This is a genomic window from Allobosea sp. 10L422 (assembly GCF_056395345.1).
In genome coordinates, this window is sequence record NZ_JBFTJI010000005.1 from 1 (window position 1) to 113266 (window position 113266).

A 113266-nucleotide genomic window follows, 5' to 3' on the forward strand; every position below is an offset into this window, starting at 1 on the left:
ACGCGCGAGCCGSTCGGCATCATCGGCATGATCACGCCSTGGAACTTCCCGATCGCRATCCCSGSCTGGAAGRTCGCSCCKGCGCTCGCCTRSGGMAATTGCGTSGTCCTGAAGCCGGCCGATCTYGTGCCSGGCTCGGCCTGGGCGCTGGTCGACATCMTCCAGCGCGCCGGCCTGCCCAAGGGCGCGCTCAACCTCGTCATGGGCCGCGGTTCGGTCGTCGGCCAGGCGCTGCTGGAGCACAAGGACGTCTCCGCGATCTCCTTCACCGGCTCGGTCGGCACCGGCCGCAAGGTCGCGGCTGCCTGCATTGCCGGTAGCGCGATGAAGAAGGTCCAGCTTGAGATGGGCGGCAAGAACCCGCTCGTCGTGCTCGACGATGCCGATCTCAAGATGGCGGTGGAAGTCGCCGTCAACGGCGCCTTCTTCTCCACCGGCCAGCGCTGCACGGCCTCCTCTCGCCTGATCGTCCAGGCGGGTATCCACGACAAGTTTGTCGAGGCCTGCATCGAGCGCCTCAAGACCGTCGTCGTCGACGACGCGCTGAAGGCCGGCACCCATATCGGCCCGGTCGTCGACCAGAGCCAGCTCGACCAGGACCTGAAATACATCCAGATCGCCAAGGACGAGGGCGGCAAGCTGGTCTTTGGCGGCGAGCTTCTGAAGCCCGACACCCCCGGCTTCTATCTCGCCCCGGCGCTGTTCACCGAGACCACCAACGCCATGCGCATTTCGCGCGAGGAGGTCTTCGGTCCGGTCGCCAACATCGTCCGCGTCAAGGACTATGACGAGGCGCTCGCCGTCGCCAACGACACCGAGTTCGGCCTCTCCTCGGGCATCTGCACGACCTCGCTGAAGCATGCGACGCATTTCAAGCGCAACAGCGAGGCCGGCATGGTGATGGTCAATCTGCCGACGGCGGGTGTCGACTATCACGTGCCTTTCGGCGGCCGGAAGGGCTCCAGCTACGGCCCGCGTGAGCAGGGCGCCTATGCCAAGGAGTTCTATACCACCGTCAAGACGGCCTACACGCTGGCTTAAAGAGCAGGCGCCATTGAAGGGAGGCGCGTCACAACCGGCGCGCCTTTTCAACTCCTTGGATGCGAAGCGCTCTCTGATCGCGGCGAGCTGCGGGAAACGCACAAGAAGCCCTGGCTCCAAGGTGCCCCTCGTCGTGCAAGCGGCGGCAATGCGGTCACCAACCTCGGCTTTCTGCATCGAGAACCAAGACCTGGCCGCGATCAAGCTCGCTGAGAGCGACCATGCGGCCGGAACTGGCGGTCGGGACATTTGGCAGGACATTGAGAAGGAAGGCTTCAGCACCCGCATTCAGGCGGCCCTAGCGCCGACGTGGCGTGCCCTTGACGGCAACGGTCGGCGACTGTTGGCGGCGTTCAACTCCAGCGTGGCGAAGTACGGCGGCAAGCTGGTCGACTGGGGCTATGCAGTGCGCGATGCAGCGCTTCGTTCACACATCGAAAACGCGCGGCAATCCAAACTGAGCGTCGAGATCGGCCATCCGACAAGCTTCCCATTTCCGATCGCATACTGAGACAGGGCGCACCCTGAAGCTTGAAATTCGCGGCGATTCCCAGCCTCGAAGGATCGTCGTTTCAGTCCTTGAGACCGCATAACAATGCGCATAACCTGTTGCAGTCAGCGAAGGTTTTTTCGTCGGATTTCCAGCCTGATGGGCGAGTCCCTTAGGAAGGGCCATTCGCCGCCTAAGCCCTCGAAGGGCTTAGATTCTCGAAAATCGAACGGTTTACTTAGCTCGAGCTGCCATCCATTTCGGCATACATGAGCAGCGAAGCCGTGCCCAAGACACCGTACCTGATCGTCCGCAACGGTCGGTTCTATTTCGATATGCGCGTGCCGGAGGACGTGGTCGGAGCCTTCAAGCACAGGTTTCAGCGAAAGACCGGGATCATCCGGGAAAGCCTCAAGGCGAAGGACCGGAAGCGGGCGCTTCGCGAGATGGGCAAGAAGCTGACCTTCTAGTCAGCTCAGTTTGACGAGCTGCGCCGAACCGATGACGCCGAACTGGCCTTCGCGGACAAGGTGGGCCGTCACGATCTTTCCAAGTCGAGCCGAACCGAACTCGAGCGGCTTGTGACGGGCTATTATCGCGACGTGCTGCACCCCGCCGCTCTCAGCCCGCCGACCGACATCGAAGACCGTGCCGAATTTTTCGACTACTGGTCCGAAATTCGTGCTCGGTCGAACAACCCGAAGGACAAACTGGGCTACGAGCGCATTCAGAACACCGCCGATTCGTAGGCGAACACTTCCACCGCGGTAACGCTGTCTCCGAACGGGCTCGCCGCCAAGCCGATCACCTACAATGACGGCTCGCCGCCTCAGCCGGGCGATATCATCGGCGTGTGGAGGTGGCCTATAACCCAACGAGCGACAAGCTCCATATCATGTCGCTGTCGCGGCCCGCAGCCCTTAACGTCAAGCGGTCCCAGGTCACCGCAGAGCCAGGCGGGTCGAGCTCCGTTAGTTTATCTGAGTGATCTTGCCATCGGTCGGGTGCTCTTTATGGTTGAGCCTCCAATCAGGCGAGGTCGACAAGATGGCGTTTGATACCGGGCGGATTTTTAGAGAGCCGCTTCTAGACTTAGGTCAGCATGAGAATGCGGCTTTCGCTGGGGTGCTTTCACCAAGGAGTGAAGTTGGGGCGGCTCGAGAAGGCGTAAATGCGGTGTTCCTGGAGAACGCTGAGGATTACTACCAGCGCTATCAGGGCTTCAATTATTGGCACGGGCTCTGTCGTGAGGCTGGCGAACGGATCGGGTTGAAGGATCCAAATCTCATCGTTGAAGTGGGATGCGGGTTTGGCAACGCGACGTTGCCAATGCTTGACCTGCACCAGAGCACGCGGCTGGTCGCGACGGACATCAGCCCCAACCTCCTGGCGATATTGAAGCGCTTGCTGGATGCACGCGGGCTAAATGACCGGTGCGTGCCGGTAGCGATGGACGCGCAGAAGCCCTACCTGACGGAAGGTATCGCTGACTGTGTATTCGGGGCGGCCATCTTGCACCACCTCGCGGAGCCGGGGCCATTTATCGATATGGCGATGCGGATGCTAAAGCCCGGCGCCTCTGCATTCTTTTTCGAGCCGTTCGAGGCGGGCAACGCTGTCCTGCGCTTGATCTGCCAGGAAATCGCCCGCGAGGCGATGTACCGCGGCGAAAACGGGCGCGCTCTTGAATTCGCTGAATTGCAGATCAGCGAGCTCGAGCCCCAAATCTTTCGGCAGAGGACCGAGGGATGGCGTGACCGAGACGACAAATGGGCCTTCCCGCGTTCTGTCTTGCAGGATCTGGCCGATGCCGCTGACGCCGATCTGCGCGTGTATCCAATTCACGACAATGTCGGCCAGTTTCGCCGCCACTTCGCTTATCAAATGAAGGTTTACAGGGACATGGAGCAGGCCGAGCTGCCCAATTGGGCATGGGCCATCTTCGATCGTTACGACCGCGACACTTTTTCGGCCGACCAACTCCGCGACCTGCCCATGGCCGGTTGCGTAATTTTCACGAAGCGAGAGCCCTGAAGGTGGTTGGCATCGCGCTCAAATAACCCGCCGCCTCCAGGTGGCTTCATACCCGCGGCAGCGCACCGCGATGGCTCAATCGCTCGTGGGTGCTCGCGGCGGGCAGTCCAGCAGCAGGACAACGAACCCCTTCGGCGTTTTGGCGCGACTCTCCTGCTCGTCGGTAGGCCTTTGCAGGTCACAAGCAGAAGACTGATCGTCGCGCCGACAACCGCGTAGGTGTAGCTCATGCGCTTTCTCCGATCCTTCGATCGGTCGATGACAGGCGCCTGCAATGGCCATTCGGAGATCTCAAGGCAGCGCTGCGGCGGTCATTCTGTGACCGGCGCTGCCCGTTCCCCGTCCGCCTGATCGCCGATGGCTTCCGAACATGACCTTCTAGGCCACATACCCATAATCGGGATTCCCAGCGGAGTTGTGTTCTGATTCATCGATCTCAGCCTTCGAGGTTGAGATGGCGCGGTTTGACCTGACGGATTTCGAGCAGTCGGTGATCGAACCGCTTTTGCCGACGAAGGTGCGCGGGGGCGCGCGCGTGGAGGACCGTCGCGTTCTGAACGGCATCTTCTGGCGGGTGCGCACCGGGGCGCCATGGCCGATATCCCTTCGCACCGGTTGAAGCGGTTGACGCAGGGCGCGCATTCTGCAAGCTGCATCAGCCGCTTACGATGGTGATATCCAAATGATCTACGCCTCGTCGATCCGCGTGCATCAGCATGCCGCCAACGGCCAAAACAGGACGAGCGATCCAGTTGCATGGGTCGCTCGCGCGGCGGCCTGACCACCAAGATCCACACCCTTGTCGATGCCGAAGGCCGCCCGATCCGCCTGAAGCTGACCGAAGGCCAGGCTCATGACGGTCGATCGGCCGCCGACATGCTGGACACGATCGAACCGGGCAACACCCTTCTCGCCGACAGGGCTCACGATAGCGACGCCTTGCGAGAAGAAATCGGGCGCGGCGCATGGGCCAATGTCCGCGCCATGCCCAACAGGGTCAAAACCTTCGCCTTCAGCGCCTGGGTCTACCGTCAACGCAACGCCGTCGAGCGTTTCTTCAACAAACTCAAACACTTCGGAGCCGTCGCAGCCCGATACGACAAAAGAGACGACAATTTCCTCGCCTCAGTCCAACTCGCTTCAATCCGCATCTGGTTGCGAAGTTATGAGTCGGTCACCTAGGCTAGGGAATGTACCACAGTTTAAAACGAGAGGTGACGCCCATGGCGATGACACCCTCGGCGTTGTCCGGTACGAGGGCTTGATCCGCCATGACGAAGACGTCGGTCGCAGGATCCAGCGTCCGACGCAGCGCGAGGATATCCGCCACGGAGAGCACGCCTCGGGCCGATAGTCCCATGGCTGCGGCCATATGGCTGGCCCTCGCATTCAGCACGCCAGAGAGCCCATCACTGGCCCGCCCCGGGACGAAGGTCAGCGCATAATTGCTTACCGTTTGGATGGGACGTCCGACCACCAACCACATGGTCTCGCAATAAAAGCTGCCGGTCGGGACTGCAGGCAGAAAGATGACGATCGGTTTGCCATGCTCGCCACTGGCATCGGCGAAGAGGGCCGCATCTTCGGTATGCCGGCACGCCGCCGCAGGGGATGCTTCCCGAGCGGCGTCAGGCCAAATCAAACCCGCGGCGATCCGAGGTGCAGTGACGGTCAACCAGTTCAGGGCGGGTCCGCGCAACTGGGCTAGGTGCACGACCATCAGGATGGCGATGCCGCATAGCACTGGTATCCTCGCCGGCGTGCGCGTCATGCCGTGGCCCGCGAGCAGGCTCACGAGCCCGCGGGAGGCCAGCAGAGACAAGCAAGCATTAGCGAAGTAGAGGAACGAGAAATGGCTGTAGCCGGGCGCCGTGGTCAGGAAGACCGCGCAAATGCCGGCGAGACCGCACCCCGCCATGAGCCGAATGGCCTTACCGTCCCGATGAGTAGCACCGCGCAGCCCCCAAGGCAGCGCGGGTGTCAGGAAGCCAGCCTGAAACACCGCGATGACGGCGAAGCCCAGAAGCCCCGCCAAGAGCGGAGAAAACCCGGCACCCATCAACAGATGGGGCAACGTCAACAGATATTGGTCCGGCGAGGTCAGGAAGGTGACCGGCTGACCGGTCACGGTCAGGAAGCCTGTGCCGCTGAAGCCTGAACCAAGCGTAAAGAACACAACCAGCCCTCCGACGAAGCCGGCCGTCATAGCGGTCAGATGAAGCGCCTCGTTTCGGGGGAATGCGCCCCGGATGCGCCACATCCACAGCAGATCGAAGCATACGGCGCAGATCAGCAGGGGGGGGACGACACCGCGCGCGCCCGTTGCCAGGAACACCAGAACGAAGAGCGCCAGCAGACGCGCTGGTAGACCCCGCCTCGACTCGGCAACCAGGACGTGCAGGGTCACGAAGAAGACCGTGAAAGCCAGGAAGGGAGAGAGCAGCAACGTCGCCCCGAAAGGCATGAAGGTGCCAAAGATCGCTCCTGCAACGGGTGGAATCCCTACGATCCAAAAGGCGCACATCACGGCCAGGCCGGCAGCCCACCCGGGCAGACCAAGCAACTGCCGCCCCGTGACGAACATGGCGGCAGCTGCGGCCATCCCGAGGAAAACGGGCGCGTATCGTGCGACCAGGGCATCGATCGGTAGGCCGGTAATTTCCGCCACGCCCAACACCCAGAGATGGGCGCCATAATTGTATGACAAATGCATATTCGGCAGCAGCAGGTTCGGGGGTGGCCAGCCCTGCTCCAGTCCTCGGACCAGAATGCCTTGAAAGGCAGAATGAAAGGAAAATCCATCACCCGGGTCACCGGCTAGGACATTCGCCGTGCCCAGGAGTCCGGTGAGGCAGAGGAAAAATGCGATGGCTACCCAAGAGCCCGCGGTCCGCGAGCCGCGCCATCTCACCAGAGGGATGCCCCAGCCGGGCCTTCGGCGGTCGAGCAACAGCGCGGCCCCAGCAATGATGGGGAGCGCCGGGAGTAGCCACAATAAATCCAATGCCCAGAGCACGGTTACGAAGAATAAATTCGCGATGATCCCGAGATTCAGCGCCAGCAGCAACAGCAGGCTCGTATCGCGCGAAACGACGTTAGCCCGACGCATCACGGAAAGGCCTGGCAGCAGGTTGAAGGCTAGCACATAAGCCATGAAACGCAGTGACGAACCGACGTCAGGATGGGCAACATAGAGTGACAGCCACAACGGCAGGAGCGAGCACACTGCCGCCACCAACGCCATAGGCGACCAGCCATGGCGCTCTGATTCCGAATCTCCGATCATTCCGCCAGCCCGACGGGAAACCGCCCGAGCCCTTTGCGGAGCCGTAGCGCCTGCCAATCGAGCGGAAGCACCGCAGTAAGCACCATGGGAAGATCGTAGGTGATAGGAACGGTCCAGACGCGCAGGTCGCATTGCTCGTGGGACGCGGGCAACCTGATCCCCGCGAAAGCTTGCGTCGCCCGATAGAAGGCCGGGAAGACGGCGATCGATCCCGGGGCCACATTGAGAGTGGAGTCCAGGCTCTGCCAACGGCCCGGGCGAGCATCGTAGATCAATTCGATCCGCGCCGGTGTGAGCGGACAGGTCGGCCCGTCGATCTGCAGCAGCATGCGCGCACCGAAGGCGCGGACCGCATGCTCGATGCCCACCTCAGCAATTCGGTCTGTCATGGAATCAGGCATGGCGGTCATTACGGACTGAGCGCCAGCCGGCACGGGCACACGCCAGAATGTTTGTCCCTCCTTGGTACCCTCATGAACTGGAAGGACTTCCTCCCGGGGTAAGGAAAGCAGATTAGCGAAGGCCTCGGTCAGGCGCCGTTGTTGCCACGCGGCAGCGGCTGAATAGCTTCCGGCCAACGCCAGGACAACGGCCGCACTAGCCAGCAGGAAGCGCGGCATGACCGCGAGATTTCGTCGCCACTGCCAAATAGCACAGGGAATTGAAAGCACGCTGATCACCCAGATGAACTCCAGGTGAAAGACGTGGCGGCCGGCGAATTGCAGGGCTGGATAAGTCATGAGCGCCAACAATAGGCCGGCCAGACCCCAGGCCTCCTGTGGTCGGTCGGCTGCGGTCCGCAGCAGCCAGCACATCATACCGACAACGCCGAGGATCGGCATCCACGGCTTGCCCAATGCCTCGTAAAGCATCGCGACCCATACGGTCAGCGGCGGCTCCAAGCGCGGCGGCGCGCCGGGCCCGAATTCCCCATGCGATGGACGCGCGAGCGTCGGGTAGGCAAGAATCCAGGCAGCGCCTTTCAATCCCTGCGCCATAAAATCCGCCGCGAAGTTTGGCCCCCATTCCAGGAGGTTTTGTGTGGAAAGGGTAATCGCCTGGCTCACTCCATGGATCGGTGCGCCCTCTGCAGCATCCCATCCGGGGCTACGAGGCATTTCCGCCGCGGCGACACCGCTCAAGGTGAGTTCGTCAAGATAAGCATGCCCCAGCGCATAGGGCGCCGGCCGGAGCGCCAGGAAGGCGCGGAAGGGCTCGGTGGCGCCCTGCATGGCGAGCATCCCGGCATTCCCGCCGTTTCCCAATGCGAGGATTGGCGCGGCAGCCAGCAGAAACATTGCGGCGAAGGAGCCAGCCGCGCCCATTCGTGCAAAGGATTGCGGGCGGGAGCCGATCGCGAGGAACACAACACCGAGCGGCAGCATGATGGCGAGGTCCGAACGAAACCCGTAGCCGACCCCCGCGACGAACCCTGCCACGCCCGCAACGCAGCCCGCCCGCCATGCGCGTCCCTTGGTTTCATCGGCGCGCACAGCCATCACGAGCAATGCAATGACCCAGAGAAAGAAAGGAGCCTTGGCGTAGTCGCGCAGCTGAAAGATCATGCTGGTCGCCACCGGGGACAACGTGATCACCGCGGCCGCGAGAATTGCCAGCCCGACCGGCAGGAACAGCCGCGCCAGGCAAAACGCCGCCGCCGCGTAGCCGGCCGTCAACGTCATCACGAGCGGAGCAAGGCTCATCTGGCTCGGCCCCAGCCAACGCCAAAGGCCGGCCGCCGCCCATGTAAGGTAGATCTGCATCCGGGAGAAAAAGCCTGGCGGCCCCGTCAGCAGATCTGCCGGGATGCTCGTGCAGTCAAAATGCGCCGCGCGACGGTATAGCAGGAAATCCAACATTTCGGGTGAAAGCGTAAGCGGGTGCACGAAACCGCGCCCACATGCCCACATCAGGGCTTCGGGCGTGAACATTTGATAGAAGAAAACCGAACCTGCCCGCCCGATGAGATCCCAACCGAGATAGGCACCCAGTGCCGCGAAGCATGCCAGCAGCAGGGTATGGGCCCGAGTGAACCTACCGTTACACATCAATCCCGGGTCGCCACGCACAGGCAGCTTGTTCCCATCTGGATAGGTCGTCCTGAATCCAGGCGCCGGAACTCCGCATCCAACATCTGGTCTATCGCGCGTGAGGCAAAGCCTCCCGGCACATGCTCCGCTTCGTCGCGCTGCGCGTCGCGCCCTTTGCGCAGGCCGAGCTTGCCAGGCAGCACGCGGAACAGCAGCACCGGCAGAGGCAGCGGCGCGAAGAGGTAGGAGCAGAAACTGGTGCGAAAGCCGGCAGCGCTCAAGGCTTTGGTCAGGCTTTTTCGGCTATACCGCCGAAAGTGCCCGGCCTCGATATCCTCGCTCGAGAACAGCGCTTGGTGAGCCGGCACCGAGATATAGATCTTCCCGCCGGGTTCGAGCAGGTGATGCACCTGCCGCAGTGCCCCCACATCATCCTCGATATGCTCCAGGACGTCGAACATGCCGGCAGCGGCGAAACTTCCTTGTCGGAAAGCAACATCCTCCAGCCCGGCGCAGATGACGCGGACGATGCCGCGCTCATGAGCGGCGAGGGCACCTTCCAATCCTGGTTCCAGAAGTGTGCACGACACGCCGCTGTCGGCGAGCCCTTTGGCGACAAAGCCATTACCCCCGCCGATGTCGAGGAAATCCCCGCCGGTTGAGAAACGATGGACCAAGCTCACGATACAACGATTGCGATGCCTGAACCAGAAGGAGCGCTCCTCGATCTGGCGGCAAAGGGCGTTGCCGTCGTCAGGGTAGGAGACTGTCGCGCGACTGCGGGAGAACCAGATGCCGGGTGGCCGAAGGTCCAGTGCGAGGTCGGGCACGGCGGGATCGAAAGGCTTGGCGGCGTCAGGCATCGACCGCCTCTCGATCGCTGTAGAAGGCGTGCACCGCATCCGCGACCTCGGCCACTTCGTGGTCGGTGAGGGCGTAGTACATTGGCAATCGCAGCAGGCGGCTGCTGATATCATCCGTCACGAGAAGATTACTTGCGGGAAGGCCGATCTTCTGCGCGAAAGGCGAGGTGTGCAGCGGGACATAATGGAACACCGACAAGATGTTCTGCTGCCGCAGATGCGCTATAAGCGCCGTGCGTTCCTCGATATTCGCCGCGAGGATATGGAACATGTGATAGTTTGTGGAGCAGTCCTGCGGGATCTTGGGCAGTCGTATCAGCCCCGCCCTCTCCAACGGCGCCAGTCGGGCCATATACTGATCGTAGATCGCGCCGCGCCTCCGTGTGATCTTATCCATGTTTTCGAGCTGGCCCAGCAGGAAGGCCGCCAGCATGTCGGATGGCACATAGGAGGATCCGATGTCCGTCCAGGTATACTTGTCGGATTGGCCGCGCAGGAACTGGCTACGGTTGGTGCCCTTCTCGCGGATGATCTCGGCCCGCTTTTCGAACTCGGGCCGGTTCACGACCAGGGCGCCACCCTCGCCGCAGCTGAAGTTCTTTGTCTCGTGGAAGCTGTAGCATCCCATATGCCCGATGGTGCCGAGCCAACGCCCGCGATGCTGCGCGAATACGCCCTGGGCTGCATCTTCCACGACCAGGAGCCCATGGCGTTCGGCAATCTCCATGATCATATCCATGTCGCAGGCAACGCCCGCGTAGTGGACCGGAAATATGGCCTTGGTCCTTGGTGTGATCGCCGCTTCGATCAAGTTGGCATCGATGTTGTGCGTATCGGGGCGGACGTCCACGAAGACCGGCTTCGCACCGCGCAGGACCACGGCATTGGCCGTCGATACGAAGGTGAACGACGGCATGATAACCTCGTCGCCCGGCCCAAGGTCGCAGAGCATAGCGGCCATCTCTAGCGCGGCGGTGCATGATGTCGTCAGCAGGACGCGCCGCGCGTCGAAACGCTCTTGCAGCAGTTTCTCCGCCTTGCGCGTGAATGGGCCATCTCCGCTGGCATGCCCGTCAGCCACCGCCTGCCCGACATAGATCAGCTCGGAGCCGACAACGCTGGGCTTGTTGAATGGGATACGGAAAGCCAAGGCGCTACCCTTTCATCATTCGGTTGAGCCTCGTGGCATCAGAAAACACCCAGAAGCGCTGCATCAGGAAAAAGAGAATCGCCAGCACCACCACCAGGAAACCCTGAGCGACCGCGTGCGGTACTCCGAAATAGCCGACAAGGGCAGAAAGACCGCCAAGGTTTAGCACATAGCCGATCGCGTAGGTCGCGACATAGCGATGGAACGCCGAGGAAGTCCGGCCATCATGCCCGAATGTGAGGCGGCGGTTGAACGCGAAACCGAGAACCATCGCTCCGACATAGGTCAGCGTCATGGCGGTTGCAGGTGTGAACGATGCGTGCGTGAGCAGCAAATACAGCAAGAAGAACGCGCCGTTTACCCCCAGGCCGACAAGCACATAGCGCACGAATTGCCAATGAACGCTCATGCGGCTGCCCGCAATGGGCCGAGTGGACACCAGTGAAGCGTGATGGCTGGAACCGGGAAGCGGAAGCCGAGCGACACGTAGAGATTATGCGCTGCGGTATTGTGCGATGAGATGCTGGTCGACACTTCCGTCACCCCCTCGGCAGCAAGGCCTGCGAGGACCGTCCGCCAGATGCGGCGTCCCAGCCCCTGTCCTCTCAGCCCGGGCGCAAGGCCCACGAGGCTCCAGAAGCGAGCCGTGGGCGAGGGGGCTTCGGTCACCATGAATGCCGCGATGCGGTTGCCCTGCAGGCAGACCAGCACCTGTTGCTCCGAGTTTTGAAAGGCATTCGCCGCCCAGGCCGCATAGCGGCGATCGCCGATCTCCCTTCCGACCTCGGGATCTGCATGCAGGCGGCCCGCATCGAAGATTTGGGAGGCCATCGCCACGATCTCCGCTTCGTCGTCTGGCGTTGCATCTCGGATCGCCAAGCCCGGGTCGGGCGTAAAACCAGACAGGTCCCGGAGAACGGGGCGATAATTGAGCTCGACAAAGCGGAAGCCGCGAGCTTCGAGGAAGCCGCATTCCGCAATGCGCTCGTGGTCCAGGCGGCAATTCACCAACAGGACACGGTGCCTGGCGCACCATGCGCGAAACTCGGCGAAGGTTGGCTCGGCCGTGGTTGCATCGGTCAGTCGGACCCCCGAGATCACGGCGCTCTCTCCCTGCAGGATGGGCCGATCCCAGGGCGCAAGATGGTAGCTCAGATCAATCCCCGGACCAGTGCTGCGCTCCGTGGTATAGCTAAACACCGGCTAGATCCCCAACCTGCAGCGAAGCCCCCCGGGCAGGCGCTCCTCCCGCAGTTTCGGCGATCAGGTAGACCGGCCGATCCATGCTGCGGAAATGCATGCGCGCTAGGTATTCGCCGATCACGCCCAAGCTGAACAACTGCGCGCCGGAGAAAATGGCTATCATGGAGGCCAGCGAGGCGAAACCTGGCACAGCATCTCCGCGCAGCAGATAGTTGACAATCACAACCAGCAGGATGCCCACGCCCAAGAGGACAAACACGAACCCGATGAGACTGGCGATCTGCAAGGGAAGCGTGCTGAAGCCCGTCATGAGGTTTACGGCATGGTTTATCAGCTTGCGGAGCGAATAACCGGATTGGCCCAGCGTCCGCGGCTCATGCCTGACCTTGATGGCGGTAAACCGCGATGTCGTCCAGGTTAGCAGGACGTCGATGGAAACCGAGGGGCTGCGATAGGTCTGAAAGCCATCACGCAGCCGGGTGCGGAAGACGCGCAGCGCGCTGACACTGCGCGCCGTCTCCGCCCCCATCGCCTCGGACAGCGCCAGCTTGGTCATGCGGGACGCCAGATTACGCAGAAAGCCATGCTGCTCCTGCAGCGGCGCGCCGTACACCACATCCCAGGTCGTGCCGAGGGCGGCGAGGAGTGACCCGATCTCGCTCACTGGATGCTGCAGGTCGTCATCCATGGTGAGGATGAGCTCGAACCGAGCGGCCCTAATCCCGGCGAGCAGCGCGTTGTGTTGGCCGTAGTTGCGGCCCATGCGGATGCCCCGCACCGCCTCATCCGCTGCGGCTAACTCGCTGATGACATCCCAGGATCCATCCCCGCCGCAGTCCTCGACAAAAATGATCTCGAACGAATGGGCGTGAAGGGGCAATTCAGCCTTTAGCTGGCGGTGCAGTTCACGGAGAGACGCCTCACCACGGAAAACAGGGATAACAACCGAGAGACTTACCATGGTTTGGCAAGGCCCCTTTCCATGATCGCCTGGCATTGGCAGCAACTTGCCCCTCCTTGCTCAGGGAAATGGTATAACTGTTGCATCACGCTCCTCAAAAGTGCGGCGCTTCATCGCCGCCCAAGCCTTCATTCCGCCGCCCTGCGAAGCCCCAACTCCGTCAAGGCGTCACCGCTCAGCCCTTGCCTTCTTCCACCAGGCAAGAATGAAAGCTTCAATGCCTTGAAACGCGCGGAACCGCAATTGAGATTATGACCGCCCTGGAGTTGGAGTTGACCCGGTTTTGCGGACACCCTTGATGACATTTCTGGAGTGTCCGACGCCGCGTTTTCGAGCCGCGTATCCGCCGGAGTTCCGGCGACAGATGGTCGAGTTGGTCCGATCCGGGCGAATATCTGACGAGCTTTCACGAGAGTTCGAGCCGACCCCGCAATCCATCGCGAACTGGGTCCGCTAGGCTGATCGAGATGCCGGCAGGCGCAGTGTGACGGAGCGACGACGGCCGAGCGCGAAGAGTTGACCCGCCTTCGTCGCGAGAACCAGCGCCTGCGCCAGGAGCGCGATATCCTGTCAAAGGCGGCAGCCTGGTTCGCGCGAGAGCAAGGCGAACCCGAACGGGTTTTCCGGTTCATGAGCGCGCACCAGGCCGTCTTCCCGATCAAGACCATGTGCCGCGTCTTCAAAGTCTCCGCGTCAGGCTATTACGCTTGGCGCGGCAGACCCGCCTCGGCGCGGGCGACAGCCGACTTCGATCTCACCCGCAAGATCCGCACGATCCATGCGGCCTCGCGCAAAACCTATGGTGCGCCGCGCATCCATGCCGAGCTCAAGGCCGACGGGGTCGCCATCGGCAAGAAGCGTGTGGCCCGCCTGATGGGCGCGGCCGGGCTCGTCGTCGCCAGCCGGCGCAGGAGCGTCACGACGACACGGCGCGATCCCGACCATCGGCCGGCGAACGATCTGGTTCGAAGGAACTTTTCGTCCGGAAGCCGAAGGAGCTATGGGTCGCCGACATCACCTTCGTGCCCACGCTCGTCGGCTTCCCGTTCCTGGCCGCCGTCCTGGATACCTGGTCACGTCGGATCGTCGGACGGGCCTTCTCGGCCGATCGGAAGACGCGGGTCGTGCTCGACGCTCTCAACATGGCGCTTGCCGCCCGCAAGCCCGAGAACGTCATCCACCATAGCAATCAGGGCTCGCAAGACGAATTCAACTGGTCGTCGCAATGGGGCATTGGTTGGCCGATTGGAGCAACGCGTTAAGGGCCTCTGCTGGCGTCAGACCCTCGACTCGGCGAAGCCTTGATCGCTATGAGGAGCCGTTCATGGAAGCGCCGTTCGGGTGACGCTGCACTGATCCTCGCCAACAAAGTTGACGGCCGCGATCTGTCCAAGCTCAGCTGGCCCGAACGCGGGAAGCTTGTCGTCGACTTCTATCGCAACGTGCTGCGTCCCGCCGCCACCAGCCGCCTGGCGACATCGAGGCCCGTGCAGAGTTGTTCGACGAATGGTCGGAAACGCTGGCTCGCATGAACGACGACCTCGATGAGCAAGGTAGCGAGCGGGTGCAGCGGACAGTCGGCCACATCTTGCTTTCGGTCGACTGCGGCGCGCGGCCCGGTTCCGGGCGATCCTCGCTGTCCCCAAGACCATGCCTCGGGAGCCCGGCTCAATCCGGCAGGCGCGAGATCACGCCGACGATCGGGCGCAGATGCTGCTCCAGTATGGCGAGGGCCTTCTCCTCGTCCCATTCGGCGAGCGCCGCGAACAAGGCATGATGCTCCTTGCTGATGCGCGCGATGCGGCTGGGGTCGGTGTGGATCGCGGTCATCGCGACGCGTTGCTGGCGCGCGCCAAGCGACTGGTAGAGTTCTGAGAGTACGATATTGCCGACGGCTGCGACCATGACGAAATGGAATTGGCGGTTCAGCTCGACCCGGTTGAAATAGTCGTCCTGCGGCATGCGTTCGAGCTCGTCGAGAATGGCCTGCATATCGGCAGGCAATGGAATTTCTTCCCGGCAGATGCGGCTGATCGCATGCCCTTCGATCATGCGCCGGGCTTCGTAGAGATCGAGCAATTCCTGGGCTGTGACTTGCCGGACGAGCGCGCCGCGGCGCGGAAGCAGGTCGATGAACCTCTCAGCTTCGAGCCGATGGAAGGCTTCGCGGACCGGCGTGCGCGAAACGCCGAGCGCCGAGGAGATTTCCTCCTCCTCGACAAAGGAGCCGCCGGGGAAGCGCCCGCGCAGGATCTGCTCCCGCACATAGAGGTAGACCCGCTCGCGGGTCGGCTTGCTGCGCGCGGCAGCCGTTTCATCTTGCTCGATCATTGTCATCGTTGGTGCCCCCATTCTGCGCGGTATAGGGCAAGTCGGCAGTAGACAGCAAAAAATCCACCACGTATACATGGCGCATCAAGAGCATGGATCGAGCGACGAAGCGCGCCGAAGCCACGCCGGGGAACCTCATGACCGTGCTGCCTCTCATGATGCTGCGAAGCCGGCTTCCGGATCGAGATTTCGGATTCGTCCGGCATGTCGAGAACGCTGGCGCGGCAATTGCTCGTACCCGAACGGTTCCGCCACTCGTCTCCTTCCCAGGCCACGAGCCGGGATAGTCCGGCGGGCCATTGGACAAAGCAGCAGAGGATCAGCCGATGACCATCTCTCGCCGTTCCGTCCTTGGTGGTGGCCTTGCCGCTCCACTCCTGGCTTCGCCCTTCCTGAGCAGTCCGGCGCGCGCACAGCGCTCCTCCGGTATCATCCGCTACGGGCTCTCCGCCTTCCCGCCCAATCTGCAGCCATGGGTTTCGACCGGTGCATCGGCGGGCACTGTGAAGATGCTGACCCATCGCAGTCTCGTCTCTTATGATCCCAAGGGCGAATTGCGCGGTGAACTGGCTGAATCCTGGTCACGCGACGCGGATGGCGCCTGGGTCTTCAAGCTGCGCAAGGGCTGCGTCTTCCACAATGGCGAACCGGTGACCGCCGATGACGTGAAGTGGTCGATCGAGCAGATCGCCGGCGAGAAATCGACCGCCTATATGCGGTCGCAATTCCAGCTGGTCGAGCGGGTCGAGATTCCCGATCCGCAGACCGTTCGCCTTGTCACCAAGGGGCCGCAGGCGACGCTGCCGAGCTGGTTTGCCAACTACAACACGTTCGTCATCTGGCGAAAGTCGAGCCCGAACGAGCCGATCGGCGCTGGCCCCTATCGTCTCGTCGGGCAGGAGCGAGGCACTTCGCTTGAGCTCGCCGCCTTCGACAAGTTCTACAAGCCGGGCATTCCGAAGCTCAAAGGCATCAAGTTCGTCGTCTACGCCGATGAGAACCTGCGCAACGCGGCGCTGATCTCCGGCGATGTCGACATGATCGAGTATGTGCCCTGGCAGTCGATGGCGGCGGTCGAAGCCGATCCCCGGCTCAAGCTCGACAACCAGGAAGGGCCGTTCATGGACGTGCTGTTCAACGGCACGAAGCCGCCCTTCAACGACCCGCGCGTGCGCCGCGCCGTCGCCCATGCCGTGAAGCGCGATGACATCGTCAAGGTCGCCTTCTTCGGCCGCGGCAAGCCGCTCGAGGGCTTGCCGATCGTCGAGGGCACGCCCTGGTACGACAAGGAGCTGGCGCATGGCTGGAACTAYGATCCGGCSCGCGCCAAGGCSCTGCTSGCCGAGGCSGGSTTCGCCAAYGGCTTCCAGWCGACGCTGCTCGCSACSKCKCAGTTCGGCATGCACAAGGACACSGCCGAGATCGTCCAGCAGTACCTCGCGGCGATCGGGATTCAGGCGGAGCTGCAGCTGCCGGACTGGTCGACACGGGTGAGCCGCGGCTCGCGCGGGCAATACGACATGGCGATCCATGGCGTCTCCTCGGACAACAACGACCCCGATGGCCTGACCGTCGTGCTGGATACCTCGCTCTCGCCCTCGCATGGCCGCTCCTTCAAGGTGGACGCGCCGCGCACGATCGCTGCGCTCGCCGCGGGGCGCGCGGAATTCGATCAGGCCAAGCGCGTCGACATCTACAAGGAGATGCAGCGCGCCGCATTGGAGGAGGTGCCGCTGGTCGGCCTCGCCTGGCGGCAGCAGGGCTACGGGATGGACAAGAGCGTGCAGGGGTTCACCAACCTGCCCGGCGCGCTCTCCAACTCCTCAGGCAACATGCTCGAGGAGACCTATTTCGGATGAGCGCGGCCTGGCTCGGACGACGACTGATCCTGACCGTGCTGACGGCCTGGCTGGTGGCGACGATCGTCTTCCTGGCGCTCCATATGGTGCCGGGCGATCCGGCGGAGCTTCTGCTGTCGACCTCGGGCGCGATGCCCGATCCGGCTTCGGTAGCGGAACTGCGCGAGAAGCTCGGTCTCGATCGGCCACTGCTCGTGCAATACGGGAACTTCCTCGCGGGGCTGCTGCGCGGCGACCTCGGCAACTCCCTCGTCGACGACTATCCCGTCCTGCAGGAGATCGCGCTCAGGCTGCCGCGGACGTTGGAGCTGATCCTCGCCGGCACCGTCATCGCGATCACCTTCGGCGTGCCGGCGGGAATCTATGCGGCGGTCCATCGCGGCGGAACCTTCGACCGCGTCTCGTCCTGGATCACTGCGCTCCTTCTGGCCGTGCCCGTCTTCGTCGTCGGCACGCTGCTGGTGCTGGTGCTGGCGCAGATGCTGCGGCTGATGCCAGCGGGCGGCTACGTGCCCTTCGCACAGGACCCGGCGCAGCATCTCAAGCTCCTCGCCCTGCCGGCGATCGCCATCGCCAAGGGGCTTGCCGCCGTCCTGTTCCGGATGACGCGGGCGGCGACGCTCGATGCGCTCGCCCATGACTATGTCCGCACAGCCCGCGCCAAGGGCCTGTCGCCGCGGCGGGTCCTGGTCGTGCATGTGCTGCGCAACGCGCTGAACCCGGTCGTCACCGTGCTCGGCCTGCAGATGGGCACGCTGCTCGGGGGCACCGTGCTCGTCGAATACGTCTTCAACTGGCCGGGGCTGTCGACGCCGCTGCTGCGCGCGGTCGAGGGCCGCGACTACCCGATGGTCGTCGGCATCATCCTGACGATCTCGGTGCTCTTCCTGTTGATCAATCTCCTCGTCGAGCTGCTGCATGCGGCGATCGATCCGCGGGTCCAGGCGGCATGAGACGGCGTGGCCTGACCAAGCTGGCTCTGCCGGGGGGCTGCGTTGCCCTGATCCTCCTGATCGCGCTCGCCGCGCCGCTGCTGCCGCTGCCCGATCCGGTCCGTCAGGACGTCGCGAACCGGCTGGCCGGGCCCATGACCGGATCCTGGCTCGGCCGCGACGAGTTCGGCCGCGACGTGCTCTCGCGGCTGATCTGGGGCGCGCGCACCAGCCTTTCCGTCGCCTTCGCCTCGGCGCTGGCCGCCGGGCTCGTCGGCGTCACGCTGGGGCTGATCGGCGGGTGGGCAAGGAGCTGGGGAGCGTTCCTCACGGTCCGCAGCGTCGAGATCATCATGTGCTTYCCGCCGGTKCTGCTSGCSCTGCTGGTSGTSACGCTGCTCGGCCCGGGAGCCGCGACGCTGATCCTGGTCCTGTCTGTGCTCTATCTGCCCGGCTTTGCGCGCGTGACCTACGCCGAGGTGCTGGCGGTGAAGGGGCGCGACTATGTGGAGGCGACGCGGGCGCTCGGCGCCAGCTCCACGCATCTGCTGTTCAAGACGGTGCTGCCCAATATCGCGGGGCCGTTGCTCGTGCAGTTCTCGCTCGCCGTCGCGGCCGCGGTGGTGATCGAGAGCGGCCTATCGTTTCTCGGGCTCGGCGTCGTGCCGCCCGCGCCGTCCTGGGGGCTGATGATCCGTGGGGCGCGCTCGACGATGGAGCAGGCACCGCTGCTGCTGCTCTGGCCCTGCGCCGTGCTGACGCTGACCATCCTCGCGATGAACCTGCTCTGCGACGCGCTGCGCGACATCCTCGATCCGCGCACGGCGGAACGCTGAACACCAACCGAAATCAAGGGAAGGACCTCGCCATGGCCGCCAAGACCGAACCTCTCGTCCATATGGGCACCATCACCGGCGGGGAGGCGCGTGAGCTGCTCAAGTCCAACCCAGTGATCCTGCTGCCGATGGGCAGCCATGAGGACCAGGGGCCCCACGCCCCGATGGGCGACTATTTGCTCGCCGAGAAGATTGCGGAGCTCGCCGCGCTCCAGGCGAGCAAGGCCGGTGTCCGGACGCTTGTCGCGCCGGTGCTGCCCTATGGCGGCGCCGACTGGTTCGGGCCGATGATCGGCGGCATTGCGATCTCGCAGGCGACGCTGACGGCGGTGATCGCCGAGATGGTCGACTCGCTGCATCGCAACGGCCTGACCCGGATCATCGTCATCAACGGCCATGGCGGCAATGTCGGGCCGATCTCGGAGGTTGCGCGCGAACTCTACCAGCGCGAGCGCATCGTGCTGCCGAGCCTCTATCTCTGGCGGATCGCCTACGGCCTCCTGCCGGGCATCGTCGGCGCCGAGATGTCGGCCAAGGTCTCCGGCCACGGCGCAGATCCGCTGACCAGCCTCGGCCTGCATCTCTTCCCGGAACTGATGCGTCCTGACTTCGTGCCGGCCGGCAAGCCGCTGAAGCGCGATCCCGTGCTCGATCTGCCCTTCACCGGGCTCGGCACCGCCAGCTTTGAAGGGGCCGAGGTCGGCGTGCCGCACGAATACGACGAGGTCTATCATGACGGTGTCGGCAAGGGCGATCCGAAGCTGTGCTCGCCCGAGACCGGAGCCAAGCTGGCCGAAAAGCTGAGCGAGATCGTCTCCCGCTTCGTCGCTCATTTCGCCGCCAAGGTTCCGGCCTGAGCTGCGACACGCCCACCACCGCAGCACGCTGCTCCGGCGCCCGGCCGAAGCAGCGCTTCAGCAGGAGGTTTTGATGATCACCCGCCGTCTCGTCGTCCAGTCCGGTCTCGCCACCATCGCCGCGCCTGCCATCCTGAGGGCGCAGACGCTCTCGGGGCAGATCACGTTGATGTCCTATTCCGGCATCTTTCAGGACAATTACACAAAGGCGGTGATCGAGCCGTTCCTGCAGACGCATCCCGGCGTCAAGGTGAACTACGTGCCCGGCGGCACCTCGGCCCAGATGGTCGGCAGCGTGCGGGCGCAGAAGGCCGACCCGCAGACCGACGTCGCGATCATGGACGTCACCACCTCCAGCATCGGCAATATCGAAGGGCTGTTCGAGAAGCTGACGCCCGCCGAGTTCCCGGTGCTGAACGAGCTGTTGCCGGAGGCGCGCGCCGCTGGAGGCGAGTACGGTCCTGCCGTGACTTTCGACCATCTCGTGATCGTTCAGGATGCGGCGCTCAAGCCGCAGCTCGCCAAGCTCGCCGATCTCTGGCGGCCCGATCTCAAGGGGCAGATCGCGCTCGCCGCGCCGCCGAACATCCAGGGTCTCGCGCTGACGGCAATGGTCGAGAAGATGGAAGGCGGCGACTACCGCAAATCCATCGATGCCGCGATGAAGAAGCTCAAGGAACTCGCGCCCGGCGTGACCACCTTCGAGCCCAACCCCGACGGCTATTCGCTGATCCTCAACGGCGTGGCGAAGGTGGCGACAGGATGGAACGCCCGCGCTCAGCTCTATTCCGACCAGACCGGCGGCAAGATCAACGCCTTGCTCCCGCCGGAAGGCTCGGTCTTCCAGGTCAACACGATCAACCTGACTGCGGGCTCGAAGAACAGGGCGGCAGCCGCCGCCTTCGTGGCGCATGCATTGTCGCAAGCCGCGCAGAAGGCGTTCACCGAGCGGATGTTCTATGCGCCGGTCAACGGCAAGGCCGAGATCGATCCCAAGGCGTTGGCCCGCACGGCCGCCTCGCCGGAAAATCGCGCCCGGATGATCGGCGTCGACTGGAACGAGATCCTGAAGCTGCGCGACCAGTGGAACAATCGCTGGCGGCGCGAGGTCATCGCGGCGGCGCGCTGAACGGTTTGCGATGAGCTACCTCGAACTCTCCAGCCTGCAGAAGCGCTACGGCAACGCCGTGGCCGTGGACGATGTATCGCTGTCCATGGAGCGGGGTGAATCCGTCGCGCTGCTCGGCCCCTCCGGCTGCGGCAAGACGACGACGCTGCGCATGCTGGCCGGTCTCGTCGCGCCCGATCGGGGCGCGATCTCTCTCGATGGCACCGAGATCACGCGATTGCCGCCGCACCGGCGCAACATGGGTTACGTCTTCCAGTCCTATGCGCTGTTTCCGCATCTGTCGGTGGCCCGCAACATCGCCTTCGGGCTGGAGGAACGGGGCGTAGCCAAGCGGGAGATCACCAATCGCATCGAGGAGGCGCTGGCGCTCGTCAGACTGGCCGGGCTCGGCCTGCGCCGCCCCAAGGAGCTTTCGGGCGGCCAGCAGCAGCGTGTCGCGCTGGCGCGGGCGCTTGTGATCCAGCCTTCCCTCCTCTTGCTCGACGAATCCCTCTCCAATCTCGATGCCAAGCTGCGCGATGCGATGCGGCACGAGATCCGCTCGATCCAGCGCTCGCTCGGCATTACCACGCTGTTCGTCACGCATGATCAGGTCGAGGCGCTAACGATGTGCGACCGCATCGCCGTGATGCATCGCGGCCGGATCGCGCAGATCGGCAGCGCCGAGGACATCTACGAGCGACCTGCGACCCGCTTCGTCGCGGAATTCGTCGGGCGGGCGAACGTGCTGCCGCTGGCGCGCGATGGGCAGGGCCGGGCGACCGTGTGGGGGCAATCCCTGCCCGTGGACGCTGCCGCGGATTCCGATCTCTTCGTCAGGCCGCAGCGCATGCGGATCGTGCCGGTTTCCGAACCGGCCGGCGGCGATACGGCGCGCCTGACCGGCCGGGTGCTGCGCAGCGTCTATGTCGGCGACCATGTCGAGGTACTGGTCGAGGACGGCGGCCATGGACAGCTCACCGTCGAGATGCCGTCCGGAATTGCGGTTCCCGCAGAGGGCGCCGAGGTGGCGGTCGTCTGGCCGCGCAGCGAGAGCCGCATCTTCGCACGCGAGGCGTCATGACCGCCTCGCAACGCCTGCCGCTTCTCCTGATCCCGGCGGCGCTGTTCCTGCTCGTCATCTATGCCTGGCCATCGCTCGGGCTGTTCCGCAACGCCTTCAACGAGGTCGGGCCGACCGGCGCGATGGTGGAGGCCTGGTCGCTGGAGACCTGGCGCGCCACGCTGCATGACGGCTTCACCTTCGAACTGACGCTGAATTCGCTCTGGCTATCGACGCTTTCGACGCTGATCGCGTTGTGCCTCGCCTATCCCGTTTCGCTCTTCCTGTTCAGGACGGACACTCGCTTTCGCGGCCTGCTGGCGGTGGTCGCGATCATGCCGATGCTGGTTTCGGGCGTGGTGCGCGTCTTCGGCTGGCTCGCCATTCTCGGCGATCGCGGGCTCGTCAACACGACCCTGCAGTCTCTTGGCCTGATCTCAGCGCCGCTGAAGCTCGTCTTTAACTGGACCGGCGTCACCATCGGCCTCGCCGAAAGCATCATGCCCTATATGATTCTGGCGCTGCTTGCCGGCTTCGGCCGCCTCGACCGCACGCTTGAGGAAGCCGCGCGCTCGCTCGGCGCCTCGCCGTTCCGGACCTTCTGGCGCGTCACCTTGCCACTCAGCCTGCCGGCCATCGCGCTCGCGGCGGGCTTGGGCTTCGTGCTGTCGATGTCGGCCTATATCACGCCCAAGCTCCTCGGTGGCGGGCGCGTCTTCGTGCTGGCGACCGAGATCTTTGAGCAGGCGACGACCAACACCAACTGGCCGGTCGCGGCAGTGCTGGCGATATACACACTCGTGCTGCTGCTCGCCCTGCTCGTGGTCTCCAACCTGGTGGCGGGGAGGCTGCAGCGATGACCGGGGCAGGGCGCGTTCTCTCCGGCTTTGCGGCGCTGGTCTATGTGCTGATCCTGTCGCCGATCGTCGTGGTGGTAATGTTGTCCTTCTCGGCGGACAACTTCATCCTGTTCCCGCCCTCCGGCTATTCGCTGCGCTGGTTTCGGCAGCTCGCCGGCAACGGGCCGTTGCTTGCGGCGCTCTGGCTCAGCGTGCGGATCGCCGCGGTGGTGTCCTTGCTCTCGCTCGCGATCGGTGTGCCGGCGGCGCTCGCCCTCGCGAAAGGGCGCTTTGCCGGAAAGGATGCGCTGAACGGCTTTTTCCTGGCGCCGCTCTTGCTGCCGACGCTGATCACGGGTCTGGCACTCCTGCTGTTCTTCTCGCCTCTCAAACTGACGGCGACGCTGCCAGGCCTCGTGCTCGGTCACATGACGGTGACGGTGCCTTTCGTCATTCGGATGATGACGACGGCGCTCGCGAACCTGCCGGATGATATCGAGGCGGCTGCGGCGACGCTTGGAGCTTCGCCCTGGCGCGTCGTTCGCCGGGTGACGCTGCCGCTGGCAACGCCCGGCCTCATCGCCTGCGCTTGCCTGTCCTTCCTGCTGTCCTTCGACGAGACCGTGATCTCGCTTTTCATCGCCGGGCCGCGCGCCTCGACGCTACCGGTCGAGATGGTCCGCTATGTCGAAGGCCGCACAGATCCGCTCATCGCGGCGCTGTCCGTTGTTCTGATCGTTGCCACGCTCGCCGTCGTCCTCGTGGTCGAGCGCCTCGTCGGCGTCGCCCGTGCCGTAGGGAAATAGGAGACTCTCATGCCCGATTACCGCATCGAAGCCATGCCCGAGCAGTTGCCGGCCGCGCTGGTCGAGAAGCTGCAGAAGGTCGAGACCGCGACCATCGGCCATTCCCAGCACTGGGGCTTTATGGATCGTGGCATCCAGCCGCTGTTGCGCGGCAAGCGCATCGCCGCAGCGGCCGTGACGCTGGCGATCCCCGGGCAGGATTCGACCCTGCTGCATCACACGCTCGGTCTGCTTCGCCCTGGCGATATCCTGGTTGTCGATCGGCTCGGCGACGACAAGCATGCCTGCTGGGGCGGCGGCGTCACCGTCGCGGCCAAGGCTGCCGGCGCGGTCGGCGGCATCGTCGATGGTCCCTGCACCGATCTCGCCGAGATTGAGGATTCCGATTTCCCGATGTGGTGCCGCGGCATGTCGCCGATCACCACGCGGCTCTACAATCTCGGCGGCACGCTCAACCTGCCGATCTCCTGCGGCAATGTCTCGGTCAAGGCCGGCGACGTCATCCTTGCCGACGAATCCGGCGTGCTGGTGCTGCCGCGGGCCGAGGCGGAGGCGATTGCCGACGCCGCCATCGCCCGGCAGGAGCGCGGTGAACGCAACCAGGAGCGCGTGAAGGCCGGCGAGAAGCTCGGAGACATCTCCGGCGCGACCAAGATGGTCCTCGATGCGCTGGCACAGAAGGGCTGATGTCCGGCGCGGAAGCGCGCCGATATCTGCCTTCGTGCTCCACCTCCGCCGTTCCGGGGTAGGGCCAGCGATTGGGGCCCTGAACTCGCCGACCGCATCTCCGTGCATTCCTGACTTGAGTATTCGACTGGACCTTTCCATGCCCGAGACCATCGTCCTCCTCGACATGACCAGCCCCGAGCGGGCCGACCGGCTTCGCGCGCTGCTGCCTGATGGCTTCGTGCTGACGCATGGGACCGCGCGCGGCGAAGAGCACATGAAGGAAATCATCGCCGAGGCCGACTACGCGATCTCCGGGCAGGTCGGCGTCTCCGCCGATGTGCTGCGTGCGGCGAAGAAGCTGAAGCTGCTGCACAAATGGGGCGTCGGCTACGACAACATCGACATCGCCGCAGCCAAGGAGCTCGGCATCAGGGTCGCGCGTACGACCGGCTCCAACGCGGTGCCCGTCGCCGAATTCGCGCTCGGCCTCACGCTCTCGGCACTGCGCTTCATCGCCTATGGCAATGCCGAGCTGAAGCAGGGGCATTGGGCCACCGGCAAGCTGCCGGGCGACACCTTCATGCTGTCGGGCAAGACGGTCGGCATCATCGGCTTCGGCGCGATCGGCCAGAGCCTGGCGAAGCTGCTCAAGGGCTTTGGCTGCACCATCCTCTACAGCAAGCGCCAGCCGCTCGATGCCGCCGAAGAAGCAGCGCTGGGCGTAAAGCATGCGTCGCTGCCGGAGATACTGGCGCAGGCGGACGTCGTCTCGCTGCATTGCCCGCTGACGCCGGAGACGACCAATCTGATCGATGCGGCGGCGCTGCGGGCGATGAAGCGGACGGCGGTGCTGATCAATGTCGCGCGCGGCGGCGTCGTCAACGAGGCCGATCTGGTCGCGGCGCTGAAGGCGAAGGAGATCGCCGGCGCGGCCATGGATGTGTTCTCGGTCGAGCCGCTGCCGGCCGATAGCGAATTGCTGACGCTCGACAATCTCGTGGTGACGCCGCATCTCGCCGCGATGGCCGCCGATAATTTCGAGCCGACGGTCAAGCGCATGTTCGACAACATGGCACGCGTCTCCCGCGGCGAACCCGTGCCGGAGCGCGATCTGGTGGTGTGAAGCCGGCCGCTATCTGTTCGTCGAACGACCTGTCGTTCGTCCAGCAATGACGGCGGCAGGAAGGTTGCCGCCCCGGATTGGGGCGCACCTTGCCCCTGATGTGCGGGATGTGAACGCCCGCTTGCTGGCCGTGACCCAATGTCCAGTGATGGCGCGTGCTTCGCATCCTCGGGCCCGCTTCGTCATGCTCCTTGGCCACGCTAGCCAGCCGTTTGTGGCAGCGGAGCCTAGCGAAGCCCGAGGTCACGCTGCACCACGAGCAGACCTCGGCTTTTCGCCAGGAAGCGGAGGTTCCGGCGGTGAGGTTGTCCCCCGCACCGGCTCACCGTGGCTAGTCGTTGACGATCGCTCGCAGGAAGCGGCGGGTGCGTTCCTGGCTCGGATTGGCGAAGAAGCTGCGGGCCGGCGCCTCCTCGACGATCTCGCCGGCGTCGAGCAGCATGGCGCGGCTGGCGACGCTCTTGGCGAAGCCGATCTCGTGCGTGACCACGACCATGGTCATGCCGTGATCATGATGGACCTGGCGGATCACCTGCAGCACCTCCTCGCGCATCTCCGGGTCGAGCGCCGAGGTCGGTTCGTCGAACAGCATCAGCGTCGGCTTCATTGCCAGCGCACGAGCGATCGCGACGCGCTGGCGCTGGCCGCCGGAAAGCTGGAACGGGTAGGAGGCGGCCTTGTCGGCCATCCCCACGCGCTCGAGGAGCCGGCGGCCCTCGTCACTGGCGTCACGTGCCGATCGGCCCAGGATCTTCATCGGCGCGATCGTGATGTTCTGCAGCGCCGTCATATGCGGGAACAGGTTGAAATTCTGGAAGACGAAGCCGGTCGACAGCCGAATCTTCTGGAGCTCGTCGGACGATGCGGTCGCGACGTTGCGGCCGCTGACCGTGATGGTGCCGGCATTGATCGTCTCCAGCCCGTTGATGCAGCGCAGCAGCGTGCTCTTGCCACAACCGCTCGGCCCGCACAGAACCAGCACCTCGCCCTCGGCGACATCGAGCGAGATCCCGTTGAGGACCTTCACCTCGCCATAGGATTTATGGACGTCCTGGATGCGAATGAAGTCACGCGCGGCAGGCATGGCGGTGGCCGCCCTCAGATCGGTTGCCATTTCTGCAGCCTTTCGATCATGCGCATCAGGATGGTGTAGCCCCAGATCAGCGCGACATAGAGCAGCGCCGCGCCGGTGTAGAATTCGAGTGGGCGGAAGAATTGAACCGTCAGTTCCTGCGCGCGGAACATCACCTCGGGCACCGCGATCAGCACGGTCACGGTCACGTTCTTGATCACGGTGATGTGGACGTTGGTCAGCGATGGCAAGGTGGCGAAGAAGGCCTGCGGCAGGGTGATGTAGCGCATCACCTTCCAGCGGGAGAAGCCGAGCGACTGCGCCGCCTGCACCTGCGTCTGCGGGATCGCCTCGAGCCCGCCGCGGAAGGCCTCGCAGGCCAGGGCGGCTCCGTTCAGCGAGAGCGCGATGATCGAGCTCATCGTCGGCGAGAGCGAGGCGCCGGTCAGGATCGGCAGCACGTAGTGGATCCAGATCAGCAGCACCACCACGGGCAATGTGCGGAACAGGTCGACGAAGACGATCGAGACACCGCGCACCGCTCTGCTGCGCGACATGCTCATCGCAGCCAAGGCGATGCCGAGCACGGTCGAAAACAGGATGGCCGGAAAGCTCGTCCACCAGGCATGCCAGAGGCCCCAGGCGAGATACGGCCCATAGTCGGTGAGAACACCGAATTGGAAGGTATAGTTCATGTGCGGACCTGAACGCGCGATGCAGACGAAATGAGAGCGCGATGCGCGGCGGAGCGGCCGCGCATCGCCGGGCCGCCTTGGCTCAGCGCGGCCCGGTGGCAAGCTCGGGCGGCAGGTTCCACTTCTCGGCGAGGCTGCGGTACCAGCCGCGCAACTGCATCGCCCGGACATAGGTGTTGAGGAACACCACGAGGTCGAGGTCGGCGTAGCGAACCGCGTGGTTCATGCTCGTCCATTCGGTCTTGTCGGCCGCAAACCTGACGTTGCGCAGCTCGGTCGGGCGCTCCTCGGCCCGCAGCGCATTCGAGACGGAATCGCCGATATAGGCGGTCGAACGTCCCTGCATGACCTCGAGAACCGCGGCAGCCGTATCGGAGAGCGGGGTCACCTTGGCGTTCTTGAAGCTTCGCTGCGCGAATTGCTGTGCCGCGGTTCCGCTGACCACCGAGACGGTGTTGCCCGGCTTGTCGAGGTCCTCGAAGCGCTGAATGGGGCTGTCGGCGCGCACCATCGCGGTCGAGGACAGGTAGCCGATCGGGTCGGTGAAGGCGACGGCGGTGGCGCGCTCGGGAGTGGCGCCCAGCCCGCTCATCACTACGTCCCATTGCCCGGCCTGGAGCCCGGCGACCAGCCCGCTCCACGTGGTGTTGACGAGCTGGACCTTGATCCCGGTCATCTGCTCGAAGTTGCGAATATCGTCGGCGATGAAGCCCTCGTATTCGTTGGTTTTCGGATTGAGCAGGACGAAGCGGTTCCAGGGCGCGACGCCCACGACCATCTTCTTATCCTTCATGATCCGGTCGAGCGTCGGTCCCGCCTCGGCGGTGGAAGCCGCCAGGCTCGCGACCGCCGCAAGGGCGACTGCCATCGTCATGGCTGCGATGCGTTTCAACATGCTGTTCCCCTCCCTGATTGGGGCTGTCTCTCCGGCAGCCCCTTCGATCGTTGGTGAGCGCGGTGTCAGTGAACGGCGTCCTCGGCGAGGATGGTCTCGAAGCCGACGATCGGCGCGGTGGCGTCCGGGTCGATCACGACATCGAGGATGTAAGGACCCTTCGCCGCTTGCCCGCGCGCCAGCCCGGCGGAGATTCCGGCCGGATCGGTGATGCGCTCGCCCTGGCATTTCAGCGCGCGGCCGAGTTCGCCGAAATCGATGTCGAGAAAGTCGCATTCGAGATAGCGACCCATGACCTTCTGCTCCCAGTGCCGCTGGAAGCCGAGTGTGCCGTTGTTGAAGACGACGACTACGACCTCGACGCCGTAGCGCGCGGCAGTCTCAAGCTCGTTGAAGACGTAGCCGAAGGCGCCGTCGCCGGTGACGCAGACGACCTTGAGCGAGGGATCGCCCATCTTGGCGCCGATCGCCGCCGGCAGGCTCCAGCCGATGCCGCCGGTGCCGCGTGGCGACAGGATGAAGCGGCCGGCGCGGGGCACGTCGATATGGCTCATCGCCCAGCCGGTGACATAGCTCGCATCGGTGACGACCAGGGTCTTCTCATCCGCTCGGGTCGAGATTTCGGCCAGCAGCCTCTCGGGCCGGATCGGAATCTGGTCGGATACGGCGACGGGGCGGAACTCGTCGCGCCAGTCGCGCGTCAGGGCATGGAGACGCGCGCGGTTGGCCGCGTCGGTTCGTGCCAGGCCCTGCTCGGCACAATGGGCCAGGAGGTCACGGAGCGTGTCGCGCACGTCGCCGACCATGGCGACATCGGTGGCGAAGTTGCGGCCGATCTCGGCCGGGTCGATGTCGAGATGGATCAGCTTGGTGCCCGGCTTCGGCAGCGACCAGTCGCTGTAGCAGATCTGCCCGGTGCGCGAGCCCAGCACGAAGACGACATCCGCCTCGGCGAACAGCGTGTTCGAGATGCGGCCGCGGCCATAGCGCCCTCCGGTGGTCGAACCGAGCGGGCCTGCTGCCAGGGGGTGGGAATCCGGGATGGCGCCGCGACCGGTCATCGTGGTCGCGACGGGCATGTCGAACAGCTCCGCCAGGATGCGGATTTCCTCTTCGGCGCCGGAGATGATCGAGCCGCCGCCGGCGATCAGCAGCGGCCGGCGGGCTGCCGCCAGCAACCGGGCGGCGCCGGCGATCGACTCCCGGCTCGCCCGCACGCGATTGGCCGGGAAATGGGCATAGGTCGGATCCGCCCAGGTCTCGGCCTCGGCTTCGGCCGCCATCACATCGCCCGGGCAGAGAAGCACGACCGGGCCGGGCCGCCCCGTCGTCGCGATCCGGAAAGCCTTCCGCACTGCATCGCCGGCCTGCTCCGCCATGTCGATGCGGATGACCTCCTTGACGTAAGGATTGAGTGCCGTGGCGTGGTCGAGCGCGCTGCTGGCATGCTTGTTCTTCAGCCGCAGCGCGTGGTCCTGCACCAGCGCGATTACCGGCACGGAGGAACGCTGTGCCTCCAGCAGGCCAGTGATCAGATTGGTCGCGCCCGGCCCGAAGGTCGCCGCGCAGACGCCGGGTCGGCCGGTCACCTGAGCATAGCCATGAGCCATGATGGCAGCGTGCTTCTCGTCGCGCACCGTCACGATGCGGGTGAACGACCGATCGACCGCGTGGAAGACATGGATCGGGTCCTCCATCCCGAACAAGCACTTCACGCCGTGGCTCTTCAGGGTCGCGTAGAGCAGCGCGCCGCCGGTTCCTCGCATCGTCTTCTCCCGTTGACGTTTTCGTTGTGTTGCGTATTATGCAACGTGTTGTTTATTTATGGTGGCGGCGCTTTGCCGCCGCGTCAAGCCGCAATGTGAGGTCAGGTGAAATCGATCGAGAAGGCCGTCAGCGCGTTGCAGCTCATGGTTGAATCAGGTGGCGAGCTGCGGGTCGGCGACGTCAGTCGTCATCTCAAGGTCAACCGCAGCACGGCCTCGCGCCTGCTGGCTTCCCTGGCAGGCGGCGGCTTGATCGAGCAGGACGCTCTAACCCAGCGCTACGGCGCAGGAATTCTCGCTGTGCAGCTCGCTGCCGGCTTCCATCGCAAGTTCGACATCGTCGAGCAGGCGCAGAAGGAGATGGAGGCGCTCGCCCGCGAGACGCAGCACACGGTCTGGTTGGGGGTGCTCTCCGGAGCCGAGGTCGTCGTGCTCAAGACGGTGCGCGGTTCGCAGCCGATTCAGTTCGCCGTCGAGCCTGGACACCGGCTGCCGGCACATGCCGCGGCAATGGGTAAGGCGCTGCTCTCGCTCAAGCCCGATGCAGAGATTCGCGGCTTGTTCGAAGACTCCCTGGCTGCGACCACCAGGCAGACGCTCCACTCGGTCGACGAATTGCTCCGTGAGCTGGCCCTGACGCGGCTGCGTGGCTACGCCATCTCCGATCAGGAACTCTTCGACGGCGTCAAGGCGATCTCGATCGCTCTCACGGAGAAGCACAAGGGCACGTCGATCGCCGTCAGCGTCTCCTATCCGCTCTTCGCCCTGTCTGAGGGCAACGATCAGACGATCATCGATGCGCTGCTTGCGTTTGGCCGCCATTTCGGCGCCCGCATTGGTGATGCCCGGTGGACACGCTGAGTTACCGATCCGCGAGAAACCTCACAGTTTGAAACGCTGATATCGAGGCATTGGCTGGAGAAGGCCACGTGCGACGGTGGCCATCTGCTCGGCGCCTCGGGCTTCTGGCGCGCGACGGCCGGAAAGGCGCTATCGAGCCCGCAAGGCGTGACGAGCGCCATCATGTGTCCTTCCTCGCCGCCGGCATTCTGGAGCCGGGCGGATGTCGCGCCGGTAGCGGTCCAGCCCTCGGGCGCCCTCCAACCGAACGGCGACGATGCGACCGGCTCTCCGCCCGTGGGGCTGCCGAAGCCATGGTCGATTGCGGACGCGCGTCTGCGCCTAGCGTTGAAGCAGCTCGGCCAGCTTCCGGACTTGTTCGAATATCAGATCGAGTTCGGCGTCGCTCACGGTCATGGGCAAGGAAAACCCTATGCTGGAGTCGCCCTTGGAGGTGGTCGAGAGACCGGCTTCCATGCAGGCCCGCACGAGGTCGGCCGCAAAGCCGGGGCCCGGTCCCAGGCCGCACATCTCAGGGTCGAATTCGAGCGCAAGCAGCAGGCCGGCGCCCCGAACCCCGCGGATGGCCGGCCACGCGCGGGCGAGTTCGGCGACCCGCGATCTGATCCGCTGCTCCAGCAGAGCGGCCCGCTCGACCAGCTGATCGCGTTCGATGATCTCGATCGCCGTCAGGGCGGCGAGCGTCGTCAGCGGATTCTTCTCATGAGTGTAGTGGCCGAGGTCGAGCTCCGGAGCGATATCGAGCCTTGCATCCGCGATCACGGCGGCGATCGGCAGCACGCCGCCACCGAGCGCCTTGCCGAGCACGACCGCGTCGGGCACGGCGCCGACATGCTCGAAGGCGAAGAAGCGGCCGGTCTTGCCGAGCCCCGAGGGGATCTCGTCGAAGATCAGAAGGGTGCCGTGCCGGTCACAAAGATCGCGAACCTCGGCCCAGAGCCCATCCGGGGGCATGTGGCAGTTCGAGCGGATCGGCTCAGCCACGACCGCGGCGATGCCTGTCTCCGACTGCGCGAAGGCGGCGCGCATCTCCGCGAGCATGCGCTGGGCTCCGTCGGGCGCCCAGTAAGGCGTCACATGCCGGCGCCCCGGCAGAAATGGGCCGAGACGCGGATCGGGCGCGGCCTTGGACAGGCCGAAGCTGCCGAAGCCGTGGCCGTGATACGAGCCTTCGAGCGAGATCGTTTCATGGCGGGCGGTCGCGACGCGGGCCAATTTCAAGGCGATCTCGATCGCGTCCGAGCCGCCGGTGGCGAAGAGGACTTTGGCGGGCGCTCCGGGCCAGCGCGCGAGCAGCTTCTCGGCGAGCGCAACGGCAGGTTCATTGGTGTAGCGCCGCGGCGAGAAAGGCAGTGTGTCGAGCTGGCGCTTCAACGCAGCGATGATGTGCGGATGGCGATGCCCGAGATGATGGACGGTATTGCCATGCAGGTCGATGAAGCGCCGTCCGTCGACGTCCTCCAGCCAGATGCCCTGGGCGGCCCGCAGAGCCGAAAGACAAGAGCTCGATCCCTCCTGATGAAAGAAAGCGGCAGCATCGCGCGAGACGAGATCGGGGGGCATCGGCATCTACCGGGAGATCGCTGAAGGGAGGCCGGGCAGAGCCGAAGGCGGGCGGCGGTGCCTTGCGGTCTCCCGATGGCGCTCGATCAGCCGCGCCAGAGCGATGGCCGTGAGCGCGAAGGCGAGCAGGACGAGGCTCTTGGCGGCGGCATAGCCGTATTCGCCGGAATTGGCGTGGTTGAAGATCGCGACCGAGGCGAGCTTGTGGTTGCCCGAGACCAGGAAGATCACCGAGGAGAGGGTCGTCAGTGCGTCGATGAAGACATAGAGGGTCCCGAGCAGCAGGGCCGGCAGAAGGATCGGCAGGGTTACGCTCACGAAGCGCGAGATGAGCCCGGCGCCGAGGCTCTCGGCGGCCTCGTCGATCGAGCGGTCGACGCGCTGAAGCGCGGCGCGCGCGGCGAGCACGCCGACGAAGATGTTCGAAAACAGGATGTTGACGACCAGGATCGCCGAAGTGCCGGTCAACGACAGGGCGGGAATGCCGAAGGGGAGGTTGAAGGCGACGATGTAGCCGATGCCGAAGATGATGCCGGGCAGTATCGCCGGCACCAGCACCAGAAAGACGATGAGATTGGCGCCGGGCGGCCGCAGGCGCTCGACGACATAGGCAATCACCACGGCAAAAAGCCCGCCGATCGGGCCGGCGACGATGCCGATGCGCAGGCTCTCCCAGACGAGCCCGAGGCCGCGGTCCGAGCTGCCATAGCCGGCGCCGGCGAGGCCGATATTGACACCCTCGGCCGTGAAATAGCCGAGTGTCAGGCTCCAATCCGTGCCCCAGACTCGGGTCACCGCGCCGAGCGCCATGGTGCCGTAAACTGCGAAGATCAGGACCGCGACGGTTCCCGCAATGGCCGTCAGGCCGATACGCCAGGAGCGTGGCGCCGAGAGCTCCGAGCGCGCCGCGACGCTTGCGCTCGTGTAGCCCTTGCGCCGCCCCAGCAGTTCGAGGCCGAGATAGAGAACAAGCGAGGGAATGATGAGCCAGACGCAGAGCGCCGCCGCCAGCGGCGTGTTCCGATAGGCGGTGATCTCGTCGTAGATGATGCCGGCGAGCACGGGCGTATCGCGGCCGAGGATCAGCGGGTTGCCGAAATCGGTGAGGCTCATGATGAAGACCAGCACGATCGCGCGCTTGGTCGCGGGCCAGGCGAGCGGCAGCGTGACGTGCCGGAAGGTGGTGAAGTGGTCCGCGCCGAGACTGGCGGCGGCGTCGTCGACCCGGCCGTCCTGCCGCCGCAGGATGTTGTCGAAGATGATCAGCGTCGCCGGCATGAAGGGCAGCATCTGCGCCAGCACGACGCCGAGCAGGCCGTAGAGATTGGTCTCGTCGGCGTCGATCAGGCCCAGGCCTCGGTCGAACAGCGTATGCGTCACCAGCCCGCGCCGGCCGAAGAGCATCACCGTGGCGGTCGCGATCAGCACCGGCGGGGCGACCAGCGGCATCAGAAAGACGCCTCTCATCGTTGCCGGCCAAGGCACGCCGCCGCAATTGATGCCATAGGCGAGCGCGAAGGCGAGGGGCACCGTGAACATCACCGACAAGGCGGCGAGTGACAGGCTGTTGAGCGCGGCGTTGCGCAGATAGGAATCCTGGAAGAGCTTGAGATAGTGGTCGAAACCCCGGCGCGCCTCGCTCCCGTTGCGCAACGTGTCGAAGCCTTGCTGATCGATCAGGTCCCTGACCTTGAAGGCGAGCGCGGTCCGCTTGTGCAGCATCACATGAGCGAGCGTCACGATCTGCGTCACCTGCTCGCGGTCTTGCGGTGGCAGGGCTGAGAGTGCGGTCTCCATGGCCCGCGCCTGATCCGAATAGGGCGCCTTGCGGTCCCATGACGGCGGGGGCCCGACGAGCTGGAAAGCCGCGGCGGTCGCCTCGACACGCTCGGCCTCCGTCGCGGTCTCGCCCCAGCGCTGGATCAGGGCAGCGCTCTCCTGCTCCGGCAGCCGGCTCAGCGCGTCGACCGTGACGGCCTTGAGCCGCACAGGGGACATCGGGCCGGAGATCACGAAGCTCTCGACCAGGACGGCGCCGACCGGCACGCCGATGAAGACGATCAGCAGCAGCGCGACGACGCCGCTGATGAGCGCGCGCGGCATTTGGCGCAGCAGTCGCATCACGCGCAGGTCCGGGCAGGAATCAGCGCCGCGCGTTGCGGGTCCGGCAGGAGCGCGACGGGCGCGCCGCGCGGACCGAAAGACTCGGCCTGGTGCGATGGGCAATCCGCGATGACCGTGCGCCCGGATTCGAGCGTCACGGTGAGGCGGACGACCGCCCCGAGAAAGGCCGCGCCTACGACCCGCCCGGCAAGCCCCTCTCCCGCGCCGGAAACCACGATGTGCTCCGGCCGATAGACGGCCGTCACGCGCTCTCCCGGCCTTACATGCGCCGGGAGCGCGATCGGCCAGAACTCGCCATCGGCATCGATGCCGCCGCGCGCCGCATGGCCCTCGACCAGATTGGAGATGCCGACGAATTGCGCGACGAAGGCGGAGCAGGGCCGGTGGTAGATCTCGGTCGGCGCGCCGATCTGCGCGATGCGGCCGTTGCGCATGACGGCGACCCGGTCGGAGAGGGCGAGCGCCTCCTCCTGATCATGCGTCACATAGAGCGTGGTGATGCCGAGCCTGTCGATGATCATGCGCAGCTCGTTGCGCAGCTTCACGCGGATGCGCGCATCCAGCGCCGACATCGGCTCGTCGAGCAGCAGCACCTCGGGATCGGAGGCGAGAGCGCGCGCCAGAGCGACGCGCTGCTGCTGGCCGCCGGACAACTGGTGCGGATAATGTCCGAGCAGCCGCTCCAGCTCGACCAGGCGCGCGAGTTCGCAAACCCGATGCTCGCGCTCGGCCCGGCTGCGAGAAGCGATCGTGAGCGCGAAGCCGATATTCTCCGCGACCGTTTTCGTCGGAAACAATGCGTAGGACTGGAACACGAAGCCCATGCGTCGGCGCGCCGGCGCCAGCTCTGTTACATCCTGCCCGGAACGGGTGACCTGCCCGCCATCCGGTCGGACGAAGCCGGCGATGATCCTGAGCAGGGTCGTCTTGCCGCAGCCGGAATCGCCGAGCAGCGTGACGAACTCGCCCTTGGCCAGAGCAAGCGTGACGCCGTCGACGGCGAGCATCGGGCCGCCATAGGATTTGACGATGTCGCGGACGGCCAGATGCGGCCGCCCCGTCGTCAGGGTCGGCCGCTCGGTGGCAGCGGGCGGAGCCGTCAGTTCGATCACCGCTGCGGATCCGTCACTGCTTGAGGATGCGGCTGGCGAATTCGCGCCGGAAGGCTGTCATGTCGACGGGGCGGCGCATCTGCCAGAGCGCGATCTGCTTGAGGTCGATCAGGCCGTGCCCGGGCACCGCCGTGGCGCCGACCACCTTGCCGAGCACGGCGGCAGCCTCGTCGCCCGCCATGAAGTCGAGGAAGATCTTCGCCTCGGCCGGGTTCGGGCCGCCGGCGACGAGACCGCCGCCTTCGGTGACGTTGGGGGTGATCCGGCCGTAGACGATCTCGACCGGCTTGCCCGCGGCCTTGGTCTCGAAACAGGTGGTGTCGAAGGTCAGGCCGATCGCAACCTCGCCGGCGCCGGCGAGTTGCGCGCCGCCGGAGCCGCCGTCCGAATACTGATAGACGTTCTCGTTCAGGTTCTCGACGAAGGGCCAGCCGAAGGCGTCGACGAAGGTCGTCAGGATGGCGCCGCCGGTCCCGGATTTCAGCGGCGAGGGCAGCGAGATCTCCTTGCGGTAGACCGGCTTGATCAGGTCCTCCCAGGTCGCCGGCATGGGCAGCCCCTTCTGCGCCAGCCGCTCCTTGTTGACGACCATGCACATCGTGGTGGCGAAGTACTTGCTGTAGAAGCCGTCCTCGTCGCGGAAGGCGGGGAGGATCTTCGATCCCTTCGGCTCGTAGGGCTCGAACACGCCGGCCTGCTTGAGCTGCTCGAGGGCGACGTTGTTGACGAGATAGACGATATCCGCCTGCGGCTTGCCCTTCTCGGCGATGGCCCGCTCGGCGATCGGGCCAGTGGAGCCGGAGACGAATTTCACCTCGATATCCGGGTGCTTCTTCTTGAAGGCCCCGACGAGCGCGCTGTTGACGCTGTCGGAGGCGTTGTAGATCACGACTTCCTTGGCGAAGGCGGCGCCGCTCGCCAGCGCGAACGCCGCCGTGGCGGCGAGACGCGCGATCATCGTTGTGGAGAGGCTGAGCATGAAAGTCTCCGTACCGTCTGGCAATCCGTCGTGATATAAGTGTCGCTAAATCATGTGACATTGAAATGAAGTCGAACTTATTCCAGCGGCCCTATGAATCTCGCTCAGCTCCGCGCCTTCCACGCCGTCGCGAACCACGCGACCTTTTCGGCCGCTGCACAGGCGCTCGGCGTCAGCCAGTCAGCGATCACCCAGCATGTGAAATCTCTGGAAGACGCCGTCGGGACGCGCCTCTTCCTGCGCACGGCGAGCGGCGTCGAGCTGACGGCTGACGCGCTCGACCTGCTGCCGAAAGTGCGCCAGGCCATCCTGATGCTCGACGATATCTCGGCGCGAATGAGCGACGGCCGCAGTCTTGCCACCGGCCATCTCGCGATCGGCCTTTGCGCACCCTATGTGGCGATGCCGATCTTGGAGCGGTTCACCGCAGAGCATCCGGGCGTGCAACTCGAGGTGCGGCTGGCGAACTCGAAAAATCTGCTGGAGCTCGTCGCGCAGCACCGTATCGACATCGCCATCGCGACCCTGAGGGAGCCCCACCCCGATTTCGCCTGCGATTTCCTGGTCAAACAGCGCGTCGAGATTCTGGTTCACGCCGGCCACCCCTGGTGGGATCGCCTGCAGGTCGAGGCGCGGGACTTGCCTGGTCAGCGCCTGGTAACGCGCGAGCCCGGCTCAATGACGCGCCACCTCTTCGAGGCCGCTCTGGCAGAGCGCAAACTCGAACTTCCGCCCCATTTGGTCCTGGGCAGCCGTGAAGCGGTGAAGGAGGCGGTTGCGGCCGGGGTCGGCATTGGCATCGTGCTCGATCAGGAGCGAGGTTTCGACCCTCGGCTCAGGGCCATCGCGGTTTCCGATTTTGATGTCGTGGCCGGGGAGTATCTCGTGACGCGCAGGGAAACCCGTAGCCTGGGCAGCGTGGCTGCCTTTTCCGCCATAGCCTCTGTGGTCGGGAAGGAAAAAGCCCCGGATCGCCCCGCTTAAAGGCGATTGCGGAGCCGTCATCCGCATTGCAAATGCCTTGAGGCGCAAATGGCCGCATTCCAACCGGCAGACAGCCGAGCATCCGAGCCTTCCCTTATGCGGGGGGGGTCGTCGCCCTCCAGATCAGGTCCGGTTCGATCACGATGCCTTGCTGGGCGTTGCGGCCGGCGATCCGGTCGAGCAGCATCCGCATCGCCATCTCGCCGAGGTCCTGCTTGGCGATCCTCAGCGTGGTCAAAGCCGGCGACACCAGCGAGGCGGCGGGAATGTCGTCGCAGCCCACGATCGCGATATCGTCCGGCACCCTGATGCCGGCCTGCTCGAGCGGCTTCATCAAGCCGAGCGCGATCAGGTCGTTATAGCAGATCATGGCATCGATCCGTGCTGCGTCGGGCAGCAATCGGGCGGCGATGTCGGCTCCGCCCTGAAGGTCCGGCGAGCAGGGGAGATCGAGGGCGAGGGAAAGGCCGTGGCGCGCCAGCGCCGCCTCGATCCCTTCCCGCCGCTTGCGCCCGCCATGCGACGAAGCCAACCCGGCCGCGAAGCCGAATTGTCGTCGCCCTTGGGCGACGAGCTGCGTGACGGCGGCTTCCACGCCGGAGCGATAGTCGACTTCGATCGTGCCGGCATGGCGTTTCGCAACGGACCGATTGATCAGCACTGCAGCCCGGTGCTGCGCGACTGCGTGCAGAAGCCGTTCGTCGTCGAGGCGGGCGCTGCAGATGATGACGCCGTCGACACGTTTGTCGAGCAGCGTGCCCAGGACCTCCTCCTCGCGTTCGGGGTCCTCGATGACGTTGCAGGAGAGCAGTGTGTAGCCGGCCGGTCGCGCCACCAGCTCGGCGCCGCGAATGATCTCGGGGAAGAACGGATTGACGATGTCGGGCACGACGATGCCGACCGTGTACGAGCGGTCACTTTTCAGGCTCTGGGCGAAGGCGTTGGGCCGGTAGTTCAGTGCCTGGGCCGCCTGCAGCACGCGCTGGCGCGTGTCCTCGCCAGCGCCGCCGCGGCCGTTGAGGACGCGCGAAACCGTCATCGGCGAGACGCCGGCAGCGGTAGCGACATCGGTGATGGTTGGCGGCCGCAAGGCCGGCTTCATGTTCATGTCGCCTTATCTCACGATAACGATATCTCTTTCCAGTGCATTTCTCGGTGATCGCGAACGCCAGAAATGCGACTTTCGATTGCAGTTATTCTCCTTGGAGGGGTCTTGCACTGCCTTTCTAAAGAGGGTTGACGCTATAAGTGAGATAACGATAACGTAACTCCATAGCGCCCGCCATGAGCAGAAGGCGCAGCGGAGGAAACGATGGCAGCTTTTCCTGGGCGCGCCCTGCGTGGCGTCGCGCTGTCCCTGATCCTTGTCCTCTCCGGCGCGGCCGGGGCCGCGGACTACAAGGAGGCGCCGGGGCTTTCCGAATTGGTCAAGGGCGGCAAGCTGCCGCCGGTTGAGCAGCGCCTGCCCGAGCAGCCCTTGGTGCTGAAGCCGGTCGAGAAGGTCGGAAAATATGGCGGCACCTGGCGTCAGGCACTGATGGGCGGCAGCGACTCGCTGATCGAGCGCTCGGTCGGCTACACCCGCCTCGTCCGCTGGAACCGCGATTGGACTGCGGTCGAACCCGACGTCGCCGAGAAGGTCGACGTCAAGCCGGACGGCACCGAATACGTCTTCCATCTGCGCAAGGGCACGCGCTGGTCCGACGGCGCGCCGTTCACGGCCGACGATCTCGTGTTCTGGTATCAGGACGTGCTGATGAACAAGGAGCTGACGCCGTCGGTGCCGCGCTGGCTGCGCAGCGGCAACGACCCCGTTATCGTCGAGAAGATCGACGACGCCACCGTCCGCTTCCGCTTCACCGGGCCGAACGGCATGTTGCTGGAGAACATGGCGACGACCTTCGGGTCGGACATTCTCGCGGCGGCGCCGGCGCATTACCTCAAGCAGTTCCACAAGAAGTACAATCCCGATGGCATCGACAAGCTCGTCACCGAGGCCAAGGCGGCGAACTGGGCGGCGCTCTTCCTCAACAAGGTGAGCTTCCCCGGTCGCTGGCGCGATACTGGCCGGCCGGTGCTCGATCCGTGGCGGCTCACCGTGCCCTATGGCGGCACGACGCAGGTCGTGCTCGAGCGCAATCCCTATTACTTCAAGGTCGATCCGGAGGGGCGGCAACTGCCCTATATCGACCGCGTCACCTTCGACATCATGGGCGACCAGCAGGCGATCGTGCTCAAGGCGATCAATGGCGAGCTCGACATGCAGAACCAGCGCCTCAACGGGCTGGAGACGCGCATCGTGCTGGCGCAGAACCGCGAGCGCAGCGGCTACCGCCTGTTCAAGGCGCAGCCGGCCTGGTCGAACGCGATGTGCATCTCGCTCAACCTGACCAGCAAGAACCCGGTGCTGCGCGAGGTCTTCCGCAGCAAGGATGTCCGCGTCGCGCTCTCGCTCGCCATCAACCGCGACGAGATCAACGACCTGATCTATGCCGGCCAGTCGCAGCCCTATCAGGCGGCGCCGCGTCCGGGCACCGCGCTCTATGACAAGGAGATGGCGACCCAGTACACGAAGTACGATCCCAAAGCCGCCAACGAGTTGCTCGACAAGGCGGGATTTGCCAAGCGCGACGCGCAGAAATTCCGGCTCGGGCCGGACGGCAAGCGCATTTCCTTCGCCGTCGATGCCGCGACCTCGCGCCGCTACCAGATCGACGCGCTCGAGCTGATCAAGAAATACTGGGCCGCGGTCGGCATCGAGATGCAGGTCAAGACCATCGAGGAATCCTTCGCCTTCGCCCGCATGCTCGCCAACGAGCATGACGCCATGGTCTGGATCGGCGGCGGCGGCTACGACTTCCTCGGCATCCTCGATCCGAAATGGTATTTCCCCTACGAGAACCAGGCGGCCTTCGCCTCGGCCTGGGGGATCTATTTCCAGAACCCGAAAGACCCCAATGCCGAGGAGCCGCCGGAGGCGGCCAAGCAGCAGCAGGCGCTCTACGTCCAGATGCAGAAGACGCCCGGCACGGCGGGCCAGATCGAGGTGATGAAGAAGATCCTCGCGATCGCCCGCGACCAGTTCTACGTGATCGGCACGAACATGGACGCGGATAATTACGGCGTCGTGAAGAACAACATGCGCAACGTGCCCGATCTGATGCCGGACACCTTCTTCTACATGACGCCCGGCCCGACCAACCCCGAGCAGTATTTCTACGAATAGCCCGGTCATCGACATCGAGCCCGGAGCGGCGCTCCGGGCCCTTCGCCCCGCTCGCCCGCACCGGAGGTCCACGATGCTCCGCTACATGCTGAGACGGCTCGTCTATACGCTGGCCACGCTGGCCGCCGTGTCGGTCGTCGCCTTCCTGGTCATCCAGTTGCCGCCGGGCGACTTCCTGACCTCGTTCAGTGCCAAATTCGCCGAGCAGGGCGGCTCGCTCGACAATGACACACTGGCTGCGCTGAAGCTGCGCTATGGGCTCGATCAGCCCTGGTATGTGCAATACTGGCTCTGGATTTCCGGCATCCTGTTCCGCGGCGATTTCGGCGAGTCCTTCGAGTGGAACAAGCCGGTATCGGAATTGATGTGGGATCGGTTCGGGCTGACCGTCCTGCTCTCCGGCGTCACCCTGATCGTCACCTGGATCGTCGCCCTGCCGATCGGCATCTACAGCGCGGTCCGGCGCTATTCCTGGCTCGACTATGTCGTGACCTTTCTCGGCTTCCTCGGCCTCGCCATCCCGAGCTTCCTGCTGGCGCTGGCGCTGATGTACGTGTTCTCGCGCTATTTCGGCATGAGCGTCAGCGGGCTGTTCTCGCCTGAATACGTCAACGCGCCCTGGAGCCTCGCCAAGGTCGGCGACCTCGCCATGCATCTGTGGCTGCCGGTCTTCGTGCTGGCGACGCATGGTACGGCGGCACTGATCCGCGTGATGCGCGCCAACCTGATCGACGAGCTCTACAAGCCCTACGTCCAGACCGCCCGCGCCAACGGCCTCGGCGAGATGGAGCTTCTGTTCAAGTACCCGGTCCGCGTCGCGCTCAACCCCTTCGTCTCGACCATCGGCTGGGTGCTGCCGAACCTCGTCTCCGGCGCGATCGTGACCTCGGTGGTGATGAGCCTGCCGACCGCCGGCCCGCTGCTGCTCTCGGCCCTGCTGGCGCAGGACATGTACCTCGCCGGCAGCTTCATCCTGATGCTGAGCGCGCTCACCGTGATCGGCACGCTGATCTCCGACCTCCTGCTCGCGTGGCTCGATCCGCGCGTGCGCTACGCCTGAGCCGCGCGCATGACCGATATGGCCGCGCCCACCGTTCCTGAAACCGTCGCCCCGGCTGCCCGCCGTCTGGCCGAGGCCAGCCAATGGCGGCTGATCTTCCGCCGCTTCCGCCGGCACCGTCTGGCCTATGCCAGCCTGTTCGTCGTCATCGGCATCTATCTCGTCGCGCTGCTGGCCGAGTTCTTCGCGCCCTTCGCGCCCGACACCTACAATGCCCGCTTCACCTATGGCCCGCCGCAGACATTGCGCTTCTTCGGCACGGATGCGGCCGGCGAGACGCATTTTATGTACGTCAACGGCTACCGGATGAGCTTTGATCCCGTCGCCCTGAAGCGGAGCTTCGTGGTCGACGAGAAATCGGTCAACCCGGTCGTCTTCTTCGCCAAGGGCGAGCCCTACAAGCTTTTCGGGCTCATTCCCTGGGATCGGCACCTGATCGGCCCGGCCGACCCGTCCCAGCCGATGTATCTCTGGGGCGCCGACCGGCTCGGCCGGGACGTGCTGTCGCGCACCGTCCATGGCGCCCGCATCTCGATGTCGATCGGCCTCGTCGGCGTCGCCATCAGCCTCTTCCTCGGCCTGATGCTCGGCGGTATCTCCGGCTATTATGGCGGCTGGATCGACGAGGTCGTCCAGCGCAGCATCGATTTCCTGAAATCGATCCCGACCATCCCGCTCTGGATGGGGCTCGCCGCCGCGGTGCCGGCGAATATGGACCCGCTGCTGGTCTATCTCTGGATCACCATCATCCTCTCCCTGATCGGCTGGACCGATCTGGCGCGCGTGGTGCGCGGCCGCTTCCTCTCGCTCAGGACCGAGGATTTCGTGCTCGCAGCGCGGCTCGACGGCTGCTCGCGCCAGCGCGTGATCTGGCGGCACATGGTGCCCTCATTCACCAGCCACATCACCGCCTCGGTGACGCTGGCGATCCCCAGCATGATCCTGGCCGAAACGGCGTTGTCCTTCCTCGGCATCGGGCTGAAGGAGCCGGTGGTGAGCTGGGGCGTGCTGCTCAAGGACGCGCAGAGCATCCTGGCCCTGACCACGGCGCCCTGGCTGCTCGCTCCCGGTGTCGCGGTGGTGGTCGCGGTGCTCGCCCTCAACTTCCTCGGTGACGGAATTCGCGATGCGGCCGATCCCTATGCCTGAACCCGGCCCCTCCGGGAGCCCGGCGCCGGCAGATGGCGCCGCACCGCTCGTCGCCGTCCGGGACCTGAAGGTCCAGATCGGCACCGATGACGGGCTGGTGCGCGCCGTCGATGGCGTCACCTTCGACGTGCCGCGCGGGCGCACGCTCTGCATCGTCGGCGAGTCCGGCTCGGGCAAGAGCGTCACCGGCCGCGCCCTGATGAGCCTGCTGCCGCCGAGCGGGCGGATCGCCGCCGGCAGCATCGTCTATGCCGGTGGCGACGGCGAGGCGCTGGACGTCACCACGCTCGACCCGCGCGGCCGGCGCATCCGTGCCTTGCGCGGCAAGGAAATAGCGCTGATCTCGCAGGAGCCGATGGCGGCGCTCTCGCCTGTCCACACCATCGGCCAGCAGCTCGTTCCGGTGATCCGCCGCCATCTCGGTCTGTCGAAGAAGGCGGCGACAATGCGTGCCGTCGAGATGCTCGGCCGGGTCGGCATTCCCCGGCCGGCGGAGCGGCTGAACAATTATCCCTTCGAGTTCTCCGGCGGCATGCGCCAGCGCGTCTGCATCGCGCTCGCTTTGTCCTGCCGGCCGCGCCTGCTCATCGCCGACGAGCCGACGACGGCGCTCGACGTCACCACCCAGGCCAACATCATCGACCTGTTGCAGGAGCTGCAGCGCGAGGACGGCCTCTCGATCCTGTTCATCACCCATGACCTCGGGGTGGTCGCCGAAATCGCCGACGATGTCGCGGTGATGTATCTCGGCAAGATCGTCGAGCGCGGCACGGTCGAGCAAATTTTCGTCGATCCGCGCCATCCCTATACGCGGGCTCTGCTGAAATCGGTGCCGCGGCTCGGTGCCGGACGCGACACCCGGCTCGCCGCCATTCGCGGCATGGTGCCGTCGCCCTTCGACCGGCCGGCGGGCTGCGATTTCCACCCGCGCTGCGATGCGGCGCTCAAGGGCATCTGCGACGTCGCCGATCCCGGCACGGTCTCGATCGGTCCGCGGCGCGACGTGCGCTGCATCCTTGCCCGCGATCCATCCATTGGGGAGGGCGTCCGCCATGGCTGATTCCGCCACGCTTCCGCCGGACGTGCTGCTCGAAGTCAGCGGGCTGACAAAGCTGTTTCCGCCGCGCCGGACCTTGTTCCAGCGCAAGGCGGCCAATCCCGTGCGCGCCGTCGAGGATGTCTCCTTCCAGATCCGGCAAGGCGAGACGCTGGGGCTCGTCGGCGAATCCGGTTGCGGCAAGTCGACGGTGACGCGCCTCCTGCTCGGCATCCACCAGCCGAGCGCCGGCGCCATGCGCTATCGCCGCAAGGATGGTGGCAGCGTCGATCTCGCGATGCTCTCCGAAGACGAGCGGCTCGCCTATTGCACGGATCTGCGCCTCGTTTTCCAGGACCCGCAATCCTCGCTCAATCCGCGCCTGCAGGTCCGCGACATCGTCGGCGAGGTCTTGAAGGTGAACAAGCTGGTGCCGCCGAGCGAGATCGAGGGCAAGGTCCGCGAGCTCCTCGCCAAGGTCGGCCTGCGCCCGGAGTACGCCCGGCGCTACCCGCACGCCTTCTCCGGCGGCGAGCGCCAGCGGGTCGGCATCGCCCGAGCGCTCGCGACGCATCCTCGTCTCGTCGTGCTGGACGAGGCCGTCTCCGCGCTCGACGTCAGCGTCCGCGCGCAGACGCTCAACCTGCTGCGCGACCTGCAGGAGGAGTTCGGGCTGACCTATCTCTTCGTCAGTCACGATCTCAGCGTCATCGAGTATATCTGCGACCGCGTCGTGGTGATGTATGTCGGCCAGGTCGTCGAGATCGCGACATCCGACGCGCTCTTCGCCCGGCCCCTGCATCCCTATACCGAGGCGCTGCTCTCGGCCCTGCCGATCCCGGACCCGGCGCACCGCCGGCAGAGCCGCCGCATCCGCCTGCCGGGCGAGGTCGCCGATCCCGCGAACCGCCCGAGCGGCTGCGCCTTCCACCCACGCTGCCGCTTCGCCACCGACATCTGCCGCACGACCCAGCCGCCTTTGCGCGAGCTCGGCGGCCGCAATGTCGCCTGCCATCACGCCGAGACGCTCACGCTGCGCGGTGTCGACGCCATCCAGACTGGACAAGCCACCCATGCCTAAGCACATCCGCGCCCGCGATAACGACAACCGCGCGATCGTCGACGATGATCCGGCTCTGCCGCATGTCCATTTCAACCTGCTGAACCTGCAGCCCGGCGAGGCGGTCGAGCAGAGCTTGCCGCGGCACGAGAGCGTCTATGTCGTACTCTCCGGGACGGTGGACCTCATCGTCGATGGCGCGCGCTTCGCGGCGGTCGGCCAACGGCGCGACATCTGGTCAGGCGAGGCGGATTCGGTCTATGTCCCGCCGGGCAGCATCGTCCGGCTGGAAAACGCCACCGGCCCCGTCGAGATCGCCGTTGCCGGCGGCCTCTGCGACGACGAGGGGCTGAAACCGTTCCGCATCGCGCCGAACGAAGTCGCGATGGTCGAGGTCGGCTCGCCCGACACCCATAGCCGCCGCCGCATCTTCCACATCCTCGGCCAGAACGGACAGGGCCGCGCGGGCAATCTCCTAGTCAGCGAGCTCTATGCCGACCCCGGCTGCTGGTCCGGCTACCCGCCGCACAAGCACGACGCCGACCGCGACGGCGAGACGGCGCATGACGAGCTCTACCATTACCGCTACCAGCCCGGCACCGGCTTCGGTGCCCAGATCATCTATGCCGACGGTCAGTCCGAATGCTTCATGGTGCAGGATCGCGACACGATCCTGGTCGATCGCGGCTATCACCCGACCGTCACCTCGCCCGGCCATCGCTGCTACATCTTCACCATCCTGGTCGGGAAGACGCAGCGCGGGCTGGTCCAGCATTTCGACGACCGCCACGCCCATCTGATGGCCGCGATCCCCGGCATCCAGTCGATGCGCGACAAGTTCAAATGAGAGTGCATCTGTGACTCCCACAAGCCCTCATCCTGAGGAGCGAGCTTCAGCTCGCGTCTTGAAGGGTGCTCCAGAGCGCACTGGATCATCCTTCGAGACGCGCCTGTGGCGCTCCTCAGGATGAGGGCTGAAGTTTCGATCTCATTAAAATTAGCCGGCAACAAATTAACTCCGCTGTCAGCGAGCGAAGGACCTGTCATGCCTGACAAGACCCGCATTCATATCGACCTTACCGCCCCGACCACCCCGTTCCGGCGCTTCTGGCGCAGCACCGGGTTTTCCCCGGCGGAGCTGCTGCTGGAGCCGGAAATGCGGCAGACTCTCGCCTATGTCGGCGGCGTGCCCAATCGCGGCATCGAATACATGCGCGTGCACTACATGCTCGACCTCGTGACCGCGCCGGGCTTCGGGAAATACGACTGGTCGCGGCTCGATGCGGCCATCGACGTCATGCTCGAACACCGCATCCGGCCCTTCTTCGAGCTGATGGGCAACCCCTCCTACCTCTACACCGACTTCAACGACGTCGCGCAGGCGCATCACTGGCGCGACTTCATGGTCGAGATGATCGAGCGCTACCGCTCGCGCTACGGCGCCGGGGAGTTGCGCGAGTGGTATTTCGAGACCTGGAACGAGCCCGACATCTGGTGGAAGCTCGGCGGCGAGACCGGCTTCAACAACTATTACGACGCCTGTTCCGAGGCGCTGAAAGCGGTCGATCCCAAGCTCAGGCTCGGCGGCCCCGGCGTCGCCCGGCGCATCCCGCCAATCTTCAAGAGCTTCCTCGCCCATTGCGACACCGGCACCAACCTCTTCACCGGCGAGACCGGCGTGCGGCTCGACTTCATCTCCGTGCATGAGAAGGGGGTGAAGAAGCACGCCGAGGATCTGACGCCGAACAGTCTCGCCATCATCCGGCACGAGATGATGGCGGTCGACTATATCCGCGAGCACCATCCCCGCTTCGCCAACCTGCCCTTCGTCAACGACGAATGCGATCCGCAGATCGGCTGGCATCTCTACCATACCTGGCACGGCATGCCCTATTTCGCCGGGCTCGCGGCCAAGATCGTCGACCAGCACCAGCGCCTGATGATCGACGGGGAGGGCGTCGACTACGAGGTCCTCAGCAACGACAACGGCTTCGTCGGCCACTGGGGCCACCGCACGCATCTCACCTATTTCGGCAAGCGCCCGGTCCGTGCCGCCCAGGCCGAGCACAAGACCGACATCGCCGCCCTGGAAGCGCGCCAGGGGGAGCCCGAGCCTTTCGATCTCGTCAAGAAGCCGGCGCTCAGCGTCATGGAGCTGCTCGGCCTGCTGAGCGAGCGCCGTTTCACGCTCGACGGCCAGGGGCTCGATCCCGACCGGAATGGTCTCGGCGCGATCGCGACCGCGCTTGGAGGCGCGGCCTCGCCCTCCGGCGCGAGCGTGCTCCTCTACAACAGCGTCGACCGCATCTGGCAGTCTGGCGAGAGCGCGGTGGAACTCGCTTTTTCCGGGTTGCAGCCTGGCGCTTATGCGCTCGCCACCTTCCGCATCGCCCATGGCAAGGGCGATCCCTTCACGGTCTGGGAGGATCTCGGCGCGCCCGATCTGCCGAACGCCGCGGAGCTCGAAGCGATGCGCCTGGCGCAGGAGGCCGCCCTGACGGTCGAGCACCTCCAGATCGGTGGGACCGTTGCCCGGCACGAATTCAGGCTCGACATGCCGCTGCCGTCGGTCGCGCTGGCTGCGCTCGTTCGGCGCGAAGGCGCGGCACCTACCGCGCCTTCTGCCCTCCGGGTCCATCACTTCGGCGGCCTCAACGGCAGCAATCGTGTGTTGTTCTGGGAGCCGGCGCCGCATGAGAGCGTCCAGCTCTTCGACGTGCTCTGGAGTGCGCAGGAGAATGGCCCCTGGCAGGTGATCAATCCGGCCGGCCTGCTTTCGAGCGTCTATCTCGACGCACGCCTCGTGAACGGCTTCTATCGCGTGCGCGCCCGGGACCTGTTCGGCCGTGTCAGCGCCGACAGCAACTCCGTCGCGGCGACCTGAGATAGCGCGACATCGGCGAGTTCCGCAGACCGAGGGTCGACGCGGAGGAACGTGTCAGGCTGGCCCGGCTGGGATGTCGTGCCCGCCGGCGATGCCCGTCGAGACCAGCGTTTCGAAGTACTCGACCTTCAGGTCGAAGGATTTGAGGAGCTTCTGGGTACTCGGCTTCACGACTGCATCGTCGAAATCGCCCTTCCCGAAATGGCCTGCCGACGCAATGTCCTCCCAAAAGCTCATGACGACGAGTTCGTTCTCGGTTCCCTTCACCTTGCGGGCCAAGGTGGCGCCGAGATGGCCGGGCAATTCGGCCATCTCGACAAAGGTCGTTTTCCGGAGGTGATCGGCATAGGCGGCCAGTACCGCGTCCGAACCTGCGACGGCGCGCCAGGAACGAATGATCATCCGTCGTTTCCTCCTGCGTTTGGGCAAGGCCGTGCTCCGAGAAGAATGCGCCCGCTATGTGGTCGTCCGCCATCGCGGCCACGCGACGATATCTCGGCACTTTGCGTCTCGCGAGCAATTGCCCGGCTCGTGGCGCTTCAGCAAAAGTCGAAATCGCAGCCTTCATTCGCCTGCAGCACAGTGGTGAGGTAGAGGCGCCGATAGCCGCGCATGGGCGCTACGAGGTGCGCCGGCGGAAGCCATTCGCTTTTCCGCCGCCGCAGCTCGGCCTCATCAACCATCAGCGTGATCTCGCGGGCGGGGACGTCGAGGCGGATCATGTCGCCGTCACGCACAAGTCCGAGGGGGCCTCCCACCGCCGATTCCGGCGCGATATGCAGCACGATGGTGCCGAAAGCAGTGCCGCTCATGCGCGCATCCGAAATCCGGACCATGTCCTTGACCCCGGCCTGGGCGAGCTTCTTCGGAATTGGGATATAGCCCGCCTCGGGCATGCCGGGCGCTCCCTTGGGGCCTGCATTGGTCAGCACCAGCACATCGTCTGCGGTCACATCGAGATCGGGGTCGTCGATGCGGCGAACCATGTCCTCGACCGACGCGAAGACGACCGCCCGCCCGGTATGCGTCAGCAAGCCCGGCGAGGCGGCGGCATGCTTGATGATCGCGCCGTCGGGCGCAAGGTTGCCGTGCAGCACGGCCATGCCACCAGTCGACTTCACCGGGTGCGCGACACTGCGGATGATGCTCTGATCGGGGACCCGCTCGGCGGCATCGGCGATCTCGCCGATCGTTCGGCCGTCGATGGCCATTGCAGCGCGGTCGAGGTGGTCGCCGAGCTCCTGCATCAGCCGGGGAACGCCGCCGGCCCAATGGAAATGCTCCATGTAATGGTCGCCGGAGGGCTTGAGATCGACCAGAACCGGCACCTTGCGGCCGATGGCATCGAACGCGTCGAGATCGATCTTCAGGCCGGCGCGTCGCGCGATCGCGGCAAGATGGACGAGGCCGTTTGTCGATCCACCGATCGCCTGCAACACCGTCAGCGCGTTGCGGAAAGCCGTCTCCGTCAGCAGCTCGCTCGGCTTCGGACCGCCCTGGGCGAGCCCCACAGCCCTTCGACCGCTCGCCTCGGCGGCACGGATGCGGTCGGCATGGGTGGCTGGGATCGTGCCCGTTCCGGGCAGCGCGATGCCCAGCGCCTCGACGAGACAGCCCATCGTGCTCGCCGTGCCCATCACCATGCACGTGCCCTGCGTCGGCGCCAGCCGCCCGCTAAGCACCTCGATCTCGTCCGCATCGATCTTGCCGGCGCGATGCTGCCCCCATAAGCGGCGGCAATCGGTGCAGGCACCGAGAACCTCGCCCTTGTGATGGCCGACGAGCATGGGCCCGGTGATGAGTTGGATAGCCGGCACATCGGCGCTGACCGCGGCCATCAATTGCGCCGGAACGGTCTTGTCGCAGCCCCCGATCAGCACGACGGCGTCGATCGGTTGGGCCCGGATCATCTCCTCGGTGTCGATCGCCATGAGATTGCGCAGGTACATCGATGTCGGATTGGCGAAGGATTCGTGGATGGAGATCGTCGGGAACTCCATCGGCAGGCCGCCCGCCAGCATGACGCCGCGCTTCACCGCTTCGATCAGCCGGGGCACATTGCCGTGGCACGGGTTGAAATCGCTGAAGGTGTTGGTGATGCCGATGATCGGCCGATCCAGCGCGTCGTCTGAAAACCCGGCCGCCTTGATGAAGGCCTTGCGCAGGAAGAGCGAGAAGCCCGGGTCGCCATAGGTCGCGAGGTTACGGCGCATGCCGCGCGGCACTGGGCCGGTACTGGGCGCATCATCGTCATGCTCGTTCATGGCTGCGAAATCCGCTCGTCGTCGCTGCACGGAACTTGTATCGGCGAGCACAATGACCCAGCGGGAAGCGAAACGGCAAAGCCTGTTTCGCTCTGCGGCGAAAGCCCCGCGCGCAATCTCGCTCCATCACTGGCTTCCGCGCCCGAAATTCAGGGGCTCGTGAGATGTCGGAGATCCTTCATCAGGCTCTTGGAAAGCTGGGCCGCCGGAGGCGACAGCGAACGATGGGTCGCCGTGATGATGCCGATGCGCAGCATGTTCACCCCGGGGGAGGACAGCGGGCGCCAGGCGATCTTGCCCTGTTCGATTTCCTTCAGGAAGCCGAGGCGGGTGAAAAAGGCGATGCCGAGTCCGAGCTCGATGCAGATCCGGATCATCTGAATCGAGTTCGAGGTGATCTTCGGTTTGAGCATCGCCTTGAACTGGCTGAAATCGGCGTCAGTGTCGGCACCGCGCGGCAACGGTCCGGTCTGGTCGAGCACCGGATAGGACAGAGCTTCCTTGAAGCTGACGCTGAGGCGCGCGGTCAGCGGATGATCGACCGGCATGACCACCCCGATCGGCGCCGGCACTTCAGCGATGAAACTGACATTCGCGGCCGATAGCGGACTGACGAAGGTCAGACCGATATCGACGGCGCCGCTGCTGACCATGCCGGCGATCTCGGCCGGCGGCGCGGCGAGCACGGTGTGGTTGATCGCTGGGAAGTCGCGCCCGAACCGCGCCAATGCCCGCGGCAGGAAGTCGACCAGCAGCGAGTCGAGCGCAGCGATCGTGACGTGGCCCGAGCGGGCTTCGCGAAGATCGTCGATCGCCGCACGAACCTGCCCAAAGGCTTCGATCGTCGAGGTGACGTGCTGCAGAAGCAGCGTGCCCGCGACGGTCAGGCGCATTCCGGCCGGAAGCCGGTCGAAAAGGGGGCCGCCGAACTCGTCCTCGAGCTTCAGGATCTGTCGGTTGATGGCACTCGCCGCCACATTCAGCCGGGCTGCGGCCCGGCGGATCGAACCCAGCCGCGCGACCTCCCGGAAATAGAACAGGGCAGCGGCGTGCATGACCGGGCATCCTCAGCTTGCGGCCTTCCTCGGCCAAGCCGCCACCGTGGGATGATCCCGCATCGTCGTCAAAGACAAGTCGGCGCCGCCGGRCTTGCCCCAGCCCGTCACGGCCGGTCCGAAGAACTCGCGGTTGACCGCCGGCCATTCGGCAAGCTCGGGTGGCAGCCGGTCGTCGGCGTGGATGGCCGCGACCGGGCAGACCGTCTCGCACAGGCCGCAATCGATGCATTCGTCAGGCTGGATATAGAGGGTGCGTCCGCCCTCGTAGATGCAGTCGACCGGGCAGGCTGCCAGGCAGGCCTTGTCCTTGATGTCGATGCAGGCGTCGGTGATCACGAAGGGCATGGCGGGCCTCCCGGCCTGAGCATTTCCGCGTTTCCCCCGAACCGCAGAAATGCTCTATCTATTTGTTTTATCGCATTTTCTTCACGCGAACCGGTGGCCACTTCGCTCGAAAATGCTCTAGCGCCCCTGCCAGACGGGCTTTCGCTTCTCGCGGAAGGCGCGGACGCCTTCGTCCGAATCCGCCGATTCCAGAGCTGCGACCAGGGCCGGCAAGCGCAGCGCCTGTGCCTCAGTCGGCGAAAGATGGGCCGTTCGGCGCGCGACCTGCTTGATCGCGCGCAGCGAAAGCGGCGCACAGGCGAGGATATCCTGCACCCAGCGGTCGACCGCCGCGTCCAGCTCGTCCGCGGCTGCGACCTCGTTGACGAGGCCGAAGCCGAGCGCTTCCTGAGCCTTGATCCGGCGCCCGGTCAGCAACATGCCGAGCGCGTGGCGATGCGCGATCTGGCGTTGCAGCAGCACCATGCCGCCGTCGAGCGGCAGGCGGCCGACGCGCGGCTCGGTCAGCCCGAAGCTCGCGTGATCAGCGGCCACGACGAGATCGCAGCCCAGCACCATTTCGAAACCGCCGCCGACCGCGTGGCCGTTGACGCGGGCGATGACGGGGATGTCGAGCGTCTGGCGCAGGGCGATGCCGCCGAAGCCTGCCGGCCGGGCCGCCGCCCAATAGGCGAGGCCGGTCAGGTCCGGATCGACATTGCGCATGTCCGCGCCGGTGCAGAAGGCGCGGTCGCCCGCGCCGGTGAGCACGACCACACGCACCGAAGGGTCCGCCTCGATACGCTGCCAGATCGCCTCCATCTCCGCCTCGGCCGGCTGGTCGAGCGCGTTCATCACCTCCGGCCGGTCGATGGTGACGCGGGCGACGTGGTCCTCGACCGAGAGGCTGACAGGCATCAGGCCACCTTTTCGAAAGCGGGCAGCCCGAGCTCGCCCAGGATTTCGTCGGTATGTTGCCCGAGGCCGGCGGGAACGATGCGGATCGTCACCGGCGCGGCTTCCATATGGATCGGCGAGCCGACCACACGCACCCGCTCCGTCGGCCCGTCGGCCTCAAGGATCATCCCGTTGACGTGGGTCTGCTCGTCGTCGAGCGCCTCCGCGAGCTGGCGCACGGGCGCGCAGAGCAGATCCTGCCGCTCGAGCCGCTCCAGCCAATAGGCCGTGGTCTGCGTCGCGAAACGCTCGGCGAAGATCGCCTGCAAGGCCGGCTTGTTGGCGACCTGCAATTCATGGCCGGCGAAGCGCGGGTCGCTTTTCAGCGCCGGCAGATCGAGCGCAGCACCGATATCGCCGAGCGGATCGGCCTTGAAGGCGCCGACCAGGACGAGGGCGCCGTCCTGCGTCGCGAAGACGCCGGTGAGCGGCATCGCTCCCCAATTCACCTCGCGCCCGCGCATCATCTGCGCGGCGGCCTCCTGCGTCTGCGCCGCCAGCATCGAGTCGAACAGCGAAACGCTGATGCGCTGGCCCTTGCCGGTCTTGTGGCGTTGCAGCAGCGCCAGCAGGATGCCCTGGACCATGTGCATGCCGGCCGAATAATCGGCAAAGGTGGTCGAGAGCACGGCAAGCGGCTGATCGGCATTGGCGCGCCGGTGCATCACGCCCGAGAGCGCCTGGGCCAGCACGTCCTGGCCGCCCTTATGGGCATAGGGCCCGGTCAGCCCGAAGCCGGTGCCGACCGCATAGATCAGCCGCGGATTGCGAACGGACAGCGTCTCATAGGAGAAGCCCATCCGCTCCATCACGCCGGCGCGGAAATTGTTGACGACGACGTCGGCCTCGTCGATCAGCCGCAATACGGCGTCCTTCGCCTCCTGCTTGCGCAGGTCGAGCACGATCGAGCGCTTGTTGCGGTTGAGCGAGCAGAACACCGGCCCCTGCAGACCGGCAGGGTCGTTGGGGAAGGATGTGCGCGAGAGATCGCCAGTGGGCGGGCGCTCGATCTTGATGACGTCGGCGCCGTAGTCTCCGAGCACCTGCGTCGCGACGGGCCCCATCATCACCTGGGTGAAGTCGACGACCTTGATGCCGGCGAGCGGCAGTTCGGCGGGGTTGGTCACGCGGCATTCTCCAGGATGGTGGCGTTCGTTGAGGGAATGTCGCCGGGGTCGCCGCCCTGGGCGCGCACGCGCTTGCAGATCTCCTGCGGAGCGATGTCGCGCAGGCGCTGCCCGCCGGCGACGGCGAGCGCAGCCGCGATGCCGGCCGATTGGCCCATCGCCATGCAGGGTGGAATCTCGCGCGACATCTTCTGCGCCTGCTCGGTCGCGGAATAATGCCGCCCGGCGACGACGAGCCCTTCGAGGCCGCGCGGCAGCATGGACCGATAGGGCGTGTAGTAGTCGCGGCCGCGCGCCACCGTGTCGGCGAAATGCACGCGATCGAGCACGTCGCGCTTGCTGACGACATAGTCGCCCTGCAGCAGCCGGGTCTGGCGCACGCCGAGCTGCGGCGCGACATCGACGACGAAGCAGTTGCGGAAGCCAGGCATGTTCTCGCGGACATAGTCGACGAGGGCATAGAGCTTGTTGCGGCCCTCGAAATCGGCGCGGGTCAGGTCCTCGACCGCGAGCGCGTCGAACCCTGCCATATGCGGGCAGTTGCACCAGACGACGCCGGGCAGCGGCGTCTTCAGCCACCACATATCCCAGGAGCCGCCCATGATGCGCTTGGCCTGCCGGTCGACGACGGCGAAGGCGTCGGGCTCCTCGTGCTGGAAGCGCTCGGCCTCGTCGGTATCGACGCCGCCAAGGCGGAACACGGTGGTGACGATGAAGGAGCCCTTCTCATGGGCCGCGCCGGCCGAGGCGGCGACATCGAGATCGCCGGAGGCGTCGACGATCGCATCGGCGAGGATCGCCTGCCGTCCCGACTTGGTCTCGCAGACGATGCCGGTGACCTTGCCGTTCTCGACCAGGGTGCGCGAGAACCAGGAATGCAGGCGCACATCGAGTTTCGCCTCGGCGACCATCTCGTTGGCGGCGCGCTTCCAGCCATCGGGGTCGAAGGCGGCGGCCATCACGATTGGCTGCGGCTTGGTCTGGGCGCGGAAGTCATGCGCGCCCCAGCGCGCCCATTTGCGGTGCATCGCCCAATCCTGGCGGCGCTCCTCGGGCGGCGGATAGACGCAGGCGCCGCGCGCCGCCATGCGCTCGATCATCTCCATGCAGATGCCCTGCACGGTGACCTCGTCGCCATTGTGCATGTCGTCGAGCACCAGCACCATGCCGCCGGAGGCGAGGCCGCCGAGATAGGGATAGCGCTCGACCATGGTGACGGCGCAGCCCTCGCGGCGGGCGGCGATCGCGGCGGCCATGCCGGCCGGCCCGCCGCCGACGACGAGCACGTCGGTCTTGGCGACGACGGGAACGGACCCGCCCGGTTCTGCGATGGTGGTCGGTGTCATGGACCTCTCCATGTTTTGGCGGGGTGTCAGTGCGCGTTGACGGGCTGCCAGCGCACGATCAGGCGCTCCAGCATGGTCACGCTCAGGAAGAACAGCATCGAGAAGCAGGAGGCGACGATCACGGTCGCGTAGAGCAGCGCCGAGTCGAAGGAGTAGGTCGCCTGGATGATCAGCGCGCCGATGCCGACATTCGAGCCGATCCATTCGCCGACAATTGCGCCGACGACCGAGGTCGAGGCGGAGATCTTCAGCGCCGAGAAAAGATAGGGCAGCGAGTTGTAGAGCCGGAGCTTGAAGAAGACCTCGCGCTTTGAGGCCGACAGCACGCGCATCAGCTCCATCGCCTGCGGGTTCACCGCCTCCAGCCCGCGCACCATGTTGACCAGAGTCGGGAAGAAACAGATCAGCGCGGCGATCGCGATCTTGGGTTCCATGCCGTTGCCGAGCAGCAGCACGAGGATCGGCGCCTTGGCCACGACCGGGATCGTGTTGATCAACACCACCGTCGGGAAGAAGGTCTCTTCCAGCGTCTTCTTATGGACGAAGGCGGTCGCGATGATGATCGCGACGATATTGCCGAGCAGGAAGCCAGCGAGAGCCTCGATCGCGGTCGGGACGAGGTTCGACAAAAGGACGCCGCTCTTGCCGATCAGCGTCTGCGCCACGAGAAGCGGCGTCGGGGCGACGAAGGGCGGGACCTTGAACAGGTAGACCAGCGCGGCCCAGATTCCGAGGAAGATGGCGATGCCGACGAAGGGCAGGATGCGCCGGCGCAATTGCGCGCGGCGCCGGGCCCGGCGAAAGCCCTCTTCGGCGTCTGCAATGGTCTCGTTATGCGAGATCGCGGTGGCAAGCGTCATTCGGTGCCTCCCAGCGCTGCGCGCAGGACCGTGGCGGTGCGCATGAACTCGGGCGTCTCGCGGATGGCGAGCGTGCGGTCCCGCGGCAGGTCGATATCGACCAGGGAGGCGACGCGGCCGGGGTTGGCGGCGAGGACCAGGACCTGCTCGCCGAGGAAAAGCGCCTCGTAGACGGAATGGGTGACGAACAGGATGGTCGTGCCGGTTTCGCGCCAGATGCGGCGCAATTCCTCGTTCAGCCGGTCGCGGGTGATCTCGTCGAGCGCGCCGAAGGGCTCGTCCATCAGCAGGAGCCGCGGGCCGCCGAGCAGCGCGCGGGCGATCGAGACGCGCTGGCGCATGCCGCCGGAGAGTTCGTGCGGAAAACTGCCTTCCCAGCCTTCCAGCCCGACGAGCTTGAGCAGTTCGCGCGGCGTCGGCATGCCCGCGGGCAGGGGCGGGCGCCCGCCGACCTCGAGCGAAAGCTCGACATTCTGCAAGGCCGTTCGCCAAGGAAGCAGGGCGGCGTCCTGGAAGACGAAGCCGAGCGCGCGCTGGAGCCTGGCCTGCTGCGGGGTCTGGCCGAGAACCGTGACCTGGCCCGAGCTCGGCGGGATCAGATCAGCGACGACCCGCAGCAAGGTGGACTTGCCGCAACCGGAAGGGCCGAGCAGGCTGAGGAAGCCGCCGCTCTCGACGGAGAAGCTGACATTCTCCAGCGCGGTCACGGTGCGCCGCTCGGTGACGAAGCGGACCGAGAGGTTGTGACAGCCGACGGCGGTGCTGCCTGCCGGCCGCGCTGCATCGGCCTGGCGCGGTTCCATCATGGCGAGCGTGGCCATCGGATCAACCGATCCGTGGCCGGGCGTCGGCCGTCATCCTGAGCACGTCGAGCGTCATCACCTCGGAGAGCTTCGGCGTGCGCTTGGTGAACTGCCCGAGCGCCGCATAGAGGTCGATCTGCTGCTGCCAGACGGTCGAATCCATCGTGCCCCAGCCCTCGGCCTTGGTCTGCGGGCCGAAGGAGAAGGCGAGCATCACATCGAGCGCCTCGCGTTCGTCGGCGGCGATCAGGTTCGGATATTCCTTGATCAGCAGGGCGACCGCCTGGTCGCGATTGGCATGGGCATAGGCCCAGCCCTTTGCGGTCGCGCGCAGGTATTTCGCCAGCACGTCGCTCTTGGATTTCAGCGTGTCGACCGTCGCGTAATAGGGCAGGGCGTAGAGCTTCACGCCGGCATCCCAGAGCGACATCCCCACGCGGTCGGGGCCGAGCACCTTGAGCGCGGTGGTGTTGGTCTCCCAGCCGGTCACGACATCGACCTGGCCGGTGAGCAGCGGCGTCATCTCCGCGCCGATCGGGACGACGGTGACGTCCTTCTCGGGGATCTTGTTCTGGGCCAGCAGCGCGCGCAGCAGGATAACGCCGGTCGACTGGATGCCGACCTTCTTGCCGATGAAGTCCTTCGGCTCGCGCACAGGGTTCTTCTTCAGCGAATAGAAGGTGTAGGGGTGCTTCTGGCAGCCAGCGGCGAAGCAGACCACCGGCAGGTCCTGCGAGGCGGCCAGCATCAGCGAGGGGCTCGACGATACCTGCCCGACCTCGAACCGTCCGCTGGCAACGACGGCGACGCCGTCGACATTCGGGCCGCCGGGCTGGATGCGCATGTCGATGCCCTCGGCCTCGTAATAGCCGAGCGCCTTTGCGCAGACCTCGCCGATCTGGTTGCCGCCGGCGATCCAGCCCAGCTGCATGTTGACGGTGGCCTTGCCCTGGGCTTCGGCTTCTATCGAGAGCAGCGGACCGGAGAAGGCGGCGGCACCGGCGCAACGCAGGAAATCACGTCTGTCGAGCGGCATGATCATCGTCCCCTTTATGTGGCGGTAACCGCCTTATCGGGGGAGTAGATCATTAACCGGCGTACTCAGATATCACAAAATTTCGTTCGAAGCGTTGCCGCAATGAGAACATGCACAAGCCGCCGGCAATTGCCGCGGCGTTGCGCAGCGCGATGCCTCAGCTGGGGGTGACCGCCGCGACGTCGACATGCCTTACGGCGACACCGCCCTCCTCCAGGATGACGCTGGATCGAATGAAGGCCTGCCCCCAGACCGGGTCTTCGAAGGCCGGTGGCGGGGTCTCCACGCAGACGATCCCTGCATCGACGATAGCGCGCGCGCAGTCGATGCAGGGAAAGAACGTTGTCGTCAGCGTGGCGCCCGCCGTCGCGATGCCGCGCCGTGCGGCGGCGAAGATCGCATGGCGCTCGGCATGCTCCATCCAGACGAAGCGGCCGTCGCCCTCGTGGCGCTCGGGCAGGTCGCGCACGCCGGCGGGGAAGGTGTTGCACGCGGCGATCGCCGTGCCGTCGCTCGCCCGAAGGATGGCGCCGACCTGGCGCACGCGGTTGGGGCTTTCGCGGGCGGCTTCGAGCGCCGCATGCATGTTCGCGTCCGGGGTGCTGCACATGGTCAGCCCAGCCGCGGGCGCGAGTCTTGCGTCAGGGCGAGGATCTCCGGCGTATAAACCTCGTCTGCCGAAGGGACGCGCGCCGTGAACTCGCCGAGTTCGCGGAACAGGTCGATCTGGTCCTGCCACACCGTCTGCGACATCGCTCCCCAGCCCTGTGTTCGCGTCGTCTCGTCATAGGCGAAGGTGATCAGCGATTTTGCGGTCGCCATCGCATTGGCCGCGTCGAGCTCGGGCTGGTTCTCCAGCAGATAGGCGACGGCCTGCTCGACATTCTGGTAGGCGAAGGCCCAGCCCTTGGCGCTGGCGCGCACGAAACGCGCGAGGACGTCCTTGTGCTTCGCCAATGTCTCGTGGGTCGCGTAATAGGGCAGGGCGTAGAGGCGCACGCCGCAGTCCCATAGGGCGAGCTCGATCCGGTCCGGGCCGACGGCAAGGCCGTTCGACATCCAGCCGGTCGCGACATCGACCTGGCCGGTGAGCAGCGGCGTCAACTCAGCCCCGATCACGGTGATCTTGACGTCGCTCTCCTTGAGGCCGTTGCGCAGCAGCATGCCGCGCAGCAGCGGCCGCGCCGTCGCCTGGATGCCGACGCGCTTGCCGACCATGTCTTGCGGCGTGCGCACGGGAGCGCGCGGCAGGGAGAAGAATGTGAACGGGTGCCGCTGCAGCGCTGAGGCGAAGCAGCGCAACGGGATGCCTTGGGAGACTGCGAGCAGCAGGGAAGGCGAGGATGAGAGCTGCCCGACATTGGCCCGGCCCGACGCGACGATGGCGACGCCGTCATTGCTGGGGCCGCCCGGCTGCATCTTCAGCTCGATGCCTTCGGCCTCGTAGTAGCCGAGCTTTATGGCGGCGATCTCGCCGAGCTGGTTGTTGCTGAGCCGCCAGCTGAGCTGTGCGTTCACGACATCCTTGCCGGCCGCGCGGGCGACCGAGATGCTCAGGCCTCCGCCGGCAAGGGCGAGGCCGGAGGCCAGGAGCGTGCGCCGGCTGGGACAGACGATCGATTGAACGGGGATCCTGCTCATCATTGCTCCGTGGCTGGGGACCGGAAGGGCCGTGCAGGCGGGATGGCGTGGCCGCCGCTCATCTCCAGCGGCGGCAGGCCGACATGCGCGGCCAGGCGCGCACCCGCCGCGCGCACCCTCGCGATTGCCGCGCCCATATCGGCATGAAGGGGGGCGCCGTCACGGGCGACGACGCGGCCATTGACGATCGTGGCGCGAACGTCGCGGGTCGTCGCGCTGAAGACGAGCGAGGTATAGACGTCGTAGAGCGGCTGCATATGCGGCTGATCCGTCCGGATAATCGCGATATCGGCCTTCTTGCCGGCTTCGAGGGAGCCGAGTTCATCGGCCATGCCTATGGCCCGCGCCGCACCGATCGTCGCCATCTCGACCACGTCGCGCGGCGGCATCGCCGCATTGCTCAACGCCATCAGATTGGCGACCTTGGCGACATAGCCGAGCTGGCCGAGGGTATCGATGCCGTTGCCGCTCATCGGGCCGTCCGTGCCCAGCCCGACGGCAATGCCGGCGCGGCGCAGCTTCGCCGCCGGGGCCACGCCTTTTCCGGCCTTGATGTTGGCGACCATGTTGTGCGCGACGCTCATGCCGCCCCGCGCCATGATCGCGATGTCCTCGTCGTCGACGAAGATGCAATGCGCGGCGATGAACACGCGCCGGGAGAAGCCGAGCGCATCGAGATGGGCGATGGGCGTCAGGCCGCGCCGCTCGCGCAGGCGCTGTGCCTCCCACTCGAATTCGGAGACATGCATGGTGACGCTGCAGCCGCTACGGTCGCTCAGCGCCACGATGCCGGCCAGCGCCTCGTCGTCGAGCGCGTAAGGCGAATGCGGCGAAAGGATCGGCGTCACCAGCGGATGGCCGGCCCAATCGGCGAGCCAGCCCTCGGCACGACGGAGCCCCGCGCGCCAGTCCGGCGAATCCGGCGTCCGCTGGTTCATGATGGTCTGGCCGATCAGGCCACGGATGCCGACTTTCTCAGCCGCCAGTGCCCGCCGCTCGGGATAAGTATAGCTGTCGACGACGCAGGTCGTGCCGGCGACGACCATTTCGATCGCGCCCAGGGTCGCCCCGGCCTCGACCAGATCGCCATCGACCATGTCGCGCTCCAATGGCCACATGAAGCGCTCCAGCCGGTCGGGCAGGCCCTCGCCGAGGCCACGAAACGGCGTCATCGCGAAATGGCAATGGCTGTTGATCAGGCCGGGGATCACCAGCCCGCCCTCGGCGTCGATCTCCTGCCTCGCCGTGAAGCCTTCGGCGATCGAGGCCGGTCCGGCAGCGGCGATCCGATTGCCGGAAACCACCACCGCGCCGCCGACATGGACCGAGAAGTCTTTGTCCATGCTGACGACATGGCCGTTGCGAATGATCAGATCGGCTTGCATGTTCCGCCTCGGCAGATGCGGCGCGCCAAGGCGGCGCTGCGTTAGCGGAGCCTAGCGCTGCCGTAGCGCGCCGGGAAGGCATCGATTTTAGCCTCGAACGTACTGATTTCGGCAACGTGCCCGTTGGCGAGCCAGATGCCCTCGGGAGCGCCATTTCCTTTCTTTCGGATCGCAACCCGGCGATGGTCGCGCTCGTAGCGCGCAGGCGGGGACGATCGTGAAAGCCCTGGCCAATGCTTTGAACCGCTTGCCAGGTCCAGCGAGAAGCCGCGCGAATGCCATGCCTCCCAAGGGCGCACGACGCGCTGGCCCCAAGCTTGCGCTTCCATCGCCTGCTATGACTGTGCCGGCCCAAATTGAAACAGTGTGTACCGCGTGGGGCCATTATGCGTTCAAAGCTCGATCGTCTGCCTCTCATGCCGCGCCGCTATCCGAGCAGGCCATGAACATGACGCAGCACATCAATCCAGATCATGACCAGTGCGTCATCTTTCTCAAATGCGCCCTGCTTTGCGTGACCGAGAAAAATCCTGAAGACGAGCGCCTGCGAAAGGCGATCGAGCTCGTGCTGGACACTGCAAGCCATGCCGAGAGCGTTCCGCCGCCTTCCAACGTCGTGCAGTTCTGCCGAAGGGATGCGCGCGTCGACGACTGAACCCGCACACGCAGGCGTCGTCTGGCGGTGCGACCGGCGAGGGCGGCCGGTGCCCTGAGGATGAATGCGCTCCGGGCCATGCGTCCCGATGAGCGCATTGTGGTTCCGGCCGCCAGCCGCTGAAAATCGCAGGCGGCATACTGCGCTCAGTCGAGGATCGCCGCGCCGAAATTCGAGCCCGGGTCCATATCGGCGACAAGGCGTCCCGTCGGCTCCGTCGCCCAGCCGCCCTTGCGGCTCAGCCAGCGGCCGGCGCCGGGTTTCCCCTGCAGCGCGCCGTCAGCGACGATCTCCTCGCCCCTGACGAGCACACGCTCGGGCCAGCCGGTGACGTGGCGGCCGGCAAAGGGGGTGAAGCCGGTGCGGTCATGCATCGCCTCGTCGGTGATGGTGACTGCCTTCTGCGGGTCCCAGATCGCGATGTCGGCGTCGTAGCCGGGCAAGAGCGTGCCCTTGCCCGGCAGGTTGTAGATCGCGGCGGGCGACGTCGCCGTCAGGTTGACGAAGGCATCGAGCCCGCGCCCGGCGAATTCCGGCCGACCTTTCGAGACCAGCGCGTCGAAGAGCAGGGGCAACCGCGTCTCCAGACCCGGCAGGCCGTTGGCGATCTGCTTGAAATTCGGGTTCGGTCCGGCCGAGAGCTTGCCGGTCTCGTCAAAGCGATAGGGGGCATGGTCGGATGAGACGGTCTGGATGTCGCCGAGCGCCAGCGCCTGCCAGAGCGCCTCCTGATCGGACTCTTCGCGCGGCGGCGGTGAGCACATCCACTTCGCGCCCTCAAGGCCCGGCTTGTCGAGATCGTGCCGGGTCAGGAAGAGATATTGCGGGCAGGTTTCGGAGAAGACCTTGAGGCCGCGCCCGCGCGCATCGCGGATCACTTGTGCCCCTTCGGCAGTCGAGACGTGGAAGATCATGATCGGCTGGTCGAGCAGTTCGGCCGCCGTGATCAGCCGGTTGAAGGCCTCGGCTTCCGAGCCGCGGGGATGGCTGATCGCGTGGTATTTCGGCGCGACATAGCCCTTCTCGACGAGCTTTTTGCCCATCCAGGAGATCATGCCGTGGTTCTCGGCATGGACGCAGACCAGCGCGCGATTCTGCCTTGCCGTCAGCAGCAGGTCGAGCAGCGGCTCGTCATCGACCTTGATCAGGTCATAGGTCATGAAGACCTTGATCGAGGCATGGCCCTCGTGGATCAGCGCCGGCAGATCCTGCGTGATCGTCTTGGCGTCGGGATTGGCGACGATGAGGTGGAAGGCGTAGTCGATCAGCGCGCCGCGCCGGGCCAGCGCGGCGTAGTCGTCGACGATCTTTCTGAGGTCGAGGCCGCGATGCTGGGCGGCAAAGGAGATCAGCGTGGTGTTGCCGCCGAAGGCTGCCGAGGCCGTGGCGCTCTCGAAGGTGTCAGCATTGAGCAGCCCGCCGGCCGAGACCTGCTCGACATGGGCATGGGTGTCGATGCCGCCCGGCAGGACGAGCTTTGCCGTCGCGTCGATCTCGCGTGCGCCGGGCGCAAGGCCGAGACCGAGTGCGGCGACCTTGCCGTCCTTGACCGCGACATCGGCGCGGAAGCTGCCGGTCGCGGAGCCGACCGTGCCGCCGCGAATGACCAGATCGTAGGTCGCCGTCATCTGCTCTATCCTTCCAGCCTAACGTCTACTCGGCTATTCAAGCCCTCATTCTGAGGAGCCGCAAAGCGGCGTCTCGAAGGATGCTCCAGTGCGCTCGAAAGCCTCCTGAAACATCCTTCGAGACGCGCCTGCGGCGCTCCTCAGGATGAGGGCTGGTAACTCAAACAAGCTGCCTAGCGCACCATGATCGTGCCGAGCGCCATGGCGACCGCCGCTTGCGTCGGGTCGATCACGGGCACGCCCAGCGCATCTTCCAGCGGCCTGCGATGACGCGCCATGCCGGCGCAGCCCATCACGATGGCGCCGGCGCCATCCTCATCCCTCAACTCGCGTCCGATCGCGACCATGCGCGCGAGCGTGCCTTCGCCGGACGCGCTCTCGGCCACCGACATCTCCAGCGGGCGTTCGCCGGCCAGCCGATCCATCAGCCCCATCTGGCGGAGGTAGCGGATATGGCGCGGGATCGAGCGCGACTTGATCGCGATGACGCCGAAGCGGTCGGCCCGCGTCAGCGCCGTCAGCACGCCGCATTCGGCGATGCCGAAGACCGGGCTCTGCGTGCCCTCACGGGCGACATGGAGGCCGGGGTCCGAATAGCAGGCGATGACGAAGGCATCGACGTCGTTTGCGGCCTCGATCCGGCGGCGCAGAGGAAGGGCCACGCTCTCGACATGCTCCTGCGTCTCGATGCCGATCGGCCCCTCCGCCAGCGTCTCGCAGACGATCTCCGGGCCCTCCGCAAAGCTGAGCGGCACGAGCGCCTGGCGCAGCCCTTCGGTGACCATCTCGTTCGAGTTGGGGTTAAGGACGAGGATGCGGGAGCGGCGGTTCATCGGTGAAATCCCGAGATGGTGGGCTGGTCGTTCAGCATGGCATCGCTCGGCGCTTCAGGCGACTTCTTGCACGACCCAATCTGCAAGGATCGTGCAGGCGGCCAGGAAATCCTCAATCTCCATCGCCTCCTGCGGATTGTGGCTGCCATGCTCGTTGCGCACGAACAGCATCGCGATTGGGACGCCGGCAGCGGCGAAGGCGGCGGAATCATGCGAGGCCGGGCTGCCGAGCGGCATCGTCGCGATACCCTGCCGATCCGCCGCCGCCTCCAAGCCGGCAAAAATGCCGGGGTCGACCGGCCCGACGGCGGCGCTGGCGCGGGCGCCGAGTTCGAAGGTGACGCGCCTTCGCGCTTCGATCTCGCGGATGGCGGCGATCATCTTCGCCTCGACGCGCTCCAGCACGGCAGGGTCATAGGCGCGCACGTCGAGGCTGAAGGCAAAGCTGCCCGGCACGGTGGTCAGGCCGTGGACGGCCGGATCGGTGTGGAAGCGGCCGAGCGTGACGGCCATAGGGAAGCCGTTGGCCTCCTCCTCCTGCCAGAGCCGGTCGAGCATCACCGCGAGTTCGGCGCCGGCCATCGCGGCGTCGCGGCGGAAGCGGCGGGGCGTGCCGACATGGTCGTGCCGCCCGACGATGCGGGCGTCGGGATAGCGGAAATTGCCCGGCACGCCCGTGCAGATCGCGACCGGCAGCGCGGATTCGACCAGGGTGGGTGCTTGCTCGATATGGACTTCGAGGAAGGCACGGATCGCCGCGGGGTCGAGATGGCGCTCACGCCGGCGGATCGCCGCGGAATTGCCGCCGCAGGCGTCGATGCTCGCGGCGAGCACGCGGCCATCGTCGATGCGCTTCGCTTCCAGCGCGCCGTCCGGCAGGGTTCCGAGCGCCGAGCGGCTGCCGATATAGGAAACCTGGAACCAGACGCTCTCCTCGGCCCGCACACCCATCGCCGCGACGTCGCAGCGCGGCTGGATGCCGAGCGCGCGCAGGGTCTCGATGACGACGAGCCCGGCGATGACGCCGGCCGCGCCGTCGAAATTGCCGCCATGCGGCACGCTGTCGAGATGCGAACCCATCAGAATGCGCGGGGCGCTCGCCTCGCGGCCGGGCAGGGTGACATAGGTGTTGGCGGCGAAGTCATGGGAGACGGCAAGCCCGCGCGCCTTGCCGTGTTCGGTCAGCAGGCGATGGCCGAAATCTTCGCCCGCGCCATAGGTGTCGCGGGTGATGCCGGGTTCGTCGCGGCTGCCGGTCGCCAGCCGGTCGAACAGGGCCTCCACCCAGCCGCGCTGGGCAGCGACGGCCGCGGCGATGGCCGCGTCAGTGTCGGGCGTCCTGGCGGTGGCAGTCATGTCGGTCCGTTCGAACGGGGCGCAGCCGGTCGGGCCGGCCTGCGTCGTCTTACGATACTTGCCGCCGGCAGGCAGCCCGGGAACCTTGGGCCAGCCCGCGCGGCCACACAATGGTGGCGTCTATGCGGATTTCCGGGGTGACATTCGCGCGTTGCATAGCGCCATCGCGCTCAGTCCTGGCCGTGTTCGCGGCTGTCTCGGCGGTGATCAACCTGACCCGCACAGGAAGGCGTCGGCCGCGCGCGAGATCCGGGCGCTTGCGCGAGCGGACGGCCGAGGCCGTCACCTCGGAAGCGGGCATGAGGGGGCGGGTAGCCAGATCGTAATGCCCGGAAAAGACCGGGGAGAGAGGGTCGACCACGGCAACGCCGACGCCGCTTTGCAATACGCGCCGCCGATCCGCCGAAAGACGGGCAGTCGGCACCAAGAGGCGGGCTGCGCGAGCATCTGGTTTCGCGAGTCGGGGGACAGCGAGCGGCTACGATTGAAGAGCGAGGCCGAGCCGCGCTTCACGAGCAGCGGCCACCTTGCGCTGGACCGGGGGCGGGATCATGCTGTCGTTGCCGGCGCCGAGATGGAGGCTGGGCTCGATGTTCGAGGCCGCGACGTTGAGTGCTGCGGTGCCCCAGGGCATCTGGAATTCGACCGCGAAGGGAACGGTCTTGGCATCGATGTCGGCGGCGAAGGAAGCAGCGCCGTCGAGCAAGCAAATATGTCGGAGATTTTGCTCCCCATGACGGTTTGACCTCGATCATCGTCACGAGCCTGAGGACGCGCTAGCCTTCGTCTCCCTTCCCTGTCTTGGCGGAGCTTGTCGGGGCCAAAGCATGAGCGATCCGAAGGAAGTCGAGCTGAAGCTGGTTTGCGATCCCTCGGACTTGGCTGGATTGCGAGAATGGCCGCGCTTTGCCGCCGAGGCACTGAGCACAGGTCGATTGGAGTCGACCTATTTCGACACCTCCGAGCGCCTGCTGCAGGCCTGCGGCTACGTGCTGCGGGTGAGACGAACCGATGATCGCCATGTCCAGACGGTGAAGGCAGGCGGTGACGGGCTGATCGAGCGGCGCGAATGGGAGGAGCCGGTCGACGGCCCCGAGCCCGATCGGGATGCCCTGCGCGGGACACCGCTCGCGAAGCTGCTCGGCAGGAAGGCGAAGCTCGCCGCGCTGTTCACTGTGTCCGTCGAGCGCGCCACTTGCCTCGTCAGCCAGGGAAGCTCTCGGATCGAAGTTGCGCTGGACCAGGGACGCGTGACGAATCCTGGCGCGGAGAATGGTTCGGACGTCGCGGCGATTAGCGAGATCGAGCTCGAGCTGAAGCAGGGAACGGCCGAAGACCTCTTCGCTCTCGCGCGTGAAATCTGCGAGCAGGTCCCTGTGCGTCTCGGCGTCGTGAGCAAGGCGGAGCGCGGGTTCGGCTTGATCGATGGGGAGGGCGATCGGGCTCACAAGGCCGAGCCGATCGACTTGTCGGACGACATGACGGCCGCCGACGCATTCCGCAGCATCGCTCATGGCTGCCTGCGCCAGCTGCGGCTGAACGAGGATGTTTTGCTCGGCCGCCACGACGTCGACGCCTTGCATCAGGGTCGCGTCGCGATCCGCAGGCTCCGCTCGGCAATGTCGCTGTTCAAGGACCTCCTGGCCGACGATCGGTTCGAGAGCATCAAGGCGGAACTGAAGCGCCTGTCGCAGCCTTTCGGGCGGGCCCGAAACCTGGATGTCTTCCTCACGGAGACGCTACCGGCGGAGCTGGCGCGCCATCCCGATCATGCCGAGCTGCTGAGCCTCGAAAAGCATCTTCAGAGCCAGTGTGCCGAAGCCTATCTCGCGGTGGTGCTGACGCTGCGTTCGGAGGATTGGCGGCGCTTCCTGATCGATCTGGTCGCGTGGATCAACGCCGGGCCGTGGCTCACGGCGCAGAATGATACCGAGCGCGACCAGCCCGTGAGACCCTTCGCGTCGCGGATGCTCGACAAGCGCAGGCGGCAGGTGGAGAAGCGCGGCCGAAACCTCGCGGCATTGGGCATCGAGGAGCGGCATCAGGTCCGCATCGCGGCCAAGAAGCTGCGCTACGGCGCCGAATTCTTCGCCAGCCTCTATGAAGGCAAGAAGGAGCGCAAACTCCAGAAGGCCTTCGCATCGGTCTTTTCGAAACTGCAGAGCAGCCTCGGCGGGCTCAACGACATCGCAGCCGGCCAGCAGCTGATGAAGCGCGTGGTCGGCTCCGATGCCGTCGGTTCCGTCCAGTTTGCCGCCGGCCTGGCATTGGCCGATGTCGAGGCGAAGGAGCAGAAGCTGCTCGCATCCGCCATCGAGGCCCATGGCGCGCTGATCGAGCTTCAACCATTCTGGCGCTAGAAGATCAGGGCGGCCGAAGAATTGCGGCGCATGCCCCTGGCATCTCCGCCCCGAATATTGTGGCGCGCGAGCCCGCGCCTCCCAGATGGGAGTTGCCGGCGAAGCCGCAGGGGATCAATCGGGATCGACCATCTCACTTGGGGCAGGTCGATCCATGGATCCCGACAGCGCTCCGGCAGGCGATGTGCCGTTGGCTTCAAACCCGATGCTTCTGGTCTTTCTCGATCTCTCGATCGAGGAGATCGAGATTCTCTGCCGTGTCGAGCGGTCGCGCGAACCGCTCGCGCCGCCCCGGAGCGGCAGCTGGCTCGGCTGCCTTCTGGCATCCCTGAAGAGCCGGGCGCCGAAAGGATCACAATAGCCGTTCCGACAGGGTTCCGCCCCTCGCTGGGCTCCGCCCCCGCCCTATGCCGCTGCCTCCGGCTTCTCCTCGGGGCGCGTCGATGGGCGCACGCGCTCGCGCAGGGATTGGAACACCACATAGAGCGCCGGGATGACGAAGATGCCGATGAAGGCCGCCGCGATCATGCCGCCGAACACGGGCGTGCTGACATTGCGCCTGGCGAGCATCGCCGGCCCTTCGGCGATGACGAGCGGCAGCAGGCCGAGAATGAAGGCGAAGGAGGTCATCATCACCGGGCGGAAGCGCAGACGCGCCCCTTCCGTCGCCGCATGCAGCAGCGGATGTCCCTTCTCGCGCATCTCCTTGGCGAACTCGACGATCAGAATGCCGTTCTTTGCCGCCAGGCCGATCAGCACGACGATGCCGATCTGACCATAGAGATCGAGCGTCAATCCGGCGACCACGATCGCGGCGAAGGCGCCAAGCAGGCCGACCGCGACCGAGAGCAGCACCGGGATCGGGATCGTCCAGCTTTCGTACAGCGCGACGAGGAAGAGATAGGCGAAGAGCAGGGCGAAGGCGAGGATGATTCCGGTCTGCCCCTCCGCGCGCTTTTCCTGGAACGACACGTCGGTCCAGGCCCCGCGATAGTTCGCCGGCAAGGTCTTGGCCGAAACCGCCTCCATCGCGGCGAGCGCTGCGCCGGAGGAGACGCCAGGCGCGGGCGAGCCCTGCAGGGTCACGGCGAGGCGGTTGTTGTAGCGGATCAGCGCCTGCGGCCCGACAACGACCTTCGCCTCGACGAAGCTGCGCAGCGGCACCATGTCGCCGGCGCGGCTGCGGACATTGATGCGGTAGATGTCGTCGACCGAGGCGCGATCGGCGCCGTCCGCCTGGACCTGAACCTGCCAGGTGCGGCCGAACAGGTTCATGTCGTTGACATAGTAGCCGCCGAGCGAGGCCTGCAGGGCCTGGAAGACGTTGCTGAGCTCGACGCCGAGGATCTGGACCTTGTCCCGGTCGATGTCGAGATAGATCGACGGAGCGGAATCCGAGAAGGTCGAGAACACACGCCGCAGCTGCGGGTCCTGATTGGCCGCGATGGTGAGGCCGCGCAGCGCCCGGCCGAGCGCCTTGGGATCCGATGTCCCCATGTCCATCACGACGTAGCTGAAGCCGCCGCCACTGCCGAGGCCGATGATCGGTGGTGGGGCCAGAGCCACGACGTTACCGTCGCGCACCGCCCTGAGCTTCTGCGAGAGCCGGGCGATGATCGCTTCGGCGGAATCCTCGCGGCTTGGCCGCTGATCGAAGGGCTTCAGCGAAATCATGACGAAGGCGGCGTTGGGCTGCGAATAATTGTCGAGGAAGTTGAGGCCGATGACGGTGGAGTAGTCGGCGATCGCGCTTTCGGTTTTCAGGATGCCTTCGACCTGGGCCATGGCTGCGGAGGTGCGGCCGATCGAGGCGCCGTCGGGCAATTGTGCGACGATGAAGAAGGCGCCCTGGTCGTCGTCGGGCAGGAAGCCCGTCGGCGTGATGCGGCTCATCCCGTAGATACCGGCGCCGAAGGCGGCGGTCAGCAGGAGGCTGATGAAGGAAACCCGCACGAGGCGCGCGACGGCGGAGCCGTAGCGGTCGCGCACCCAGTCGATCCCGCGCATGAGGCGGGCGATCGGCCCATGCCGCGGCCCTTCATGGCGCTTGAGCAGCACGGCGCAGAGCGCCGGGGAAAGCGTCAGGGCATTGATGGCGGAGAGCACCATCGCCACGGCGACTGTGACCGCGAACTGCCGGAACAGCTCGCCCGAAATGCCGGGGATGAAGGCCACCGGCACGAAGACCGAGAGCAGCACAAGCGTGATCGCGATGATCGGCGCCACGATCTCGCTCATCGCCTTCTTCGTCGCCTCGGCGGGGGTCAGCTCCGGATGTTCCTCCATCACGCGCTCGACGTTCTCGATCACCACGATCGCGTCGTCGACGACAATGCCGATCGCGAGGACCACGGCGAGTAGCGACACCGTGTTGGCGGAGTATCCGATGGCGTTAAGGACGACGAAGGCGCCGATCAGGCTGACCGGCACCGCGACCGTCGGGATCAGCGTCGCGCGGAAATTGCCGAGGAACAGGAAGACCACGAGGACGACGAGGACGAAGGCCTCGATCAGCGTCTTCTGCACCTCATGGATCGTCGCCTCGACGAAGGCCGTGGGGTCGTAGGTGACCTTCCACTCCAGCCCTTCCGGGAAGGACTTCGACAGGTCGCCGACCGTCTTCTTGACGGCGTCGAGCGCGGCGATCGCATTGGCGCCGGGCGACTGGTAGACGCCGATCAGCACGGCGGGGCCACCATTCAGCCGCGTGTCGCGGTCGAGATTGGCGGCGCCGAGCTCGAGCCGCGCGACATCGGAGAGCCGCAGGATCGAGCCGTCCGGATTGGTGCGCAGCACGATCTTGCCGAACTCCTCCGGCGAGCTCAATCGGCCCTTGGTCTGGATATTCAGCTGCAGCTGCTGATCGTCCGAGATCGGACGGGCGCCGATCCGACCGACGGCGGCCTGCGTGTTCTGCGACTGGATGGCGCTGATGATATCGCCGGTCGTCAGGTTGAGACCGGTCAGGTTGTCGGTGCGGACCCAGGCCCGCATCGAATAATCCTGAGCGCCGAACAGCGCGGCGTCGCCGACGCCGGGCGTCGAGCGGATGGAGTCGAGCAGGTTGATCGTGACGTAGTTCGAGACGAACAGCGTGTCGTAGTTGTTCTTCGGCGCATAGACCGCGATCACGCCGAGCAGGGCCGAGGACTTCTTCTTCACCGTCACGCCGTTGCGCTGCACCTCCTGGGGCAGCTTCGACAGCGCGACCTGCACGCGGTTGTTGACGTTGACGCTGTTGATGTCCGGGTTGGTTCCCAGCTCGAAGGAGACGAGCAGCGAATAGCTGCCGTCATTGCCGCTGACGCTCTTCATGTAGAGCATCTTGTCGGTGCCGACGATCTGAGCCTCGAGTGGCTGGGCCACGGTCGCCTCGATTACCGCCGCCGAGGCGCCGGGATAGGAGGCCGTCACCGAGACCTGCGGGGGCACGATGTCGGGATACTGTGCCACCGGGATGGCGAAGAGCGACAACAGGCCCGCGATCGTGGTGACGAGCGCGATGACGATGGCCAGGCGCGGCCGGTCGACAAAGACGGAGGTGAACATGGCTCAGCTCCGGCCGACCGGCGCAGGCACGGGCGAGGGCAGGACCGGCGACCCCGGCCGCAGATTCTGCAGCCCCTCGACGATGATCTGCTCGTTGCCGACGAGGCCCTGCTCGACGACGACATAGGCGCCGACCTCTGCGCCGATCTTGACGCGCTTGACCACGGCCTTGCCGTCCTCGACCGCGAAGACATAGGGGCCCTGCTGATCGGCGATCAGAGCCGATTGGGGGATCAGGACCTTTTCTTCGGGTTTGTCGGCCTGGACGGTGACGCGCACGAGCGTGCCGTCGATGAGCTTGCCGTCCGGATTCGGAACCTCCGCGCGCACCAGAACCGTATCGGTGGAACGGTCGACCGAGACGTCGACGAAGTCGACGCGGCCCTTGTAATTATATGCGCTGCCGTCCGCGAATCTGAGACTGACGGAGGGCGGGTCCTTCAGTTCCGCGACCGAGTTCGTCTTCAGCCCCAGGAACTCGCGCTCGCTGACCGGGAAGTTGACGTACATCGGGTCGTTGCTGACGATCTGGACGAGCACGCCGCTATCGGGGCCCACGACGTTGCCTTTGGTAACCTTGGTCCGGCCGATCCGGCCGGCAATCGGGGCCGTGATTTCCGTGTAGCCGAGATTGATCTGCGCAGTCTTCAGATTGGCTTCCGCGATCGTCTGGTTGCCCTGCGCGCTCTTCTCATCGGCGACACGCTGATCGCGGACGGCGACGGACCCTGCACTGGTGCGCAGGAGATCCTCGGCGCGCTGCCGCTGCACGATGGCATTCTGCAAGGTGCCCTGCGCGCCTTCCAGCGCGCCTTGCGCCTGTTCGACGGCCGCTTCGAACGGTGCCCGTTCGATGCGGAAGAGGGGCGTGCCTTCCTTGACGTTTGCACCGTCCTTGAAGAGCACTTCTTCGAGATACCCGGTGACGCGCGCGCGGATGTCGACGCGGTTGATGGCTGCGATGCGGCCTACGAAATCGGCGGTTTTTTCGACGGGCCGCTTTTCAGCGGGGACGGTGCCCACCGGAATCTTCGCCGGGGCGGCTTGCTGGGCGAGGGCGGTGGTCGCGGGATTCAAGGCGAGACCAACGGCCAGGGCCATCGCCGCAAGGCAGAGAATTCCAGGGCGCAGTCTTTCATCCGCGCGCTGCGAAAATCCAGGCATCCGCATTCCCTTCCCCCGCCATCTCGACCGCCGGATCGGCTCCATCGCGGGGATGGGCCGGATCGCGGCGATACTGGGCGTTTTTTTTGAAGGGCGCTACAGCCTTGTTCGAGCTGTCATAAAAGGTGCTCGTTGATCTTGGCTGTTGTTCATGCCGAAGAGCGGTCTTGACTGGTGCCGGCCGAAGCTTTGGCGGCATTGATCCCGGTGAGGGTGGTGCTCGCTCAGAACGCCGAAATATAGTCGCCATAGCCACAGCTTTGGCCGGGAGTGGAAAGCGGCGAGATGCCTGACCAAGTCATAAAATTATCGTCAAAATGACAGTTTTGAATTCTGCCATGTTGAATATTGTTTCTGGTGTCGATGTTCTGGCCGTGCGCGTCTGCAGAGGCAGTGCTCCGAATATCGCTCCTTGAGTCATATGTGAATTCGCGTCTAGAGTTCTGTCCGCTGTTATCGTTTGCTTGATTTCGATCAGTTCTGTTCCAGCATTTGGGAGGCGATCTGTGGCGGCGCTATCGTCGATTTTCCATCAATCCCCGGAAATTGCTCTCTTTCTGTCATTGGCGGTGGGCTACTGGGTCGGCAAGTTCCAGTTTGGCAAGTTCCAGCTCGGAGGTGTCGCCGGCTCGCTGCTCGCAGCGGTCCTGATCAGCCAGGTCGGCGTCACCATCGACAACGGCATCAAATCTGTCCTCTTCGCGCTGTTCATCTATGCCGTCGGCTTCGAGAGCGGACCGCAGTTCTTCCGCTCCCTGGGTCGGCAATCGATCCGCGAGATCGTCATGGCGGCGGTGCTGGCGCTCAGCGGCCTCGCCACCGTCGTCATCCTCGCCAGGATGTTCGGGCTCGACAAGGGCTTGGCGGCAGGCATCGCGGCCGGCGGCCTGACGCAATCGGCGATCATCGGCACCGCCGGCGCAGCCATCGGCAAACTCGGGCTGGCGGCGGATGAAGCCCAGCGCCTGCAGGGCAACGTCGCCATCGGTTATGCCGTGACCTACATCTTCGGCTCCTTCGGCGCGATCATCGTCTGCGTCAACATTCTGCCCTGGCTCATGGGCCGCAGCATCCGGGACGACGCCATCAAGGCCGAGGCCGAGATGCTCGCGGGCATCCGGGTCTATGGCGCCGGCGAGCACCCGGCGGCGCCTGATCTGGTCGGTCGCCTGTTCAAGGTGGAGGGTGTCGCAGGGCGCTCGATCGCGGAAGTCGAGGCCCTGGCCGGTCCTGCCGCCTTCGCCATCGAGCGCCTCAAGCGCGACGGTTCGGTGATCGGCGTTGAACCGGACCTCAAGCTCAAGCCCGGGGACACCATCCTCGTCGTCGGCCGGCGTGCGGGCGTCGTCGGCGCGGCCAGCAAGATCGGCCCCGAGCTCCAGTCCTCCGATGGCATGGATCTGGTCGTGCTCAGCCGCGACGTCGCCATCGCCAGCCGAGACTTCATCGGCAAGACCGTGCAGCAGATCAGAGATGCGACGGCCGGCAATCTCCGCCACGGCATCTACGTCACCGGCCTGCAGCGCGCCGGCAAGCCGCTTCCGTTGACGGAGAATACCGTCATCGAAGCCGGCGACGTCGCGACGCTCTACGGCACGGCGGAAGATGTCCAGCGTGTGGCGAAGGTGGTCGGCACGCTGCTGGTCTCCAGCGACAAGACCGATTTCGTCTTCCACGGTCTGGGCCTCGTCGTCGGCCTGTTGATCGGCCTGCTGGTGGTTCGTATCGGCGATGTCCCGCTGACGCTCGGCAGCGGCGGCGGCGCGCTGCTGTCCGGCCTGCTCTTCGGCTGGTATCGCAGCCGCAATCTCGCCATCGGCAACATGCCGACGGCGGCCTCGACACTGCTGCGCGATCTCGGCCTTGCCGGCTTCGTCGCGGTGGTCGGGCTCCAGTCGGGGCACCAGGCCGTCACCACCATCGCTCAGAGTGGCCTGTCGATCTTCCTGATCGGCGTGGTCGTCACGATCCTGCCGTTGATCATCACCATGCTCGTCGGGCGCTACATCCTGCGCTACGACAACACCGCCGTCTTTGCCGGCGCATTGTCCGGTTCGCGCAGCGCCAACCCCGCCTTCGGCGAGGTTCTGGACAAGGCCGGGAACTCCATCCCGACCACTCCCTTCGCCATCACCTATGCGTTGGCGAACGTTTTCCTGACATTGCTCGGCCCGCTCGTCGTGGCTTTCACCTGATTTGATCGAGGAGACGTATTATGGCGACTGATTACAGCAAATACGCCAAGCTCAGCCCCTTCGAGCTCAAGGACGAACTGATCAAGCTGGCTTCAAGCCGCGAAAACCGCCTGATGCTCAATGCCGGACGCGGCAATCCGAACTTCCTGGCGACGTTGCCGCGCCGGGCTTTCTTTCGGCTCGGCCTCTTCGCCACGGCGGAGGCGGAGCTCTCCTACTCCTATATGCCCAACGGCATCGGCGGCCTGCCGCAGATCGAGGGCATCGAGGGGCGCTTCGAGCGCTTCATCGCCGAGAACCGCGACCAGCCCGGCGTCGTCTTCCTCGGCCGCTCGCTGAGCTATGTCCGTGATCAGCTCGGCCTTTCGGCTTCCGCGTTCCTGCACGAGATGGTCGAGGGTATCCTCGGCTGCAACTACCCGGTTCCGCCGCGCATGCTCAGGGTGAGCGAGCAGATCGTCGGCCACTACATCGTCAAGGAGATGATCGGGGGCTCCATCCCGCCGGGTAGCGTCGATCTCTTCGCGGTCGAGGGCGGCACTGCCGCCATGACCTATATCTTCAACACGCTGAAGCAGAACGGTCTGGTCAAGCGCGGCGACAAGGTCGCGATCGGCATGCCGGTCTTCACGCCCTATATCGAGATTCCCGAGCTCGACGAATACGGGCTGGTCGAGGTCGCGATCGACGCCGATCCCGAGAAGGGCTGGCAGTATCCGGATTCCGAGCTGGAGAAGCTCAAGGATCCGGCGATCAAGATCTTCTTCTGCATCAACCCGAGCAATCCGCCCTCGGTGAAGATGGATGATCGCAGCCTCGAAAAGGTCGCGGCCATCGTGCGCGAGCACCGGCCGGACCTCTTCATCCTGACGGACGATGTCTACGGCACCTTTGCCGACGGCTTCCGGTCGCTCTTCGCGACCTGTCCGCACAACACGATGCTGGTCTACTCCTTCTCGAAGTATTTCGGCGCGACCGGCTGGCGCCTCGGCGTCGTCGCGACGCACAAGGATTCCATCTTCGACAAGGCGCTGGACGAGCTGCCGAAGAGCGCCAAGCAGGCGCTGGACCGGCGCTATGGCTCGCTCCTGCCGGATGTCAGCCAGCTGCGCTTCATCGACCGGCTCGTCGCCGACAGCCGCACCGTGGCGCTCAACCACACCGCCGGCCTCTCGACGCCGCAGCAGGTCCAGATGGTGCTGTTCTCGCTCTTTGCCTTGATGGACGAGGCCGATGGCTACAAGGCGGAGCTGAAGAAGCTGATCCGCCGCCGCGAGGCGGCGCTCTATCGCGAGCTCGGCGTCCCCCAGGGCAACGACGAGAATGCGGTCGATTACTACACGCTGCTCGATCTATCGGCGGTGGCCAGAGACCTGTATGGGCCGGAGTTCGAGGCCTGGGTGAAGAAGAACGTCAATCCGGACGAGCTGCTGTTCAGGATCGCCGACGAAACCGGCATCGTGCTGCTGCCCGGCCGCGGCTTCGGCACGCGCCAGCCGGCGGGGCGCGCCTCGCTCGCCAATCTGAACGAGTACCAATACGCCAACATCGGCAGGTCTCTGCGCGGCATGGCCGAGGAGTTCTACAAGGTGTTCGAGAAGGGCGGCGGCTCGTCAAGCAAGAAGGGTGGCGGAAAGCCCGGGAAGAAGTCCAAGGGCTGATACGACGGCACAGCGGGAGCCCGCGACTTTCAGTCGTGGGCACTCGATCAAGAAAGGGCCGGCTGCTCAGCCCGAGCGGCCGGCTCTCTTCGTTTTCGACGCGTTCAGCGCAACAGCTGCGCTGATCAGCTCGGCCAGGGCCTTTTCGTCGATCGCATCGCCCTCGTGGAAATCGATGGCCCGGCGGACATTGCCGTCCAGGCTGGAGTTGAACAGGCCGGACGCGTCTTCCAGCGCCGCACCCTTGGCGAAGGTCAGCTTAACCACCGACTTGTAGGTTTCGCCGGTGCAGATCATGCCGTCGCGATACCAGACCGGCACGCCGCGCCATTTCCATTCCTCGACGACATCGGGAACTGTCTGCTGGATCAGGGCGCGGAGCCGGGCCAGCATCTCGCCGCGCCAGTCGCCGAGCTCTGCGATCCGCCCGTCGATCAGTTCGGACGGTGATTTCTCCGTCTGGGTTGCGGTGTCGGCCACCACGCTCTCCCTTCTTCAAATTCTGTGCGTTCACGCCTCTGGACTTGGCCTCAGCCCATCCGCGCCAGCAATTCCCCCAGCGCGGCGAGGAAGCGCGGCCAGCCAGCCCGGGCGCCCTGGAAGTAGCGCGGCTGGTTGTCCCGGAAGCCGGTCTGTTCCATGCGCAGCGCCGTGCCGGCGCCGGCCGGGGTCAAGGTCCAGGTCACCACCGTCTTCAGCTCGTGATCGCCCCATGTGTAGGACAGCGATTTCGTCTCCTCGATCTCCAGCACCTCGCACGAAACGGCGCCCCATTCGGCGCTGAAACCGAAACGATGACCGACGATCGGCTTGAAGTCGTTCTTCATCAGCCACTCCGCGATCAGATGCGGCTGGGTCAGGGCGCGCCAAAGCTTCTCGGGCGGGTGCGGGAATTCTCGCTCGACGACGACGGAGCGGAGTTCGGTGGCTGCTTCGTTCACTCGTCCATCCTCTTGAGCAGATTTTCGAGATCGTCGAATCGGCTCTCCCAGAACCCGCCCATCTGGCTGGTCCAGTCGATCAGCGGCGCCAGCGCCTTCGGTTGTGCGCTGTAGTGGGACTGGCGGCCTTCCTGCCGGTCCCGCACCAGCCCGGCCTGTTTCAACACGGCGAGATGCTTCGACACGGCCGGTTGCGAGACGCCGGCGCGGATCGTCAGGGCTCCCACAGTCTGTTCGCCATCCCTGCACAGCCATTCGAACAACGCCCGCCGTGTCGGATCGGCAAGCGTCCTGAAAAGCTGGTCGTGATCGGTCGAGATCAAAAGCATAACCCGTCAGTTATGGGATTGATCCATAGCTGACGGGTTATGAGAGAGTCAATCCGAACGTGGACAGCCGAGGGCCGTTCCGTCAGGAGACGAAGTCCTGCCGCATCGGTGTGAAGACGTCGACGAGCGTCCCGGCCTCCACGTTGACGGCGCCGTGCACCGCATCCGGCGGCACGGTGAAGCTGTCGCCGGCCTTCAGGCGTTCGGTGCGCCCGGAGATGGTGATGTCGAAGACGCCGCTTTCGACCAGCGAGCATTGGATATGCGGATGGCTATGCGCCGGGCCGATGGCGCCGGCCTCGAAGCGCACGCGCACCATCATGACATTGTCGCGATAGGTCAGGATCTTGCGCGCCACGCCGTCGCCGGCCGGCTCCCAGGCGAGATCGGCATCATGGGCGAAAGGCTCGTTCCTGCGGTCCATGTCGGTTCTCCCTCAGCGCGCGAGCCAGCCGCCATCGACGGGCAGCACGACGCCGTGGATGTAGGCGGCTGCGTCCGAGGCGAGGAACACGGCGGCGCCCCCGAGTTCCTGCGGCTCGCCCCAATGCCCGGCCGGGATCCGAGCGAGAATGGCCGTGTTGCGCTCGGGGTCGGCGCGCAGGGCCTGCGTGTTGTTGGTCGCGAAATAGCCGGGCGCGATCGCGTTGACGTTGATGCCTTTGCCCGCCCATTCGCAGGCGAGCAGCCGTGTCAGCCCGGCAAGCCCGCTCTTCGACGCCGTGTAGGACGGGATGCGGATGCCGCCCTGGAAGGACAGCAGCGAGGCAATGTTGATGACCTTGCCGCCCTTGCCGTCGGCCAGCATGCGCTTGGCCACGCCCTGCGTCAGGAAGAAGGTCGACTTCAGGTTCACGTCCATCACCGCGTCCCAATCGGCCTCGGTGAAGTCGATCGCGTCGGCGCGGCGGATGATGCCGGCATTGTTGACGAGGATGTCGAGCCGCGAGCCGTCGGCCTTCGCTGCCGCCTCGGCCTCTTCCACGATCCGCGGGATCGGCTCCAGCGTCGCGAGATCGGCGGCGATCTCATGGAAGAGCTTGCCGGTCTCGGCGACCAGCGCCTTCGTTTCGGCCATGCTCGAGCGGCCGACCGCGACGATGCCGGCACCGGCCTGGGCGAGCGCGACCGCGATCGCCTGGCCGAGGCCCGTATTGGCCCCGGTGACGATCGCGGTCCGGCCGCCCAAGTCAAAGGCCGAGTGCATCAGCGCAGGTCTCCGGTCGCAACCATGTCCATGTCGGTATAGTCGACATTGTCGCCACCCATGCCCCAGATGAAGGAATAGGCCTTCGTCCCCACGCCGGAATGGATCGACCAGCCGGGCGAGAGGATCGCCTGCTCGTTGGCGATGACGAGGTGGCGGGTCTCCTGCGGCTCGCCCATCAGGTGGAAGACGCGGGCGTCGGCCGGAACGTCGAAATAGAGATAGATCTCGCAGCGCCGGTCATGGACATGCGCCGGCATGGTGTTCCAGATGCTGCCTTCGTCGAGGGTGGTGACGCCCATCACGAGCTGACAGGTGTCGCAGACGCCGGGGATGATGTACTGGCGGATGACGCGCTTGTTGGCGGTCGCCTGCTCGCCGAGCGCGATCGTCCTGGCATCGGCCTCCCTGATCACCTTGGTCGGATGCGCGGCATGGGCCGGCGTCGAGAGCAGGTAGAACTTCGCCGGGTTGCCGGCATCGTCGCTGGCGAAGGAGACCTCGCCCGCTTCCTTGCCGACATAGAGCGCATCGCGTTTGGCGAGCGCGTAATCCTTGCCGCCGACCGAAACCTTGCCGGGACCGCCGACATTGACGATGCCGAGCTCGCGGCGCCTGAGGAAGGCGTCGGTACCGACCGCCTTCGGTGTCGGCAGGACCACCGGTTTGCCCGTCGGCATGGCGCCGCCGACGATGACGCGGTCGAGATGGCTATAGGTCAGCTTGACCTCGCCGGGGGCGAACAGCGTCTCGATCAGGAAGTGGCGTCGCAGTTCCGCCGTGTCGAAACCCTTGACGGCCTCGGGGTGCGAAACCTGGCGAATGTCGATGGTCATGATCAGTCCTTCAGTGGAACAGGCGCGGCAGCCAGAGCGACAGGCCGGGCACATAGGTGACGAGCAGGAGCACGGCGATGCTGGCGCCGTAGAAGGGCCAGATCGTGCGCATGGACTCGCCGATGGAGATGCGGCCGATGGCGCAGGCGACGAACTGCACCGAGCCGACCGGCGGCGTGTTGAGGCCTATGCCGGCGTTGAGGATCAGGATCACGCCGAAATGCACGGGGTCGACGCCGAAGGCCTTCACCACCGGCAGGAAGATCGGCGTGCAGATGATGATCATCGGCGCCATGTCCATGAAGGTGCCGAGCACCAGCAGGATCAGGTTGATCATCAGCAGGATGGTGATGGGATTGTCGGATACCGCCTTCATCGCTGCGATCGTCGCCCGCGGCACCTCGAGGAAGGCCATCAGCCAGCCGAAGGCGCCGGCGGTGCCGATCACCAGCAGCACCATCGCCGTAGTCCGCACCGCGCCCAGCGTCGCCTCGACGAAGGCCGTCCAGGTGAGTTGCCGGTAGACGAAGATCGTGACGAGGATGGCATAGACCACCGCGACGCAGGAGGATTCCGTCGCGGTGAAGACGCCGGAGCGGACGCCGCCGAAGATGATGCCGATCAGGAGGATGCCGGGCAGCGCCAGCACGACATAGCGCCCGACGGTCGCGAAGCCCGGGAAGGGCTCGCGCGGATAGCCGCGCTTCACCGCGACCGCCCAGGCAGCGACCATCAGCGCGGCGCAGAGCAGCAGGCCCGGCACGACGCCGGCGGTGAACAGGTCCGCGATCGAGAGATTGCCGCCGGCCGAGAGCGAATAGATGATCATGTTGTGCGAGGGCGGGATCAGCAGCGCGATGATTGCCGCGTTCGCGGTGACGTTGACGGCATAGTCGGCGTCGTAGCCGCGCTTCTTCATCTGCGGGATCATGAGGCCGCCGACCGCCGAGGCGTCGGCCACGGCCGAGCCGGAGATGCCGCCGAAGAGCGTGCAGGTGACGACATTGACCTGGCCGAGGCCGCCGCGCAGATGGCCGACGAGGCTCGCCGCCATCTGGATCAGCCGCTCGGCGATGCCGCCGCGGATCATCAGGTCGCCGGCATAGATGAAGAATGGGATCGCCATCATCGCGAAGGCGTTCATGCCGGAATTCATCTGCTGGAAGACGACGACGGGCGGCAGGCCCATAAAGGCGACGGTCGCGACGGAGGCGATGCCGAGGCAGAAGGCCACGGGGACGCCGATCAGCAGGAGCAGCGAGAAGACGCCGAAGAGAATCCAGAGTTCCATGGCTCAGGCCTCCTGGCTTTCGCCGAAATGGACGAAGCCGAGCGGAGCCTGTTCTTCACCGGTGATGAAGAGCAGGAGCTTTTCCAGCGCGAACAGGGCGATCAGCGCGCCGCCGGCCGCGATCGGCACATAGTCCCAGCCGCGGGAGATGCCGATGATCGGCATCCGGTCGGCCCAGGTCCCGGCCGCGAGCTGCCAGCCATAGCCCAGCATGGCCAAGCCGAAGGCGCAGACAAGGCCTTCACCAATGACGATCATCGCGGCGCGCAGCGGCGGTGGCGACATCACCAGCCCGACTTCGAAGCCGAGATGGTCGCTTTCGCGCACGCCGACGGCGGCGCCGAGCAGGATGAACCACGACATCAGGAAGAGCGATCCGGCCTCGACCCAGATCGGCGTGTCGTTGAGGACATAGCGGCCGAACACGCCCCAGGCGACCATCACGGTCATCAGGACGAGGCCGGCCCCGGCGGTGATCAGCGCGAACAGGCTGAGCTTGGCGTCGAGGCGTGTCAAAAAGGCGGTGAAGGCGCGCATGGGATGTCCGTGGATGCGGGTTTCTCATCCTGAGCCCTCATCCTGAGGAGCCGCGAAGCGGCTTCTCGAAGGACGGTTCCAGCGATCTCTGGATCATCCTTCGAGACGCGATCTCCGATCGCTCCTCAGGATGAGGGCTTTGGAAAGCGGAGCAGCCGTTTCGAGCCGCCCCACTTGAACGAGGCTCAGTTCACCGCCTGGATGGCGGCGACCATCTCCTTGAGCTTCGGGTCGGTGACGAACTTGTCGTAGACCGGCTTCATCGCATCGATGAAGGGCTTCTTGTCGACCTGGTTGATCTGGGCGCCGCCGGCCTTGACCTTGGCTTCGGACGCCTTCTCGCGCGCATCCCAGAGTTCGCGCATCTTGAGCACCGACTCCTTCGCCGCGGCCTTTATGATCGCCTGATCGGCTGCGTTGAACTTGTCGAAGCTCTTTTTCGACATCACCAGAGCTTCCGGCGAGAGCGAGTGCTCGGTCACCGAATAAAACTTCGAGACCTCGAAATGGCGGGTCGATTCATAGGACGGCCAATTGTTCTCGGCGCCGTCGATCACGCCGGTCTGTAGCGCGGAATAAACTTCGCCGAAGGGCATCGGCGTGGCGTTGGCGCCGAGTGCCGAGACCAGCGCGACGAACATGTCGGACTGCTGGACGCGGATTTTCATGCCCTTCATATCGGCCGGGCTGTTGATCGGGCGCTTGGAGTTATAGAAGGAGCGCGAACCGGAATCGTAGAGCGCGAGGCCGATGAGGTCGTGCTTCTCGAATTCCTTCAGGAGGTTGTCGCCGATCTGCCCGTCCATCGCCTTCCGCATGTGGTCGACGGAGCGGAAGATGAAGGGCAGGGATGGGATGTTGGTCGCCGGGATCAGGTTGTTGAACGGCGCCATGTTGATGCGGTTGATGTCGATGACGCCGAAGCGGGTCTGGTCGATCGTGTCCTTCTCCTGACCGAGCTGGGCGGAGTGGAAGACGTTGATCTTGACGCGGCCCTGGGTGCGCTCCTCAAGCAGCTTGCCCATGTAGCGGACCGCTTCGACGGTCGGGTAGTCGGTCGGATGGATGTCTGCCGAGCGCAGCGTCACGCTCTGGGCGAGGGCGGAGGTCGCCGCAACGGCCGAGATGGCCAGCGCGGCGGTATAGGCAAGGAAACTGCGGCGTGCGGTCATGGTGCGTTCTCCCCTGGGTTCAGACGCCTCGCCGTTTCCCGGCTTGTTCGGTGGCGCGTTGAACGTAAGCTTTCTGTCTGCGAGCCGAGCTTGGCCGCGACAGTCATTGTATGGTAGTATGTAGTTGTATGGTACGCAACAGGCCCTGGAGGTTTTTGGCTTGAGCCTTTCGCTGGCGTCACCCGCCGCTTATCCGGGCGCTTCGGCGGCTGGCCGTGTCGAAGCCGAATTGCGCCGGGCGATCATCGCGCTCGATCTGCCGCCCGGCACGCGTCTCTCGGAGCAGGAGATCGCTCTGAAATACGGCGTATCGCGCCAGCCGGTGCGCGAGGCGCTGATCGCGCTCGCCAAGACGCGGCTCGTCGACGTGCAGCCGCAGCGCGGCACGGTCGTGGTCAAGTTCTCCGTCCGCAAGATGATGGAGGCGCGCTTCGTGCGCGAGGCGGTGGAGGTCGCGATCGTCCGGCAGGCCTGCCTGTCCTTCTCCGCGCAAAGCCGGCAGCGCATCGCCGATCTCCTGGAGATGCAGGACAAGGCCGCGTCGCGGAACGACCATGCTGCCTTCCAGCGCTATGACGAGCTTTTCCATGTCGAGCTGACGGAAGGCGTCGGCATGCCGCTCGCCTGGGAGGCGATCCGGGATATCAAGGCGCATATGGACAGGGTCTGCCAGCTCACCTTGCCGGGGCCGGGCGCGATGCAGCCGCTGGTCGAGCAGCATCGGGGCATCGTGGCGGCGATCGATGCAGGCGACCCCGCGGCGGCCGAGGCCGCGATGCGCCATCATCTCACCGAGATCCTGCGCGCCCTCCCGAAGACCGAGGCTGCGCATCCGGACCTCTTCGAATAGCCGGCTGAGCGTCAAGTCGCGGGCAGGATCAGCGGCATCTGGCCGCGCTTTGGTGCACAATTGAAAGCGGCGTGATGCGAGTATGGGCCTCGCGGACAGCTTCGCGCATGCTATGAAGGCTGCAGAGCTGAACGTTCCAAGCCTGCTCCGTTGGAGATGCTCCATGCGATTTTGTCGAGTAGCCGCCGCAGTTGCCTTCACTGTGCTTCTGCTATCGCCGCCTTCCGCGCAGGCGCAGTCGCGGCTGAAGGCGCTGATCGAAAGATTGCGCGGCGACACGATGCCGGAAGGGATCGTCAAGACCAACGGGCGCATCGAGGCGACGCAGGTCGATGTCGCCTCGAAATATGCCGGCCGCCTGGCGGAGGTCACGGTCAAGGAAGGTGACGAGGTCACGGCCGGTCAGGTGATCGCCCGGATCGCCTCGCCGGAATACGAGGCGCAGCTGCGGGCCGCGCAGGCGCAGGTGCTGCGGGCACGCCAGGCGCTTGCCGAGGCGGAAGCCCTGATCGCCCAGCGCAAGAGCGATCAGATCCTTGCCAGGACTGATGCCGATCGCGGCAAGGAGCTGGTCGAGAAGGGCTATCTCAGCAAGCAGGTCTTCGACCAGCGTTCGGCCAAGGCCGATGCCACCGACGCGGCCTTGCGAGCCGCCCAGGCGCAGCGCGACCAGGCTCAGTTCGCGATCCACGCGTCCGAGGCCGATGCCGAGCAGATCAGGGCGATCCTGGTCGATCTCGTGCTCCTCGCGCCGCGGAGCGGGCGCGTCCAGTACCAACTGGCCCGGACCGGCGAGGTGGTCTCGGCCGGCACGCGCGTCATCACCATCCTCGACCTGTCTGATGTCTACATGACGATCTACCTGCCGGCGGCGCAGGCCGGTCAGCTCGCCCTGGGCGACGAGGCCCGCATCATTCTCGATCCCGTGCCGCAATACGTCATCCCGGCGACGGTCAGCTTCGTCGCGGCCGACGCCCAGTTCACGCCGAAGGCCGTCGAGACTGCCGAGGAGCGCGAGAAGCTGGTCTTCCGCGCTAAACTTCAGGTCGACAAGGATCTGCTCGCCAAATACCACCGGCAGGTGAAGACCGGCGTGCGCGGCCTCGGCTTCGTTCGCACCTCTCCCTCCGCGAAATGGCCCGACTCGCTCGCTGTGAAGCTGCCATGACGGAGGTCGTGCCTGCCGCCAGCCTCGCGGGCGTCACGCACCGCTACGGCAAGGTGACCGCCCTTGATGCGCTGACGCTCGATATCCCCGCTGGCCGCATGATCGGCGTGATCGGGCCGGACGGCGTCGGCAAGTCGACCCTGCTGGCACTCGTCGCCGGCGTGCGAGCGATCCAGCAGGGCAGCGTGCACGCGCTCGGCGGCGATCTCGGCGTCAAGGCCGAACGCGAGGCACGGCGCGGGCGCATCGCCTATATGCCGCAGGGTTTGGGCCGGAATCTCTATCCGACGCTGTCCGTCTTCGAGAATATCGACTTCCATGCGCGGCTCTTCGGGCAGGACGCGGCCGAGCGTCGCCAGCGCATCGATGAACTGCTCACGGCGACGGGGCTGGATCCCTTCGAGGGCCGCCCTGCCGCCAAGCTCTCCGGCGGCATGAAGCAGAAGCTCAGCCTCTGCTGCGCGCTCATCCACGATCCCGACCTGCTCGTCCTGGACGAGCCGACGACCGGCGTCGATCCGCTCTCGCGCGGCCAGTTTTGGGATCTGATCGATACGATCCGCGCCCGCCGGCCCAGCATGAGCGTCATCGTCGCCACCGCCTATATGGAGGAGGCCGAACGCTTCGACTGGCTCGTGGCGATGGATGACGGCAAGGCGATCGCCACCGGAACGCCCGCAGAGCTGCGCCGCAAGGCTGGGCAGTCGACGCTGGAAGCAGCCTTCGTTGCCCTGCTGCCCGAAGCCAAGCGGGCGCAGCACCGCGAGGTCGTGCTCCGGCCGCGGGTCGTGAGCGATGATGCGACCCCTGCGATCGAGGCCGAGGGGCTGACGCGCCGCTTCGGCGATTTCGTCGCCGTCGACCATGTCAGCTTCCGCATCGGCCGCGGCGAGATCTTCGGCTTCCTCGGCTCGAACGGCTGCGGCAAGTCGACGACGATGAAGATGCTGACCGGCCTGYTGCCGGCGACCGAGGGCACCGCGAAGCTGTTCGGCCAGCCGCTCGCCGCCGACGACATGGAGACGCGGCGCAATGTCGGCTACATGTCCCAGGCCTTCTCGCTCTACAGCGAGCTCACGGTGCGGCAGAATCTGCTGCTGCATGCCGAGCTCTATCATCTGCCATCGGCAGAGATTCCCGGCCGCATCGCGGAGCTCCTGACCCGCTTCGACCTCGAGACCGTCGCCGACGAGCGGCCCGACAGCCTCCCGCTCGGTATCCGCCAGCGCCTCCAGCTCGCTGTCGCCGTCCTGCATCGCCCGGCGATGCTGATCCTCGACGAGCCGACTTCGGGCGTCGACCCGATCGCGCGCGACGCCTTCTGGCGCACGCTGATCGACCTCTCTCGCGACGACGGCGTCACCATCTTCCTCTCGACCCATTTCATGAACGAGGCGGAGCGCTGCGACCGCATCTCCTTCATGCATGCGGGCAAGGTTCTGGCGGTCGGCACACCGGAAGAGCTGGTGCAGAAACGCGGCGTCGACACGCTGGAAGAGGCCTTCATCGTCTATCTCAAAGAGGCGGCCGGCATCGAGGACGTGCCGGTGGAAGCTACGGCCATCCCGGCCGCCGCCGCGCAGCCCGCGCGGCCGGCCCGCCGCTTCGATCCGCGCCGGCTCTGGGCCTGCACCCGGCGCGAGACGATGGAGCTGCTGCGGGATCCGATCCGGCTGAGCTTCGCCTTTCTCGGGCCGGTGCTGCTGATGCTGGCCTTCGGCTTCGGCATTTCCTTAGATGTCGAGAACCTGAAATTCGCGGCCTATGATCAGGACAACTCGATGGAGAGCCGGCAGCTGGTCGAGGCCTTCTCCAGCTCGCGCTACTTTAGCGAGCAGCCGCCGATCCGCTCCGCAGCCGAGCTGGACCAGCGCCTGAGAAGCGGCGAGCTGCAGCTCGCGATCGAGATCCCGCCCTCCTTCGGCCGCGACCTGATGGCCGACCGGACGCCTGAGCTCTCGGTCTGGCTCGACGGCGCCATGCCGTTCCGGGCCGAGACGACGCGCGGCTACGTCACCGGGCTGGCGACGCAATACGCGCAGGGCTTCGTGGCCGCCCAGGCCGCGTCGAGCCATGTGCCGTCGCCCGTCACGATCGAGACCCGCTTCCGCTACAATCAGGATTTCAAGAGCGCCAATGCGATGGTGCCGAGCGTGATCATGCTGATGCTGATCCTCATCCCGGCGATCATGTCGGCGATCGGCGTCGTCCGCGAGAAGGAAACCGGCTCGATCGCCAATTTCCGCTCGACCCCGATCAGCCAATTCGAATTCCTGTTCGGCAAGCAGCTGCCCTACATCGCCGTGGCGATGGCCAGCTTCGTCATGCTCGTCATTATCGCGCTGACCGTCTTCGCGGTGCCGATCAAGGGCTCGGCCTGGGTGCTGTGGCTCGCGACCCTGCTCTACGTCTCCGCCACGACCGGCTTCGGCCAGCTCATCTCCAGCTTCACGCGCACGCAGGTCTCGGCTGTTTTTGCCACCGCGATCCTGTCGATCATTCCGGCGGTCAATTTCTCCGGCCTGATGGTGCCGGTCGCTTCGCTTTCGGGCGGTGGCCGTCTCATCGGCATGAGCCTGCCCCCGGCCTGGTATCAGCCGGTCAGCGTCGGTGTCTTCACCAAGGGGTTGGGGCCGAGTGAACTCTGGCCCAATCTCTTGATGCTCGGCTTCTTCTTCCTGCTCTTCCTCGCGGTCGCTCAGCTCGGCCTGCGCAAGCAGGAGGCTTGAGATGGCCGCGCTCGTCATACACCTCCAGAACATCCTGCGCCTCGTGGTGAAGGAACTGCGCAGCCTGCGGGCAGACCCGATCATGTTGGTGCTGGTGGTCTATGCCTTCAGCATCGCCGTCTACACGGTCGCGACCGGCGTGACGCTCGAGGCTCGGGACCTGACGATCGGCATCGTCGACGAGGACCAGTCGGAATTCTCGCGCACGCTGCTCGGCGCCTTCAACCCCCCGCTCTTCAAGGTCTCGAAGCGCATCGCCGCCAACGAGATCGATGCCGAGATGAATTCCGGCCGCCTCGTTTTCGTGCTCGAGATTCCACCGAAGTTCCAGGCCGACCTGCAGGCGGGGCGAGCCGCGACGCTGCAGCTCAACATAGATGCCACTGCGATGAGTCAGGCTGGCAATGGCGCGGTCTATATCCAGCAGATCATCGCGCAGGAGATCGCGAACCGGCAGGCCGGGCGCGAGACGACGACCACGCTGCCGATCAATCTCGTGGTGCGGGCGCGCTTCAACCCCAATCTCGATTCCGGCTGGTTCAGCTCGGTGATGCAGGTGCTCAACAACGTCACGCTGCTGACCATCATCCTGACCGGCGCGGCGCTGATCCGCGAGCGCGAGCAGGGAACGGTCGAGCATCTCCTGGTAATGCCGGTCACTCCGATCGAGATCATGCTTGCCAAGATGGTCGCGAACGCCCTGGTCATCCTGGTGGCCGCGGTCGCCTCTCTCGTCCTCATCGTCGAATTGGCCTTGGGCGTCCCGATCGCCGGCTCGATCCCGCTCTTCGTGCTGGGAACCGCAATCTATGCCTTTTCCGTCGCAGCGCTCGGCATCCTGCTCGGCACCGTGGCGACGACGATGGGGCAGTTCGGCCTGCTCGCGATTCCGGTCTTCGTGGTCACGCAGCTTCTGTCCGGCGCGACGACCCCGATGGAGAGCATGCCGGTCTGGCTGCAGTGGATCATGCAGATCTTCAGCCCGACGCCGCATTTCGTATCCTTCTCGCAAGGCGTGCTCTATCGCGGCGCGGGGTTCGACGTGGTCTGGCCGGAGATTGCCAAGATCATTGCGATCGGCGCGGCCTATTTCGCCTTCGCGCTCGCCCGGTTCCGCAAGGTGATTTTCGCTTGAGGCGCGGCGGGCAGAGGCGGAACGGGAGCAGCGCCGATGCGTGAGATGGTCGTCCATCTGAGCCTGTTCGCCATCGCCTTGGCCGGTGCCATCGCTGGATTGATCGCAGGCCGTGTCAGCAGCGCATGGTCGCCGGACTTGATCTGGACGGCGGTCACCATCCCCGTGGCGGTTGCGCTGGCGGTCTCGATGCTCCGCGACATGCTGGCCGGGCGGCTCGGCGTGGATGCGATCGCGCTCGTCGCGATGATCGCGTCGATCGCGATGGGCGAGCCGCTAGCCGGCGCGGTCGTCGCCATGATGTATTCCGGCGGCAACCTGCTCGAGGACTATGCGCGCGGCAAGGCGGAGCGCGAACTCAGGTCGCTGCGCGACCGGACACCGCGCATCGCCCACCGGCAGGACGCGGACGGGCTCGTCGATATCGCTGCGGAGGAGGTGGCGGTTGGCGACGAGCTGCTGGTGCGGGCGGGCGAGATGCTGCCGGTGGATGGCGAGCTTCTCGATGCCGAGGCCCGGCTTGACGAATCCGCGGTCACCGGCGAGCCGCTGCCGGAGGCGAAGGCGAAGGGCGAGGCGCTGCGCAGTGGCACAGTCAACGCCGGCGAGGCGTTCCGCTACCGCGCTTCGGCGCCGGCGCGTGAGAGCACCTATGCCGGTATCGTCCGCATGGTTGAGGCGGCGCAGACAGCGAAGGCCCCCTTCATCCGCATGGCCGATCGCTTCGCGCTGCTGCTGCTGCCGGCGACCCTGGTCGTCGCCGGCCTCGCCTGGTGGCTGTCGGGCGATCCGATCCGCGCCCTCGCCGTGCTCGTCGTCGCCACGCCCTGCCCGCTGATCCTCGCGGCGCCGGTCGCCTTCATCGGCGGCGTCTCGCGCGCTGCCCGTGCCGGCATCCTGATGAAGGGCAGCTCGGCCATCGAGGCGCTCGGGCAAGTCCGCACGGCGATCTTCGACAAGACGGGTACACTGACCGAGGGCGGAGCCCGGCTGGTGGCGCTGGAGGCCGCGCCAGATGTCGAAGCGGCCGAGATCCTCCGTCTCGTGGCTTCGCTCGAGCAGGCCTCGCATCATGTGCTCGCCGAGACCCTGGTCGCGCTGGCGCGCCAGAAGGCGCGGCCGCTGTCGCAGCCAACCGAGGTGCGGGAATATCGGGGCTCGGGTCTGGAAGGCATCGTGGACGGCAGGCATGTCCGCGCCGGCTCGCGCAATCTCGTCCTGGGAGACGAGCCGCTCCCGAGTTGGGCGCGGACGGCGCAAGCGGGCCTCGACGGTGCTGCCGCTCTTGCCGTCTTTGTCACCATCGACGGGCAATTCGCCGGCTTTCTCGCCATGGCGGATGCGGTGCGGCCCGACGCGCGCGAGACGCTGGATCGCCTGCATGGTGCCGGGGTCAATCGCATCCTGATGGTGACGGGCGACGATGCCGGCACGGCGGCGGAGGTTGCCGCTCACCTCGCTATCGACGACGTCAAGGCCGAGTGCAGCCCCGCCGAGAAGGTCGCTGCCATCGCGGCGGAGAAGGCTCGTCAGCCGACGATGATGGTCGGCGACGGCTTGAACGACGCACCCGCGCTGGCCGCCGCCGATGTCGGTGTGGCGATGGGCGCCCGCGGTGCGACGGCCTCCTCCGAAGCGGCCGACGTGGTGATCCTCGTCGACAGGATCGACCGGGTCGCGGAAGCGGTCGTGATCGCGCAGCGGACGCGGGCGATCGCGCAGCAGAGCATCGTCGTCGGCCTCGGCCTGTCCGGGATCGCCATGATCTTCGCCGCCTTCGGCTACATTCCGCCCGTGGTCGGCGCGTTCCTGCAGCAGGGCATCGACATCGCCGTCATCCTCAACGCCCTGCGCACGCTAGTAGGCCCTATGGCGCGGCGCCCGACTGCGGAGGCCGCTCCGGCGCCGCGAATCGCGGAAGGGCTTTGACCTGTCGCAAGGCTGTCGCGGTTGCCTCGGCAAGATCGGCTGCCTACCTTCCGAATGTGATCGAGAAAACGGATGTTTCGACCATGGCGACGAGCCGAAGCGCGATAAAGACGTCTTCCCAGCCGGCGAACGGAGCCGACGAGCTCAGCCTGCCCTGGTTCTGGCCCGTCGACGCCGCCTTGCGCTTGACGGAGCGCAATCTCGATTTCCTCTCCGAAGCAGTGAAGATCACCCGGCCGCCGCCGCCGGGCTGGGCGACGCCACACACCGTCCGCCTCGACCTGCCGACGATGTCCTTGCGCGAATTCGGCAAGGCCGGCTCGGATGGTATTCCCGTGCTGGTCGACGCCCCCTATGCCGGGCACAGCGCGACCATCGCCGACTACGACAAGGGGCAGAGCCTCGTCGAGACGCTGCTCGCGAACGGCCTCGAACACGTCCTCGTCACCGACTGGAAGCCGGCGACGCAGGAGATGCGCTATTTCAGCATCGACACCTATCTGGCCGAGCTCAACGCCGCGATCGACGATCTCGGTGGCGTCGTGCATCTGGTCGGCCTCTGCCAGGGCGGCTGGCTGAGCGCGATGCTGGCCTCCCGCTTCCCGGGCAAGGTCAAGTCGCTGGTGCTGGCCGGCGCGCCGATCGACGCCGATGCCGGCGACGGGCCGATCAAGCGCATGGCGAAGACCATGCCGCTGAAGAGCTATCGCGCCATGGTCCGGACGGGGCGGGGCCTGATGCCGGGGCGCTTCATGCTGGCGGGCTGGAAGAACATGCATCCCGACGAGCACTACGTCGACAAGTACGTCCGGCTCTACCAGAACATCGCCGACAAGAACTATCTCGACCGGACCGAGACCTTCGCGGCCTGGTACGAGAACCCGCTCGACCTGCCCGGCGTCTACTACCTCCAGGCCATCGAGCAGATCTTCAAGGACAACCGCTTCGCCAAGGGCGAGTTCGTCGGGCTGGGCCGGCGCCTGAGCCTGAAGGACGTGACCTGCCCGGTCTATCTCCTGGCTGGCGCCGGGGACGACATCACCACCAGCGAGCAGGTCTTTGCGGCGGAGGACCTCGTCGGCACGCCGAAGAAGAAGATCGAGAAGAAGTTGGTGCCCGGCGGCCATATCGGCCTGTTCATGGGCCGCAAGACGCTTGGCGAAACCTGGCCCGGCATCGCCCGCTGGATCGCCGCGCAGAGCTAGAGAGGCGCCATGACGACGCTAACCTCCACCGAATATTTCCGCCTCGCGCTAGGCCGTTGCGAGGATCTCCCGGCGGTGCGGACCGGGGTGGTGCATCCCGTCAAGGCCAATGTGATCGAGGCGGTGGCCGACGCCGTGGCTGAGCAGCTCATCGATCCCGTGCTGATCGGTCCGGCCGCGCGCATCCATGCCGCCGCGCAGGAGGCCGGCATCGACATCTCGCCCTGGCAGGTCATCGATACCGAGCACAGCCATCAGGCGGCGGCGAAGGCGGTATCGCTGGCCGCCGCCGGCGAGCTCGAGGCGCTGATGAAGGGTTCGCTGCACACCGACGAACTGCTGGGCGCGGTCGTGCACGCCGATTCCGGCCTGCGGACCGAGCGGCGAATCTCCCATGCCTTCGTGATGCACATCGAGAGCTATCCCAAGCCCTTCATCATCACCGACGCCGCGGTCAACATCTCGCCCGATCTCGCCGCCAAGGCGGACATCGTCCAGAACGCCGTCAATCTCTGGCATGTCGCGCTGAACGGCATCGACGAGTTGCCCAAGGTCGCGGTGCTGGCGGCCGTCGAGACCGTGAACCCGCGCATGACAGCGACGCTCGATGCTGCCGCGCTTTCGAAGATGGCTGATCGAGGCCAGATCACCGACGCCATCGTCGACGGGCCGCTCGCCTTCGATAACGCCATCAGCGCGGAAGCGGCGAAGGAGAAGGGCATCGTCTCGGCCGTTGCCGGCCATGCCGACATCCTGCTCGTGCCCGAGATCGAGGCCGGCAACATGCTGGCCAAACAGCTCACCTTCCTCGGCGGCGCCGATGCGGCCGGGATCGTGCTTGGCGCGCGTGTGCCGATCATCCTGACGAGCCGGGCCGACAATCTGCGGGCGCGCCTACTCTCCTGCGTCCTGGCGGTTCTTCTGGCTGATGCGCGGCGCACGGGGCGGCTCAGGTGATCGATACCATCCTCGTCCTCAACGCCGGCTCATCCAGCCTGAAATTTCAGGTTTTCCGCAGCGACGACCTTAGCGTGCTCGCGCGCGGCAAGGCGGTGCGTCTCGGCGAGCCGGAGCCGGCCATGGATGCAGGCCTCGCGGACGGCCCGCGCGAGCGCATCGCGCTGCCGCAGGCCTGCGACCACGATACGGCGCTCTCCGCCGTCCTCGCCTTTGTCGACCGCCACGACGATGGCTGGAGCATGAAGGCGGTTGCCCACCGCATCGTCCATGGTGGCGAACGTTATGCCGATCCGGTCGTGCTGACGCCCGAGATCTTCGCCGCGCTGGAGGCGCTCTCGCCGCTGGCGCCGCTGCATCAGCCGCACAATCTCGCCGCGGTGGCGGCCGCCCGGCGCCTAATGGCCGACGTCCCCAACGTCGCCTGCTTCGATACCGCCTTCCACGCGCGGCACGATGCGCTCACCCATGAATTCGCGCTGGAGCAGGGACTGCGCGACAAGGGCATCCGCCGCTACGGCTTCCACGGCCTCTCCTATCAATGGCTGGAGATCGTGCTGGCCGAGCGGCATCCCGACCTCCATGCCGGCCGCGTCGTTGCTGCCCATCTCGGCAATGGCGCAAGCCTCTGTGCCATCCGGGGCGGGCGCAGCATCGATACGACGATGGGGATGACGACGCTCGACGGGTTGCCGATGGGCACGCGCTGCGGCGCGCTCGACGCCGGAGCGGTGCTCTACATGTTCCAGAGCCTGGGCATGAATGCGGGGGAGGTTTCGAACGCGCTCTATGAGCGCTCCGGCCTGCTCGGCCTCTCCGGCCTCTCCAACGACGTCGAGACGCTGCTGAACAGCGACGATCCCCGCGCGCGCTTCGCCCTCGATTATTTCACGCTGAAGGTCGCGCAGTTCAGCGCGGCGATGGCGGCGGCGATGGGCGGCATCGATGGCCTCATCTTCACCGGCGGCATCGGCGAACATGCCGCGCCGGTCCGTAGCGCGATCCTCGATCGCCTCACCTTCCTCGGCGATTTCAAGGTTCTGGTGATCCCGGCTAATGAGGAGAAGGTCATGGCTGTTCAGGCGAAGGCGCTGCTCGCCTGAGCGATAAGCAGGGGAGGCTGCGATGATCAGCGCCCGAACGGGTTTCATGCGACGCGTCGACCTGCCGGCGGCGATCGCCGGCGCCCTCTGGCTTGGGCCGATGCCGGGCCGGCTGCGGCCGCTGGTGGACGATCTGGCCGATCTGGCCCGGCGAGGCATCGCCCGCATCATCTGCCTGACGCCCTTCGAGGAGATCGAGTTGAAGGCGCCGGACTACGCCGCGCGGCAGTCCGACCTCGGCATCCCCGTCACATGCTTCCCGATCGGCGATTTCGGCGTTCCCGATGATGGCGGCGGCCTGAAGGCTCTCGCCGAACAGGCTGCTCGCGATCTCGAAGCGGGCAGGCAGCTGTTTGTTCACTGCGCCGCCGGCATCGGCCGGACCGGCATGGTCGCGACCTGTATCCTGGTTGCGCTCGGCCTGAGTGGTGCCGACGCGGTCGCAGCCATCGCCGCCGCCGGCTCGGGGCCGGAGACGGAGATCCAGAAGCAGCTGGTCGCGCGCTACGCCGAAGAGGCTGTGCATCCCGGAGACAAGACCTCCGGCTCGTGAGCGGGGTGCAAGACCTGCGGCACATTGGTGCCGGCCGTCACGCGCCCGCTTCGTCACGCTCCAGATCGACCAGATACTCGATATGGCGGCGTCCGGCGGTGCCCGGCCGGATCGCCACGGCGACACCGAAGACTTCGCGGATCGTCTCCTCCGTCAGCACAGATTCCGGAGCGCCCGCAACCAGCAGGCGCCCGTGATGCAGCAGCGCGATCTCGTCGCAGAACAGCGCGGCGAGGTTGAGATCGTGCAGCGCGACGATGCAGGTGATGCCGAGCCGCCGGATCAGCGTCAGAATAGAGAGTTGGTGCTGGATGTCGAGATGGTTGGTCGGCTCGTCGAGGATGAGCTCGCTCGGCTCCTGCGCCAGCGCCCGGGCGATGTGGACGCGCTGGCGCTCCCCGCCCGATAGCGTGTGCCAGAGCTGCTCGTGCCTCTCGGCGAGCCCGACGCGGGCGAGCGCCGCGTTGACGGCGGCCTCGTCCGCAGCGGCCCAGGAGGCGAGCGCGGCGCGATGCGGCGTGCGGCCGAGGCGCACGACGTCGCAGACCGAGAGCTGGACCTCGGTCGTCGCCTGCTGCTCGACGAAGGCAAGCCGGCGCGCCAGTTCGCGGCGTGGCACGGCGGCGATGTCGCGCGCGTCGAGCGTCACGACGCCGCTCGCCACGTTGCGCAATCGGCAGAGCAGCCGGAGCAGGCTCGATTTGCCCGAGCCGTTGGGGCCGATCAAGCCGAGGATGCGGCCGGGAGCGGCATGAAGCGTCACGCCGTCGACGATCATCCGTCCGGCTGCGCCCCAGCGCACATCTTGGGTCGCGAGCGTCATGCGGGCTTCCGGGCGCGGTAGAGGATCAGCGCGAAGGCCGGTGCGCCGAACAACGCGGTGACCACGCCGATCGGCAGGATCTGCTGCGGCACCAGCACGCGCGAGAGGATATCGGCGAGGATCATGAAGATCGCGCCGATGACGAGGCTGGCCGGCAGCAGCCGGGCATGGCCCGAGCCGACGAGGAAGCGCGCGGCATGGGGGATGACGAGGCCGACGAAGCCGATCGTGCCGACGATGCTGACCATCGCGGCGGTCATCACGGCGGTCGTTGCGAACAGGACGATCCTCACGCGCATTACCGCCACGCCCAGTGAGGCGGCGGCGTCGGCGCCGAACGCGAAGGCATCGAGCGCCTTGGCGTGCAGCATGCAGATGCCGAAGCCGATCAGCGCAACCGGGGTCGCGATCCACAGATCCGGCCAGCGCACCCCGCCGAAATTGCCCAGCAGCCAGAACATCACGCCGCGCGCCTGCTCGGCGCTGGCGAGCGTCGTCACGATGGTTGCGGTCGCGGCGTTGAAAAGCTGCGAGGCGGCGACGCCGGCCAGGATGACGCGGTCGCTCGCGCCGCCGGCCCCCGCCGCTAGCAGCGCGACGACGGCAAGCGCCGCGCAGGCGCCGATGAAGGCGCCGGTCGACAGGCTGACCGCCATGCCGCCGATGCCGACCCCGAGGATCAGCACCGCGACGGCGCCGGTGGAGGCGCCGGCCGAGATGCCGAGGATATAGGGCTCGGCCAGCGGGTTGCGCAGCAGCGCCTGCAGGATCACGCCGGAAAGCGCCAGCGCCCCGCCGCATAGCCCCGCCATCAGCGCCCGGCTCAGGCGGTAGTCGAAGATGACGCCCTGCTGGATCGCGCCGACCGGCAGGCCGAGATCGAACAATCCGTTGCCGAGCGCCTTGAGCGCGACATCGAACGGGATCGCCATCTCGCCGATCGTCACCGCCAGCGCCACCGAGACGGTAAGCGCCACCAGCGAGAGGAGCGCGATGCCGATCCGCGCCGGCCAATTCGGGCCGTGGGCGGCGTGGCTCAAGGGGTGAGGCCGAAGCTGGCGATCGCCTTGGCGAGCGTCTCGATCCCATCGACCGTGTCGAGCCCCGCGCGGGTCGCGCCCACGTCGATGATCACGACGCGGTTGTTCGTCACCGCGTCGAGCTTGCTGGCAACGGGGTCGGTCTTCAGGAATGCGAGCTTCTTTTCGATGTCATCAGCCGGGAAGCGGCGGCGGTCCATCTTCACGGTGACGATTACGGCCGGGTTGGCGGCGGCGATGCTCTCCCAGCCGACCAGCGGCCATTCCTCATTGGTGGTGATGATGTTGCGCGCCCCGAGCTTGGACAGGATATAGGCGGGCACGCCGTTCCTACCGGCCATGAAGCCGTCGCCCTTGATGTCCTTGCTGGAGAACCAGACGACGACGGGCACATCCTGCGCTTTCAGCTTCGCGACGGACTCGACCGCCTTGTCCTCGCGCGCCTTCAGTTCGGCGACAAGCTTCTCTGCGCGGTCGGAAACATCGAAGATCTGCCCGAACTCGCGGATGTTGCGATAGACCAGCTCCATCGAGAACATCTGCGTGCGCACGCCGTCACCCGGGCCTGAATTGTCCTTGCCGACGCAATCGGTCGGCGAGACATAGGTCGGCACCTTCACCTTGTGGAACTGGTCGCGCTTGCCGACGATGCCGTTCGGCCCGACATGCCATTCGAACATCGCGGTGACGAGATCGGGCTCCTGCCCGACCACCGCCTCGAAGCTCGGATCATTGTCGGCGAGGCGCTTCACCTTGGCGTTGACGGCCTCATAGGGCTTGGCCACCGGCGAGAACCAGACGGCGGTGCCGACCACCCGGTCTCCGAGGCCGAGCGCGTAGAGAATCTCTGTCTGGGTCTGGCCGATCGCGACCACGCGCTTGGGCGGTGCGTTGAAGGTGATGGTCTCCCGGCAATTCTCCAGCGTCAGCGGGTATTGCGTCGGCGCTGCGGCGACCGGCGCGGCGAACAGGACAAGGCCGGCTGCGGCGGCGAAAAGGGTGGGCAGCAGCGAAAAGGCGGGACGCATGGGGGCAACCGGGCTGACGCGGGCACCGCGTCGGCGAAACCGGGCGGTTTCGGCGCGATGTTCACAAGATGTAACAATGTTGCATTTCTCATAGGTCGCACGACGTGGACGCGTCAAGCGTGTCGCGGCCCTTGCGGCGGCCCGGCCGAAGATCATGGACATGGAATTCATCGCTCCCCGAGATGAGGCGGGGGAGCTTCGATGGATACGGCCGGAAGGCGCAGCTCTGGAGCCGGCCGCCGACGCGCACCCCTCCGGAACACCCCGCCCGAAAGACGCCTTGCGATCGCGGCAGGTCTCCTGGCTCACGGGTCGACGCCTGATCCGCCCGGCCTTCCCGGCGCAGGGCGCCAGTGGACGATGGACGGAGGGCTCGCCGCTTACAGTTGCGGGGGCAGCCTCGGCATTGGCGCGGGAAGCGCCTCACCGAATTCCCTCTTAGCTCCGGGCGTGACCCGGAGAACCTCGATCGAGCGGCACCATAGAGCGGCGCCGAAGCCCGTCAAGCGATACGACGTTAGGTCAGCGTCCGGAACAGGCTGAATTGCGAGAAGAGCGCGGCGGTGCCGCCGGTATGGAGCACGCAAGCGGGCTCGCCGCCGGCAATCCCTCCATCGGCAACCCGCTCGAGGAAGCAGGCGCAGGTCTTCGCGGTGTAGACATGTTCGATCAGGATGCCCTCGGTGCGCGCGAAGCTCAGGATGGCCGCTTCCGAGGCCGGAGTCGGGGCGCCCCAGCCGTCGCCGAGATAGCCCATGTGATAATGCAGGGGCGCGGCCTCCAGCGAGTCGACGTCGAGCCCCGTCCGCTCCCGCAGGCCCTCGTAGATCGCCCGGACACGCCCCGCCAGCTCCGTCAGCGCATACTCGACGCTGACGAGATGGATGCGGAAGGGGTGCCCCAGCAGGGCGTTGCCGAAGAGGAAGCCAGCCTCGGTCGGCCCCATCGAGCCGGCAAGAAAGACATGCTTGATCGGGGCTTCTTCACCTTGCGACTGCTCATGCAGCTCGAAGGCGGCCCGAACATAACCCATCGCGCCCAGCACGGGATCGCCGACGATGTAGGGCGTCCGGCCCTGCCGGGCGAGTTCTGCGGCGGCCGCTGCAAGCGCCGCGTTGCGCTGGCTTTCATCGACCGGTCCGAGGAAGCGCAACTCCGCGCCGAACAGCCGGTTGAGGAAGGAGGCCTGGCGGTTCTCCTGCGTGTCGGCCGCATTGTGCAGGACGAGGCAGTCGAGCCCGACGAGCGAAGCCGCCGCGGCCGTCAGACGGCAGAGATTGGAGCTGGCGCCGCCGCCTACTAGGAGGATATCGGCCTTCTGCCGCAGCGCGTCCCCCAGCCAGTATTCAAGGCTCCGCAGCTTGTTGCCGCCGAGCGCGATTGGCATCAGATCATCGCGCTTGGCGTAGATGCCGGGCCGCGCGAGCTTCTCCTCGAAACGGTGCAGCCGCTGAAGCGGCGTCGGAGTGTCGAGCAGAACGTGGCGGGCCTCGCGCAGGAGGCTGGAGAGCTCAGGCTTCATCGTTTCGCCCCACTATGCCGGCCATCAGCCGCCATACTGGTCGTCGGAGACCTGCTCCAGCCACTCCACGACCTTGCCGTTCTCGGCTTCCTGAACGGCGATATGGGTCATCCCGGTCGAAGGCGCCGCGCCGTGCCAGTGCTTTTCGCCGGGCGGGAACCAGACAACGTCGCCGGGCCGGATCTCCTCGATCGGACCGCCCCAGCGCTGCACCCGGCCGACCCCGCTGACGACGATCAGCGTCTGGCCGAGGGGATGCGTATGCCAGGCCGTCCGCGCCCCCGGCTCGAAGGTGACGCTCGCGCCCTGCACGCGCTCCGGCGCATGCGGATTGAAGAGCGGGTCGATCCGGACCGATCCGGTGAACCAGTCGGCCGGTCCTTTTCCGGATGGGCGCGAGCCCGCGCGCATGATCTCCATGACGATCTCCTGATGGTTTGAACTGCGGCGACCGGGAATCGGTGCTGTCGACAGCCACGCGAAGCCCATTGTTTCGGCAGGAGGGGATCACCCGAAGACTGCGACCGTCAAGGCCTCTCGCGCTGGTCGCAACGGCGTTCTCGATTGGGACTTTCTCAGAGCGAGAGCTGCGAACCCGCCTCCCGGCAGGAGGCCTTGAGCGCGAGCAGGATCGCCGCTTCATCGGTCGCGATGCCGTGCCGCTGCAGGCAGGGCACGAGGATCGCCGCTTCGGCATGACCGCTCGGGCCGATCACCGGGCAGGCGATGTCGGTCACCGCCATGATGTCGCGGCTCGGCGCGACGCGATGTCCGGTGGCGCGGATTTCCGCGAGGGTGCGATTGGTCTCGTCGCTCTCCAGCTTGTCGCGGTCGGCCTCGGAGGCCTCCTTCATCAATTGCCGGCGCCGCGTCTCGCTCTGGAAGGCGAGGATAAGCAGGCCCGAATTCGCGTCGAGCGCCGGCCTTCCATAGCCCGGCCGCACGATGACGCTGGCGTCGAGATGGCCGGAGGTGGTCGCGAGCACCACGGTCTGCGCCCGGCTCAGCACGACGAGATGCGCGGCCTGCCCGCTATCCTCGCTGAAGCGCTCCATCAGCGGCAGTACGATCGAGGTGAGCTGGCGCCCGCCCGGCGTGCGGATGCCGAGGTCGAACAATCGGCGTGACAGGGCGAGGCGGTCGGTGCCGGCCTCGCGGGCGAGATAGCCGCGCTGCTGCAGCACGAAGACCATGCGGAAGATCTCGCTTTTCGAGCGGGCGAGGCGCTCGGCGATCTCACGCGTCGAGAGCGGCTCGCCCGCCTCGGCGAGGAGCTCGAGGATGTCGAGCCCCTTCTCCAGCGCGGGCGCCGCGTAGGAACTTTTGTCTCCGTTCTCGGAGTCGGGCAGGTCGCTCATATCTTCCTGTTTCATATATGAAGCTTGACATCAAATAAGAAACGAACCTAGCCTCCTCGTAAAGGGGAGGCGGATGGTGCGGTGGCCTGATCATATCGCGCGTTCGAACAACGCTGCGAGACAGCCGCAAGGCGGCCGGGCATGAAATATGGCCTGCAGTTCCGCGATGTTTTCGCGGCCTGGGAATCGATCCTCGCCGGCGTCTGGGTCACGCTGCTCCTCTCGGCGGCGGCGATGATCGGCGGCCTCGTCATCGGCATCGCCTGCGCGGCGGCCCGCGTCTATGGCCCGGCCTGGCTGCGCCGGATCGTCGGCAGCTATGTCGAAATCATCCGCAACACGCCGCTGCTGGTGCAGCTCTTCCTGATCTTCTTCGGCCTGCCCAGCTTCGGCCTGAGGCTCGACGGTTTCACCGCCGCGATCATCGCGCTCGTCGTCAATCTCGGCGCCTATACCACCGAGATCGTCCGCGCCGGGCTCGAGGCCGTGCCCAAGGCGCAGGTCGAAGCCGGCCATTCGCTCGGTCTCTCCGGCCTGCAGGTTTTCCGCTATGTCGTGATGTTTCCGGCGCTGAAGGCGATGTTCCCGGCGCTCGCCAGCCAGTTCGTGCTGCTGATGCTGGCGACCAGCGTCGTCTCGCAGATCTCGGTCGAGGACCTCTTCCATGCGGCCTCGATCGTGCAGTCGCGCACCTTCCGCGACTTCGAGGTCTACACCGTCATCGGCGTGCTCTATCTCGGGCTCGCGATTGCCTTCCGCGGCCTGTTCGCGGGCATCTACTACTGGGCGTTCGTCAGGCGATGATCCGCGAATTCGGCCTCATCGATGTGATGTATCTGATCGCGGCGGCGCGCTGGACGCTGGCGCTCACCGTCACCGCCTTCATCGGCGCCTCGCTGATCGGCATCCTCATCGCCATCGCCCGCATCCTGCCCTTCGCGCCGCTGCGCTGGGTTTCGGCGGCCTATATCCACATCGTCCAGGGCACGCCGCTGCTGGTCTGGCTGTTCGTGATCTTCTTCGGCTTGCCGCTGATCGGCATCTCGGTCAATCCGTGGATTGCCGCCGCGACCGCCTTTTCGGTCTATGGCAGCGCCTTCCTGGGTGAGATCTGGCGCGGCGCACTGGTCTCGATTGCGAAGACGCAGTGGGAGGCCGGTGCCTCGCTCGGGCTCTCGCTCTGGGAGCAGCTGCGCTACATCATCGTGCCGCAATCGGTCCGGGTGGCGATCCCGCCGACGGTCGGTTTCCTCGTCCAGCTGATCAAGAACACCTCGCTCGCCGCGGTGATCGGCTTTGTCGAGATCACCCGCGAAGGACAGCTCACGGCGGCCGGCACCTACAAGCCCTTCGCCGTCTACATCACCGTCGCCGCGATCTATTTCGCGATGTGCTTCCCCCTCACGCAATGGAGCCGCTCGATCGAGCGGAAGCTCGATGTCGCTCGTTGAAATCCATGGGATCAACAAGAGTTACGGTGCCGTCCAGGTGCTGAAGGATGTGACGCTCGACGTCGCCAAGGGCGAGATCATCGCCGTGATCGGCCGCTCCGGCTCGGGCAAGAGCACGATGCTCCGCTGCATCAACGGGCTGGAGCCGGTGCAGGCCGGCGTCATCCGTGTCGACGGCACGCAAGTCAACGATCCCAAGACCAATCTGCGCAAGCTGCGCCAGGAGGTCGGCATCGTCTTCCAGAGCTTCAACCTGTTCCCGCATCTCTCGGTCTGCGACAACATCACCTTGGCGCCACGGGTGGTGAAGAAGCAGGCGCCGCAGGCCGCCCGCGAGGTGGCGCGCGAGGTGCTTGCCCGTGTCGGTCTTGCCGACAAGCTCGACGCCTATCCCTCGCAGCTTTCCGGCGGCCAGCAGCAGCGCGTCGCCATCGCTCGCTCGCTCGCCATGCGGCCGAAGCTGATGCTGTTCGACGAGGTCACCTCCGCCCTCGATCCCGAACTGACCGGCGAGGTGCTCAAGGTCCTCGAATCCGTCGCGCAGGAAGGCATGACCATGATCCTGGTGACGCATGAAATGGGTTTCGCCCGCCGCTTCGGCTCGCGCGTCGTCTTCATGCATGAGGGGCGTATCCACGAGCAGGGCCCGGCCGCTGCCGTGCTGGCTGAGCCGAAGACGCCGGAACTCCAGACCTTCCTCAGCGCTGTCCTGCACTGAGGCGGAACCAAAAACCGACATCAACGAGGGGAGAAAAGACGATGCGTTCATTGTTCGCAGGTTTAGCCGCCCTGGCGGTCGCAGCCTTCGGTGCGGCGGAGGCCAAGGCCGACAAGCTTCAGGACATCCTGTCCAAGGGCGTGGTGCGCATCGGTGTACCGCTCGACGCGCCGCCCTTCGGCGCCCAGGATGCCGACCGCAAGCCGATCGGCTTCGACATCGAGATGGCCGAAATGGTCGCCAAAGGTCTCGGTGTGAAGCTGGAGATGCAGCAGATCACCGGCGCCAACCGCATCCCATTCCTGATGACCGACAAGGTCGACATCGTCATCTCGGTGATGGGCCTGACCCCTGAGCGCGCCCGGCAGATCCAGTTCACGGCGCCCTACGCCAACACCTTCCTGGCGGTCTACGGCGCCAAGAATTCGACGGTGAGCAGCCCGGAGACGATCGGCTCCGCGCGTGTCGCCGCCGCCAAGGGCACGACGCAGGAGCTCGCCATCTCGGCAGCGGCGCCCAAGGCCAGCCTGATGCGGACCGAGGACGATGCCACGGCAGCGGCGGCCTATATCACCGGCCAGGCCGATCTGCTCGCCACGAACTCGATCGTGGCGCAGGCGCTCGCCAAGCAGAACCCGAACAAGGAGTTCGAGCGGAAATTCGTCATCCGCCGCAGCCCGGCGCATATGGGCGTGCAGATGGACCAGCATAATCTCGTGCGCTGGCTCGACGGCTTCATCTTCTTCAATTCCATGAACGGCGAGCTGGACCGGCTCCATCGCAAGTATCTGGATATGCCGATGGACCCGCTGCCGACGCTCTAGTCGGAGCCACATCCGTCATTCTCGGGCGAAGCGTAGCGCAGACCCGAGAATCTCCTGACCAGAAGGCGCTGGTCGGGAGCCTTCTTCTGCCGGAGATGCTCGGGGCAAGCCCGAGCATGACGGCTCGTCTCGCCCTTCCTTTGCCGGAGAGGGCTCCCAAGCCACGTCCCATCGAGCCCGCCATGACCAGCTCCCGCCCCAAGCCGAACCCGCGCCCCTCCAGCGCCTTCCTCACCGTCGATCTCGACCGGGAGGGCAAGCAGACCGGCTTCCTGATGATCCCGCACTCGCCGCATGACGATGCCTGGGGCGCGACGCGCGTGCCGATCGCCGTGATCAAGAACGGCGCCGGCCCGACCGTGATCATGGAGGGCGGAAACCATGGCGACGAATACGAGGGCCCGATCACGATCTGCGATCTGATCCGCGATCTCGATCCCGGCCGCGTCCAGGGCCGCCTCATCCTGATGCCGGCGAACAATGTCCATGCCGTCATGGCCGGTCAACGCACCTCGCCGGTCGACGGGCTGAACTTCAACCGCACCTTCCCGGGCGATCCGCGCGGCACCATCACCCAGCAGATCTCGGCCTTCGTCAGCGACCATATCCTGCCGATCGGCGACGCCTTCCTCGACCTGCATTCGGGCGGCTCCTCGCTCGACATCATCCCGAGCGCCATCGTCGAGCCGACTGATGACCCGGCGCTGCACAAGCGCAACGTCGCCGCCGTGCAGGCCTTCGACGCACCGATGACCGTCGTCATCAGCAATCTCGGCGAGCCCCGTACGGCGACCGCCGCCGCCTGCCGGGCCGGGCTCGTCACGGTCGGCACGGAGATGGCCGGCGCCGGCACGGTCTCGCTCGAAGCGCTTTCGGTCTGCCGGCGCGGCGTCGCCAATGTGCTCGACCATCTCGGCGTCGTCGTCAGGGAGAAGCCTGAGCCGAAGCGCGGCGACGGCCAGATCCTCGAACTGCCCGGCATCTCCGCTTACGTCTATGCGACGGCGGACGGCATCTTCGAGCCCTTCCACGCCAATGGCACCAAGGTCAGCGCCGGCGAACCGGCCGGCCGCATCCACTGCACCTGGGACCCGGCGCGCCCGCCCGAGACGCTGCACTACGCCGCCGACGGCATCCTTTATGGCCGTCGCCAACCCGGCCGCGTGAAGCCGGGCAATTGCTGCCTGATCGTCGCGGCGCCCTATCGCGGAACCCTGTGATGATCGCGCTCGACGAGATCCGCGCCGCCCGTGAGCGCATCGCGCCCCACATCCGGAAAACCCCGATGCTGCCCTATGCGAAGACGCGCGGCGGCGATTTCGGCGGCGACGTCACGCTGAAGCTCGAATTGCTGCAGGCCGCCGGCTCCTTCAAGGCGCGCGGCGCGATGAACCGGCTCCTGACGCTGTCGAAGGATGAGCTCGCGCGCGGCGTCGTCACCGCATCGGGCGGCAATCACGGCCTCGCCATTGCCCGCTCGGCCCATGTGCTCGGCGTGCCCGCGACGATCTTCCTGCCGTCCAACGCGGCGCCCGACAAGATCGCCAAGCTGCGCGACTGGGGCGCGGACGTCCATATCGTCGGCGCGATCTGGGACGATGCGAATGCGGCTGCACTCGCCCATTCAGCAAAGACCGGCGCGACCTATGCTCATCCGTTCAGCGATCCCGTCGTTGTGGCGGGGCAGGGCACGCTCGGCCTCGATATCCTCGACGACATGCCGGACGTGGACATCATCCTCGTCGCCATCGGCGGCGGCGGTTTGATCACTGGCCTCTCGACGGCGGTGAAGGCTTTGCGCCCACAGACGCGGATCATCGGCATCGAGCCTGTGGGCTCCCCAACTCTGCATGCCTGCCTCGCCGCCGGGCGCTTGGTCGCGCTCGACCGGCTGGAGACACGCGTCGCCACCATGTCCTGCCGCCAGACGGATCAGGCGATCTATGAGGCGGTGGCCCGCAATGTCGACGAGATCGTGCTGATCACCGATGCCGAGATGGAACAGGCGGCGAAGTCGCTCTGGTTCGAATTCGGCATCGCAGCCGACCTGTCGGGCGCAGCCGCGCTGGCGGCGCTGCAGTCCGGACGGGTCGCGCTTACCGGCGGCGAGAAAGTCTGCGCGCTGGTCTGCGGTGCCGGAACCGATGGCTGCTTGCCGAGTTAGGCGCGGACCTCGTCGTTGAAGAAGCCGGGCGGACCCATCTGTCCGCCTTTCAGCACGATATCGAGCCCGTCGAGACGCGGATCTTCGGAATGGGCGCGGCAGAACGGGGCGCCGGGCACGCATGGTCCGCGATAGGACAGGCCCCAGAGAGGCAGGGCGCGGATAGCCATGGTCGAGGTGTCGCCACCGGCTACGACGAGCCGGCTAAGGCGCGCCTCGGCCATGATCGCGGCAAGCAGGCGCCCGGTCGCGCCCGCCACTTTAGCGGCTGATGCGGGCGCGCCCTCCGGCTGCTCGGTCACCAGCATCACGTCACCTTGGGCAAGCTCGGAAAGGGTCGCTGCCTGCAACTGGGCGCCATAGGCTTCGTCCGAGAGCAGCCGTTCCGGCCGAACAGGAAGCATCGTATAGCCTCTGGCGGTTTCAACCTGAGCGCGGGTCACCGGCGACAGACTACCGACGAGGGCAAGCAAGGGCCCGCCGTGGCGCTGATGGGTCTCGTCGGCCAGCGCGGCGGCGAACGCCCTTGGATGCCCGGCCGCGAAGGCGCGTGCAACCGAGCTGGCGCCCACGGCCAGCATCGGCCCATTCTCCAGCGAAGTCGCAAGCAATCCGCCGATCGCCGCGAGGTCGGCTTCGGCGGCGACATCGAAGAGAACGGCCGCGTTTCCGTTGGAGAGAGCATCGGCCTGTGCGACCGAGTGGCCCGCATAGGCACGGAAGTCGACGAGCCCGACATCGTCGAGGCCTTGCGCGGCAAGATGCCGGCGCAGATCGGCCTCCGCCATCGGCGTCACCGGGTGGCGGCTCATCGTCGGGTGCCGGTCGATGCGGTGGATCGTGCCGTCGCCGCCAGCCGCGAACAGGTTTCCGAACAGGCAGAAGCGCCCGAGATTGGGTTGACCGCCGAGGATCGGCACGAGCGGGTTCGGAAAGAAGGGTCTCAGCGCCGCAACCGCCGCGCCGATGCTGCCGATATGGGGCGCGCTGTCGAAGGTGGAGCAGCATTTGTAGTGCATCAGCCCGACGCCGCGTTCGGCGAAGAAGCGCCCGATCTCGGCAAGCTCGGCTGCGATCGCCTCCGGCGCCATGGCCCGGCTCGCCCCGGCGATGCCGATCGCGTCGAGCGGACCGGCGGCGTCGAGCTGTGCGGCGCTCGGCTGGCTTAGGAAAAGCAGGGCCCGAAATCCGCCTTCGGCCAACGTTGCCAGCGTATCGGTCGAGCCGGTGAAATCGTCGCCATACCAGCCATAGAGAGGCGTGCGCTTCGCAGTCACGGCGCGCTAACCCGCCTCGCCGCCGAAGGTGTCGAGTGCCTGTTGCAGCTCGGGATGCGCGCGGGCTGCCTCGGCGATCGGCATGCCGTCGGCGACCGCCGCCCACGCCTGCCGGATGCTGGCGACGCCGGCCTTTGGCCCGCCAGGATGGGCGAGGATGCCGCCGCCGGCCATGAACAGCAGGTCATCATGGCCGATCGCGTCCCAGGTCGGTTGCGCGGTGCCGGCCCATTGCCCGGAGGAGAAGGCGGGCATCACCCGGTCGTCGGCTCCTTCCGTCAACGGCGTCACGCAATCCCTGGCGGAGGTCACGACCTCCTCGTCCTCCTGCGCGAATTTCCCCTTCAGGCCATGGACATGCATATGATCGACGCCAGCCAGCCGCCACAGCACCTGATAGGCCTGGAAGCCGATGCCGAGCAGCGGGTGGCGCGAGAGGGCGCCATAACCGTTGCGATGCCCGTGCAGGGCAAGATCGGTCGAGCGGCGCAGGCTCTCGATCGCGGAGAAACCGCACCAGTTCAGGCTCGCCATCACGCAGGAGCCGCCTTCGCGCGCGACGAGATCGGCATGGCGGCGCATCGCGTCGGTCTCGTCGGTGATGTTGAAGGCGACCATGACGTGCTTGCCGGTCTTGTCCTGATGCCGGCGCACGGCCGCCATCACCGCCGGAATGCGCTCGGCCAGCGGCGCATGCACCGGATCGGCCGAGATCTCGTCATCCTTGATGAAGTCCAGCCCCGCCTCGCAGAGGCCTGCGACGAGCTCGGCCGTCTGCGCGGCGCTCAGGCCGACATTCGGCTTGATGATCGAGCCGACGAGCGGCCCTTTTGCCACGCCGGTCAGGCGGCGCGTGCCGGCAATGCCCTGCGCCGGCAGCGGGAAACGCTGGCGATAGGACCAGGGCAGCGAAATGCTTTCGAGCCGCAGGCCCGTGACTTCGCCGAGATCGTAGAGATTGCCGGCGACGACGGCAGCCAGCGTCGCGAGATTGGCGCCGACATTGTCGACCGGGAAGGAGATAGTGATCCGCGCCCGACGCCATGGCCCGCCGACGCCCTTTCGGGCGAGCCAGGCATTCGGCAGGCTGGGCTCCGTCGCCGGCGCCAGCTCCTCGATCCGCGTGACGACGGCACGGGCCCGCTCGCGTAGTTCGTCGGTCTCGCCGGCGACGCGGGCGAAGGTGCCGCAGGATTGCTCGCCCGCCATCACCTCCGCGACCTCAGCCGGGTCGAGCGGGGTTTCGATCAGGTAGGTCGCTTCGAAGCGGTTCTCGGTCATCGCACGCATCCAGGCCGTTCATAAGGCGTCATTCTCGCGCTTGACCCGAGAATCTCAGGACCAGAGGGCGCTGGTCCTGAGATGGTCGGGTCAAGCCCGACCTGACGTGGCGCTTTCGCGATCTCAGGCCGCCGCCGCAGTGAGCTTGCTCAGGTCCGGGAAGGGCCGGACGGGGTCCTTGCCGTCCCAGGTCTCCGAGGCCTCGCGGATCAGCCGGAACATCTCGCCCTTGGGTCCGGCGACCTCCGAGAGCTCGATCACCGTGCCCGGATGGTAATGCGTGTCGAAATAGACGAAGCGGCCGCGTTCGCCGACCTCGCCTGACATCACCGGCTTGAAACCCTCGGCAAGGAGGCGCTCCATGTCGGCGTCGTAGTCCGAGGTCCAGTAGGCGACGTGCTGCAGGCCGGTCAGCCCCGCATCGGTGAAGTCCTTGTACATGGACGGCACGGCGTTGCGGCACTGGATCAGCTCGATCTGGAGCGGGCCGGAATTGGCCAATGCCACCGAGTTGTGCGGCTCGTAGGCCTCGCCCTTGTAGCGGTAGTTCCTGATCGGAACCTTCGGATTGTAGAAGAACGGCCCGACGCCCAGCACGCGGCTCCAATAGTCCATCGCCGCCTCGATATCCGGGACGACATAGCCGGCCTGACGGATCTGGCCAAAGAAGCGGCTCATGGGCGTTGCTTTCTGAGTATCAGGTTCTGAGGAAGCCGATGGAGATCCACGGCACGGCAGCGACGACGACGAGGCCGATGAGCAGGGCGAGGATGTAGCCCCAGATGTATTTCAGGCCTTCGTCGGGATTGATCTTGCTGATCGCGCAGGCCCCGTAATAGCCGACGCCGAAGGGCGGGGCGAAAAGCCCGATGCCCATCGCGAAGATCACGACCATCGAATAGTGCACCTCATGCACACCGACCTGCTTGGCGATCGGGAAGACCAGCGGCCCGAACAGCACGATCGCGGGGATGCCCTCAAGCACGCTGCCGAGGATGGTGAAGGCGACGATCGAGATGGCGAGGAAGCCCCAGCTTCCGCCCGGCACGGCCGCCATCATCTGGGCGAGGTCGCGCGAGAAGCCGGATTGCGTCAGGCCCCAGGCCATCGCGGTGGCGCAGCCGATGATGAAGATGATGGCGCCGGTGAGCGAGGCCGTTTCGACCAGCATCCGCGGCAGCCGGCGCCAATCGAACTGGCGATAGAGCAGGATGCCGGCCAGCACCGCATAGGCGATGCCGATGGTGGAGACTTCCGTGGCTGTCGCCACGCCCTCGACCACCGCGGCGCGGATGACGAAGGGCAGGGCGATGGCCGGGGCCGCGATCAGGGCAAGCTTGGCGATCTCGCGCTTGGAGAAGCGGGTGACGTTGCTGAGGTCTTCGCCGCGGCAGCGCCACCAGACCACGAAGCAGAGCGCCGCGCCCAGCACCACGGCGGGCAGCATGCCGCCGGTGAACAGCGCCGCGATCGAGACGCCGGTCACCGAGCCGATGGTGATCAGCACGATCGAGGGCGGGATCGTCTCGGTCTGCGCGCCAGTCGCCGAAAGCAGGGCGACGAGGTCGCCGGGCTTGGCGCCGCGCTTCTTCATCTCGGGGAAGAGAACCGGCGCGATCGCCGCCATGTCGGCGATCTTCGAGCCGGAAATGCCGGAGACCAGATACATCGCGCCGACCAGCACATAGGACAGGCCGCCCCGGACATGGCCGAGCAGGCTCGCCAGGAACTGGATCATGGCGCGCGCCATGCCGGTCATCTCGATCAGCGCGCCCAAGAAGATGAAGAGCGGCACGGCGAGCAGGATGAGATGGCTCATGCCCTCGTCGAGCCGGCCGACCATGACGAGCATCGGCGTCGACGTCGTACAGGCGAGGTAACCGAAGGTGGCGAGCGCGAAGGAGAAGGCGATCGGCACACCGGAGAAGACGTTGAGTGCGACGACGCCGACGAAGAAGACGATCAGGTTGAGCTTGCCAAGCGGCTTCAGCATCGGCCCGATGAGCCAGAACAGCAGCACGAGCAGCGCCGTCAGCCCGATCGCCATGAGCACCGGCTTCAGCGAGCCGAAGCGCAGCAGCCGGCAACCCGCCGCGATCAGCATCAGCCCGACGCCGACCGGAATCGCCGCTGCCCGCCAGGCATTGGTGATCTCCAGCGCCGGGGTAACGATGAAGCTCTCCTCCTGCGCATACTCGATCGCATGCGGGATGATCAGCAGCAGGAAGGCGATGGAGGCGGTGATCGCGACCGCCTCCAGCAGCGCCCGCGTCGGCGGCGAGACGCGGCTGACGAGGCCGGTCATCCGCATATGCTCGCCGCGCCGCAGCGCCACGACGGCGCCGAGCATCGACAGCCACAGGAACAGGATCGAGGCGAGCTCGTCCGACCAGACGAGCGGTGCATGGAAAACGTAGCGGGCCGCCACGCCCGCCCCGAGGATGATGATCTCGACCAGCACCAGCACTGCCGCCGCCGTCTCGACCAACCCGCCCAGCACGCGGTCGAGATGGCCTGCGAAGCGGCCGATCCCGGTCGTGGGCATGGCGGCAGCGGGAAGGGTCGCGCTGTGAACATCCATCGGGGCGTTTCCTGTTTTATGCGTTGGGTGCCTTATAGGCCCGCCCGCATTCCTCAGGCCAGCTTGCCGACGGCGCCTTCGAGCAGGCTCCAGGCCTCCGCTCCGAAGCGCTCCTGCCACTCCTTGTAGAAGCCGGAATCGCGCAGCTTGGCGCGGAAGGATTCGGGGTCGGTCTTGTTGAAGGCGAGGCCCTTCGATTGCAGGTCCGCCTGCACGGTTTCGTTGAGTTTCTTGATGTCGCCGCGCTGGGCGACGCCGGCATCGTTGATCGCATTGGCGACGATCGTCTGGATGTCGGCCGACAGGCCGCGCCAGGCGCGTCCGTTGGCGATGAACCAGAAACCGTCCCAGATATGGTTGGAGACGGCGCAGCTCTTCTGCACCTCGTAGAGCTTGGCGACCTGGATGATCGGCAGCGGGTTCTCCTGCGCGTCGACGACCCTGGTCTGCAACGCCGAATAGACTTCCGAGAACTGCAGGCTCGCCGGGGCGGCGTCGAGCGCCTTGAACATCGAGATCGAGAGCGGGCTCACCGGCACGCGGATCTTCAGGCCGGCCATTTCCTTGGCCGATTCGATCGCCTTGCCCGAGGTGGTCATCTGGCGGAAGCCGTTGTCCCACATCTTCTCGAAGGCATAGAGGTTCACCTTGGAGATGGCGTCACGGACATGGGCGCCGAGCTTGCCGTCCATCGCCTTCCAGACCTGATCGTAATCGGCGAAGGCGAAGCCGACCGCGTTGATCGCCGCGACCGGCACCAGCGTCGCGATGACGAGCGCGGAGGGCGTGAAGAAGGTGATGCCGCCATTGCGCACCTGGCTCAGCATGTCGGTGTCGCCGCCGAGCTGGTTGTTCGGGAAGATCTTGATCTCGACCCGGCCGTTCGTCTCCTTCGCCACGCGCTCGGCCGCTTCCTGGGCGCGGATGTTGAGCGGGTGGCTGAGCGGCAGGTTGTTGCCGTATTTCAGCTCGATCTCGGCGGCGCGCGCGATGTGCGGCATGCCGATGAGCGAGGCGGCGGGGGCGGCGGCCAGCGTGCGCAGCACCGTGCGGCGCGTGAAGTTCGTCATGGTGGTCCTCCCGATATCGCTGATGCGATTTGATTTGTTTGAGGTCTTCTTGCCTCAAGAGTAGAAAGCAGGAATGATGGTCGTCAAACTCAATTATTGATGGTTTTTGATGCTGCTCCATGAGTGATTCGAAGGCTGCAGACGGGCTGCAACGCCGCCGGATGGCGCGCATCGCCGATGTGGCGGCGCTGTCGGGCGCCTCGACCGCGACGGTCGACCGGGTGCTCAACCAGCGCCCCGGCGTACGCGCCGTGACCGTGCAGCGCGTCCTGAAGGCGGCGAGCGAGCTCGGTTACGTCCTCGATTCCAGCCTGCCGGCGCAGGCCCTGACGCCGATGCGGCTCGCCTTCCTCCTGCCGGCCGGCAGCAATCGCTTCCTGGCCATGCTCGGGCGCCATATCGCGGCGGCGCAGGACCAGCTCGCCTCGTTCAATATGCGCGCCCGCGTCGAGTTCATCGAGAGCTTCAAGCCCGAGCTGCTGGCCCAGCAGCTCCGGCAGATCGGGCGCGATGTCGATGGCATCGCCTTCATGGCGCTGGAGCACCCAGCCGTGCGCGAGGCGGTCAACACGCTGGCCGAGCGCGGCGTGCCCACGGTGACGCTGATCTCCGACGTCGCCAATTCGCGCCGCGCCGCCTATGTCGGGCTCGACAACCGTTCGACCGGCCGCACGGCCGGTTATCTCGTCGCCCGCTTCATCGGCAAGCGCCCGGCCAAGGTCGCGATGATCGCCGGCAGCCTGAGCTATCGCGCCCATGAGGAGCGAGAGATGGGCTTCCTCCATCTCTTCGAGGAGATGTTTCCCCAAATCGAGGTGGTCGGGCTGCGCGAAGGGCTGGACGATGAAGGGCGCAATTATCGCCAGGCCAAGGCCCTGCTGGGCAAGCACCCGGATCTTGCCGGCATCTACAACATCGGCGGCGGGCCGGAGGGCATTGCCCGCGCGCTCAAGGAGGTCGGCCGCCAGCAGGAGATCGTCTTCGTCGGCCATGGCTTGACGCCCGAGACTCGCGTGCTCCTGCTTGACGGCACGATGGACGCCGTCATCACCCAGCATCCGCATGCGGCGCTGATGAGCTGCATCGCGATCTTCGCCAATCTGCGGGCAGGGCGACCTGCCCTGGAGGGAACGGCGGCCCCGAGCATCGAGATCATCCTGCGCGAGAACCTGCCCTAGACCGGCGGTCGAGGCTTGCAAATTCGGAAACAAAGAGGGAACATGACCGGATGTCCCTTCAGGATTCCGTTCTCAACCCATCGCCCGCCCGGCCCGACATCACGCGCATGGTCTGCCGCGGCGCCGCCCGCCATCTGCGCGAGCGCGGCTATGCCATCGTCAAGGAGATGACCTTCGCCAATGGCCGGCGCGGCGACATCGTCGCCCTGTCGCCGTCGGGCGAGCTCTGGGTCGTCGAGGTCAAGTCCGGCATTGCCGACTACCGCGTCGACGGCAAATGGCCGGATTATCGCGACTATTGCGACGGCTTCCTCTTCGCGGTCGCGCCTGAGTTCCCGCGCGAGATCCTGCCCGACGATGTCGGTCTGATCGTCGCCGATGCCTATGGCGGCGAGCTGCTGCGCGAGCCGCCGCGCCATCCCTTGAGCCCGGCGCGCCGCAAGATGCTGACCATCGCGCTGGCGCGGCTGGCCTCGGGCCGGCTCGCATTGATCGAGGACCCGGTCGGCTCAGATTGAGACGGCTTCCCGCTTTGCTTGGGCCTTTGCCGGCTCCAGTGGCTTGGCGAAACGGCGCAGGTCGATTTCGGCGACCAGGAAATCGATGAAGGCGCGTACCCGGGCGGGCAGACGCCCGCCATGGCCGACATAGACGGCGTTGATCTCCTCGACATCGCCGGGGTTGAACTCCTGCAGCACGGGCACGAGGGCGCCTGAGTCGATGTCGGCGGCGACGTGGAATAGCGCCAGCCTGGTGAGGCCCTGGCCCGCGACGGCCAGGCGCCGGGCGCTCTCGCCATCACCGATCAGCACTTTGCCATGCATCGGCAGGTAGACCCGTTTGCCGTCGATTCTGAACGG

Annotated in this window: 102 protein-coding genes, 3 pseudogenes and 1 riboswitch (1 of these 106 cut by a window edge); of the genes and pseudogenes, 48 read left to right on the top strand and 57 right to left on the bottom strand. The window is 65.9% G+C overall.

Annotated features, from left to right (window positions below; all coding sequences use genetic code 11):
• The 6 genes and pseudogenes from AC1DEZ_RS11835 to AC1DEZ_RS11860 form a co-directional block, all read left to right on the top strand.
• Positions 1–1041, top strand: a 1041-nt coding sequence (locus AC1DEZ_RS11835) for an aldehyde dehydrogenase family protein (protein WP_476779713.1), incomplete at its 5' end; no start/stop codon positions are given.
• Between the two features lie 121 nt (positions 1042–1162).
• Entirely contained in the window at positions 1163–1552 is a 390-nt protein-coding gene (locus AC1DEZ_RS11840; RefSeq protein WP_476779714.1) for a hypothetical protein, read from the top strand.
• 263 nt (positions 1553–1815) lie between these two features.
• Positions 1816–2001 (top strand): DUF6538 domain-containing protein, encoded by a 186-nt coding sequence (locus AC1DEZ_RS11845; protein WP_476779715.1) that lies wholly within the window; start codon positions 1816–1818, stop codon positions 1999–2001.
• Positions 2002–2112: 111 nt separating this feature from the next.
• Positions 2113–2280 (top strand): hypothetical protein, encoded by a 168-nt coding sequence (locus AC1DEZ_RS11850; protein ID WP_476779716.1) that lies wholly within the window; start codon positions 2113–2115, stop codon positions 2278–2280.
• Between the two features lie 298 nt (positions 2281–2578).
• Positions 2579–3565 carry a class I SAM-dependent methyltransferase gene (locus AC1DEZ_RS11855; RefSeq protein ID WP_476779717.1) on the top strand — a complete coding sequence of 329 codons (987 nt, stop codon included), beginning with the start codon at positions 2579–2581 and terminating at the stop codon, positions 3563–3565.
• Positions 3566–4019: 454 nt separating this feature from the next.
• A pseudogene (locus tag AC1DEZ_RS11860) lies at positions 4020–4747 on the top strand (IS5 family transposase).
• Between the two features lies 1 nt (position 4748).
• Here the strand turns inward: AC1DEZ_RS11860 and AC1DEZ_RS11865 are convergent.
• Genes AC1DEZ_RS11865 through AC1DEZ_RS11895 form a run of 7 tightly spaced genes read right to left on the bottom strand, consistent with a single transcriptional unit; the run spans position 4749 to position 13058 of the window.
• Positions 4749–6851, bottom strand: a complete 2103-nt coding sequence (locus AC1DEZ_RS11865; protein WP_476779718.1) for a hypothetical protein — start codon at positions 6849–6851, stop codon at positions 4749–4751.
• The gene (locus AC1DEZ_RS11870; RefSeq protein WP_476779719.1) at positions 6848–8920 is read right to left on the bottom strand and encodes a hypothetical protein; all 2073 of its coding nucleotides are present in this window, start codon (positions 8918–8920) and stop codon (positions 6848–6850) included. The genes AC1DEZ_RS11865 and AC1DEZ_RS11870 overlap by 4 nt, the downstream gene beginning before the upstream one ends.
• On the bottom strand, positions 8899–9744 hold the full coding sequence (locus tag AC1DEZ_RS11875; protein WP_476779720.1) for a class I SAM-dependent methyltransferase: 846 nt from the start codon (positions 9742–9744) through the stop codon (positions 8899–8901). The genes AC1DEZ_RS11870 and AC1DEZ_RS11875 overlap by 22 nt, the downstream gene beginning before the upstream one ends.
• Positions 9737–10894, bottom strand: coding sequence for a dTDP-4-amino-4,6-dideoxygalactose transaminase (gene rffA, locus AC1DEZ_RS11880; RefSeq protein WP_476779721.1), 1158 nt, complete (start codon positions 10892–10894; stop codon positions 9737–9739). Before rffA ends, AC1DEZ_RS11875 begins: the two co-directional genes overlap by 8 nt.
• A 4-nt stretch (positions 10895–10898) precedes the next feature.
• On the bottom strand, positions 10899–11303 hold the full coding sequence (locus AC1DEZ_RS11885) for a GtrA family protein (protein ID WP_476779722.1): 405 nt from the start codon (positions 11301–11303) through the stop codon (positions 10899–10901).
• Complete coding sequence (locus AC1DEZ_RS11890) at positions 11300–12094, bottom strand: N-acetyltransferase family protein (RefSeq protein WP_476779723.1); 795 nt, start codon at positions 12092–12094, stop codon at positions 11300–11302. Before AC1DEZ_RS11890 ends, AC1DEZ_RS11885 begins: the two co-directional genes overlap by 4 nt.
• Positions 12087–13058 (bottom strand): glycosyltransferase family 2 protein, encoded by a 972-nt coding sequence (locus AC1DEZ_RS11895; protein ID WP_476779724.1) that lies wholly within the window; start codon positions 13056–13058, stop codon positions 12087–12089. Before AC1DEZ_RS11895 ends, AC1DEZ_RS11890 begins: the two co-directional genes overlap by 8 nt.
• A gap of 666 nt (positions 13059–13724) precedes the next feature.
• On the opposite strand from AC1DEZ_RS11895, the pseudogene AC1DEZ_RS11900 reads away from it, so the two are divergent.
• Both AC1DEZ_RS11900 and AC1DEZ_RS11905 read left to right on the top strand, forming a co-directional pair.
• Positions 13725–13958: pseudogene (locus AC1DEZ_RS11900) on the top strand (IS3 family transposase); the annotation flags it as partial.
• Positions 13959–14056: 98 nt separating this feature from the next.
• Positions 14057–14320 (top strand): annotated as a pseudogene (locus AC1DEZ_RS11905) (DDE-type integrase/transposase/recombinase); the annotation flags it as partial.
• Positions 14321–14726: 406 nt separating this feature from the next.
• Here AC1DEZ_RS11905 and AC1DEZ_RS11910 read toward each other — a convergent pair.
• Positions 14727–15389 (bottom strand): GntR family transcriptional regulator, encoded by a 663-nt coding sequence (locus tag AC1DEZ_RS11910; protein WP_476779725.1) that lies wholly within the window; start codon positions 15387–15389, stop codon positions 14727–14729.
• A 326-nt stretch (positions 15390–15715) separates the two neighbouring features.
• Between AC1DEZ_RS11910 and AC1DEZ_RS11915 the strand changes: the two genes are divergently transcribed.
• From AC1DEZ_RS11915 to AC1DEZ_RS11960, 10 genes are all read left to right on the top strand, one after another.
• The gene (locus AC1DEZ_RS11915; RefSeq protein ID WP_476779726.1) at positions 15716–17248 is read left to right on the top strand and encodes an ABC transporter substrate-binding protein; all 1533 of its coding nucleotides are present in this window, start codon (positions 15716–15718) and stop codon (positions 17246–17248) included.
• Positions 17245–18201, top strand: a complete 957-nt coding sequence (locus AC1DEZ_RS11920) for an ABC transporter permease (RefSeq protein WP_476779727.1) — start codon at positions 17245–17247, stop codon at positions 18199–18201. Before AC1DEZ_RS11915 ends, AC1DEZ_RS11920 begins: the two co-directional genes overlap by 4 nt.
• Positions 18198–19016 (top strand): ABC transporter permease, encoded by an 819-nt coding sequence (locus AC1DEZ_RS11925; RefSeq protein ID WP_476779728.1) that lies wholly within the window; start codon positions 18198–18200, stop codon positions 19014–19016. Before AC1DEZ_RS11920 ends, AC1DEZ_RS11925 begins: the two co-directional genes overlap by 4 nt.
• Positions 19017–19048: 32 nt before the next feature.
• Positions 19049–19873 carry a creatininase family protein gene (locus AC1DEZ_RS11930; protein ID WP_476779729.1) on the top strand — a complete coding sequence of 275 codons (825 nt, stop codon included), beginning with the start codon at positions 19049–19051 and terminating at the stop codon, positions 19871–19873.
• A gap of 73 nt (positions 19874–19946) precedes the next feature.
• Entirely contained in the window at positions 19947–21002 is a 1056-nt protein-coding gene (locus AC1DEZ_RS11935) for an extracellular solute-binding protein (RefSeq protein ID WP_476779730.1), read from the top strand.
• Positions 21003–21012: 10 nt separating this feature from the next.
• On the top strand, positions 21013–22065 hold the full coding sequence (locus AC1DEZ_RS11940) for an ABC transporter ATP-binding protein (RefSeq protein ID WP_476779731.1): 1053 nt from the start codon (positions 21013–21015) through the stop codon (positions 22063–22065).
• Positions 22062–22904 carry an ABC transporter permease gene (locus AC1DEZ_RS11945; RefSeq protein ID WP_476779732.1) on the top strand — a complete coding sequence of 281 codons (843 nt, stop codon included), beginning with the start codon at positions 22062–22064 and terminating at the stop codon, positions 22902–22904. The genes AC1DEZ_RS11940 and AC1DEZ_RS11945 overlap by 4 nt, the downstream gene beginning before the upstream one ends.
• The gene (locus AC1DEZ_RS11950) at positions 22901–23689 is read left to right on the top strand and encodes an ABC transporter permease (RefSeq protein ID WP_476779733.1); all 789 of its coding nucleotides are present in this window, start codon (positions 22901–22903) and stop codon (positions 23687–23689) included. Before AC1DEZ_RS11945 ends, AC1DEZ_RS11950 begins: the two co-directional genes overlap by 4 nt.
• A 9-nt stretch (positions 23690–23698) precedes the next feature.
• On the top strand, positions 23699–24376 hold the full coding sequence (locus AC1DEZ_RS11955; RefSeq protein ID WP_476779734.1) for an RraA family protein: 678 nt from the start codon (positions 23699–23701) through the stop codon (positions 24374–24376).
• A 139-nt stretch (positions 24377–24515) separates the two neighbouring features.
• On the top strand, positions 24516–25481 hold the full coding sequence (locus AC1DEZ_RS11960) for a 2-hydroxyacid dehydrogenase (RefSeq protein WP_476779735.1): 966 nt from the start codon (positions 24516–24518) through the stop codon (positions 25479–25481).
• Positions 25482–25812: 331 nt separating this feature from the next.
• Here AC1DEZ_RS11960 and AC1DEZ_RS11965 read toward each other — a convergent pair whose 3' ends face one another.
• The 4 genes from AC1DEZ_RS11965 to AC1DEZ_RS11980 form a co-directional block, all read right to left on the bottom strand.
• Complete coding sequence (locus AC1DEZ_RS11965; protein ID WP_441509550.1) at positions 25813–26595, bottom strand: amino acid ABC transporter ATP-binding protein; 783 nt, start codon at positions 26593–26595, stop codon at positions 25813–25815.
• Entirely contained in the window at positions 26580–27248 is a 669-nt protein-coding gene (locus AC1DEZ_RS11970; protein ID WP_441509549.1) for an amino acid ABC transporter permease, read from the bottom strand. The genes AC1DEZ_RS11965 and AC1DEZ_RS11970 overlap by 16 nt, the downstream gene beginning before the upstream one ends.
• An 82-nt stretch (positions 27249–27330) precedes the next feature.
• Positions 27331–28143, bottom strand: coding sequence for a transporter substrate-binding domain-containing protein (locus AC1DEZ_RS11975; RefSeq protein WP_441509548.1), 813 nt, complete (start codon positions 28141–28143; stop codon positions 27331–27333).
• Between the two features lie 65 nt (positions 28144–28208).
• Positions 28209–29909 (bottom strand): thiamine pyrophosphate-binding protein, encoded by a 1701-nt coding sequence (locus AC1DEZ_RS11980; RefSeq protein WP_476779736.1) that lies wholly within the window; start codon positions 29907–29909, stop codon positions 28209–28211.
• A gap of 105 nt (positions 29910–30014) precedes the next feature.
• Here AC1DEZ_RS11980 and AC1DEZ_RS11985 point away from each other — a divergent pair, with 105 nt between their 5' ends.
• On the top strand, positions 30015–30770 hold the full coding sequence (locus AC1DEZ_RS11985) for an IclR family transcriptional regulator (RefSeq protein WP_441509546.1): 756 nt from the start codon (positions 30015–30017) through the stop codon (positions 30768–30770).
• 321 nt (positions 30771–31091) lie between these two features.
• On the opposite strand, the gene AC1DEZ_RS11990 is transcribed toward AC1DEZ_RS11985, so the two are convergent.
• From AC1DEZ_RS11990 to AC1DEZ_RS12005, 4 genes are read right to left on the bottom strand one after another with little or no spacing between them, the layout of a single operon-like run.
• Positions 31092–32339 carry an aminotransferase class III-fold pyridoxal phosphate-dependent enzyme gene (locus AC1DEZ_RS11990; RefSeq protein ID WP_476779737.1) on the bottom strand — a complete coding sequence of 416 codons (1248 nt, stop codon included), beginning with the start codon at positions 32337–32339 and terminating at the stop codon, positions 31092–31094.
• Complete coding sequence (locus AC1DEZ_RS11995; protein ID WP_476779738.1) at positions 32340–34454, bottom strand: ABC transporter permease; 2115 nt, start codon at positions 34452–34454, stop codon at positions 32340–32342. It abuts the gene before it with no gap.
• Positions 34454–35569, bottom strand: coding sequence for an ABC transporter ATP-binding protein (locus AC1DEZ_RS12000; protein WP_476779739.1), 1116 nt, complete (start codon positions 35567–35569; stop codon positions 34454–34456). Before AC1DEZ_RS12000 ends, AC1DEZ_RS11995 begins: the two co-directional genes overlap by 1 nt.
• 13 nt (positions 35570–35582) lie before the next feature.
• Complete coding sequence (locus AC1DEZ_RS12005) at positions 35583–36548, bottom strand: extracellular solute-binding protein (protein WP_476779740.1); 966 nt, start codon at positions 36546–36548, stop codon at positions 35583–35585.
• Positions 36549–36641: 93 nt separating this feature from the next.
• On the opposite strand from AC1DEZ_RS12005, the gene AC1DEZ_RS12010 reads away from it, so the two are divergent.
• Positions 36642–37532 carry a LysR substrate-binding domain-containing protein gene (locus tag AC1DEZ_RS12010; RefSeq protein ID WP_476779741.1) on the top strand — a complete coding sequence of 297 codons (891 nt, stop codon included), beginning with the start codon at positions 36642–36644 and terminating at the stop codon, positions 37530–37532.
• Between the two features lie 94 nt (positions 37533–37626).
• Here the strand turns inward: AC1DEZ_RS12010 and AC1DEZ_RS12015 are convergent, their stop codons facing one another.
• A complete protein-coding gene (locus AC1DEZ_RS12015) occupies positions 37627–38640 on the bottom strand; it encodes a LacI family DNA-binding transcriptional regulator (protein WP_476779742.1) in 1014 nt (337 codons plus the stop codon).
• 204 nt (positions 38641–38844) lie between these two features.
• Between AC1DEZ_RS12015 and AC1DEZ_RS12020 the strand changes: the two genes are divergently transcribed.
• From AC1DEZ_RS12020 to AC1DEZ_RS12050, 7 genes are all read left to right on the top strand, one after another.
• Positions 38845–40758 (top strand): ABC transporter substrate-binding protein, encoded by a 1914-nt coding sequence (locus AC1DEZ_RS12020; RefSeq protein ID WP_476779743.1) that lies wholly within the window; start codon positions 38845–38847, stop codon positions 40756–40758.
• Positions 40759–40831: 73 nt separating this feature from the next.
• A complete protein-coding gene (locus tag AC1DEZ_RS12025; RefSeq protein WP_476779744.1) occupies positions 40832–41818 on the top strand; it encodes an ABC transporter permease in 987 nt (328 codons plus the stop codon).
• 9 nt (positions 41819–41827) lie between these two features.
• Positions 41828–42967, top strand: coding sequence for an ABC transporter permease (locus tag AC1DEZ_RS12030; protein ID WP_476779745.1), 1140 nt, complete (start codon positions 41828–41830; stop codon positions 42965–42967).
• Positions 42945–44027 (top strand): ABC transporter ATP-binding protein, encoded by a 1083-nt coding sequence (locus AC1DEZ_RS12035; protein WP_476779746.1) that lies wholly within the window; start codon positions 42945–42947, stop codon positions 44025–44027. Before AC1DEZ_RS12030 ends, AC1DEZ_RS12035 begins: the two co-directional genes overlap by 23 nt.
• Positions 44020–45084: an ABC transporter ATP-binding protein gene (locus tag AC1DEZ_RS12040; protein WP_476779747.1), complete on the top strand. Its 1065-nt coding sequence runs from the start codon at positions 44020–44022 to the stop codon at positions 45082–45084. The genes AC1DEZ_RS12035 and AC1DEZ_RS12040 overlap by 8 nt, the downstream gene beginning before the upstream one ends.
• Positions 45077–45910 carry a 5-deoxy-glucuronate isomerase gene (locus AC1DEZ_RS12045; protein WP_476779748.1) on the top strand — a complete coding sequence of 278 codons (834 nt, stop codon included), beginning with the start codon at positions 45077–45079 and terminating at the stop codon, positions 45908–45910. Before AC1DEZ_RS12040 ends, AC1DEZ_RS12045 begins: the two co-directional genes overlap by 8 nt.
• Positions 45911–46108: 198 nt before the next feature.
• Complete coding sequence (locus AC1DEZ_RS12050; protein WP_476779749.1) at positions 46109–47947, top strand: GH39 family glycosyl hydrolase; 1839 nt, start codon at positions 46109–46111, stop codon at positions 47945–47947.
• Positions 47948–48001: 54 nt separating this feature from the next.
• Here the strand turns inward: AC1DEZ_RS12050 and AC1DEZ_RS12055 are convergent, their stop codons facing one another.
• The 13 genes from AC1DEZ_RS12055 to AC1DEZ_RS12115 all read right to left on the bottom strand — a co-directional run bounded on the left by AC1DEZ_RS12055 (position 48002) and on the right by AC1DEZ_RS12115 (position 60748).
• A complete protein-coding gene (locus AC1DEZ_RS12055) occupies positions 48002–48349 on the bottom strand; it encodes a hypothetical protein (protein WP_476779750.1) in 348 nt (115 codons plus the stop codon).
• 137 nt (positions 48350–48486) lie between these two features.
• Positions 48487–50172 carry an IlvD/Edd family dehydratase gene (locus tag AC1DEZ_RS12060; RefSeq protein ID WP_476779806.1) on the bottom strand — a complete coding sequence of 562 codons (1686 nt, stop codon included), beginning with the start codon at positions 50170–50172 and terminating at the stop codon, positions 48487–48489.
• Between the two features lie 188 nt (positions 50173–50360).
• Positions 50361–51266, bottom strand: a complete 906-nt coding sequence (locus AC1DEZ_RS12065) for a LysR family transcriptional regulator (RefSeq protein ID WP_476779751.1) — start codon at positions 51264–51266, stop codon at positions 50361–50363.
• A 12-nt stretch (positions 51267–51278) separates the two neighbouring features.
• Complete coding sequence (gene fdxA / locus AC1DEZ_RS12070; RefSeq protein ID WP_476779752.1) at positions 51279–51614, bottom strand: ferredoxin; 336 nt, start codon at positions 51612–51614, stop codon at positions 51279–51281.
• Positions 51615–51731: 117 nt separating this feature from the next.
• On the bottom strand, positions 51732–52511 hold the full coding sequence (locus AC1DEZ_RS12075) for an enoyl-CoA hydratase-related protein (protein ID WP_476779753.1): 780 nt from the start codon (positions 52509–52511) through the stop codon (positions 51732–51734).
• A complete protein-coding gene (locus tag AC1DEZ_RS12080) occupies positions 52511–53677 on the bottom strand; it encodes a CaiB/BaiF CoA transferase family protein (protein WP_476779754.1) in 1167 nt (388 codons plus the stop codon). The genes AC1DEZ_RS12075 and AC1DEZ_RS12080 overlap by 1 nt, the downstream gene beginning before the upstream one ends.
• A complete protein-coding gene (locus tag AC1DEZ_RS12085; RefSeq protein ID WP_476779755.1) occupies positions 53674–55023 on the bottom strand; it encodes an FAD-dependent oxidoreductase in 1350 nt (449 codons plus the stop codon). Before AC1DEZ_RS12085 ends, AC1DEZ_RS12080 begins: the two co-directional genes overlap by 4 nt.
• Positions 55024–55049: 26 nt before the next feature.
• Complete coding sequence (locus AC1DEZ_RS12090) at positions 55050–55883, bottom strand: ABC transporter permease (protein ID WP_476779756.1); 834 nt, start codon at positions 55881–55883, stop codon at positions 55050–55052.
• A complete protein-coding gene (locus AC1DEZ_RS12095) occupies positions 55880–56704 on the bottom strand; it encodes an ABC transporter ATP-binding protein (RefSeq protein WP_476779757.1) in 825 nt (274 codons plus the stop codon). The genes AC1DEZ_RS12090 and AC1DEZ_RS12095 overlap by 4 nt, the downstream gene beginning before the upstream one ends.
• Before the next feature lie 4 nt (positions 56705–56708).
• On the bottom strand, positions 56709–57728 hold the full coding sequence (locus tag AC1DEZ_RS12100) for an ABC transporter substrate-binding protein (RefSeq protein ID WP_476779758.1): 1020 nt from the start codon (positions 57726–57728) through the stop codon (positions 56709–56711).
• A gap of 151 nt (positions 57729–57879) precedes the next feature.
• Positions 57880–58308, bottom strand: coding sequence for a hypothetical protein (locus AC1DEZ_RS12105; RefSeq protein ID WP_476779759.1), 429 nt, complete (start codon positions 58306–58308; stop codon positions 57880–57882).
• Positions 58309–58334: 26 nt separating this feature from the next.
• Positions 58335–59363, bottom strand: a complete 1029-nt coding sequence (locus AC1DEZ_RS12110; protein WP_476779760.1) for an ABC transporter substrate-binding protein — start codon at positions 59361–59363, stop codon at positions 58335–58337.
• Positions 59363–60748, bottom strand: coding sequence for an amidohydrolase (locus AC1DEZ_RS12115; protein WP_476779761.1), 1386 nt, complete (start codon positions 60746–60748; stop codon positions 59363–59365). Before AC1DEZ_RS12115 ends, AC1DEZ_RS12110 begins: the two co-directional genes overlap by 1 nt.
• Positions 60749–61190: 442 nt before the next feature.
• Between AC1DEZ_RS12115 and AC1DEZ_RS12120 the strand changes: the two genes are divergently transcribed.
• The gene (locus tag AC1DEZ_RS12120) at positions 61191–61403 is read left to right on the top strand and encodes a hypothetical protein (protein WP_441509520.1); all 213 of its coding nucleotides are present in this window, start codon (positions 61191–61193) and stop codon (positions 61401–61403) included.
• A gap of 146 nt (positions 61404–61549) precedes the next feature.
• On the opposite strand, the gene hydA is transcribed toward AC1DEZ_RS12120, so the two are convergent.
• The 4 genes from hydA to AC1DEZ_RS12140 all read right to left on the bottom strand — a co-directional run bounded on the left by hydA (position 61550) and on the right by AC1DEZ_RS12140 (position 65926).
• Positions 61550–63031 (bottom strand): dihydropyrimidinase, encoded by a 1482-nt coding sequence (hydA, locus tag AC1DEZ_RS12125; protein ID WP_476779762.1) that lies wholly within the window; start codon positions 63029–63031, stop codon positions 61550–61552.
• Between the two features lie 173 nt (positions 63032–63204).
• Positions 63205–63864, bottom strand: coding sequence for an aspartate/glutamate racemase family protein (locus AC1DEZ_RS12130; RefSeq protein ID WP_476779763.1), 660 nt, complete (start codon positions 63862–63864; stop codon positions 63205–63207).
• 54 nt (positions 63865–63918) lie between these two features.
• The gene (locus AC1DEZ_RS12135; RefSeq protein ID WP_476779764.1) at positions 63919–65220 is read right to left on the bottom strand and encodes a hydantoinase/carbamoylase family amidase; all 1302 of its coding nucleotides are present in this window, start codon (positions 65218–65220) and stop codon (positions 63919–63921) included.
• A gap of 478 nt (positions 65221–65698) precedes the next feature.
• Positions 65699–65926 (bottom strand): hypothetical protein, encoded by a 228-nt coding sequence (locus tag AC1DEZ_RS12140; protein WP_441509516.1) that lies wholly within the window; start codon positions 65924–65926, stop codon positions 65699–65701.
• Positions 65927–66047: 121 nt separating this feature from the next.
• Between AC1DEZ_RS12140 and AC1DEZ_RS12145 the strand changes: the two genes are divergently transcribed.
• Positions 66048–67580, top strand: coding sequence for a CYTH and CHAD domain-containing protein (locus tag AC1DEZ_RS12145; RefSeq protein WP_441509515.1), 1533 nt, complete (start codon positions 66048–66050; stop codon positions 67578–67580).
• Between the two features lie 405 nt (positions 67581–67985).
• Here the strand turns inward: AC1DEZ_RS12145 and AC1DEZ_RS12150 are convergent, their stop codons facing one another.
• Positions 67986–71129 carry an efflux RND transporter permease subunit gene (locus tag AC1DEZ_RS12150; RefSeq protein WP_441509514.1) on the bottom strand — a complete coding sequence of 1048 codons (3144 nt, stop codon included), beginning with the start codon at positions 71127–71129 and terminating at the stop codon, positions 67986–67988.
• A 3-nt stretch (positions 71130–71132) separates the two neighbouring features.
• Positions 71133–72293, bottom strand: a complete 1161-nt coding sequence (locus AC1DEZ_RS12155; protein WP_441509513.1) for an efflux RND transporter periplasmic adaptor subunit — start codon at positions 72291–72293, stop codon at positions 71133–71135.
• 506 nt (positions 72294–72799) lie between these two features.
• Here AC1DEZ_RS12155 and aspT point away from each other — a divergent pair.
• The gene (aspT, locus tag AC1DEZ_RS12160) at positions 72800–74488 is read left to right on the top strand and encodes an aspartate-alanine antiporter (RefSeq protein WP_441509512.1); all 1689 of its coding nucleotides are present in this window, start codon (positions 72800–72802) and stop codon (positions 74486–74488) included.
• A gap of 20 nt (positions 74489–74508) precedes the next feature.
• Positions 74509–76149 (top strand): bifunctional aspartate transaminase/aspartate 4-decarboxylase, encoded by a 1641-nt coding sequence (locus tag AC1DEZ_RS12165; protein WP_441509511.1) that lies wholly within the window; start codon positions 74509–74511, stop codon positions 76147–76149.
• A gap of 66 nt (positions 76150–76215) precedes the next feature.
• On the opposite strand, the gene AC1DEZ_RS12170 is transcribed toward AC1DEZ_RS12165, so the two are convergent.
• The 9 genes from AC1DEZ_RS12170 to AC1DEZ_RS12210 form a co-directional block, all read right to left on the bottom strand.
• Positions 76216–76632, bottom strand: a complete 417-nt coding sequence (locus AC1DEZ_RS12170; protein ID WP_441509510.1) for a DUF1801 domain-containing protein — start codon at positions 76630–76632, stop codon at positions 76216–76218.
• 47 nt (positions 76633–76679) lie between these two features.
• Entirely contained in the window at positions 76680–77090 is a 411-nt protein-coding gene (locus AC1DEZ_RS12175) for an SRPBCC family protein (protein WP_441509509.1), read from the bottom strand.
• Positions 77087–77410 (bottom strand): ArsR/SmtB family transcription factor, encoded by a 324-nt coding sequence (locus AC1DEZ_RS12180; RefSeq protein ID WP_476779807.1) that lies wholly within the window; start codon positions 77408–77410, stop codon positions 77087–77089. The genes AC1DEZ_RS12175 and AC1DEZ_RS12180 overlap by 4 nt, the downstream gene beginning before the upstream one ends.
• A 91-nt stretch (positions 77411–77501) precedes the next feature.
• Complete coding sequence (locus tag AC1DEZ_RS12185) at positions 77502–77843, bottom strand: cupin domain-containing protein (protein ID WP_441509507.1); 342 nt, start codon at positions 77841–77843, stop codon at positions 77502–77504.
• A 12-nt stretch (positions 77844–77855) separates the two neighbouring features.
• On the bottom strand, positions 77856–78626 hold the full coding sequence (gene kduD / locus AC1DEZ_RS12190; protein ID WP_441509506.1) for a 2-dehydro-3-deoxy-D-gluconate 5-dehydrogenase KduD: 771 nt from the start codon (positions 78624–78626) through the stop codon (positions 77856–77858).
• Entirely contained in the window at positions 78626–79462 is an 837-nt protein-coding gene (kduI, locus tag AC1DEZ_RS12195) for a 5-dehydro-4-deoxy-D-glucuronate isomerase (RefSeq protein WP_441509505.1), read from the bottom strand. The genes kduD and kduI overlap by 1 nt, the downstream gene beginning before the upstream one ends.
• 10 nt (positions 79463–79472) lie before the next feature.
• The gene (locus AC1DEZ_RS12200) at positions 79473–80753 is read right to left on the bottom strand and encodes a TRAP transporter large permease (RefSeq protein WP_441509504.1); all 1281 of its coding nucleotides are present in this window, start codon (positions 80751–80753) and stop codon (positions 79473–79475) included.
• A gap of 3 nt (positions 80754–80756) precedes the next feature.
• Positions 80757–81290, bottom strand: a complete 534-nt coding sequence (locus AC1DEZ_RS12205; protein WP_441509503.1) for a TRAP transporter small permease — start codon at positions 81288–81290, stop codon at positions 80757–80759.
• A 185-nt stretch (positions 81291–81475) separates the two neighbouring features.
• Positions 81476–82462: a TRAP transporter substrate-binding protein gene (locus AC1DEZ_RS12210; protein WP_441509502.1), complete on the bottom strand. Its 987-nt coding sequence runs from the start codon at positions 82460–82462 to the stop codon at positions 81476–81478.
• A gap of 160 nt (positions 82463–82622) precedes the next feature.
• On the opposite strand from AC1DEZ_RS12210, the gene AC1DEZ_RS12215 reads away from it, so the two are divergent.
• The 9 genes from AC1DEZ_RS12215 to AC1DEZ_RS12255 all read left to right on the top strand — a co-directional run bounded on the left by AC1DEZ_RS12215 (position 82623) and on the right by AC1DEZ_RS12255 (position 94091).
• Entirely contained in the window at positions 82623–83312 is a 690-nt protein-coding gene (locus AC1DEZ_RS12215) for a GntR family transcriptional regulator (protein WP_441509501.1), read from the top strand.
• 163 nt (positions 83313–83475) lie between these two features.
• Positions 83476–84480 carry an HlyD family secretion protein gene (locus AC1DEZ_RS12220; RefSeq protein ID WP_441509500.1) on the top strand — a complete coding sequence of 335 codons (1005 nt, stop codon included), beginning with the start codon at positions 83476–83478 and terminating at the stop codon, positions 84478–84480.
• Entirely contained in the window at positions 84477–87209 is a 2733-nt protein-coding gene (rbbA, locus tag AC1DEZ_RS12225; RefSeq protein ID WP_476779765.1) for a ribosome-associated ATPase/putative transporter RbbA, read from the top strand. The genes AC1DEZ_RS12220 and rbbA overlap by 4 nt, the downstream gene beginning before the upstream one ends.
• Before the next feature lies 1 nt (position 87210).
• Complete coding sequence (locus AC1DEZ_RS12230; protein ID WP_441509498.1) at positions 87211–88344, top strand: ABC transporter permease; 1134 nt, start codon at positions 87211–87213, stop codon at positions 88342–88344.
• A 36-nt stretch (positions 88345–88380) separates the two neighbouring features.
• Positions 88381–90273: a heavy metal translocating P-type ATPase gene (locus AC1DEZ_RS12235; protein WP_476779766.1), complete on the top strand. Its 1893-nt coding sequence runs from the start codon at positions 88381–88383 to the stop codon at positions 90271–90273.
• Positions 90274–90356: 83 nt separating this feature from the next.
• Entirely contained in the window at positions 90357–91478 is a 1122-nt protein-coding gene (locus AC1DEZ_RS12240; RefSeq protein ID WP_441509496.1) for an alpha/beta fold hydrolase, read from the top strand.
• Between the two features lie 9 nt (positions 91479–91487).
• Complete coding sequence (locus AC1DEZ_RS12245) at positions 91488–92435, top strand: bifunctional enoyl-CoA hydratase/phosphate acetyltransferase (protein WP_441509495.1); 948 nt, start codon at positions 91488–91490, stop codon at positions 92433–92435.
• Entirely contained in the window at positions 92432–93538 is a 1107-nt protein-coding gene (locus AC1DEZ_RS12250) for an acetate/propionate family kinase (protein WP_441509494.1), read from the top strand. Before AC1DEZ_RS12245 ends, AC1DEZ_RS12250 begins: the two co-directional genes overlap by 4 nt.
• A 22-nt stretch (positions 93539–93560) precedes the next feature.
• Positions 93561–94091 (top strand): protein-tyrosine phosphatase family protein, encoded by a 531-nt coding sequence (locus AC1DEZ_RS12255; protein WP_441509493.1) that lies wholly within the window; start codon positions 93561–93563, stop codon positions 94089–94091.
• A 37-nt stretch (positions 94092–94128) separates the two neighbouring features.
• Here AC1DEZ_RS12255 and AC1DEZ_RS12260 read toward each other — a convergent pair whose 3' ends face one another.
• From AC1DEZ_RS12260 to AC1DEZ_RS12285, 6 genes are all read right to left on the bottom strand, one after another.
• Positions 94129–94914, bottom strand: a complete 786-nt coding sequence (locus tag AC1DEZ_RS12260; RefSeq protein WP_441509492.1) for an ABC transporter ATP-binding protein — start codon at positions 94912–94914, stop codon at positions 94129–94131.
• Positions 94911–95954 (bottom strand): FecCD family ABC transporter permease, encoded by a 1044-nt coding sequence (locus AC1DEZ_RS12265; protein WP_441509491.1) that lies wholly within the window; start codon positions 95952–95954, stop codon positions 94911–94913. Before AC1DEZ_RS12265 ends, AC1DEZ_RS12260 begins: the two co-directional genes overlap by 4 nt.
• Positions 95951–96982, bottom strand: coding sequence for an ABC transporter substrate-binding protein (locus tag AC1DEZ_RS12270; protein WP_441509490.1), 1032 nt, complete (start codon positions 96980–96982; stop codon positions 95951–95953). The genes AC1DEZ_RS12265 and AC1DEZ_RS12270 overlap by 4 nt, the downstream gene beginning before the upstream one ends.
• A 273-nt stretch (positions 96983–97255) precedes the next feature.
• Positions 97256–97465, bottom strand: a riboswitch (cobalamin riboswitch).
• Positions 97466–97499: 34 nt separating this feature from the next.
• On the bottom strand, positions 97500–98504 hold the full coding sequence (locus tag AC1DEZ_RS12275; protein ID WP_441509489.1) for a 1-aminocyclopropane-1-carboxylate deaminase/D-cysteine desulfhydrase: 1005 nt from the start codon (positions 98502–98504) through the stop codon (positions 97500–97502).
• 24 nt (positions 98505–98528) lie between these two features.
• Positions 98529–98924 carry a (R)-mandelonitrile lyase gene (locus AC1DEZ_RS12280; RefSeq protein WP_441509488.1) on the bottom strand — a complete coding sequence of 132 codons (396 nt, stop codon included), beginning with the start codon at positions 98922–98924 and terminating at the stop codon, positions 98529–98531.
• A 155-nt stretch (positions 98925–99079) separates the two neighbouring features.
• Positions 99080–99877, bottom strand: coding sequence for an IclR family transcriptional regulator (locus tag AC1DEZ_RS12285; RefSeq protein ID WP_476779767.1), 798 nt, complete (start codon positions 99875–99877; stop codon positions 99080–99082).
• Positions 99878–100003: 126 nt separating this feature from the next.
• Between AC1DEZ_RS12285 and AC1DEZ_RS12290 the strand changes: the two genes are divergently transcribed.
• From AC1DEZ_RS12290 to AC1DEZ_RS12315, 6 genes are all read left to right on the top strand, one after another.
• Entirely contained in the window at positions 100004–100666 is a 663-nt protein-coding gene (locus AC1DEZ_RS12290; RefSeq protein ID WP_441509486.1) for an amino acid ABC transporter permease, read from the top strand.
• A complete protein-coding gene (locus AC1DEZ_RS12295; protein WP_441509485.1) occupies positions 100663–101313 on the top strand; it encodes an amino acid ABC transporter permease in 651 nt (216 codons plus the stop codon). The genes AC1DEZ_RS12290 and AC1DEZ_RS12295 overlap by 4 nt, the downstream gene beginning before the upstream one ends.
• Complete coding sequence (locus AC1DEZ_RS12300; protein WP_441509484.1) at positions 101300–102031, top strand: amino acid ABC transporter ATP-binding protein; 732 nt, start codon at positions 101300–101302, stop codon at positions 102029–102031. The genes AC1DEZ_RS12295 and AC1DEZ_RS12300 overlap by 14 nt, the downstream gene beginning before the upstream one ends.
• A gap of 41 nt (positions 102032–102072) precedes the next feature.
• The gene (locus AC1DEZ_RS12305) at positions 102073–102855 is read left to right on the top strand and encodes a transporter substrate-binding domain-containing protein (protein WP_441509483.1); all 783 of its coding nucleotides are present in this window, start codon (positions 102073–102075) and stop codon (positions 102853–102855) included.
• Positions 102856–103037: 182 nt separating this feature from the next.
• Entirely contained in the window at positions 103038–104075 is a 1038-nt protein-coding gene (locus tag AC1DEZ_RS12310; protein WP_441509482.1) for a succinylglutamate desuccinylase/aspartoacylase family protein, read from the top strand.
• Positions 104075–105019: a threonine ammonia-lyase gene (locus AC1DEZ_RS12315; RefSeq protein ID WP_441509481.1), complete on the top strand. Its 945-nt coding sequence runs from the start codon at positions 104075–104077 to the stop codon at positions 105017–105019. Before AC1DEZ_RS12310 ends, AC1DEZ_RS12315 begins: the two co-directional genes overlap by 1 nt.
• Here the strand turns inward: AC1DEZ_RS12315 and AC1DEZ_RS12320 are convergent.
• The 5 genes from AC1DEZ_RS12320 to AC1DEZ_RS12340 form a co-directional block, all read right to left on the bottom strand.
• Entirely contained in the window at positions 105016–106296 is a 1281-nt protein-coding gene (locus AC1DEZ_RS12320) for a four-carbon acid sugar kinase family protein (RefSeq protein WP_441509480.1), read from the bottom strand. The two genes, AC1DEZ_RS12315 and AC1DEZ_RS12320, sit on opposite strands and share 4 nt — an antisense overlap.
• A 6-nt stretch (positions 106297–106302) precedes the next feature.
• A complete protein-coding gene (locus AC1DEZ_RS12325) occupies positions 106303–107577 on the bottom strand; it encodes a ribulose-bisphosphate carboxylase large subunit family protein (protein WP_441509479.1) in 1275 nt (424 codons plus the stop codon).
• Positions 107578–107700: 123 nt separating this feature from the next.
• The gene (locus tag AC1DEZ_RS12330) at positions 107701–108255 is read right to left on the bottom strand and encodes a VOC family protein (protein WP_441509478.1); all 555 of its coding nucleotides are present in this window, start codon (positions 108253–108255) and stop codon (positions 107701–107703) included.
• A gap of 19 nt (positions 108256–108274) precedes the next feature.
• The gene (locus AC1DEZ_RS12335) at positions 108275–110122 is read right to left on the bottom strand and encodes a TRAP transporter large permease (RefSeq protein WP_441510099.1); all 1848 of its coding nucleotides are present in this window, start codon (positions 110120–110122) and stop codon (positions 108275–108277) included.
• A gap of 89 nt (positions 110123–110211) precedes the next feature.
• Positions 110212–111228, bottom strand: a complete 1017-nt coding sequence (locus AC1DEZ_RS12340) for a TRAP transporter substrate-binding protein (protein WP_441509477.1) — start codon at positions 111226–111228, stop codon at positions 110212–110214.
• Positions 111229–111347: 119 nt separating this feature from the next.
• Here AC1DEZ_RS12340 and AC1DEZ_RS12345 point away from each other — a divergent pair, with 119 nt between their 5' ends.
• Complete coding sequence (locus AC1DEZ_RS12345; RefSeq protein ID WP_441509476.1) at positions 111348–112406, top strand: LacI family DNA-binding transcriptional regulator; 1059 nt, start codon at positions 111348–111350, stop codon at positions 112404–112406.
• Positions 112407–112456: 50 nt separating this feature from the next.
• Positions 112457–112924: an MmcB family DNA repair protein gene (locus tag AC1DEZ_RS12350; protein WP_441509475.1), complete on the top strand. Its 468-nt coding sequence runs from the start codon at positions 112457–112459 to the stop codon at positions 112922–112924.
• On the opposite strand, the gene AC1DEZ_RS12355 is transcribed toward AC1DEZ_RS12350, so the two are convergent.
• Positions 112916–113266, bottom strand: the 3' portion of a protein-coding gene (locus AC1DEZ_RS12355) for a LysR family transcriptional regulator (protein ID WP_441509474.1). Its footprint extends 615 nt past the window's final position; 351 of the gene's 966 nt are visible here — the last part of the coding sequence; the start codon falls outside the window, past its right edge; its stop codon occupies positions 112916–112918. The two genes, AC1DEZ_RS12350 and AC1DEZ_RS12355, sit on opposite strands and share 9 nt — an antisense overlap.

Excerpts from the sequence above, each read along its gene's own strand:
- AC1DEZ_RS12285 (WP_476779767.1), bottom strand. The coding sequence starts at position 99,877 with ATGAAACAGGAAGATATGAGCGACCTGCCCGACTCCGAGAACGGAGAC.
- AC1DEZ_RS12260 (WP_441509492.1), bottom strand. The coding sequence starts at position 94,914 with ATGACGCTCGCGACCCAAGATGTGCGCTGGGGCGCAGCCGGACGGATG.
- AC1DEZ_RS12280 (WP_441509488.1), bottom strand. The coding sequence starts at position 98,924 with ATGGAGATCATGCGCGCGGGCTCGCGCCCATCCGGAAAAGGACCGGCC.
- AC1DEZ_RS12145 (WP_441509515.1), top strand. The coding sequence starts at position 66,048 with ATGAGCGATCCGAAGGAAGTCGAGCTGAAGCTGGTTTGCGATCCCTCG.
- AC1DEZ_RS12270 (WP_441509490.1), bottom strand. The coding sequence starts at position 96,982 with ATGCGTCCCGCCTTTTCGCTGCTGCCCACCCTTTTCGCCGCCGCAGCC.
- AC1DEZ_RS11940 (WP_476779731.1), top strand. The coding sequence starts at position 21,013 with ATGAGCTACCTCGAACTCTCCAGCCTGCAGAAGCGCTACGGCAACGCC.
- AC1DEZ_RS11935 (WP_476779730.1), top strand. The coding sequence starts at position 19,947 with ATGATCACCCGCCGTCTCGTCGTCCAGTCCGGTCTCGCCACCATCGCC.
- AC1DEZ_RS11895 (WP_476779724.1), bottom strand. The coding sequence starts at position 13,058 with ATGGTAAGTCTCTCGGTTGTTATCCCTGTTTTCCGTGGTGAGGCGTCT.
- AC1DEZ_RS12200 (WP_441509504.1), bottom strand. The coding sequence starts at position 80,753 with ATGGAACTCTGGATTCTCTTCGGCGTCTTCTCGCTGCTCCTGCTGATC.
- AC1DEZ_RS12340 (WP_441509477.1), bottom strand. The coding sequence starts at position 111,228 with ATGACGAACTTCACGCGCCGCACGGTGCTGCGCACGCTGGCCGCCGCC.
- AC1DEZ_RS12205 (WP_441509503.1), bottom strand. The coding sequence starts at position 81,290 with ATGCGCGCCTTCACCGCCTTTTTGACACGCCTCGACGCCAAGCTCAGC.
- AC1DEZ_RS12290 (WP_441509486.1), top strand. The coding sequence starts at position 100,004 with ATGAAATATGGCCTGCAGTTCCGCGATGTTTTCGCGGCCTGGGAATCG.
- AC1DEZ_RS12095 (WP_476779757.1), bottom strand. The coding sequence starts at position 56,704 with ATGGCCACGCTCGCCATGATGGAACCGCGCCAGGCCGATGCAGCGCGG.
- AC1DEZ_RS12230 (WP_441509498.1), top strand. The coding sequence starts at position 87,211 with ATGGCCGCGCTCGTCATACACCTCCAGAACATCCTGCGCCTCGTGGTG.
- AC1DEZ_RS12065 (WP_476779751.1), bottom strand. The coding sequence starts at position 51,266 with ATGCACGCCGCTGCCCTGTTCTATTTCCGGGAGGTCGCGCGGCTGGGT.
- AC1DEZ_RS12315 (WP_441509481.1), top strand. The coding sequence starts at position 104,075 with ATGATCGCGCTCGACGAGATCCGCGCCGCCCGTGAGCGCATCGCGCCC.
- kduI (WP_441509505.1), bottom strand. The coding sequence starts at position 79,462 with ATGACCATCGACATTCGCCAGGTTTCGCACCCCGAGGCCGTCAAGGGT.
- AC1DEZ_RS11980 (WP_476779736.1), bottom strand. The coding sequence starts at position 29,909 with ATGCGAGGAACCGGCGGCGCGCTGCTCTACGCGACCCTGAAGAGCCAC.
- AC1DEZ_RS12310 (WP_441509482.1), top strand. The coding sequence starts at position 103,038 with ATGACCAGCTCCCGCCCCAAGCCGAACCCGCGCCCCTCCAGCGCCTTC.
- AC1DEZ_RS12330 (WP_441509478.1), bottom strand. The coding sequence starts at position 108,255 with ATGAGCCGCTTCTTTGGCCAGATCCGTCAGGCCGGCTATGTCGTCCCG.
- AC1DEZ_RS12165 (WP_441509511.1), top strand. The coding sequence starts at position 74,509 with ATGGCGACTGATTACAGCAAATACGCCAAGCTCAGCCCCTTCGAGCTC.
- AC1DEZ_RS11970 (WP_441509549.1), bottom strand. The coding sequence starts at position 27,248 with ATGAACTATACCTTCCAATTCGGTGTTCTCACCGACTATGGGCCGTAT.
- AC1DEZ_RS12150 (WP_441509514.1), bottom strand. The coding sequence starts at position 71,129 with ATGTTCACCTCCGTCTTTGTCGACCGGCCGCGCCTGGCCATCGTCATC.
- AC1DEZ_RS11930 (WP_476779729.1), top strand. The coding sequence starts at position 19,049 with ATGGCCGCCAAGACCGAACCTCTCGTCCATATGGGCACCATCACCGGC.
- AC1DEZ_RS11965 (WP_441509550.1), bottom strand. The coding sequence starts at position 26,595 with ATGGCAACCGATCTGAGGGCGGCCACCGCCATGCCTGCCGCGCGTGAC.
- AC1DEZ_RS12155 (WP_441509513.1), bottom strand. The coding sequence starts at position 72,293 with ATGCCTGGATTTTCGCAGCGCGCGGATGAAAGACTGCGCCCTGGAATT.
- AC1DEZ_RS12275 (WP_441509489.1), bottom strand. The coding sequence starts at position 98,504 with ATGAAGCCTGAGCTCTCCAGCCTCCTGCGCGAGGCCCGCCACGTTCTG.
- AC1DEZ_RS12010 (WP_476779741.1), top strand. The coding sequence starts at position 36,642 with ATGAATCTCGCTCAGCTCCGCGCCTTCCACGCCGTCGCGAACCACGCG.
- AC1DEZ_RS11960 (WP_476779735.1), top strand. The coding sequence starts at position 24,516 with ATGCCCGAGACCATCGTCCTCCTCGACATGACCAGCCCCGAGCGGGCC.
- kduD (WP_441509506.1), bottom strand. The coding sequence starts at position 78,626 with ATGCACTCGGCCTTTGACTTGGGCGGCCGGACCGCGATCGTCACCGGG.
- AC1DEZ_RS12040 (WP_476779747.1), top strand. The coding sequence starts at position 44,020 with ATGGCTGATTCCGCCACGCTTCCGCCGGACGTGCTGCTCGAAGTCAGC.
- AC1DEZ_RS12105 (WP_476779759.1), bottom strand. The coding sequence starts at position 58,308 with ATGCATGCGGCGCTCGAAGCCGCCCGCGAAAGCCCCAACCGCGTGCGC.
- AC1DEZ_RS12085 (WP_476779755.1), bottom strand. The coding sequence starts at position 55,023 with ATGACACCGACCACCATCGCAGAACCGGGCGGGTCCGTTCCCGTCGTC.
- AC1DEZ_RS12255 (WP_441509493.1), top strand. The coding sequence starts at position 93,561 with ATGATCAGCGCCCGAACGGGTTTCATGCGACGCGTCGACCTGCCGGCG.
- AC1DEZ_RS12240 (WP_441509496.1), top strand. The coding sequence starts at position 90,357 with ATGGCGACGAGCCGAAGCGCGATAAAGACGTCTTCCCAGCCGGCGAAC.
- AC1DEZ_RS12055 (WP_476779750.1), bottom strand. The coding sequence starts at position 48,349 with ATGATCATTCGTTCCTGGCGCGCCGTCGCAGGTTCGGACGCGGTACTG.
- AC1DEZ_RS11955 (WP_476779734.1), top strand. The coding sequence starts at position 23,699 with ATGCCCGATTACCGCATCGAAGCCATGCCCGAGCAGTTGCCGGCCGCG.
- AC1DEZ_RS12115 (WP_476779761.1), bottom strand. The coding sequence starts at position 60,748 with ATGCAAGCCGATCTGATCATTCGCAACGGCCATGTCGTCAGCATGGAC.
- AC1DEZ_RS12305 (WP_441509483.1), top strand. The coding sequence starts at position 102,073 with ATGCGTTCATTGTTCGCAGGTTTAGCCGCCCTGGCGGTCGCAGCCTTC.
- AC1DEZ_RS12120 (WP_441509520.1), top strand. The coding sequence starts at position 61,191 with ATGAACATGACGCAGCACATCAATCCAGATCATGACCAGTGCGTCATC.
- AC1DEZ_RS12210 (WP_441509502.1), bottom strand. The coding sequence starts at position 82,462 with ATGACCGCACGCCGCAGTTTCCTTGCCTATACCGCCGCGCTGGCCATC.
- AC1DEZ_RS12185 (WP_441509507.1), bottom strand. The coding sequence starts at position 77,843 with ATGGACCGCAGGAACGAGCCTTTCGCCCATGATGCCGATCTCGCCTGG.
- AC1DEZ_RS11995 (WP_476779738.1), bottom strand. The coding sequence starts at position 34,454 with ATGCGACTGCTGCGCCAAATGCCGCGCGCGCTCATCAGCGGCGTCGTC.
- AC1DEZ_RS12325 (WP_441509479.1), bottom strand. The coding sequence starts at position 107,577 with ATGACCGAGAACCGCTTCGAAGCGACCTACCTGATCGAAACCCCGCTC.
- AC1DEZ_RS12015 (WP_476779742.1), bottom strand. The coding sequence starts at position 38,640 with ATGAACATGAAGCCGGCCTTGCGGCCGCCAACCATCACCGATGTCGCT.
- AC1DEZ_RS12135 (WP_476779764.1), bottom strand. The coding sequence starts at position 65,220 with ATGACTGCCACCGCCAGGACGCCCGACACTGACGCGGCCATCGCCGCG.
- AC1DEZ_RS11975 (WP_441509548.1), bottom strand. The coding sequence starts at position 28,143 with ATGTTGAAACGCATCGCAGCCATGACGATGGCAGTCGCCCTTGCGGCG.
- AC1DEZ_RS12295 (WP_441509485.1), top strand. The coding sequence starts at position 100,663 with ATGATCCGCGAATTCGGCCTCATCGATGTGATGTATCTGATCGCGGCG.
- AC1DEZ_RS12090 (WP_476779756.1), bottom strand. The coding sequence starts at position 55,883 with ATGACGCTTGCCACCGCGATCTCGCATAACGAGACCATTGCAGACGCC.
- AC1DEZ_RS12300 (WP_441509484.1), top strand. The coding sequence starts at position 101,300 with ATGTCGCTCGTTGAAATCCATGGGATCAACAAGAGTTACGGTGCCGTC.
- AC1DEZ_RS12045 (WP_476779748.1), top strand. The coding sequence starts at position 45,077 with ATGCCTAAGCACATCCGCGCCCGCGATAACGACAACCGCGCGATCGTC.
- AC1DEZ_RS11910 (WP_476779725.1), bottom strand. The coding sequence starts at position 15,389 with ATGATCGAGCAAGATGAAACGGCTGCCGCGCGCAGCAAGCCGACCCGC.
- AC1DEZ_RS12110 (WP_476779760.1), bottom strand. The coding sequence starts at position 59,363 with ATGAGCAGGATCCCCGTTCAATCGATCGTCTGTCCCAGCCGGCGCACG.
- AC1DEZ_RS12335 (WP_441510099.1), bottom strand. The coding sequence starts at position 110,122 with ATGCCCACGACCGGGATCGGCCGCTTCGCAGGCCATCTCGACCGCGTG.
- AC1DEZ_RS11990 (WP_476779737.1), bottom strand. The coding sequence starts at position 32,339 with ATGCCGATGCCCCCCGATCTCGTCTCGCGCGATGCTGCCGCTTTCTTT.
- AC1DEZ_RS11885 (WP_476779722.1), bottom strand. The coding sequence starts at position 11,303 with ATGAGCGTTCATTGGCAATTCGTGCGCTATGTGCTTGTCGGCCTGGGG.
- AC1DEZ_RS12035 (WP_476779746.1), top strand. The coding sequence starts at position 42,945 with ATGCGGCCGATCCCTATGCCTGAACCCGGCCCCTCCGGGAGCCCGGCG.
- AC1DEZ_RS12030 (WP_476779745.1), top strand. The coding sequence starts at position 41,828 with ATGACCGATATGGCCGCGCCCACCGTTCCTGAAACCGTCGCCCCGGCT.
- AC1DEZ_RS12050 (WP_476779749.1), top strand. The coding sequence starts at position 46,109 with ATGCCTGACAAGACCCGCATTCATATCGACCTTACCGCCCCGACCACC.
- AC1DEZ_RS12345 (WP_441509476.1), top strand. The coding sequence starts at position 111,348 with ATGAGTGATTCGAAGGCTGCAGACGGGCTGCAACGCCGCCGGATGGCG.
- AC1DEZ_RS12100 (WP_476779758.1), bottom strand. The coding sequence starts at position 57,728 with ATGATCATGCCGCTCGACAGACGTGATTTCCTGCGTTGCGCCGGTGCC.
- AC1DEZ_RS12235 (WP_476779766.1), top strand. The coding sequence starts at position 88,381 with ATGCGTGAGATGGTCGTCCATCTGAGCCTGTTCGCCATCGCCTTGGCC.
- AC1DEZ_RS11950 (WP_476779733.1), top strand. The coding sequence starts at position 22,901 with ATGACCGGGGCAGGGCGCGTTCTCTCCGGCTTTGCGGCGCTGGTCTAT.
- AC1DEZ_RS11875 (WP_476779720.1), bottom strand. The coding sequence starts at position 9,744 with ATGCCTGACGCCGCCAAGCCTTTCGATCCCGCCGTGCCCGACCTCGCA.
- AC1DEZ_RS12075 (WP_476779753.1), bottom strand. The coding sequence starts at position 52,511 with ATGCCTGTCAGCCTCTCGGTCGAGGACCACGTCGCCCGCGTCACCATC.
- AC1DEZ_RS12350 (WP_441509475.1), top strand. The coding sequence starts at position 112,457 with ATGTCCCTTCAGGATTCCGTTCTCAACCCATCGCCCGCCCGGCCCGAC.
- AC1DEZ_RS12245 (WP_441509495.1), top strand. The coding sequence starts at position 91,488 with ATGACGACGCTAACCTCCACCGAATATTTCCGCCTCGCGCTAGGCCGT.
- AC1DEZ_RS12025 (WP_476779744.1), top strand. The coding sequence starts at position 40,832 with ATGCTCCGCTACATGCTGAGACGGCTCGTCTATACGCTGGCCACGCTG.
- AC1DEZ_RS12130 (WP_476779763.1), bottom strand. The coding sequence starts at position 63,864 with ATGAACCGCCGCTCCCGCATCCTCGTCCTTAACCCCAACTCGAACGAG.
- AC1DEZ_RS11855 (WP_476779717.1), top strand. The coding sequence starts at position 2,579 with ATGGCGTTTGATACCGGGCGGATTTTTAGAGAGCCGCTTCTAGACTTA.
- AC1DEZ_RS12020 (WP_476779743.1), top strand. The coding sequence starts at position 38,845 with ATGGCAGCTTTTCCTGGGCGCGCCCTGCGTGGCGTCGCGCTGTCCCTG.
- hydA (WP_476779762.1), bottom strand. The coding sequence starts at position 63,031 with ATGACGGCGACCTACGATCTGGTCATTCGCGGCGGCACGGTCGGCTCC.
- AC1DEZ_RS11865 (WP_476779718.1), bottom strand. The coding sequence starts at position 6,851 with ATGATCGGAGATTCGGAATCAGAGCGCCATGGCTGGTCGCCTATGGCG.
- AC1DEZ_RS12220 (WP_441509500.1), top strand. The coding sequence starts at position 83,476 with ATGCGATTTTGTCGAGTAGCCGCCGCAGTTGCCTTCACTGTGCTTCTG.
- AC1DEZ_RS11945 (WP_476779732.1), top strand. The coding sequence starts at position 22,062 with ATGACCGCCTCGCAACGCCTGCCGCTTCTCCTGATCCCGGCGGCGCTG.
- AC1DEZ_RS12005 (WP_476779740.1), bottom strand. The coding sequence starts at position 36,548 with ATGCTCAGCCTCTCCACAACGATGATCGCGCGTCTCGCCGCCACGGCG.
- AC1DEZ_RS11920 (WP_476779727.1), top strand. The coding sequence starts at position 17,245 with ATGAGCGCGGCCTGGCTCGGACGACGACTGATCCTGACCGTGCTGACG.